Source organism: Corynebacterium provencense, from assembly GCA_900049755.1.
In the GTDB taxonomy this organism is placed as follows: Bacteria; Actinomycetota; Actinomycetes; order Mycobacteriales; family Mycobacteriaceae; genus Corynebacterium; species Corynebacterium neomassiliense.
Genome location: LT160593.1, coordinates 1,349,026 through 1,464,368, shown reverse-complemented (window position 1 = coordinate 1,464,368; position 115,343 = coordinate 1,349,026). Strand labels below are relative to the sequence as shown.

The 115,343-nt window shown below is 66.4% G+C and carries 106 protein-coding genes, 3 tRNA genes, 1 other RNA gene and 1 pseudogene (2 of these 111 only partly in view); 75 read left to right on the top strand and 36 right to left on the bottom strand.

All coding sequences use genetic code 11. The annotated features are described in order from the left end of the window. The 13 genes from BN3906_RS13020 to BN3906_RS12960 form a co-directional block, all read left to right on the top strand. Positions 1-462, top strand: partial view of an AMP-dependent synthetase/ligase gene (locus BN3906_RS13020; protein ID WP_066589244.1) — the end only. It extends 1,386 nt beyond the left edge of the window; the window shows 462 of its 1,848 coding nt (coding positions 1,387-1,848); its start codon lies off the left edge, out of view; its stop codon occupies positions 460-462. A 118-nt stretch (positions 463-580) separates the two neighbouring features. Beyond that, complete coding sequence (locus tag BN3906_RS13015; RefSeq protein WP_066589242.1) at positions 581-1,276, top strand: hypothetical protein; 696 nt, start codon at positions 581-583, stop codon at positions 1,274-1,276. 14 nt (positions 1,277-1,290) lie between these two features. Further along, positions 1,291-2,502, top strand: coding sequence for a radical SAM family heme chaperone HemW (gene hemW / locus BN3906_RS13010; RefSeq protein WP_066589234.1), 1,212 nt, complete (start codon positions 1,291-1,293; stop codon positions 2,500-2,502). Positions 2,503-2,512: 10 nt separating this feature from the next. Continuing rightward, on the top strand, positions 2,513-3,541 hold the full coding sequence (gene hrcA / locus BN3906_RS13005; protein WP_066589231.1) for a heat-inducible transcriptional repressor HrcA: 1,029 nt from the start codon (positions 2,513-2,515) through the stop codon (positions 3,539-3,541). A 60-nt stretch (positions 3,542-3,601) separates the two neighbouring features. After that, positions 3,602-4,738 (top strand): molecular chaperone DnaJ, encoded by a 1,137-nt coding sequence (dnaJ, locus tag BN3906_RS13000; protein ID WP_066589228.1) that lies wholly within the window; start codon positions 3,602-3,604, stop codon positions 4,736-4,738. A gap of 36 nt (positions 4,739-4,774) precedes the next feature. Beyond that, entirely contained in the window at positions 4,775-5,545 is a 771-nt protein-coding gene (locus tag BN3906_RS12995; RefSeq protein ID WP_066589226.1) for a 16S rRNA (uracil(1498)-N(3))-methyltransferase, read from the top strand. Positions 5,546-5,579: 34 nt separating this feature from the next. Next, positions 5,580-6,671: a PhoH family protein gene (locus BN3906_RS12990; RefSeq protein WP_066589223.1), complete on the top strand. Its 1,092-nt coding sequence runs from the start codon at positions 5,580-5,582 to the stop codon at positions 6,669-6,671. Beyond that, positions 6,668-7,306 carry an rRNA maturation RNase YbeY gene (gene ybeY / locus BN3906_RS12985; protein WP_078057450.1) on the top strand — a complete coding sequence of 213 codons (639 nt, stop codon included), beginning with the start codon at positions 6,668-6,670 and terminating at the stop codon, positions 7,304-7,306. The genes BN3906_RS12990 and ybeY overlap by 4 nt, the downstream gene beginning before the upstream one ends. Further along, positions 7,303-8,715 carry a hemolysin family protein gene (locus BN3906_RS12980; RefSeq protein WP_078057449.1) on the top strand — a complete coding sequence of 471 codons (1,413 nt, stop codon included), beginning with the start codon at positions 7,303-7,305 and terminating at the stop codon, positions 8,713-8,715. Before ybeY ends, BN3906_RS12980 begins: the two co-directional genes overlap by 4 nt. Continuing rightward, the gene (era, locus tag BN3906_RS12975) at positions 8,699-9,673 is read left to right on the top strand and encodes a GTPase Era (protein ID WP_066589220.1); all 975 of its coding nucleotides are present in this window, start codon (positions 8,699-8,701) and stop codon (positions 9,671-9,673) included. The genes BN3906_RS12980 and era overlap by 17 nt, the downstream gene beginning before the upstream one ends. Positions 9,674-9,732: 59 nt before the next feature. Then, positions 9,733-10,605 carry a DNA repair protein RecO gene (gene recO / locus BN3906_RS12970; protein WP_066589217.1) on the top strand — a complete coding sequence of 291 codons (873 nt, stop codon included), beginning with the start codon at positions 9,733-9,735 and terminating at the stop codon, positions 10,603-10,605. Then, positions 10,592-11,353: an isoprenyl transferase gene (locus tag BN3906_RS12965; RefSeq protein WP_066589213.1), complete on the top strand. Its 762-nt coding sequence runs from the start codon at positions 10,592-10,594 to the stop codon at positions 11,351-11,353. The genes recO and BN3906_RS12965 overlap by 14 nt, the downstream gene beginning before the upstream one ends. Next, positions 11,350-12,453, top strand: coding sequence for a VIT1/CCC1 transporter family protein (locus BN3906_RS12960; protein ID WP_066589207.1), 1,104 nt, complete (start codon positions 11,350-11,352; stop codon positions 12,451-12,453). The genes BN3906_RS12965 and BN3906_RS12960 overlap by 4 nt, the downstream gene beginning before the upstream one ends. 13 nt (positions 12,454-12,466) lie before the next feature. Here BN3906_RS12960 and BN3906_RS12955 read toward each other — a convergent pair whose 3' ends face one another. After that, entirely contained in the window at positions 12,467-12,907 is a 441-nt protein-coding gene (locus BN3906_RS12955; RefSeq protein ID WP_066589204.1) for a Fur family transcriptional regulator, read from the bottom strand. 424 nt (positions 12,908-13,331) lie between these two features. Here BN3906_RS12955 and BN3906_RS12950 point away from each other — a divergent pair, with 424 nt between their 5' ends. After that, positions 13,332-14,714 carry a glycine--tRNA ligase gene (locus BN3906_RS12950; RefSeq protein WP_066589194.1) on the top strand — a complete coding sequence of 461 codons (1,383 nt, stop codon included), beginning with the start codon at positions 13,332-13,334 and terminating at the stop codon, positions 14,712-14,714. A 19-nt stretch (positions 14,715-14,733) separates the two neighbouring features. Then, positions 14,734-15,336: a hypothetical protein gene (locus BN3906_RS12945; protein ID WP_066589190.1), complete on the top strand. Its 603-nt coding sequence runs from the start codon at positions 14,734-14,736 to the stop codon at positions 15,334-15,336. A gap of 90 nt (positions 15,337-15,426) precedes the next feature. Here the strand turns inward: BN3906_RS12945 and BN3906_RS12940 are convergent, their stop codons facing one another. Beyond that, positions 15,427-17,493, bottom strand: coding sequence for a TPM domain-containing protein (locus BN3906_RS12940; protein ID WP_066589187.1), 2,067 nt, complete (start codon positions 17,491-17,493; stop codon positions 15,427-15,429). 50 nt (positions 17,494-17,543) lie between these two features. Between BN3906_RS12940 and BN3906_RS12935 the strand changes: the two genes are divergently transcribed. Both BN3906_RS12935 and BN3906_RS12930 read left to right on the top strand, forming a co-directional pair. Then, positions 17,544-18,200, top strand: coding sequence for a YdcF family protein (locus BN3906_RS12935; RefSeq protein ID WP_066589178.1), 657 nt, complete (start codon positions 17,544-17,546; stop codon positions 18,198-18,200). Between the two features lie 16 nt (positions 18,201-18,216). After that, positions 18,217-19,500 carry a deoxyguanosinetriphosphate triphosphohydrolase gene (locus BN3906_RS12930; protein ID WP_066589175.1) on the top strand — a complete coding sequence of 428 codons (1,284 nt, stop codon included), beginning with the start codon at positions 18,217-18,219 and terminating at the stop codon, positions 19,498-19,500. Here the strand turns inward: BN3906_RS12930 and BN3906_RS12925 are convergent. After that, positions 19,497-20,003 carry a guanyl-specific ribonuclease gene (locus BN3906_RS12925; RefSeq protein WP_066590026.1) on the bottom strand — a complete coding sequence of 169 codons (507 nt, stop codon included), beginning with the start codon at positions 20,001-20,003 and terminating at the stop codon, positions 19,497-19,499. The two genes, BN3906_RS12930 and BN3906_RS12925, sit on opposite strands and share 4 nt — an antisense overlap. 107 nt (positions 20,004-20,110) lie before the next feature. Here BN3906_RS12925 and dnaG point away from each other — a divergent pair, with 107 nt between their 5' ends. Next, positions 20,111-22,081 carry a DNA primase gene (gene dnaG, locus BN3906_RS12920; protein ID WP_174217115.1) on the top strand — a complete coding sequence of 657 codons (1,971 nt, stop codon included), beginning with the start codon at positions 20,111-20,113 and terminating at the stop codon, positions 22,079-22,081. Between the two features lie 237 nt (positions 22,082-22,318). Here dnaG and BN3906_RS15270 read toward each other — a convergent pair. Next, positions 22,319-22,570, bottom strand: a pseudogene (locus tag BN3906_RS15270) (hypothetical protein); the annotation flags it as partial. Between the two features lie 169 nt (positions 22,571-22,739). On the opposite strand from BN3906_RS15270, the gene BN3906_RS12910 reads away from it, so the two are divergent. The 3 genes from BN3906_RS12910 to BN3906_RS12900 are packed head-to-tail and all read left to right on the top strand — an operon-like array spanning position 22,740 to position 24,935. Continuing rightward, the gene (locus BN3906_RS12910; protein WP_066589166.1) at positions 22,740-23,858 is read left to right on the top strand and encodes an S-(hydroxymethyl)mycothiol dehydrogenase; all 1,119 of its coding nucleotides are present in this window, start codon (positions 22,740-22,742) and stop codon (positions 23,856-23,858) included. Then, entirely contained in the window at positions 23,855-24,526 is a 672-nt protein-coding gene (locus tag BN3906_RS12905; RefSeq protein ID WP_066589165.1) for an MBL fold metallo-hydrolase, read from the top strand. Before BN3906_RS12910 ends, BN3906_RS12905 begins: the two co-directional genes overlap by 4 nt. Positions 24,527-24,575: 49 nt before the next feature. Beyond that, entirely contained in the window at positions 24,576-24,935 is a 360-nt protein-coding gene (locus tag BN3906_RS12900; protein WP_390620350.1) for a metal-sensitive transcriptional regulator, read from the top strand. Positions 24,936-24,937: 2 nt separating this feature from the next. On the opposite strand, the gene BN3906_RS12895 is transcribed toward BN3906_RS12900, so the two are convergent. Further along, the gene (locus BN3906_RS12895) at positions 24,938-25,819 is read right to left on the bottom strand and encodes a pirin family protein (protein WP_066589159.1); all 882 of its coding nucleotides are present in this window, start codon (positions 25,817-25,819) and stop codon (positions 24,938-24,940) included. A gap of 193 nt (positions 25,820-26,012) precedes the next feature. Further along, positions 26,013-26,086 (bottom strand) — tRNA-Ile (locus BN3906_RS12890). 154 nt (positions 26,087-26,240) lie between these two features. Between BN3906_RS12890 and BN3906_RS12885 the strand changes: the two genes are divergently transcribed. Together BN3906_RS12885 and BN3906_RS12880 are read left to right on the top strand one after the other, a co-directional pair. Next, a tRNA-Asn gene (locus tag BN3906_RS12885) sits at positions 26,241-26,312 on the top strand. A 445-nt stretch (positions 26,313-26,757) separates the two neighbouring features. Further along, the gene (locus tag BN3906_RS12880; protein WP_066589156.1) at positions 26,758-28,026 is read left to right on the top strand and encodes an alpha-hydroxy acid oxidase; all 1,269 of its coding nucleotides are present in this window, start codon (positions 26,758-26,760) and stop codon (positions 28,024-28,026) included. Between the two features lie 12 nt (positions 28,027-28,038). Here BN3906_RS12880 and BN3906_RS12875 read toward each other — a convergent pair whose 3' ends face one another. From BN3906_RS12875 to aceE, 3 genes are all read right to left on the bottom strand, one after another. Then, positions 28,039-28,935: a serine hydrolase domain-containing protein gene (locus BN3906_RS12875; protein WP_066589152.1), complete on the bottom strand. Its 897-nt coding sequence runs from the start codon at positions 28,933-28,935 to the stop codon at positions 28,039-28,041. 27 nt (positions 28,936-28,962) lie between these two features. Beyond that, entirely contained in the window at positions 28,963-29,298 is a 336-nt protein-coding gene (locus BN3906_RS12870) for an acyl carrier protein (RefSeq protein ID WP_078057447.1), read from the bottom strand. 139 nt (positions 29,299-29,437) lie between these two features. Next, positions 29,438-32,221 carry a pyruvate dehydrogenase (acetyl-transferring), homodimeric type gene (gene aceE, locus BN3906_RS12865; RefSeq protein WP_066589149.1) on the bottom strand — a complete coding sequence of 928 codons (2,784 nt, stop codon included), beginning with the start codon at positions 32,219-32,221 and terminating at the stop codon, positions 29,438-29,440. Between the two features lie 227 nt (positions 32,222-32,448). On the opposite strand from aceE, the gene BN3906_RS12860 reads away from it, so the two are divergent. The 7 genes from BN3906_RS12860 to bsaP all read left to right on the top strand — a co-directional run bounded on the left by BN3906_RS12860 (position 32,449) and on the right by bsaP (position 38,060). Further along, positions 32,449-32,877 carry a DUF3052 domain-containing protein gene (locus BN3906_RS12860; RefSeq protein WP_110481563.1) on the top strand — a complete coding sequence of 143 codons (429 nt, stop codon included), beginning with the start codon at positions 32,449-32,451 and terminating at the stop codon, positions 32,875-32,877. Positions 32,878-32,914: 37 nt separating this feature from the next. Next, positions 32,915-32,987 (top strand) — tRNA-Val (locus tag BN3906_RS12855). A 162-nt stretch (positions 32,988-33,149) separates the two neighbouring features. Then, a complete protein-coding gene (locus BN3906_RS15265; protein ID WP_261797024.1) occupies positions 33,150-34,004 on the top strand; it encodes an HtaA domain-containing protein in 855 nt (284 codons plus the stop codon). Further along, the gene (locus BN3906_RS12850; protein WP_261797023.1) at positions 34,001-35,650 is read left to right on the top strand and encodes an HtaA domain-containing protein; all 1,650 of its coding nucleotides are present in this window, start codon (positions 34,001-34,003) and stop codon (positions 35,648-35,650) included. Before BN3906_RS15265 ends, BN3906_RS12850 begins: the two co-directional genes overlap by 4 nt. A 43-nt stretch (positions 35,651-35,693) precedes the next feature. After that, positions 35,694-36,770, top strand: coding sequence for an SURF1 family cytochrome oxidase biogenesis protein (locus BN3906_RS12845; RefSeq protein WP_066589146.1), 1,077 nt, complete (start codon positions 35,694-35,696; stop codon positions 36,768-36,770). A gap of 37 nt (positions 36,771-36,807) precedes the next feature. Beyond that, positions 36,808-37,806: a biotin synthase BioB gene (gene bioB, locus BN3906_RS12840; RefSeq protein ID WP_066589142.1), complete on the top strand. Its 999-nt coding sequence runs from the start codon at positions 36,808-36,810 to the stop codon at positions 37,804-37,806. After that, positions 37,806-38,060, top strand: coding sequence for a biotin synthase auxiliary protein BsaP (bsaP, locus tag BN3906_RS15585; RefSeq protein WP_078057445.1), 255 nt, complete (start codon positions 37,806-37,808; stop codon positions 38,058-38,060). The genes bioB and bsaP overlap by 1 nt, the downstream gene beginning before the upstream one ends. A 27-nt stretch (positions 38,061-38,087) precedes the next feature. Here the strand turns inward: bsaP and BN3906_RS12835 are convergent, their stop codons facing one another. Then, positions 38,088-39,284, bottom strand: coding sequence for an arsenate reductase/protein-tyrosine-phosphatase family protein (locus tag BN3906_RS12835; RefSeq protein ID WP_066589139.1), 1,197 nt, complete (start codon positions 39,282-39,284; stop codon positions 38,088-38,090). Positions 39,285-39,384: 100 nt separating this feature from the next. Here BN3906_RS12835 and BN3906_RS12830 point away from each other — a divergent pair, with 100 nt between their 5' ends. The 7 genes from BN3906_RS12830 (at position 39,385) to BN3906_RS12800 (ending at position 43,293) form a co-directional block, all read left to right on the top strand. After that, complete coding sequence (locus BN3906_RS12830) at positions 39,385-40,326, top strand: Nif3-like dinuclear metal center hexameric protein (RefSeq protein ID WP_174217164.1); 942 nt, start codon at positions 39,385-39,387, stop codon at positions 40,324-40,326. Next, positions 40,304-41,155: a zinc ribbon domain-containing protein gene (locus tag BN3906_RS12825; protein ID WP_261797022.1), complete on the top strand. Its 852-nt coding sequence runs from the start codon at positions 40,304-40,306 to the stop codon at positions 41,153-41,155. The genes BN3906_RS12830 and BN3906_RS12825 overlap by 23 nt, the downstream gene beginning before the upstream one ends. Continuing rightward, on the top strand, positions 41,148-41,861 hold the full coding sequence (locus BN3906_RS12820) for a histidine phosphatase family protein (protein ID WP_066589136.1): 714 nt from the start codon (positions 41,148-41,150) through the stop codon (positions 41,859-41,861). The genes BN3906_RS12825 and BN3906_RS12820 overlap by 8 nt, the downstream gene beginning before the upstream one ends. A gap of 37 nt (positions 41,862-41,898) precedes the next feature. Further along, an RNA gene (rnpB, locus tag BN3906_RS12815) (RNase P RNA component class A) lies at positions 41,899-42,357 on the top strand. 21 nt (positions 42,358-42,378) lie between these two features. After that, positions 42,379-42,756 carry a YidH family protein gene (locus tag BN3906_RS12810; protein WP_227870999.1) on the top strand — a complete coding sequence of 126 codons (378 nt, stop codon included), beginning with the start codon at positions 42,379-42,381 and terminating at the stop codon, positions 42,754-42,756. Beyond that, positions 42,747-43,082 (top strand): DUF202 domain-containing protein, encoded by a 336-nt coding sequence (locus BN3906_RS12805; RefSeq protein WP_066589130.1) that lies wholly within the window; start codon positions 42,747-42,749, stop codon positions 43,080-43,082. The genes BN3906_RS12810 and BN3906_RS12805 overlap by 10 nt, the downstream gene beginning before the upstream one ends. Positions 43,083-43,110: 28 nt before the next feature. Next, positions 43,111-43,293 (top strand): hypothetical protein, encoded by a 183-nt coding sequence (locus tag BN3906_RS12800; protein ID WP_066590013.1) that lies wholly within the window; start codon positions 43,111-43,113, stop codon positions 43,291-43,293. A gap of 48 nt (positions 43,294-43,341) precedes the next feature. Here BN3906_RS12800 and panB read toward each other — a convergent pair whose 3' ends face one another. After that, complete coding sequence (gene panB, locus BN3906_RS12795; RefSeq protein ID WP_066589127.1) at positions 43,342-44,187, bottom strand: 3-methyl-2-oxobutanoate hydroxymethyltransferase; 846 nt, start codon at positions 44,185-44,187, stop codon at positions 43,342-43,344. A gap of 110 nt (positions 44,188-44,297) precedes the next feature. On the opposite strand from panB, the gene BN3906_RS12790 reads away from it, so the two are divergent. Beyond that, the gene (locus BN3906_RS12790; protein WP_066589125.1) at positions 44,298-45,641 is read left to right on the top strand and encodes a glutamine synthetase family protein; all 1,344 of its coding nucleotides are present in this window, start codon (positions 44,298-44,300) and stop codon (positions 45,639-45,641) included. 33 nt (positions 45,642-45,674) lie between these two features. Here BN3906_RS12790 and BN3906_RS12785 read toward each other — a convergent pair whose 3' ends face one another. Then, the gene (locus BN3906_RS12785; RefSeq protein ID WP_066589123.1) at positions 45,675-47,102 is read right to left on the bottom strand and encodes a helix-turn-helix domain-containing protein; all 1,428 of its coding nucleotides are present in this window, start codon (positions 47,100-47,102) and stop codon (positions 45,675-45,677) included. A 225-nt stretch (positions 47,103-47,327) separates the two neighbouring features. Here BN3906_RS12785 and BN3906_RS12780 point away from each other — a divergent pair, with 225 nt between their 5' ends. From BN3906_RS12780 to BN3906_RS12755, 7 genes are all read left to right on the top strand, one after another. Continuing rightward, positions 47,328-48,374 carry an ABC transporter substrate-binding protein gene (locus tag BN3906_RS12780; protein ID WP_066589121.1) on the top strand — a complete coding sequence of 349 codons (1,047 nt, stop codon included), beginning with the start codon at positions 47,328-47,330 and terminating at the stop codon, positions 48,372-48,374. A gap of 105 nt (positions 48,375-48,479) precedes the next feature. Further along, positions 48,480-48,605, top strand: a complete 126-nt coding sequence (locus tag BN3906_RS15255; RefSeq protein WP_261797021.1) for a hypothetical protein — start codon at positions 48,480-48,482, stop codon at positions 48,603-48,605. After that, entirely contained in the window at positions 48,602-51,808 is a 3,207-nt protein-coding gene (locus BN3906_RS12775; RefSeq protein ID WP_187119936.1) for a bifunctional [glutamine synthetase] adenylyltransferase/[glutamine synthetase]-adenylyl-L-tyrosine phosphorylase, read from the top strand. The genes BN3906_RS15255 and BN3906_RS12775 overlap by 4 nt, the downstream gene beginning before the upstream one ends. Before the next feature lie 56 nt (positions 51,809-51,864). Further along, on the top strand, positions 51,865-52,887 hold the full coding sequence (locus BN3906_RS12770) for a FecCD family ABC transporter permease (RefSeq protein WP_066590011.1): 1,023 nt from the start codon (positions 51,865-51,867) through the stop codon (positions 52,885-52,887). Next, positions 52,884-53,684: a heme ABC transporter ATP-binding protein gene (locus tag BN3906_RS12765; protein ID WP_066589116.1), complete on the top strand. Its 801-nt coding sequence runs from the start codon at positions 52,884-52,886 to the stop codon at positions 53,682-53,684. The genes BN3906_RS12770 and BN3906_RS12765 overlap by 4 nt, the downstream gene beginning before the upstream one ends. A gap of 99 nt (positions 53,685-53,783) precedes the next feature. After that, positions 53,784-54,437 carry a biliverdin-producing heme oxygenase gene (locus BN3906_RS12760; RefSeq protein ID WP_066590009.1) on the top strand — a complete coding sequence of 218 codons (654 nt, stop codon included), beginning with the start codon at positions 53,784-53,786 and terminating at the stop codon, positions 54,435-54,437. 122 nt (positions 54,438-54,559) lie between these two features. Beyond that, positions 54,560-55,216 carry a hypothetical protein gene (locus BN3906_RS12755; protein WP_066590007.1) on the top strand — a complete coding sequence of 219 codons (657 nt, stop codon included), beginning with the start codon at positions 54,560-54,562 and terminating at the stop codon, positions 55,214-55,216. Here BN3906_RS12755 and BN3906_RS12750 read toward each other — a convergent pair. Continuing rightward, positions 55,182-56,447 carry a hypothetical protein gene (locus BN3906_RS12750; RefSeq protein ID WP_261797020.1) on the bottom strand — a complete coding sequence of 422 codons (1,266 nt, stop codon included), beginning with the start codon at positions 56,445-56,447 and terminating at the stop codon, positions 55,182-55,184. The genes BN3906_RS12755 and BN3906_RS12750 overlap by 35 nt on opposite strands. 123 nt (positions 56,448-56,570) lie before the next feature. Here BN3906_RS12750 and BN3906_RS12745 point away from each other — a divergent pair, with 123 nt between their 5' ends. Further along, complete coding sequence (locus BN3906_RS12745; protein WP_066589110.1) at positions 56,571-57,899, top strand: MFS transporter; 1,329 nt, start codon at positions 56,571-56,573, stop codon at positions 57,897-57,899. A gap of 41 nt (positions 57,900-57,940) precedes the next feature. Here BN3906_RS12745 and moeB read toward each other — a convergent pair whose 3' ends face one another. The 4 genes from moeB to thiO are packed head-to-tail and all read right to left on the bottom strand — an operon-like array spanning position 57,941 to position 61,396. Beyond that, entirely contained in the window at positions 57,941-59,113 is a 1,173-nt protein-coding gene (gene moeB / locus BN3906_RS12740; RefSeq protein WP_066589107.1) for a molybdopterin-synthase adenylyltransferase MoeB, read from the bottom strand. Next, complete coding sequence (locus tag BN3906_RS12735; protein ID WP_066589103.1) at positions 59,110-59,910, bottom strand: thiazole synthase; 801 nt, start codon at positions 59,908-59,910, stop codon at positions 59,110-59,112. Before BN3906_RS12735 ends, moeB begins: the two co-directional genes overlap by 4 nt. Positions 59,911-59,918: 8 nt before the next feature. Further along, positions 59,919-60,143, bottom strand: coding sequence for a sulfur carrier protein ThiS (gene thiS / locus BN3906_RS12730; protein ID WP_066589101.1), 225 nt, complete (start codon positions 60,141-60,143; stop codon positions 59,919-59,921). Continuing rightward, the gene (gene thiO, locus BN3906_RS12725; RefSeq protein WP_078057441.1) at positions 60,140-61,396 is read right to left on the bottom strand and encodes a glycine oxidase ThiO; all 1,257 of its coding nucleotides are present in this window, start codon (positions 61,394-61,396) and stop codon (positions 60,140-60,142) included. The genes thiS and thiO overlap by 4 nt, the downstream gene beginning before the upstream one ends. 151 nt (positions 61,397-61,547) lie before the next feature. Here thiO and thiE point away from each other — a divergent pair, with 151 nt between their 5' ends. Next, positions 61,548-62,273, top strand: coding sequence for a thiamine phosphate synthase (gene thiE, locus BN3906_RS12720; RefSeq protein ID WP_066589099.1), 726 nt, complete (start codon positions 61,548-61,550; stop codon positions 62,271-62,273). 32 nt (positions 62,274-62,305) lie between these two features. Further along, complete coding sequence (locus BN3906_RS12715; protein ID WP_066589096.1) at positions 62,306-62,917, top strand: GNAT family N-acetyltransferase; 612 nt, start codon at positions 62,306-62,308, stop codon at positions 62,915-62,917. 16 nt (positions 62,918-62,933) lie between these two features. On the opposite strand, the gene BN3906_RS12710 is transcribed toward BN3906_RS12715, so the two are convergent. Together BN3906_RS12710 and BN3906_RS12705 are read right to left on the bottom strand one after the other, a co-directional pair. Beyond that, a complete protein-coding gene (locus tag BN3906_RS12710; RefSeq protein WP_066589090.1) occupies positions 62,934-63,599 on the bottom strand; it encodes an NAD(P)H-binding protein in 666 nt (221 codons plus the stop codon). A 123-nt stretch (positions 63,600-63,722) separates the two neighbouring features. Next, complete coding sequence (locus BN3906_RS12705; protein ID WP_066589087.1) at positions 63,723-64,802, bottom strand: SPFH domain-containing protein; 1,080 nt, start codon at positions 64,800-64,802, stop codon at positions 63,723-63,725. A gap of 233 nt (positions 64,803-65,035) precedes the next feature. Between BN3906_RS12705 and BN3906_RS12700 the strand changes: the two genes are divergently transcribed. Together BN3906_RS12700 and BN3906_RS12695 are read left to right on the top strand one after the other, a co-directional pair. Beyond that, positions 65,036-66,202, top strand: coding sequence for an acyl-CoA dehydrogenase family protein (locus BN3906_RS12700; RefSeq protein WP_066589084.1), 1,167 nt, complete (start codon positions 65,036-65,038; stop codon positions 66,200-66,202). A gap of 15 nt (positions 66,203-66,217) precedes the next feature. Next, complete coding sequence (locus BN3906_RS12695) at positions 66,218-67,426, top strand: acyl-CoA dehydrogenase family protein (protein ID WP_066589080.1); 1,209 nt, start codon at positions 66,218-66,220, stop codon at positions 67,424-67,426. A 70-nt stretch (positions 67,427-67,496) separates the two neighbouring features. On the opposite strand, the gene BN3906_RS12690 is transcribed toward BN3906_RS12695, so the two are convergent. Beyond that, entirely contained in the window at positions 67,497-68,576 is a 1,080-nt protein-coding gene (locus BN3906_RS12690) for an NAD(P)-dependent alcohol dehydrogenase (RefSeq protein WP_066589077.1), read from the bottom strand. A 210-nt stretch (positions 68,577-68,786) separates the two neighbouring features. After that, complete coding sequence (gene glnA, locus BN3906_RS12685; protein ID WP_066589074.1) at positions 68,787-70,223, bottom strand: type I glutamate--ammonia ligase; 1,437 nt, start codon at positions 70,221-70,223, stop codon at positions 68,787-68,789. Between the two features lie 222 nt (positions 70,224-70,445). On the opposite strand from glnA, the gene BN3906_RS12680 reads away from it, so the two are divergent. Next, complete coding sequence (locus BN3906_RS12680; RefSeq protein ID WP_078057440.1) at positions 70,446-71,030, top strand: RDD family protein; 585 nt, start codon at positions 70,446-70,448, stop codon at positions 71,028-71,030. Between the two features lie 30 nt (positions 71,031-71,060). On the opposite strand, the gene BN3906_RS12675 is transcribed toward BN3906_RS12680, so the two are convergent. The 5 genes from BN3906_RS12675 to BN3906_RS12655 all read right to left on the bottom strand — a co-directional run bounded on the left by BN3906_RS12675 (position 71,061) and on the right by BN3906_RS12655 (position 77,387). Continuing rightward, positions 71,061-71,834 carry a DUF4191 domain-containing protein gene (locus BN3906_RS12675; protein WP_066589071.1) on the bottom strand — a complete coding sequence of 258 codons (774 nt, stop codon included), beginning with the start codon at positions 71,832-71,834 and terminating at the stop codon, positions 71,061-71,063. A 21-nt stretch (positions 71,835-71,855) separates the two neighbouring features. Beyond that, positions 71,856-72,902 carry a lipoyl synthase gene (gene lipA, locus BN3906_RS12670; protein WP_066589068.1) on the bottom strand — a complete coding sequence of 349 codons (1,047 nt, stop codon included), beginning with the start codon at positions 72,900-72,902 and terminating at the stop codon, positions 71,856-71,858. A gap of 74 nt (positions 72,903-72,976) precedes the next feature. Then, positions 72,977-73,738 carry a lipoyl(octanoyl) transferase LipB gene (lipB, locus tag BN3906_RS12665; RefSeq protein WP_066589064.1) on the bottom strand — a complete coding sequence of 254 codons (762 nt, stop codon included), beginning with the start codon at positions 73,736-73,738 and terminating at the stop codon, positions 72,977-72,979. 118 nt (positions 73,739-73,856) lie between these two features. Further along, positions 73,857-75,605, bottom strand: coding sequence for a 2-oxoglutarate dehydrogenase, E2 component, dihydrolipoamide succinyltransferase (gene sucB, locus BN3906_RS12660; protein WP_066589062.1), 1,749 nt, complete (start codon positions 75,603-75,605; stop codon positions 73,857-73,859). A 135-nt stretch (positions 75,606-75,740) separates the two neighbouring features. Then, entirely contained in the window at positions 75,741-77,387 is a 1,647-nt protein-coding gene (locus BN3906_RS12655) for a leucyl aminopeptidase (RefSeq protein WP_066589059.1), read from the bottom strand. A 77-nt stretch (positions 77,388-77,464) separates the two neighbouring features. Here BN3906_RS12655 and BN3906_RS12650 point away from each other — a divergent pair, with 77 nt between their 5' ends. Beyond that, positions 77,465-78,577 carry a branched-chain amino acid aminotransferase gene (locus BN3906_RS12650; protein ID WP_066589057.1) on the top strand — a complete coding sequence of 371 codons (1,113 nt, stop codon included), beginning with the start codon at positions 77,465-77,467 and terminating at the stop codon, positions 78,575-78,577. A gap of 122 nt (positions 78,578-78,699) precedes the next feature. Here BN3906_RS12650 and BN3906_RS12645 read toward each other — a convergent pair whose 3' ends face one another. Both BN3906_RS12645 and BN3906_RS12640 read right to left on the bottom strand, forming a co-directional pair. Continuing rightward, complete coding sequence (locus tag BN3906_RS12645) at positions 78,700-79,542, bottom strand: nicotinate-nucleotide--dimethylbenzimidazole phosphoribosyltransferase (RefSeq protein ID WP_066589054.1); 843 nt, start codon at positions 79,540-79,542, stop codon at positions 78,700-78,702. A 4-nt stretch (positions 79,543-79,546) separates the two neighbouring features. Then, the gene (locus BN3906_RS12640) at positions 79,547-80,290 is read right to left on the bottom strand and encodes a DUF3043 domain-containing protein (RefSeq protein ID WP_066589051.1); all 744 of its coding nucleotides are present in this window, start codon (positions 80,288-80,290) and stop codon (positions 79,547-79,549) included. A 166-nt stretch (positions 80,291-80,456) separates the two neighbouring features. Between BN3906_RS12640 and BN3906_RS12635 the strand changes: the two genes are divergently transcribed. After that, complete coding sequence (locus BN3906_RS12635) at positions 80,457-80,801, top strand: HesB/IscA family protein (RefSeq protein ID WP_066589049.1); 345 nt, start codon at positions 80,457-80,459, stop codon at positions 80,799-80,801. 92 nt (positions 80,802-80,893) lie between these two features. On the opposite strand, the gene asnB is transcribed toward BN3906_RS12635, so the two are convergent. Next, on the bottom strand, positions 80,894-82,831 hold the full coding sequence (gene asnB, locus BN3906_RS12630; RefSeq protein WP_066589048.1) for an asparagine synthase (glutamine-hydrolyzing): 1,938 nt from the start codon (positions 82,829-82,831) through the stop codon (positions 80,894-80,896). A 539-nt stretch (positions 82,832-83,370) separates the two neighbouring features. Here asnB and ctaC point away from each other — a divergent pair. Together ctaC and ctaF are read left to right on the top strand one after the other, a co-directional pair. After that, complete coding sequence (gene ctaC / locus BN3906_RS12625; RefSeq protein WP_227870993.1) at positions 83,371-84,456, top strand: aa3-type cytochrome oxidase subunit II; 1,086 nt, start codon at positions 83,371-83,373, stop codon at positions 84,454-84,456. Between the two features lie 27 nt (positions 84,457-84,483). After that, complete coding sequence (ctaF, locus tag BN3906_RS12620; protein ID WP_066589041.1) at positions 84,484-84,915, top strand: aa3-type cytochrome oxidase subunit IV; 432 nt, start codon at positions 84,484-84,486, stop codon at positions 84,913-84,915. Positions 84,916-85,074: 159 nt separating this feature from the next. Here the strand turns inward: ctaF and trpD are convergent, their stop codons facing one another. Then, positions 85,075-86,172, bottom strand: a complete 1,098-nt coding sequence (trpD, locus tag BN3906_RS12615; RefSeq protein WP_066589038.1) for an anthranilate phosphoribosyltransferase — start codon at positions 86,170-86,172, stop codon at positions 85,075-85,077. 465 nt (positions 86,173-86,637) lie between these two features. Between trpD and ctaE the strand changes: the two genes are divergently transcribed. The 4 genes from ctaE to qcrB all read left to right on the top strand — a co-directional run bounded on the left by ctaE (position 86,638) and on the right by qcrB (position 91,075). Then, positions 86,638-87,249, top strand: a complete 612-nt coding sequence (ctaE, locus tag BN3906_RS12610; protein ID WP_066589036.1) for an aa3-type cytochrome oxidase subunit III — start codon at positions 86,638-86,640, stop codon at positions 87,247-87,249. Positions 87,250-87,321: 72 nt separating this feature from the next. Continuing rightward, complete coding sequence (gene qcrC, locus BN3906_RS12605) at positions 87,322-88,230, top strand: cytochrome bc1 complex diheme cytochrome c subunit (RefSeq protein WP_066589033.1); 909 nt, start codon at positions 87,322-87,324, stop codon at positions 88,228-88,230. Beyond that, positions 88,227-89,432, top strand: coding sequence for a cytochrome bc1 complex Rieske iron-sulfur subunit (qcrA, locus tag BN3906_RS12600; RefSeq protein ID WP_066589031.1), 1,206 nt, complete (start codon positions 88,227-88,229; stop codon positions 89,430-89,432). Before qcrC ends, qcrA begins: the two co-directional genes overlap by 4 nt. Beyond that, the gene (qcrB, locus tag BN3906_RS12595; protein WP_066589028.1) at positions 89,429-91,075 is read left to right on the top strand and encodes a cytochrome bc1 complex cytochrome b subunit; all 1,647 of its coding nucleotides are present in this window, start codon (positions 89,429-89,431) and stop codon (positions 91,073-91,075) included. The genes qcrA and qcrB overlap by 4 nt, the downstream gene beginning before the upstream one ends. Positions 91,076-91,206: 131 nt before the next feature. On the opposite strand, the gene BN3906_RS12590 is transcribed toward qcrB, so the two are convergent. Then, positions 91,207-91,794, bottom strand: a complete 588-nt coding sequence (locus tag BN3906_RS12590) for a 3'-5' exonuclease (protein ID WP_078057439.1) — start codon at positions 91,792-91,794, stop codon at positions 91,207-91,209. Between the two features lie 370 nt (positions 91,795-92,164). Here BN3906_RS12590 and BN3906_RS12585 point away from each other — a divergent pair, with 370 nt between their 5' ends. The 5 genes from BN3906_RS12585 (at position 92,165) to BN3906_RS12565 (ending at position 97,342) form a co-directional block, all read left to right on the top strand. After that, complete coding sequence (locus BN3906_RS12585; RefSeq protein ID WP_066589025.1) at positions 92,165-92,803, top strand: C40 family peptidase; 639 nt, start codon at positions 92,165-92,167, stop codon at positions 92,801-92,803. 211 nt (positions 92,804-93,014) lie between these two features. Further along, positions 93,015-94,175, top strand: a complete 1,161-nt coding sequence (locus BN3906_RS12580) for an NlpC/P60 family protein (protein WP_367294249.1) — start codon at positions 93,015-93,017, stop codon at positions 94,173-94,175. Positions 94,176-94,276: 101 nt separating this feature from the next. Further along, entirely contained in the window at positions 94,277-95,440 is a 1,164-nt protein-coding gene (locus BN3906_RS12575) for a glycosyltransferase family 4 protein (protein ID WP_261797018.1), read from the top strand. A gap of 76 nt (positions 95,441-95,516) precedes the next feature. Continuing rightward, a complete protein-coding gene (locus BN3906_RS12570; RefSeq protein WP_078057524.1) occupies positions 95,517-96,548 on the top strand; it encodes an ROK family protein in 1,032 nt (343 codons plus the stop codon). A gap of 14 nt (positions 96,549-96,562) precedes the next feature. Next, a complete protein-coding gene (locus tag BN3906_RS12565; protein ID WP_066589022.1) occupies positions 96,563-97,342 on the top strand; it encodes a lysophospholipid acyltransferase family protein in 780 nt (259 codons plus the stop codon). An 11-nt stretch (positions 97,343-97,353) separates the two neighbouring features. Here the strand turns inward: BN3906_RS12565 and BN3906_RS12560 are convergent, their stop codons facing one another. Next, a complete protein-coding gene (locus BN3906_RS12560; protein ID WP_261797017.1) occupies positions 97,354-98,646 on the bottom strand; it encodes a glycosyltransferase 87 family protein in 1,293 nt (430 codons plus the stop codon). Positions 98,647-98,922: 276 nt separating this feature from the next. Here BN3906_RS12560 and BN3906_RS12555 point away from each other — a divergent pair, with 276 nt between their 5' ends. Genes BN3906_RS12555 through BN3906_RS12545 form a run of 3 tightly spaced genes read left to right on the top strand, consistent with a single transcriptional unit; the run spans position 98,923 to position 101,970 of the window. Beyond that, positions 98,923-99,990 (top strand): acyltransferase family protein, encoded by a 1,068-nt coding sequence (locus BN3906_RS12555; RefSeq protein ID WP_078057436.1) that lies wholly within the window; start codon positions 98,923-98,925, stop codon positions 99,988-99,990. 11 nt (positions 99,991-100,001) lie between these two features. After that, entirely contained in the window at positions 100,002-100,523 is a 522-nt protein-coding gene (locus tag BN3906_RS12550; RefSeq protein ID WP_066589020.1) for a polyadenylate-specific 3'-exoribonuclease AS, read from the top strand. Between the two features lie 58 nt (positions 100,524-100,581). Then, positions 100,582-101,970, top strand: a complete 1,389-nt coding sequence (locus BN3906_RS12545; protein ID WP_066589986.1) for a class II 3-deoxy-7-phosphoheptulonate synthase — start codon at positions 100,582-100,584, stop codon at positions 101,968-101,970. A 76-nt stretch (positions 101,971-102,046) separates the two neighbouring features. On the opposite strand, the gene BN3906_RS12540 is transcribed toward BN3906_RS12545, so the two are convergent. Then, on the bottom strand, positions 102,047-104,338 hold the full coding sequence (locus BN3906_RS12540; protein ID WP_066589018.1) for a PASTA domain-containing protein: 2,292 nt from the start codon (positions 104,336-104,338) through the stop codon (positions 102,047-102,049). 173 nt (positions 104,339-104,511) lie between these two features. Between BN3906_RS12540 and BN3906_RS12535 the strand changes: the two genes are divergently transcribed. Next, the gene (locus BN3906_RS12535) at positions 104,512-104,874 is read left to right on the top strand and encodes an Rv2175c family DNA-binding protein (protein ID WP_066589985.1); all 363 of its coding nucleotides are present in this window, start codon (positions 104,512-104,514) and stop codon (positions 104,872-104,874) included. Here the strand turns inward: BN3906_RS12535 and BN3906_RS12530 are convergent. Further along, positions 104,788-106,470, bottom strand: coding sequence for an alpha-(1->6)-mannopyranosyltransferase A (locus tag BN3906_RS12530; RefSeq protein ID WP_066589015.1), 1,683 nt, complete (start codon positions 106,468-106,470; stop codon positions 104,788-104,790). The two genes, BN3906_RS12535 and BN3906_RS12530, sit on opposite strands and share 87 nt — an antisense overlap. Before the next feature lies 1 nt (position 106,471). Next, positions 106,472-107,611 carry a polyprenyl synthetase family protein gene (locus BN3906_RS12525; RefSeq protein WP_066589012.1) on the bottom strand — a complete coding sequence of 380 codons (1,140 nt, stop codon included), beginning with the start codon at positions 107,609-107,611 and terminating at the stop codon, positions 106,472-106,474. Between the two features lie 167 nt (positions 107,612-107,778). Here BN3906_RS12525 and BN3906_RS12520 point away from each other — a divergent pair, with 167 nt between their 5' ends. Next, positions 107,779-108,834: a methylenetetrahydrofolate reductase gene (locus tag BN3906_RS12520; RefSeq protein ID WP_078057434.1), complete on the top strand. Its 1,056-nt coding sequence runs from the start codon at positions 107,779-107,781 to the stop codon at positions 108,832-108,834. Here the strand turns inward: BN3906_RS12520 and BN3906_RS12515 are convergent. Continuing rightward, the gene (locus tag BN3906_RS12515) at positions 108,798-109,439 is read right to left on the bottom strand and encodes a GNAT family N-acetyltransferase (protein WP_066589002.1); all 642 of its coding nucleotides are present in this window, start codon (positions 109,437-109,439) and stop codon (positions 108,798-108,800) included. The genes BN3906_RS12520 and BN3906_RS12515 overlap by 37 nt on opposite strands. Positions 109,440-109,662: 223 nt before the next feature. On the opposite strand from BN3906_RS12515, the gene BN3906_RS12510 reads away from it, so the two are divergent. The 6 genes from BN3906_RS12510 to BN3906_RS12485 form a co-directional block, all read left to right on the top strand. Beyond that, positions 109,663-110,112 (top strand): SAV_6107 family HEPN domain-containing protein, encoded by a 450-nt coding sequence (locus BN3906_RS12510; RefSeq protein ID WP_227870987.1) that lies wholly within the window; start codon positions 109,663-109,665, stop codon positions 110,110-110,112. Positions 110,113-110,321: 209 nt separating this feature from the next. Then, positions 110,322-110,702, top strand: coding sequence for a DUF3040 domain-containing protein (locus tag BN3906_RS12505; RefSeq protein WP_066589000.1), 381 nt, complete (start codon positions 110,322-110,324; stop codon positions 110,700-110,702). A 581-nt stretch (positions 110,703-111,283) separates the two neighbouring features. Further along, entirely contained in the window at positions 111,284-111,715 is a 432-nt protein-coding gene (gene mraZ / locus BN3906_RS12500; RefSeq protein ID WP_066588998.1) for a division/cell wall cluster transcriptional repressor MraZ, read from the top strand. 164 nt (positions 111,716-111,879) lie between these two features. Further along, positions 111,880-112,902, top strand: coding sequence for a 16S rRNA (cytosine(1402)-N(4))-methyltransferase RsmH (rsmH, locus tag BN3906_RS12495; protein ID WP_066589983.1), 1,023 nt, complete (start codon positions 111,880-111,882; stop codon positions 112,900-112,902). Between the two features lie 59 nt (positions 112,903-112,961). Continuing rightward, positions 112,962-113,684 carry a cell division protein FtsL gene (ftsL, locus tag BN3906_RS12490; protein ID WP_066588996.1) on the top strand — a complete coding sequence of 241 codons (723 nt, stop codon included), beginning with the start codon at positions 112,962-112,964 and terminating at the stop codon, positions 113,682-113,684. A 181-nt stretch (positions 113,685-113,865) separates the two neighbouring features. Then, a protein-coding gene (locus tag BN3906_RS12485; protein ID WP_261797016.1) for a peptidoglycan D,D-transpeptidase FtsI family protein crosses the window boundary here: on the top strand, positions 113,866-115,343 show its 5' portion. Its footprint extends 403 nt past the window's final position; the window shows 1,478 of its 1,881 coding nt (coding positions 1-1,478); it begins with the start codon at positions 113,866-113,868; its stop codon lies beyond the right edge, outside the window.

Here is a 115,343-nt window from a genome sequence, read left to right as displayed (position 1 = left end):
GCCCTGCTGCCGACCGGCCACCTGAAGATCACCGGCAGGAAGAAGGAGATCATCGTCACCGCAGGAGGCAAGAATGTCTCCCCGGGGCCGCTGGAGGACATTCTGCGCTCGGCTCCGCTGATCTCCCAGGCGATGGTCGTCGGAGACGACCAGAAGTTCGTCGGCGCCCTCATCACCCTGGACGAGGATGCCCTCCCGGCGTGGAAGAAGCGCAACAACGTCGACGCCGACACCCCGGTGCGAGAGCTGGCGAAGAACCCGGTCCTGCGCGCGGAGATCCAGGACGCCGTCAATGAGGCGAATGACACCGTCTCCCACGCCGAAGGCATCAAGAAGTTCCGGATCTGCGCCCGTGACTTCAGTGAGGAACGGGGCGAGATGACACCGTCGATGAAGGTCAAGCGGTTCGCCGTGGCGCGGAACTTCGCCGACGACATCGCGTGGATCTACACCTCCCACTGACCTCTGGAGAACCCGTCCTCCACACCCGTCACACCCCGGCCCCGCCTCCCGTGGCCGGGGTGTCGTCTGTCCTATGGTTGTCACGTTCCACCATGACGCCTGAGGAGAGGAGACCGACGTGCACGATGCCGCCCGCCTGCGTCTCCGGGAGCTCACCCAGGGTGTGTACGACATCGGTGACGAGATCGCGGAGGGTATCGACCACGTCGCCGCGGCAATGACGGACTGGGACGTCCTGCTGGTCGGGGACTGCATGGAGGAGCTCGCCGAGTCCGTGGAGCAGGGCAGACCGGAAGTGCGCCAGTATCTCGCGGAGCTCAACGGGCTGCGCCAGGCGTTCGTCTCCGGGGTGAACGCGGGGACCCTGTCGGCACCCACGGACACCTGGTACCACCCGGGCCGGACCCTGTCCTTCCTGCATCCCCGGCAGAAACTCCCGGATTCCACCGCGCAACCCGTGCCGGAGCCGCCGGTGGTCAGCACAGCGACACTGAGGATGACACTGCGGAGACGCAACGAAGAACTCACCGGGGAGCTCGCCGAGCTCGCAGAATGGGTCGTCGCCCAGACCGAGGAAGCTGTCGAACGTCAGACAGTCCTGCTTCCTCAGTCGTTCGCCCGCGCCTGGCGTCACACCAGGGACACGGTGGCGACCTGGAACCGGGAGGTCGTCGGCGACCACGCCGCTCTGGTCGCCGACATGCAGGGGGAGGCGCCTCCGGAGTTCCTGGCTGAACGAGCCAGGGTCGAGAGAGTCCTCGCGCGTGTCAGGGCCCGTAACCGCAACCGACGCCGCGGTTCGGCGGTGGGATGAGTACGCTGCAGTCAATGGACACGCAGCACGACACACACGGCCTGTACATCCATGTCCCGTTCTGCACCACCCGTTGCGGATACTGCGACTTCAACACCTACACTCCCGGCGAGGACGGCACCTCCTCGGTGGAGACCTACCTCAGTTCTCTGGAACGTGAACTGGACCGGGCGGCAGCTGACTGGGACCGCCCGGGGCCGCCGTCCACGGTGTTCATCGGGGGAGGCACCCCGTCCCTGCTGGGCGCGGACGGACTTGCCGGGGTGCTGCGCGCGGTGCGGCGCAGCCTCGGTCTTGCACCGGACGCCGAGGTGACCACGGAGTCCAACCCGGAATCAACCTCACCGGAATTTTTCGCGACCCTGCTGGACGCAGGCTTCACCCGGATCTCGCTCGGCATGCAGTCCGCCTCAGCCCGGGTGCTGAAGATCCTGGAACGCAACCACACCCCGGGACGGGCCACCGCCGCGGCGGTGGAGGCGACCGGGGCCGGGTTCAGACATGTCAACCTCGACCTCATCTACGGCACGCCCACGGAGACCGACGAGGACCTGAGACGTAGCCTGGACGCCGCCCTGGCGACCGGGGTGGACCACATCTCGGCCTATTCGCTCATCGTCGAGGACGGCACGGCCATGGCCCGCAAGGTCCGCCGGGGTCAGCTTCCCGCCCCCGACGAAGACACCTACGCCGACCGTTACGAGATGGTGGACGCCGCGCTCCGGGGCGCCGGAATGCACTGGTACGAGGTCTCCAACTGGTCGCGACCGGGTGGGGAGTGCAGGCACAACCTCGTCTACTGGCGGGGTGGCCAGTGGTGGGGTGCCGGTCCGGGAGCCCACGGTTGCGTACGTCTGCGCGAGGGGGTCGAGGGCAGTCACGACGGCACCACCAGGCTGGTCAACGCGAAGCTTCCCCGCCGGTACGCGGAGGCACTGTCCTCCGGAGGTTCGCCGGTCACCGGGGTCGAGATGCTCAGCGCCGCCGACGCTCACGTGGAGAGGATCATGACGGGGCTCCGGCTGTCCGAAGGTCTGCCCGACGAGATGCTCGCGGGGGCCCCGGAGACGGTGGCCCGGGATGTCGGTCTCGGGCTGCTGGAAAAGTCCGGGGGGCGAACCAGGGTCACCGACGCCGGGCGGCTGCTCGCCGACGGCATCATCACCGACATCCTCGTCGAGGAGGACCGACGCTGTGTCGGCGCCGGCCGGTCCGGGACCTATTAGGCTTGGACCTATGACGAAGGCGAGTACGGCAGATCAGCGACGCGGAGAAGTGCTGCGGGCCATTGTCGCGGACTTCATCTCCACCCAGGAACCTGTGGGCTCGAAGGCGCTGGTGGAGAGGCACAGTCTCGGGGTGTCCTCGGCCACCGTACGCAACGACATGGCCGTGCTGGAGTCCGAGGGCTTCATCACCCAGCAGCACGCCAGTTCGGGGAGGATCCCCACGGAGAAGGCCTACCGTGTGTTCGTCGACGGGATCCACCGCATCAAGCCGTTGAGTGCCCCGGAACGCCGCGCGATCCTCCGTTTCCTCGAGGAGGGTGTCGACATGGCCGATGTCCTGAGACGCAGTGTCCAACTGCTCGCCCAGCTGACCCGGCAGGTGGCTGTCGCCCAGCTGCCGGACCTGAGGAGAGGGCGTGTCAAGCACTGTGAAGTGGTGAAGCTGGCACCGTCCCGTCTGCTGCTGGTGCTGATCACCGACACCGGGCAGGTAGACCAGCGAAACGTGGATCTGACTGCCCCCCTCCCGGACGATGACGTGCCTCGCCTGAGGGACCTCATCAACTCCACTCTCGTCGGGCACACCCTCGACGACGCTTCGGCGGAGATCGCCGCAATGGCCTCGGGTGAGGATCTGAGAGTTCCCCCGGAGCTGAAGGACGCCGCACTGGCCTGTGCCACGGTCCTTGTCGAGACGATGCTGGAGCGGTCCAACGACCGGCTGATGATCGCCGGTACACCGAACATCGTCCGTGTCGGCGAACTCGAGGGCGTGCTCGACGCCCTCGAGGAACAGGTCGTGGTTCTCCGGCTCCTGTCCGGTGTCCGGGACCTGGGTGTCTCGGTCACGATCGGGGAGGAGAACACTCCCGCGGAACTGCAGTCCGCCACGGTGGTGTCCACCGGCTACGGCTCGCGTGATGAGATTCTCGGGGGGATGGGCGTCCTGGGGCCGACCTACCTGGACTACCCCGGAACCATCAGTTCGGTCCATGCCGTCGCCCACTATGTCAGCCGCATCCTCGCGGGAGAGTAGAATGCCGACGGAGTACCACAACTGAGAAAGCAACTGGGAAAGTAAAGGAACAGGAATCCCTTGGCTCGTGACTACTACGCCATTCTCGGCGTCGAGCAGGATGCGACGGAGGCCGAGATCAAGAAGGCCTACCGTCGTCTCGCCCGTAAGTACCATCCTGACGTGAACCCGTCCGAGGAGGCGGCGGAGAGGTTCCGTGAGGCGTCACTGGCGCAGGAGGTCCTCACCGATCCCGAGAAGCGGCGCATCGTCGACGCCGGTGGGGATCCCGAGGACCCCGGTTTCGGTCGCGGGGCGGCCGGCGGTTTCAACGCCGGTGGCTTCGGTGACATCTTCGACGCCTTCTTCGGCGGCGGTGGTGGTGGGGGTCCGCGTGCCTCGCGGGTGCGCCCCGGCAGTGACGCCCTGCTGCGGATGGACCTGACCCTGGAGGAGTGCTTCACCGGGGTCCAGAGGGAGGTCACCGTGGACACGGCCGTGCTCTGTGACGTCTGTGACGGCACGGGTTCGAAGTCGCATTCTGCGCCGGTGACCTGCCCGACCTGTCACGGTCAGGGGCAGGTCATGGAGATCCAGCAGTCCATCCTCGGACGTGTGCAGGTAGCACGGGCCTGCCCGCGGTGCCAGGGTACCGGGGAGATCATCCGGGACCCCTGCGAGGAGTGTGCCGGTGATGGTCGGGTCCGCGCCCGTCAGGACATCACGGTGAACATTCCGGCCGGTATCCGGGACGGTATGAGGATCCGGATGTCCGGCAAGGGCGAGGTCGGGCCCGGCGGTGGCCCCTCCGGGGACCTCTACGTCGAAGTCCGTGTCGAGGGACACCCCTGCTTCGTCCGCGAAGGTGATGACCTGCATGTGACAGTGCATGTCCCGATGGTGGACGCTGCACTGGGAACCAGTGTCGACGTCGACATGCTCGATGACTCGGTGGTTACCGTGGCCGTGGAACCGGGCACTCAGCCCGAGGCTGTCGTTCGGGTGAAGGACGCCGGAATGCCCCATCTGCGTCGAGAGGGACACGGCAACCTCATCGCCCATGTCGACGTGTCGGTGCCCACCGAGCTCGACCGGCGGTCCCGGGAGCTGCTCGAGGAGCTCCGCGACCGTTCCCAGGAGACCTCGGGGGTGCGGACCACGGAGAATGAGCGTTCCGGCGGGCTGTTCTCCCGGCTCCGCGGAAAGTTCGGCCGGTAGCGTGACCGATCTGTGTCACCCCGGGGTGAACCGCCCATGACCGACCCGGTGTTCCTCGTTCCGGATCTCCCGGCCCAGATCGACCGGGCCGGGGTGACGGGGCTGCTCAGGCTGCCTCCTGCGGAGGCGAGACATGCCGGGGTCAAACGTATCCGTCGTGGCGAACAGATCGTCCTCACCGACGGTGCAGGCCTGGGCGTCACCGCCACCTGGACCGGGGAGGGTGACACAGCGACCGGAACAGGCGTGCTGCCCCGGCGTACCCCCAGACCACGGGTGACGGTGGTGCAGGCGTTGCCGAAGGCGGAGCGCTCCGAACTGGCGGTGGACCTGGCGGTCCAGGCCGGTGCGGACCGGATCATCCCCTGGCAGGCTGACCGCTGCATCGCGAAGTGGGACAGGAAGGCTGCCAAGGCCAGGTCCCGCTGGGAGGCCACCGCCGTCAGTGCGATGAAGCAGTCCCGCAGGACCGAGGGTGCTGTGGTGGGTGAGCTGCTCACCGACATCGCGGGCCTGCCGCGTGCACTTTCCGGGAGGCCCTGGCGGGAACCGGTGGAGACGACCAGGATCCTGGTCCTCCACGAGGAGGCGGCCACGCCCCTGGCGGAGATCGACCTCGACGTGGACGAGATCGTGCTCGTCATCGGTCCGGAAGGCGGGGTGTCGCCGCGCGAGCTCGCGGTCGTCGCCTCATTCGATGATCCGGGTGGACCGGTCGTCCTCGGCCCGGAGGTCTACCGTTCCGCCGCTGCCGCGGCGGTCGCACTCGGGGCCGTCGGCGTGCTCACGGACCGCTGGGCACGGTAGACTTCACCGGCGAGAACAGTCACACAGGAGAAATGTGAAGCAACCAACGAGGCGTATCGCCTCCACCACGGTCGAGCTCGACCCGGACACGGCACAGACGGTGGCAGGGACCGCAGACGAGAACCTGCGCATCATCGAGGACCATGTCGCCGCGGACCTGCTGAGCCGTGGCAACAGTGTCACGGTCCGGGGGGAGGCCGCCCAGGTCTCCCGTGCACGCCGCGTCCTGCGGGAACTCGAGTCCATGGCCTCACGTGGTCACGTGATCACACCTGACCTGACCAGGAGGGCGGTCGACCTCGTCGACGCGGACCCGCCGTACGCCGCCGGTGCCGCCGGCGAGGGCGTGACGTCGGGCCACGGACCGGGCACGGTCACCGGTATGGCGGATATCGCCGGTGACGCCATCGTCACCAGACGGGGCCGGGCAGTCAGACCGAAGTCCCGCGGACAGCGTGAGTACGTCGACGCCGTCGACACCTCCACCGTGGTGGTCGGTGTCGGTCCCGCAGGCACCGGGAAGACCTACCTGGCTGTCGCCAAGGCTGTCCAGGCGCTGCAGAAGCACGAGGTCACCAGGATCATCCTCACCCGACCGGCTGTCGAGGCGGGGGAGAAGCTCGGTTTCCTCCCCGGCACTCTCGGCGAGAAGATCGACCCGTACCTCCGCCCCCTCTACGATGCGCTGGGGGACATGCTCGACCCGGAGGCGGTACCGAAACTCATAGAGTCCGGTGTGATCGAGATCGCACCGTTGGCGTACATGCGTGGGCGCACGTTGAATGACGCCTTCGTCATCCTTGACGAGGCGCAGAACACGACACCGGCGCAGATGAAGATGTTCCTCACCCGGCTGGGGTTCGGCACGAAGATGGTCGTCACCGGTGACCTCACCCAGGTTGACCTGCCCACCCACCAGACCAGTGGTCTGACTGTGGCACGTCAGGTCCTGGAGGGGGTGGACGGGGTGGCGGTCACCGAGTTCGACAGTTCCGATGTGGTCCGCCACCACCTGGTGGGTCGGATCATCGAGGCCTATGACCGGTTCGAGGCGGAGGCCGGTGCGGCCGCAGAGCTTGCCCGGCAGGACCGCGAGGAGATCCGGGCGGAAAGGAAGAGACGATGAGTATCGAGGTCTACAACGAGTCCGGGGTCGGCGAGGTCAACGAGGAGGAGCTCATCGACGTCGCCCGCTTCGCCCTGTGGAGCCTGGACGTGCACTCCTCCGCGGAGCTGGCGATCCACATCGTCGACCCGGACACCATCGCCGACCTTCACCTGCGCTGGCTCGATCTTCCGGGGCCGACCGACGTGATGAGCTTCCCCATGGACGAACTGACGCCGGGATGGGGTCGCAAGGACGGCCCTCCACCGGGTCCGGGCGTCCTCGGGGACATCATGCTGTGCCCCGAGTTCGCCCGTGGCCAGGCTGACCGGGCGGGCCATCCGCTGGCGCATGAACTTGACCTGCTCACCGTCCACGGGGTCCTGCACCTTCTCGGTTTCGATCATGTCGTGCCCGAGGATGAGCAGCGGATGTTCGCCCTGCAGAACGAGATCCTCGCCAACTGGTACGACTCGCAGGTCGAACGTGGCGTCCACTTCGCACCCAAGCCGACCGGGGCGGGGGCCTTCCCCTCCGCGGCGGACCGTGACGACACCGGGGACGCCGGGGATCCTGGGGAGTCCCGGGACCCGGGGCATCCGGACAGTGGCACCGACTCACCCGGCACCGGCTCACCCGGCGCTTCTGAATCATGACCGGGCTCACCCTTGTCGGGTTACTCGCCCTCGCCGTCGTCGTGGTACCTGTCGCCGGGATCGTCTCCTCGGTGGAGACGGCGCTCTCCCAGCTGTCCGTCGCCAGGGTGGAGGCTCTCGTCAAGGCCGACCGTCCCGGCGCCCCGCGACTGCAGCGGGTGATGGACCGCAGGCCGGACATCATCAACCTCCTGGTGCTCGTACGGACCGTGCTGGAGGCCTCCGCCGCAGTGCTGGTCACCATCGTCGCCGAAACACTCGTCGAACCCACCGGGTGGGCCATCGTCGTCGCCGTGGTCGTCTCGACCCTGCTGATCTACGTCATCGTCGGCGTGATTTCCCGTACTGCAGGACGCCGCAATCCTTACTCCCTGTCGCTGCGGGCGGCACCTGCGGTGCTCGTCGCGGCGAAGGTCCTGACCCCGTTCTCCCGCCTGCTCATCCGTGTCGGCGGTCTGTTCACCGGCGGCGGCGCGCTGAAGGCGGGTCCCTTCGCCTCCGAGATTGAACTGCGGGAGGCCGTGGACATCGCCTCGGAGCGCGGAGTCGTGGAACGGGACGAGCGCAAGATGATCCAGTCCGTCTTCGACCTTGGCGCGACGACCGCCCGGACCGTGATGGTGCCCCGCCCTGAGATGGTGTGGATCGAGCAGGACAAGACAGCGGTCCAGGCCACCCGGCTCTGCATCCGTTCAGGGCTGTCACGTATCCCCGTCGTCGGGGAGAGTGTCGACGACATTGTCGGTGTGGTGTACCTGAAGGATCTCGTCACCCGGACCTACGATGCCGGCCAGGAGGCGAGACTGGTGCTCGTCTCCGAGGTGATGCGTGAACCGTTCTTCGTCCCGGACTCCCGGATGCTCGACGATCTGCTGGAGGACATGCAGAGAGACCAGATCCACATCGCCGTCCTCGTCGACGAGTACGGCGGTACCTCGGGACTGGTGAGTATCGAGGACATCCTCGAGGAGATCGTCGGTGAGATCAGCGACGAGTACGACGGTTCCGCTGTCGCCGACATCGAGGAGCTCGGACCGGGAAGCTACCGGGTCGTGCCGTGGCTCAGCCTGGACGACCTCCGCGAACTCTACGAGGACGCCGGCGTGGAGTTCGACGACGACGAGTACGAGGACGTGGAGACCGTCGCAGGTCTCGTCGCCTTCGAACTTGACCGGGTCCCGCTGCCCGGAGCCGAGGTGGATGTGGCGGGACTCCACCTGACATGCGAAGGTGGCAGGGACAGACGTGGACGGGTGAAGGTCCGTTCCGTCGTCGTCACCGGCCCCGCCACCGGCCCTGTGACGGGCCCGGTCCGCAGCGAGGTACCCGACACCGCCGGGCCTGACACCCTGTCAGACGGCACCGACAACCATCACACGACCGGAGAACCCGATGACCGACAGTCCTGACTTCCCCTCCCTCCCGGAGGACGCCGCCGCGCCGGTGGACTTCTCCGCCCCGGAGGGCTTCCGGAGCGGTTTCGTCAGCTTCGTGGGACGGCCGAACACCGGCAAGTCCACCCTGACGAATGCGCTGGTCGGCGAGAAGATCGCGATCACCGCCGATCAACCCGAGACGACCCGGCACCCGATCCGGGGAATCGTGCACCGTCCGGACGCGCAGGTCATCGTCGTCGACACGCCGGGTCTCCACCGGCCGCGCACCCTGCTGGGCGAAAGGCTCAACGAGGTCGTCAAGGAGACCTACGCCGATGTGGACGTCATCGGACTGTGCATCCCCGCCGACGAGAAGATCGGACCGGGTGACCGGTGGATCCTTGACGCGGTGAGGGCGTCCGCCCCCCGTACACCGGTCGTCGGCATCGTCACGAAACTGGACAAGGCGTCCAGGGACGAGGTCGGGGCCCAGCTGGTCGCTCTGCACGAGCTCCTCTCCGGTGACGGGGTCGACGCCGAGGTCGTGCCTGTATCGGCGAAGGAGCAGGTGCAGCTCGATGTCCTGCTGGACGTCATCACAGGTCTGCTGCCCGAGGGGCCGAAGTTCTACCCGGACGACCATGTCACCGACGACGACCGTGAGACCCGGATGTCCGAGCTGATCCGCGAGGCGGCACTGTCGGGACTGCACGACGAGCTTCCACATTCGGTGGCCGTGCAGATCGACGAGGTCTTCCCGTCCGAGGACAGGGAGGGAGTGCTCGAGGTGCACGCGGTGATCTTCCTGGAACGGGAAGGCCAGAAGAGGATTCTCCGCGGGAAAGACAACCGGCGGTGGGGGAGGATCATCCACAACGCCCGGCAGTCGATCATCGGATTGGTCGGACAGAACGTCTACCTGGACCTGAGGATGAAGGTCGCCAAGAACTGGCAGTCCGATCCGAAACTGCTCGGACGGCTGGGTTTCTGACGCCGGGACCGTAGGCGGGCGGACGGTGCCGATGCGGGCCCGGGCGCTAGACTCAGGGCATGCCGAAAACCTCCCGTCCCAGTTACCGGGACGAGGCTTTCGTGGTGCGTACCTACGACCTGGGGGAAGCTGACCAGATCATCGTGCTGCTGACCCGCCACCACGGCATCGTCCGGGGGGTGGCCAAGGGGGTGCGGCGCACCAGGTCCCGCTTCGGCGCGAGGCTTGACCGTTTCTGCCTCGTGGACGTCCTCATCTATCCGGGGCGCAACCGGTCGAAGCCCGACGGGGGACTTGCGGTCCTGTCGGATGCGGCCGCGGTGCGCACCTACGCGCCCGCCATTGTCGCGGATGTCGACAAGTTCTACGCGGGGGTGGCGATGCTGGAGATCACGGAACTGGTCGTGCGCGGTGACGACAGTGACGCCGAAACGGTGCTCGAGCTACTGGATGCGGCACTGGGCGACCTCGCGGCATCCACGAAGCCGGGCACAGGACCGGGCACAGGGAGGTCCACTGCCCCTGACGCCACGGGGACGCTTCCTCAGACCGTCTCAGGCTCCGGAACCCTGACCACGCTGCTGCCTGCCGTGACACAGGCGGACCGGCTCGTACTCGAGGTACTCACCGCCACAGGGTGGGCACCGTCACTGGTGGACTGCGCCCAGTGTGGTGCGCCCGGCCCTCACCGGGCATTCCATCCCGGTGCCGGAGGGGCGGTGTGTGTCAGATGCCGCCCTCCGGGTGCGGTGGAGCCGGACCCTGCCGCTGTCCGGGTGCTGTGGCTGCTCAGCCACGGCAGGGAGTCCGCGGTGGCGGAGATCGCGGCGTCCCCCGACGGAGGCGGGATCCTGCGGGAGGCGCACTCTCTTCTGCTGGCACACACCAGGTACCAGACGGAGAACGGCTGCCGGGGCTATGCCGCCCTGTAGGCTCTATGCCGTGACTTCATCGCCTTCCCGCCCCGAGATCCCCGCAGAGTTCGTTCCCCGCCACATCGCCCTGGTGATGGACGGGAACGGCAGGTGGGCCACCGGTCGCGGACTGCCCCGCACCGAAGGACACCGCAGGGGCGAGGCCGTCCTGATGGACCTTGTGGACGAGTGCCTGGAACTCGGGGTGGAGTGGCTCTCCGCCTACGCCTTCTCCACCGAGAACTGGCGCCGGAGCGCAGAGGAGGTCCGGTTCCTCATGGGCTTCAACCGGGACGTTCTGCGTCGCCGCCGGGACGAGCTGGACGCCAAAGGCGTCCGGGTGCGGTGGGCGGGGCGTCGGCCCCGGCTGTGGCGGTCGGTGATCTCCGAACTGGAGAAGGCGGAGGAACAGACGCGGGACAACTCCCGGCTGACCCTTGTCATGTGCGTCAACTACGGCGGTCGCGCCGAAATCACCGATGCCGTGAAGGCTGTGGCCGCCGACATCGCCGCGGGGAAGCTGGATCCCCGGGAGGTCACCGAAAAGCGGTTCGCCACCTACCTCGACGAGCCGGAGATGCCGGACGTGGACCTCTTTCTCCGTCCCTCGGGTGAGCAGCGGATCTCGAACTTCCTGCTGTGGCAGTCCGCCTACGCCGAGATGGTGTACCAGGACGTGCTCTTCCCCGACTACACGAGGGATGACCTGCGGGAGGCGGTGCTCGAGTACGCCCGCCGTGACAGAAGGTTCGGTGGTGTGAAATGACCGGGGAGGACCAGCCCACCAGAAAAGACCTGAAGAGGTGGCGACGCTACCTCGCCGATGAGCGGGCCGAGGGTGTGGTCTACCGTGAACTGGCACGTAACCGGACGGGCGAGGAGCGGGAGATACTGCTCGGTATCGCCGAGGCGGAGGCCCGCCACGAGCAGTACTGGAGGGACCGTCTCGGTGATGAGGTCGGGCTTCCGCAGAAGGCGAGTCTGCGGACCCGGATGAACGCCTGGCTGGCCCGCCGGTTCGGTTCGGTGTTCGTCCTGGCGCTGATGCAGTCGGCAGAGGACCGCAACAACTACCTCACCGACGCCGAGCGCAGCGATGACCTGGCGAAGATGGCTGCCGATGAGAAGATCCACGCGGAGATCGTCAGGGGACTGGCGACCCGCGGCAGGGCGCGGATGTCAGGGGACTTCCGGGCGGCGATCTTCGGCGCGAATGACGGGCTGGTATCGAACTTCGCCCTGGTACTCGGCATGTACGGAGCGGGGGCGGGGCAGTCGACGGTTCTCGCGGCAGGCATCGCCGGTCTGCTGTCCGGGGCCCTGTCCATGGCGGCGGGGGAGTACGTCTCCGTGACCTCGCAGAAGGAGCTTCTGGACGCCTCGATCCCGGATCCGGGCACGAAGGAGGCGGTCCCGAAGCTGGACGTGGAGCGCAATGAACTCGAGCTGGTCTACCGCGCCCGGGGGATGGGTCCTGAGGAGGCGAAGCAGAAAGCTCACCTGGTCTTTGAGCGGATGAACGACCTCGACGCGCTGGACACGGTGGACGAGTCGGAGGTGGAGGAGGTGAGACTCGAGCAGGACCAGGGCGGGTCGGGTCTGTCTGCGGCGGTGTCGAGTTTTCTGTGCTTCGGTACGGGTTCGCTGATACCGGTGATTCCGCTGATCTTCGGCATGTCCGGTCTTCCGGCGATGGTGACTGCGGCGGCGCTTGTCGGGGTGGCCCTGCTGTGCACCGGTGCGCTGGTGGGACTGTTGTCAGGAAAGCCGCCGCTGTGGCGGGCTCTCCGGCAGCTCGGGATCGGTCTGGGGGCGGCCCTCGTCACGTTCGGGCTGGGGACGGTCTTCGACGTGGCGACGGGCTGAGCCGCAGGTCGGTTCAGGATGCCCGGCGACGGGCGGCACAGTCGGGGCACAGTCCGAAGACGTCGGCGGTGTGCCCGGCGAGGGTGAAGCCGTGGTCTGCTGCCACCCGCGCCGCCCACGCCTCCACCGGGCCGCCGTCGATCTCCACGGTCTTCCGGCAGTTGGTGCAGACGAGATGGTGGTGATGGTGGTCGGTGGAACAGCTGCGGTAGAGCATCTCCCCGGAATCGTCCTGGAGTGTGTCGACCATCCCGGCGGCGGTGAGCTGCTGCAGGGTGCGATACACGGTGGTCAGTCCGACCTTCTGTCCGCTGGCGGTGAGGGCGGCGTGGATGTCCTGGGCGCTGGTGAAGCTTGTCAGTCCGTCGAGGGCGCCGACGACCGCGGTGCGCTGCCTCGTGGTGCGTTGACCGATGCGCGGTCGGTCGTCTGAATGGTCCCTTGCAGTGTTCATGATGACCCCAGCCTAACCCGGTGATCCGGGATTTGACAGCAACCCGAGGTCGCCGTAAATTGGGGACAGTTCCCCTGGTGCGGGTGTTAACCCCCCCCCAACGCCCCGCCAGTTAACGGGGAACAAGGCCCCATCCTTTCGAGGACAGCGTGGCCGGGGCCCGCGATAATCCCCCCCAACTTCGCGGGCCCTTTTTTAATGCCCGGGTGCTGCTGTGTCGGTCGCGTCCCGGTCCTGTTCTGCCTTTTCCCCGGCTCTGTCCTGCCTCTGTCCTGGCTCTGTCCTGCCTGTGTCCTGCGGGGCAGGAGGACGAACCCGGGCAGGACGGTGGGTCACCACCCCGGTAAATGGCCACGGGGGAGAACCCCGGTAGGATGAGTCTGATTGTCCACGAGTGAGCCTCACGAGGAGCGTGCCGAAGCACATGGCTGCCAGCAGCATCGATACCGTCGTCAACCTCTGTAAGCGCAGGGGCCTGGTCTTCCCGGCCGGCGAGATCTACGGCGGTACCCGCTCCGCCTGGGACTACGGTCCCCTCGGCGTGGAGCTGAAGGAGAACATCAAGCGCCAGTGGTGGCGCCACATGGTGACGTCCCGGCGGGATGTAGTGGGTGTCGACACCTCCGTCATCCAGCCCCGCCAGGTGTGGGAGGCGTCCGGCCACGTGGAGGTCTTCACTGACCCGCTGGTCGAGTCGCTGTACACCCACAAGAGGTACCGTGCGGACCATCTTCTTGAAGCATACGAGGAGAAGCACGGCCATCCGGCGCCCAACGGTCTGTCTGACATCAACGACCCTGAGACCGGTCAGCCGGGGAAGTGGACCGAACCCCGTGCGTTCTCCGGTCTGCTGAAGACCTACCTCGGCCCGGTGGACGACAAGGAGGGTCTGCACTACCTGCGCCCGGAGACCGCACAGGGCATCTTCATCAACTTCAAGAATGTGCTGGGAGCCTCCCGCCAGAAGCCGCCTTTCGGTATCGCCAACACGGGAAAGTCCTTCCGTAACGAGATCACCCCGGGCAACTTCATCTTCCGCACCCGCGAGTTCGAGCAGATGGAGATGGAGTTCTTCGTCAAGCCGGGTGAGGATGAGGAGTGGCACCAGAAGTGGATCGACGACCGGTACAACTGGTACGTCGACCTCGGTATCGACCCGGACAACCTGCGCCTGTTCGAGCACCCCCGGGAGAAGCTCTCCCACTACTCCAAGCGCACGGTCGACGTCGAGTACGCGTTCGGTTTCCAGGGATCGAAGTGGGGTGAGCTGGAGGGTATCGCCAACCGCACCGACTACGACCTGAAGACCCACATGGAGCACTCGGGGGAGGACCTGTCCTACTTCGACCAGGCCACCGGTGAGCGGTGGATCCCGTATGTCATCGAGCCGGCCGCGGGCCTCGGCCGCGCGATGATGGCCTTCCTCGTGGACGCCTACTCCGAGGATGAGGCCCCGAACACCAAGGGTGGCGTGGACAAGCGGGTGGTGCTGCGTCTGGACCGACGCCTCGCCCCGGTGAAGGTCGCTGTGCTGCCGCTGTCGAAGAAGGAGACGCTGACGCCGACGGCGGAGAAGATCGCCGACGACCTCCGGTCCCTGTGGAACGTCGACTACGACACATCCGGAGCGATCGGTCGTCGTTACCGTCGCCAGGACGAGATCGGCACCCCGTTCTGTGTCACCGTCGACTTCGACACTCTCGAGGACAACGCCGTGACGGTGCGGGAGAGGGACACCATGGTCCAGGAGCGTGTCAGCCTGGACAAGCTGCAGAGCTACCTCGCTGCCGAGCTGGCCGGCTGCTAGAGGAAGTCAGGACGCCGACATGCCGAATCCGGACATCCGCTGGGCCCCGCCTTCGGACGGGCACACCTTCCCCATCTACGCCGGTCCAGTCGCGGACATGGAGAGGGTGGGGGAGTTCTCTGTCGAGCGCGACACCGCCACCCTGCGGTTCGCCGGTGACACCTGGCAGCTGGAGGCGGGCAAGGGGCCGGTGATGCGCGCGACAACGTCGCCGGACACCGGGTCACAGGTGTTCACGGCCACCGGTGACGGGGAGTCTTTCGGCCGGTCGACGAATGTGCTGTGCACGGTGGACCGCCATCAGGTGGTCATCCACCGGGAGTCCCGCAAGGAGTATGTCATCCTCGACGCCTCGGGCAGGGGTGGGCCGGGGCAGGAGGAACTCGATCTGCAGAAGGCGCCGAAGGTAGGTCAGTTCTCTGCTGAATCGGGTGCACTGAAGAAACTGCATGTCGAGTTCGAGGGGGCCGGACAGTCGCTTCCTCTGGACGCCCAGGTGTTCATTTCCTGGGTGGCCAGGCATGCGATCGAGTCGCGGATGATCTCGTCGACGTGGGCGATGACGCTCTTCCTGGTGATCCTGATTCCGCTGATCCTGCTTTACCTGCTGAACGTCATCTGACCGGCGCCCTGTCAGTTGTGGCGGGAGGTGGCGCGGGGGCAGGGGGCGGCTCCGTGACACGCCCTGTGCCGGCCAGCAGTGCGAAGGGCGTCAGAAGCCGAAGTCTCCGCCACCTCCGCCGAAGTCTCCGCCGCCACCTCCGCCGAAGTCTCCGCCGCCACCTCCGCCGAAGTCACCGCCTCCTCCGAAGCCGCCGCCGAACCCGCCGTGGCCACTGAAGAGTGAGCCGAGAACCATGCCGGTGACGAGGTTGCCCATTCCGTTGCCACCACCGCCGTAGTTGTCGTGCCGGCGGTTGTAGTCGTCGATGTCCTTCTGGGCGTACTCGGCGGCCTGGGTGGCCACGGAGTTGGCCTGCCGGGCTGCGGCGAAGGCGTCTTTCGGTCTGGTGTCCCGCAGGCGACGGGCATCGGAGAGTGCCTGCCCCGCCGACTGTGCCAGGGAGCGTGCGGTGACCCCGACCATCGCACCCCGGGTGTGGATGGTGTCCTCGACGCTCTGCAGCCTGGCGGTGGCGTCGGCGATGGTCCGGTCGACCATGGCGATGGTGCGCTCATAGGTGTTGCGGGCGCCACGGGCTTCGTCGATCTGGATGTCGAGTTCCCCGTCAGCCTCGAGAAGGGCGGAGTAGGTGCCCAGTGGGTCCCGGGAGCCGTTGGCACGGGCCTCTGCCAGTGCGTTCCTCGCTTTCTCCACGGCCGCCGCCAGGGCAGTCCGGTCGAGGTCGGCGTTGCTGGCGGCGTGGTCGGTGGCTTCGGTGATCTCTCCGTCGACCTCGTCGATGAGGGACTGCAGGTTGGCACGGGCCTCACGGAGCTGGATCTCCGCGTGGGCGACTCCGTCCAGCTGGCTGGACGCCTGATTCAGTGCGAGCCTGGCGGCGCGTGCGGCGTCCACCAGCTCGCCCTGCTGGCCTGCCGGGAGCTTCAGCAGTTCCCTGGCGTGGCTGATGGCCTGCTCGGCGTGGGAGATCTCGACTTCGGCGATGTCCGGGTTGTCGAGGACCGAGGAGAGGAGTGCCGGGTCGACCCGGGTCTTCAGCGATTCCAGTGTGGCCCGGGCTTCGGGGATCCGGGTGCGAAGGTCGACGGTCTCCTGGAAGAGCTTGTCGACGATCTCCGGGGCGTTGATGAGCTTTTCCCGCAGGGTGGCGAAGCGGTCTGCCTGGGCGTTCAGCTTCTCCACGGCCGTGCCGCAGGAGGCGATGATGCTGATGAGGAGGTCCCTCTCCTCCGCCTCGTCGCGCACCAGACCGTTGGCCAGGCGCTGGTGGTCACTGTAGGCCTGGGACAGGGTGCGCTGGGAGGATTCGAGTGCCTTACGCAGTTCCCTCGTCCTTTCAGAGCCGAACTCCGATTCGGCGGTCTCCAGCTCCTGGGCACCTTTGCGGATGGACTCGTCGGTTGACTGGAGCTTCTCGGCGGCGACGGTGCGCAGTGCATGGGTGGGCTGCTGCGCGAGGTCTGACGTCTCGCCCGGGGTGATGGAACGGGTGGCCTCGATCTGGGCCTCCTCGTCCCTGCGCTTCTTGCGTTTGGACCAGACGACGGCTCCACCACCACCGACAGCGAGGACGCCCACACCACCGAGCAGCCACGGGGTCGCCGACCCTCCGCTGTTTTCCCCGGCGACGACCTTGGCTATTGCTTTCCCTCCTTCTGCAAATCCCGAGTTGAGGTTCTTGTCGGCAGCCTTCTTCACGTCTTCGGTGACGGAATTCGGTACCCGGGTACCGGGGCGGACCGAGTACTTTTCGGCACCGGTGTCGATGACAATGACAAGGCCGTTGTCGATGCCCGACTGGGACAGGAGTTGATCTGCCAGCGGACCTGTGGTCTCCGGGGCGTTGTCCACGTACACGAGGTACGCCTTGACCCCGGTTTCGGCCGGACCCTTGGCGAGCAGGTCGGAAATCTCAGACCTGTCCGAGTCCGAGAGCACACCGGCATCGTCGATGACCTGGGAGTTCAGGGTGATCTCGGTATCAGTCGCCGTCTGGGCGAGCACCGTGGTCTCCGCGAATGCGGGCGTGGCCACGGCAGTGCCGAGGCCCGCCGCCCCCAGCCCGGTCAGACCGGCGATCGCGAGGGACGCCACGAAGCGTCGTGAACGTCGGTTACCGGACGGGGAGACAGGGGCGGAATTCACAGCGCGCATAGGTACAACAATAACCGGATTCGCGGGAGGCGGTGCGTAGAGTTGTCTCCATGACTGTCCTGAGAACCCTGGGAAGCATGCTGGGGGCCGGCATCCGCGGCCTGCTGTACATGATCACCGGCACCGTGGTGGTGGCGCTGCTCATTGCCGTGGTCACCGCCGGTCACGTGTGGGCGTACGCGAGGCAGGACGACCAGGGGCGGGCGGACACGATTCTCGTGCTCGGTGCGGCGCAGTACAACGGCACCCCGTCAAAGTGGTTCGCTGCCCGCCTGGACCATGCGGCGGACCTCTACGCCTCCGGCGTGGCCCCGAGGATCGTCACGGTCGGCGGGAAGCTCGCCGGTGACGCGTACACGGAGGCGCAGGCGGGGGCGTCCTATCTGGAAGGCCGGGGCGTCCCGGCGTCCGACATCTCCGCGGTAGGCGAAGGCAGCGACACTCTGGAGTCGGCGGTCGCCTTCGCTGACACCGCCGAATCGCAGGGATGGGGAAGTACCGTGGTCGTCACCGACCCGGCGCATTCCCTGAGAGCCACAGAAATGGTCCGTGACCAGGGAGTGTCTGCCCATGCCTCGCCGACGCGCACCGGACCGGCTGTCTCAGGCAGGGAGGCCCAGCTCGACAGCATCCTCCACGAGACAGGTGGTCTGCTGTACTACCGGGTCACCAGGAACAGCGGTGGCGACTACACGGTGAACGACTGAGACGGGGCCTGCACCGATGGAGCGTTACGCCTACACCGCCCATGACCTGGAACGGTTCCTGCCGACCCCGCCGAAGCACCTCGGTGTGGCGGGGGCGCTGCCGGACGGCCGGGAGGACTTCGACCGGGACCGGGCACGGGTACTGCACAGCGCGGCACTGCGCCGCCTCGCCGACAAGACACAGGTCGTCGGCCCGGGCGAGGGCGACACGCCGCGTACCAGACTGACCCACTCCCTGGAGGTCGGTCAGATCTCCCGGGGAATCGGTACGGCCCTCGGGCTCGACCCTGACCTGTGTGAGCTGGCGGGACTGACCCACGACATCGGCCACCCCCCGTACGGACACAACGGGGAGGCCGCGCTGAACACTCTCGCGGCCGGCTGCGGGGGCTTCGAGGGCAACGCCCAGACCCTGCGGATACTGGTCCGCCTTGAGCCGAAGGTCCTCGACGCCGGAGGGAGGAGCCGGGGGCTCAACCTGACCCGGGCGAGCCTGGACGCGGCGGCGAAGTACCCGTGGGGTCCGGTTGACGCGGACGGGAGGCACAGACGCAAGTACTCCTGCTATGCCGAGGACGCCGACGTCTTCGACTGGGTGCGCGACGGTGCCCCGGAAGGACGCCGTTCCATGGAGGCCCAGGTGATGGACTGGGCCGACGACGTCGCATACTCCGTCCACGATGTCGAGGACGGGATTCTGTCGGGACGCATCAGTCTCGGGGTCCTGTGGGACCTTGTCGAACTGGCGAATATCGCGGACAAGGGGGCCGCAGCGTTCGGAGGGGATCCGGCCGAACTGCTCGAGGCCGCCGACCGGTTACGGGGAATGGACCTAGTCTCCCGGGCGGCTGACTTCCACGGGGGACTGCCGGACCTGGTGGCTCTCAAGGCACTGACAAGTGAACTGGTGAGCCGGTACGTCACCGCCGCAGTCACCGCGACCCGTGCTGCCTACCCAGGTCCGGCGGGGCTGGGCAGGTACTCGGCTGACCTGGTCCTTCCCCCGCAGGTGGTCGCCGAGGTCACGCTGCTGAAGTCGGTCGCGGTCCTCTACGTGATGGACGAGAGACGGCATCTTGCCAACCAGGACCGGCAGCGGGACCGGATCTACCGGGTGACCTCGTATCTGGCAGCAGGTGCCCCGGGTTCCCTCGACCTGCTCTTCCGCAACTGGTGGCTCGAGGCGGAGGGGACGGCCGGAAAACTGAGGGTCATCATCGACCAGGTGGCGTCTCTGACAGAATCGCGGCTGGAGCGGATCGACCGGGCGGCAAGTGCGGAGAGCGCTGCCTGGGGTTAGGCGGCACCGTCGTCTTCGGCGTCGGGTATCGCACAGAATGTCCCGTAGTGGTCCCCGGTGTAGTACCAGACGTCAGGGTCGGTGCCGGTCCCCCCTCCGACCACGATCCGTCGGGCACCCCGGTGGCCGACCCCGGGGGTGTCCACGGTGTACTCGCGGTAGAAGTTCCCGTCCTCCCGGGGGAGTGTGCCCTCGTAGTTTCCGAAGTGCTTGCCGTCGTCGGCCCCGTGCTCGAAGGGACCTCCGTCGAGGATCGCGTCGATGACCTCGTCGGCCTGCTCCGGGAGGGTGTCCACGGGACAGCTGCCGCCACCGGATCCCGTCTGCGGAGTGGCAGGGGCTGACCCGGCTGCCCGTGCTGTGACGGACGTGGTTCCGGCTGCACCGGTCGTGTCGGTGCTGCCGTCTCCGCCGGCCACGGTGTCCACGCCGAGGAACACCGCGGCAGCCGCCACGACGACTCCTGCGACGGTGCCGAGAGTTTTCCTGGTGTTTCCTGACATTCCGGTTCCCACGGTGGACAAGTGAACCACACCCGTGCGACCGGTGTGAATCCGCCGCGGTGCCGGGCCGGCCTCGCGCCGGGCGTGGGTGGCATACCATGGTCGCCATGGCACGAGGACGTATTCCGGACACCGACATCGCCGCGATCAGGGAACAGACCCCGATCGAGGACGTCGTCGGAGAATATGTTCAGCTCACTCCCGGCGGAGTCGATTCGCTGAAAGGCCTGAGCCCGTTCAAGGACGAGAAGACCCCGTCCTTCCATGTCCGTCCGAACAAGGGGTACTTCCACTGTTTCGCGACAGGTGAGGGCGGTGACGTCTTCAGCTTCCTGATGAAGATGGAGCATGTGACCTTCCCCGAGGCGGTGGAACAGTGCGCTGAGCGCATCGGCTACCAGATCAACTACGAGGGCGGGGGTCCGGTGAACCGTGTGGAGCCGGGGACCCGCCAACGTCTCATCGCGGCCAACCGTGCCGCTCAGGAGTTCTACCGTGCACAGTTCACTGACACGGACAACCGTGACCCGGGCGCGGAGAAGGCAAGGGCGCTGCTGCGTGACCGTGGTTTCAGTGATGACCTTGTCGCCGACTTCGGCTGCGGTTACGCCCCTGACGGGTGGGACACGCTGACCAGGTACCTGCTGCGGCGAGGTTTCAGTTTCAGGGAACTGGAGGACGCCGGACTGAGCAGAATGGGCAACAGGGGTCCGATCGACCGTTTCCACCGTCGTCTGCTGTGGCCGATCCGCAACTCTGCCGGGGATGTCATCGGTTTCGGGGCCCGCAAGCTCTTCGAGGACGACAAGCTCGGCAAGTACATGAACACCCCGGAGACTCTGCTGTACAAGAAGTCGAAGGTCCTGTTCGGTCTCGACCGGGCGAAGAAGTCGATCAGCTCCGACCACCAGGCCGTGGTGGTGGAGGGGTACACGGACGTGATGGCCCTCCACGCCGCCGGGGTGACCACCGCCGTCGCAGCCTGCGGCACCGCCTTCGGTGAGGAACACCTGCAGATGCTGCGGCGGTTCATGCTCGACGACCAGTTCTTCCGCGGGGAGATCATCTACACCTTCGACGGGGATGAGGCGGGCCAGAAGGCCGCGATGCGTGCCTTCGACGGTGACCAGAAGTTCACCGGGCGCAGTTACGTGGCCGTGGCCCCGGACGGGATGGATCCCTGCGACCTGAGGATGGAGAGGGGGGACGCCGCGGTGCGCGAGATGGTGGCGTCCCGCATCCCGATGTTCGAGTTCGTGATCCGCACCATCATCCGCGGGTACGACACCCACTATGTCGACGGGCGGGTGGACGCCCTGAGGCGGGTCGTTCCGCTGCTCGCGGGGATCCGGGATGACGCGCTACGGGACGAGTACGCCCGTCAGGCGTCCGGCTGGCTGTCCTGGCCGGATCCCTCGGAGGTTGTCGCGAAAGTGCGTGAGGCTGCGAGGACGGCGGGCAGCAGGGGGGTGTCCGGAACGGAACTCAGGGAGGGGGTGGCCAGGGCGAACCGTCGGGCTGCGGCCGCGCAGTCACAGGCCACGGATGCCCCCGTGTCACTGCTGCAGCGGCCGGACCCCGGTGACGCCTACCTGCGTCCGGTGCGTGAGACCCTCAAGCTCATGCTCCAGGAACCGGGACTGGTGGGTCCTGCCGCAGACGGGCTGCTCGTGGAGAGTTTCGAGCATCCCACGTACATGGCGGTGGCCCGGGCGGTGAGGGACGCGGGGGGAGTGGCGTCCGCCACGGCCGGCGATGCGGGGTGGCTGGACGCCGTGAGTGCGGCGACCCGCGACCCCATGTGCCGCGCGGTGATCAGCGAGCTCGCGGTGGAGGAGCCCCGGTGTACCCCGGACAGGCTCAGGTTCTACGCCCCCGCGGTTGTCGCGAGGATGGAGGAACGGTGGGTCGGCAACGAGATCGCCGAGCTGAAGTCGAGAATGCAGCGCATGCGGCCCGACCTCGGAGGGTCGGAGAAGAAGGAGTACAACGCCACCTTCGCCGACCTGATGGCGCTGGAGAAGTACCGCAGGACCCTGCAGGAGCAGGCGCAGAGCTACGGGGAACTGTCTGACTGACGGCTCGTGGCCGTTTCGTGGCCCGTTTCGCGGCCCGTTTCGTGGACCACGGTGACGGCCGGGTGGCGGCGTCCCCGGCAGGAGTGCCGTCGGCGGGACTACGGCGGGACTACGGCGGGACTACCTGGTGCCGGCGGGGTTTCCGTGACCGTCCTGGTCGGCGACGGGGCGTCCGTGGGAGTCGGTCATGGCCCGTCTCCCCGACCCGACGGGCCGGTCTTCGTCGTGGACAGTGAGATCGTCCTCGAGCAGAACCTCGCCGTTGCCGAGTGTCGAGGAGGTGCGCCCGTTGAGGTCCCTGACCTCCCGCATCCGGGGTTCCGGGTCGAGCCTGTCTGCCAGGGCCTTACGTCCGGCGTGGAGAGCCTTCCGGGTGACCGGGGAGTTGATCACAGCTTCGTAGCCGTTGCGGATCTGCTCGAACCGTCGGCGTCCTGCCCGGGTGCCGAGGACGTAGCCGGCTGCTGCTCCGATGACGAGTTGGATCATGGCGTCCACCCTATCGCAGCGTCGGGGTGCCGGTCGCGGGAACGTCGGTAGGGTGGTGAGGGGAACTGGCGGACGCTTCGAGTGGCGGAGTTTCAGGAACCGCGGTTTACTGTCAGTGAATTCGAGCCCGTCGCAGCAGCGAACACCCCTGTGAAAGGAAACGACCACCGTGAGCACAACCGTCAAAGGCGTCATCGCCCGCGAGAAGAACGCCCCCGTCGAACTGGTCGATGTCGTGGTTCCGGACCCCGGGCCCCATGACGTCATCGTCAGGATCCAGGCCTGCGGGGTCTGCCACACCGACCTCGCCTACCGTGACGGCGGCATCGGAGACAATTTCCCTTATCTGCTGGGACATGAGGCCTCGGGGATCGTCGAGACCGTGGGGGCCGAGGTCTCGCATGTGGCGGTGGGGGATTTCGTCGTCCTCAACTGGCGGGCGGTGTGCGGTGAATGCCGCGCCTGCCGGAAGGGTCAGCCGCAGTACTGCTTCGCCACATTCAACGCGAGCGAGCCGATGACGCTCGCCGACGGTACAGAGCTGGAGGCGGCACTGGGCATCGGCGCATTCATCGAGAAGACCGTGGTACACGAGGGTCAGTGCACCAAGGTCAACCCGGAGGCGGACCCTGCCGCCGCGGGCCTGCTGGGGTGCGGCATCATGGCCGGCCTCGGTGCGGCCGTCAACACCGGTGAGATCAGGCGGGGCGAGAGTGTCGCGGTCATCGGGTGCGGTGGCGTGGGCATGGCCGCCGTCGCGGGAGCGAAGCTGGCCGGGGCCACCACGATCATCGCCATCGACGTCTCCGACGAGAAGCTCGCCCGGGCGCGGGAATTCGGTGCCACACATGTCATCAATTCGGCGTCCCTGCCCCCGGCCCCGGACGCCACGGGTGAGGACCAGCCGGTCGTCAAGGCGGTCCACGAGATACTCGGAGGCATCGGCACCGACGTCGTCGTCGACGCCGTGGGCGTGCCGGCGACCTACCGCCAGGCCTTCTACATCCGGGACCTCGCGGGACGGGTGGTTCTCGTCGGTGTCCCCACGCCGGGGATGGAGCTCAACCTTCCGTTGCCCGACGTGTTCGGGCGGGGAGGGTCGCTGAAGTCCGCCTGGTACGGCGACTGTCTGCCGGAGCGGGACTTCCCGCTCTACACGGACCTGTACCTGCAGGGTCGGTTCCCTCTGGCGGACTTCATCGACGAGCGCATCAGCATCGACGCCGTGGAGGAGGCGTTCGCGACGATGAAGTCGGGCAAGGTCCTCAGGTCGGTGGTGGAACTGTGAGCGGCAGCGGAGAATCAACCCGCTCCTCGGGATCTTCGGACACCGGGCTGCGGATCGACCGGGTGGTCACCCACGGGGTGTTCGAGCTCGACGGCGGTCAGTGGGAGGTCGACAACAACATCTGGCTCATCGGTGACGGTGACGACGTGATCATCGTGGACGCCGCCCACGACGCCGACGCGATCGCTGATGCCGTGGGTGACAGGAACGTCCGCGCGGTGATCTGCACCCACGCCCACAACGACCACATCACGGTGGCCCCTGAACTGGCCGAACGTTTCGACACCAGAGTTTTCGTGCACCCCGGTGACCAGATGCTGTGGGACCAGACCCACCCGGGTGTCACCCATGCCGACCTCGGTGACGGGCAGACCTTCGACATCGCCGGGACATCGCTGCGGGTCGTCAACACGCCCGGGCATTCGCCAGGGTCGTGCTGTCTCTATCTGCCGGAGGCGAAGGTGCTCTTCAGTGGAGACACTCTCTTCGCGGGAGGGCCGGGTGCGACAGGGCGTTCCTACAGTGACTTCGGGACGATCATCGATTCGATCCGTGGTTCACTTCTGACCCTGCCCGATGACACTGAGGTGTACACGGGACACGGTGACGCCACCTCCATCGGTTCTGAGGCACCCCACCTCGGCGAGTGGATCGCGCGGGGGCACTGAGCAGGTCACCGCTTGTCCGGTATACCCCGGTGGGGTATAGAATCCGGGTATGGGTACCGGTGACATGAATCTCCATATTGCGGCGCAGACGGACGACGGGTGCGGATGCGACTGCTCCAGCGAGCCCGCCGACAACGGGTACACCCCGGATAAGAAGCGCTACCTCGCCCGCCTCAAGCGGATCGAAGGGCAGGTGCGGGGTCTTCACCGCATGGTCGATGAGGATGAGTACTGCATCGACGTCCTCACCCAGATTTCGGCGGTACAGTCCGCGCTCAAAGGGGTGGCACTGGCTCTGCTCGACGACCATATGCAGCACTGCGTCCTACACGCCGCACAGCGGGGAGGCGACGAAGCTGTCGAGAAGCTCGACGAGGTCTCCGCCGCCGTGTCCCGTCTGTTGAAATGAGGTCACCCGGGAGTGAAAGGACTCTCGAGAGCTGATATCTCCATCGACCAGACCAGGATCTCGGCATCCTCCACCGCGGTGACGGTCACGCGGTCCGTGTCCGTCAGCCGGGCGGCATCCCCTTCGGTCAATGTGGCGGAGAGGTCAGGCAGGGCGACCACGCCTGTGGCTGTCAAGACATGGGTGAACCGGGACGCCGGGAGAACCGCCGACTGTCCGGCGGCGAGACGGCCGACGCGGAACACTGCACCGGGGGTGTTGATGTGCAGCGGGGTGACAGTCGGGGAGTCCGTCTCTGCGGGAACTGTGGAGGGCGGAGAATCCTGAAGGTCTGCGACGGCCGGTCCGCTGGCGACCGTGACCAGGCTGACCCTGCTGACCGGGCTGACCCTGCTGACCGGGCGATGTGCGTCCTCCGCCGTGTCCGGGGCGTCCCGGGCGGCGGTGAGTGCCGCGGAAAAGTCGGCGGTGCGGTACGTCGGCGAATGGTCCGGGCGGTCCGTGGGCAGCCACATCTGGACCACCCGCAGTACCTGACGTGAAGTGAAGCCGGCGGCATTCGTCTCCGCATGCGCGATCCCACGTCCTGCGGAGATGGCCTCAGCTTCGCCGGGGCCGAGTTCGGTGACAGTGCCGCGGGAATCGCGGTGCCGGAGGCGTCCTTCGAGCACCCAGGTGACAATTTCGGAGTCCCTGTGCCGGTGCATGTCGAACCCTTCCCCGGGTTCCACGAGATCGTCGTTGTGCACGAGGAGGGCCCCGAATCCCGCCTCGGCCATCAGGCGTGGTGTGGAACCGCCGGTGAACGCGAAGGACTGCCGTGACCTGATGTCATTACCGGGCCAGATGGACCGCTCCGCCGAGCGCACGATGACAGTTGACATGTCAACAATATTAGCGGGGAACGGCCGGGCACACCACGGAAGGAGACGCCGGGACATCGGCCCATGCCTCGCCCGCGGCAGGCTCGCCGACAGGAGGCTTGCCCGCAATTGGTGGCTTGCCCACAGTGGACCCGTCCGGACCGGGATGTCCCGTAACGACGGAAGCGCGTCGCAGAGTGCGACGCGCTTGCTGTGGGGCCAGCGGGGCTCGAACCCGCGACCAACGGATTATGAGTCCGCGGCTCTAACCGACTGAGCTATAGCCCCGCGGAACAGTGTAGCGGGTGGCCCTCCACATGCCGTGCACGCACCCCGGAGGACGGAATATCCGCAGGTAGATCCCCTGATTTGTGGGCCCGCACCGGTTCTGGGTATAGTTCTGTCTCGTTGCAGGGGCCGGCACCGACCTCCTGCGAAGTATTCCCCCTTAGCTCAACGGCAGAGCATTCGACTGTTAATCGAAGGGTTACTGGTTCGAATCCAGTAGGGGGAGCAGAAAGGCCCCCGACCAGCGAGAACGGTCGGGGGTTCAGCTGTGTCCGGGTGTTCACCGTCGGCGTACAGGCGCGCTCTGTTGCTCACATCGAACACCTGTAGTGACCGTTCCACGTATCCTGGGGCGGAACCGCAGACCTCGATCAGGGAGTGACCATGCAGAGAATCATCCGTTACGCGCTCGTGACCGTCGGCAGCTGGGCCGTGACCCGGGTCGTCGACCGGGTCCTTGACCGCAGGGGTACCAGGGGCAGGCGCCGCGGCAGAAAGTGACTCAGGCGGCGGAACCCGAACCCGGGGCCGCCCGGGAACAGCGGGCACGTCCCAGGTGTCCGGCAGGAGGGCGGGTGACAGGTGTCACCCGCCCTCCTCTGCCCTGCATCACCTGTTCAAGGGTAGCGTTGAGCAGGTCAGAAGTATCGTTTCAGCAGGAGTACAGAAACATGGCGTCACAGCGACCCACACCGTCCGCTCTCCGGCGGAGATTCCCTCCGGTCAAGGACCTCAGAGAGCTCATGAAGTTCGAGAAGCCCACCATCGACATCACCGGTCGCAGACTGGCGAAGGCGACCAATGTCTGGGAGCTCCGCAAGATCGCGAAGCGTCGCACCCCCACAGCCCCCTTCGACTACGTCGACGGCGCGGCGGAGAACGAGATCTCCCTCAACCGGGCACGGATGGCCTACCGTGACCTCGAGTTCAACCCCGGGGTGCTGAGGGACGTCAGTGACGCCGATCTGTCGACGGAGATCTTCGGTGACCGCGTGAGCATGCCGCTGGCGATCGCCCCCACCGGTTTCACCCGGATGATGCAGACCGAAGGGGAGTACGCCGGGTCCGCCGCAGCAGCAGACAAGGGAATCCCCTTCTGCCTCTCCACCATGGGAACAGCCTCCCTGGAAGATGTCGCAGCCCACACACCGGACGGCAACAACTGGTTCCAGCTCTACCTCTGGAAGGACCGGGAAGCCTCCAAGGAGCTGGTGCAGAGGGCGTGGGACGCCGGCTACCGCAAGCTCATTGTCACCGTGGACACCGCCATCGCGGGAGCGCGCCTCAGGGACATCCGTAACGGGTTCTCCATCCCGCCCCAGCTGACCTGGAAGACAGTGCTCGACGCGTCCTACCGGCCCGCATGGTGGTTCAACTTCCTGACCACAGAACAGCTCTCCTTCGCCTCCCTGTCCCGCAGCTCCGGGACAGTGGCGGAACTCGTGGACCGTATGTTCGACCCCGCCCTCACCTTCGACGACATCGACTGGATCCGGGAACTCTGGCCCGGCACCCTGATCTGCAAGGGACTGCAGACAGTCGAAGACTCACAGCGGGTGCTCGACCACGGTGCGGACGGAATCATCCTCTCCAACCACGGGGGCAGGCAGCTCGACCGCGCCCCCGTCCCGCTGCACCTGCTGCCCAAGGTGCGTCAGGCTGTCGGAGAAGAGGTCACCATCGGACTCGACACCGGAATCATGGACGGTGCCGACATTGCGGCTGCCGTCGCACTCGGCGCTGACTACACCCTCGTCGGACGTGCCTACGTGTACGGCCTCATGGCCGGAGGGCAGCGCGGGGTCGCCAGGATGCTGGACATCATGGAGGACCAGATGCGCAGGACCATGCGCCTCTGCGGCGTCACGAAGGTCAGTGAACTCACCCCCGACCACGTGACCCTCAAAACCTCGGAAGCCGCCTCCGGCTACTGGATCTGACCACCGTCACGGTCACGCGCCCGGAAAGCCGTCAGTCCCCACGGCGCCCCAGACCCCGGCATTGAAATCAGCCCAGCGTCGCCTGGCCCAGTCGCCGAACGCACGGTCGGTGAGCACGATTCCTGACGTGCCCGTCGCCCGGTGAAACCACAGGAAAGTACCGGACTGGCCGAAATGACCGGCAACGTCCTCCGGCATGGAGGACGCTAGCCAGTGGGGGAACTTGTGGCCGTGCAACTCGAACCCCAGGCCCCACGGACAGGGACGCTGCCGCCCGTAGCCGGGAACCACACCGTCGAGATCCGGGAACTGGGGCGTCAGTGCCTCATCCCACAGGGAGACCGGAAGCAGCACCGGCGACAGGAACTCGCCGGCCAGGCGAATCAGAGCGTCCAGTGACGCGCTGAACCCGTGCCCGGCTGATCCGGCGACAACCAGCTCCGCAGGAGCAATCCCCAGAGGCTCGGCCACCGCCGCCCTCACATAGGTGGGGAAGTCGAGACCGACCTCCGAGACGGCGGCAGTGACCAGGTCCGCGAGAATCTCGAACCCGGCCGAAGAATAGATACGTCTCGCCCGCGGAGCCTTCTCGCGGACACGGTCGGAGAACCCGGTACCCGAAGCATGGGACAGCAACTCCCGGACCGTGGCGTCCGCGGGGCCGGCCACCACCACGCCGGTGGAAGACGAAATGCCGTCGACCGTGTCATCGAGGGAGAAACACCCCTCCGACACCGCCACGAGCACGGTGTAGGCGGTCACGAGCTTGCTCACGCTGGCGAGCGGAAAAAGCCGGTGACCGTCACCGACCGTCACCGGGGACTCCGGACCCGGCAACAGTACAGCGGCACTGACATGGTCGACCGGCCAGTCACGGACCTCTGCGAGAACCTTCTGTGCGGTCGTCACTGCGTGATCTCCCCTACGGGTCCGGTGCTACGCAGCCGTCGACTCGGTGACCGCAGCGTCCGCCAGATCACCGACAGTGCGGGCCGACCAGATCTCGTCCTCGGTCAGTTCCACCCGGAAGTCGTCCTCGATCTTCACGGATATCTCGATGAGTGCGAGAGAGGTCAGGTGGAGATCATCAGTCAGCACAGATCCGGCGGTGATGTCACCGGCCTCCACACCGGAGACATCCTCGATGATCTTCACTATCCGGGACAGGGGAGTGGCCTCTGCCGGTGAGGATGTGGCAGCGTCCTCCCTGACCTCGGTTGCCCCGCCGAGGGCTGCGATGAGCCTCTCCTGTGCCTCACGTGAGATCTCCAAGGGACCACGGACCTTTCTGCCGTACCGGCGGTGAGCTGCAGGTGAAGAACCCGCCGACAGCAGTCGGCGATGTCTGTCGCCGATACTAGCAACGGTGGGCAGGTAACCACATTCTGAGATCGTGACCCGGCTCCCGGGATCAGGCCTTGGTCGGATCGTTGAGTTCGAGGGACGCTGCGGCGTCCTTCACGACGTCCCAGGAGACCTTGTGTTCACGGGCCAGGGCGGAAAGCACCGCGACGGTGATCGACTCGGCGTCAGAGTTGAAGAACCGCCGGGCAGCTTCCCGGGTGTCGGAGAATCCGAAACCGTCGCAGCCGAGGGTGGTGTAGTCACCGGGGACGTAGGGCCGGATCATCTCGGGAAGTGAGCGTGTGAAATCGGTCACAGCGATGAACGGGCCCGGGGCGTCCTCGAGAACCTCGGTCACATAGGGCCTGGGAATGACGCCGTCGGGGTGCCTCAGCTCGTCGAGGTCCAGCTCACGTGCTTCACGGGCCAGCTCGGCCCATGCAGGAACAGAGTAGAGGGCCACGTTGACGTTGAATTTCTCGCGCAGCAGGACCTTCGCACGGATCGCCTCTGTCATACCCACGCCCGAGGCGAGGACCGTCGCCACCAGATCGGTGGCGGGAGCTTCCCCGGCGTCCCCGGTCGCTCCGGCCCCCGTACCGACCAGACGGTCGGCAGGCGAATAGAGGTAGATGCCCCGGAGCAGGCCGTTGACATCCAGATCCTCCGGTGCGGCCGGCTGCTCCACCGGCTCGTTGTACACGGTGAGGTAGTAGATGACGTTCTCGCCCTTGCCGTCAGGACCCGAACCCTCGCCGTACATGCGGCGGATCCCGTCACGGACGATGTACGCGATCTCGTAGCCGAACGCCGGATCCCAGGACACGACGGCCGGGTTCGTCGACGCCAGCACGGGGGAATGGCCGTCCATGTGCTGGAGACCTTCACCGGTGAGAGTGGTCGCGCCTGCGGTCGCCCCGATGAGGAAACCACGGGTCATCTGGTCCGCCGCCGCCCAGATCGAGTCACCCGTGCGCTGGAAACCGAACATCGCGTAGAAGATGTACAGCGGGATCATCGGCTCGCCGTGGGTGGCGTACGAGGTACCCGCCGCAATGAACTCTGCGACAGAACCTGCCTCGTTGATGCCCTCGTGCATGATGTGACCGTCTCTGGCCTCCTTGTAGGAGAGCATGAGGTCAGCGTCCACCGGCGTGTAGTTCTGGCCGTGGGGGTTGTAGATCTTCAAGGTGGGGAACCAGGAGTCCATACCGAAGGTGCGGGCCTCGTCGGGGATGATCGGGACAAGGCGCTTCTCGATCTCCGGGTCCGCCATGAGCTCCTTGAGTGTGCGTACCAGGGCCATGGTGGTGGCTACCTTCTGCTTGCCCGACCCCTTGAGGACCGCGCGCATCAGTTCGGCGTCCGGGATCTTCAGCGGGGTGTAATCGACCCTGCGCTCCGGGACGGGACCGCCGAGCTCCCTGCGCCGCTCCAGCATGTAGCGGATCTCGGGGGAGTCCGGTCCGGGATTGTAGTAGGGCGGCAGCTTCGGGTTCGCCTCGAGCTCCTCGTCTGTGACGGGGATCTCCTGCTTGTCGCGGAAACGCTTGAGATCGTCGAGGGTGAGCTTCTTCATCTGGTGGGTCGCGTTGCGCCCCTCGAAGTTGTGCCCGAGTCCGTACCCCTTGATCGTGTGCGCGAGGATGACGGTCGGCTGGTCCTTCGTCTCCAGGGCCCTCTTGTACGCGGCGTAGATCTTGCGGTAGTCGTGACCGCCGCGGCGCAGGGCGAAGATCTCCTCATCCGTCATGTCCTCGACGAGCTTCGCTGTCTCGGGGTCCCTCTCGAAGAAGTTCTTGCGGACGTAGGCCCCGTCCTTACCCTTGAACGTCTGGTAGTCACCGTCAGTGGTGGTGTTCATGATGTGGACCAGGCGACCGTCCTGGTCCTTGTCCAGCAGACGGTCCCACTCGCGTGCCCAGATGACCTTGATGACGTTCCAGCCGGCCCCCCGGAAGAAACTCTCGAGTTCCTGGATGATCTTGGTGTTGCCGCGGACCGGACCGTCGAGCCGCTGCAGGTTGCAGTTCACGACGAAGGTGAGGTTGTCCAGGTTGTTCAGGGATGCCTGCTGGATGAGGCCGCGGGCCTCCGGCTCATCCATCTCGCCGTCACCGAGGAAGGCCCACACGTGCTGCTGTGAGGTGTCCCGGATGCCCCTGTCATGGAGGTACTTGTTGAACCGTGCCTGGTAGATGGCGTCCATCGGGCCCAGACCCATGGAGACGGTGGGGAACTCCCAGAACTCCGGCATGTCCCGGGGATGAGGGTAGGAGGGCATGCCGTGTCCGGGCCTGGACTTCTCCTGGCGGAACCCGTCCATGTCCTCCTCGGACAGGCGCCCTTCGAGGAAGGCGCGGGCGTACATGCCGGGCGAGGCATGGCCCTGGAAGAAGACCTGGTCGCCGCCGCCGGGATGGTCCTTTCCGCGGAAGAAGTGGTTGAAGCCGACCTCGTAGAGAGCTGCCGCGGACGCGTAGGTGGAGATGTGCCCGCCGACACCGATTCCGGGGCGCTGGGCGCGGTGAACCATGATGGCGGCATTCCAACGGATCCAGCGACGGTACCGCTTCTCCATGGCTTCGTCACCGGGGAACTCGGGTTCCATCGTGGTCGGGATGGTGTTGACGTAGTCGGTGGACAGCAGCGGAGGAAGAGAGACCCGGCGGGCGTCCGCCCGCTCGAGCATCCGGAGCATCAGGTAGCGGGCCCTGTCGGGGCCCGCCTCTGACAGGAGTCCGTCGAGGGAGTCCATCCACTCCTGGGTCTCGTCCGGGTCGGAGTCCTTGAGGTAGGACGCGACGCCGTCGCGGATATTACTGAAGTTGCTGTCGTGGGCAGGGCTCATGACGTTCCTCCTGGTCTGCGGAATCAGTGTCGTTCCTGAGGCACAGCGGTGGCGGCCGAAGGAACGCGGTCCCCCCGATCCTAGCCCCGTCCGCGGTACTCGGTTCGGGGGAGAAATCACGGGGGTGGCAGGGGAAAGAAACGCCCAGGTCTGGTGCGGTCACGCTCGATCACCTACTATTCAGACCCATAATGCTCGAAAACTTACGAAAGGTCAGGGACAAGCCAGTGGGAGACGCCGCAGGGGCGACGGTGGGCAGTGAGAACGGCTGGGCGGAGCTCATGGATGTGACGGGCGGCCAGATCGTCCAGGAGCTCGGCTGGGACGAGGATGCCGACAACGGGATCAGCGAATCCCTCGAAGACGTCATCGGCAGTCAGCTACTCGACGAAGAGACCGACGAGATGGTCGACGTGGTCCTCCTGTGGTGGCGCGCCGACGACGGCGACCTGGTGGACGGTCTGGTGGACGCCACGAGGAACCTCGGCGAAGCGGGCCGTATCTGGCTTCTGACTCCCGCCGCGGGTACCGCGGGTACCGTGGATCCCGGAGAGATCGCGGAATCTGCGCAGATCGCCGGCCTGGTCCAGACGACCTCCACCCGACTGGGGTCCTGGCAGGGGGCCTGTCTGGTGGCGCGTGGAGTGAAGCGCTAGAGTCTTTCCGGTCGGCAGTAGGCGATGCTGCTGTCTGGCGCACTTAGCTCAGTTGGAAGAGCAGCTGGTTTACACCCAGCAGGTCGGCGGTTCGAACCCGTCAGTGCGCACAGGGGTACACACTTTCGGGGGTAGACAAACGGTGGAATGTCTGTCGTACTGCGACAGGTGCCGTTTCCGGGTTGGGTAATCCTCCAGGCGCGACTAGCCTTACCTAACTGAAGAAGGCTGTGCTTTCAGAAGTGTCCGCCGTGACCAGGAGAATCCCACCTATGTCGTCCCCCCGCTCGCTCCGTCTCGCTTCGGCGGCAGCACTCGCTGCCGCGATGCCCCTGGTCGGAGTTGCTGTCGTCCCCGCCTCTGTCCTACCTGCCGCTGTCGCGGACGACACCTCGCAGTGTCGTGCAGTGTCCGCCGCGGACATGGCCTGGGGTATCAGGCAGTCGCTCCGGAACTACCTCACCGGTCCGATCGCCGCAGGAGGCTGGGATCTGGACGGCATCACCTACACCGGTGCCACCGAGAACGCCGAGGACGGGGCGTTCCACTTCACCGCCGATCCCCGCGGGTCCCGTGTCGAGGGCGACGCCGCCGACCTTCCGATGGGCGGGACGATGCACCTGACCGGACACGGGGGAATCATCAACGTCACGCTGTCGAACTTCGAGCTGCAGATCCGGGGCAACCGGGGTCAGCTCCTCGCCGACGGACGGTACCTGGCCGCAGATCCGGCGGCGGTGGCGAGCCTCGTCGGCGGGCCTCCTGCGTTCACGCAGCAGCCGGTCGCGACATTCACCTTCGACAGGACTCTCACCCAGGCTGGGTCAGCGTCCGGAAGTGCCGTCCTCACCGGAGCCAGCTGGATCCACGAGAACCTCAACAAGGGTCTGCTGGGCTCGTACGGCGAGGGCAAGAACGAGGGCGACCCGGTCGTCGTCACCGTGAAGACCTCGGGCCCGGGGGACTGCGGTGTGGACAGGAATGCGGTGATGGCCTCCTCCGCAGGTCAGACCGACACCGTGGAGAGCCCGGCCGCGTCCGCCTCGGGCACAGCCGCCGCTGCCCAGGCGGGCACACCGGCTGCCCAGGCGCTTTCACACCGGCTGCCCAGGCGCTTTCGCCGGTGACCGGGGCGGCAGCGGGAGGTACGCCCACGGGCACCGGATCCTGCACCGTCGCTGACGCGTCGGTGGGTTGGGGGCTGAAGAAGTCCTTCCGCAGCTACCTCACCGGGCCCATCGCGATGGGACGCTGGGACCTCGACCAGGTCGGTTTCAGCGGTTCCGAAGGCGGAGACGACGGACAGTTCCGGTTCACCGCGGACCCGTCGGCGGTGAAGCTTTCCGGCGGGGACGCCGACATCCCGCTGAAGGGGTCCGTCCACCTGACCGGTCACTTCGGCGCCCTGGACATCACCTACAGCAACATGGTCGTGAAGGTCCGCGGCACCACCGCCCAGTTCATCGCCGACTACCGGTCGAACACGGTCTCCAGCTACACCGCCGGTGCCCAGGTCACCGGCGCAAAGACCGGGACCCAGGTCCCGATCGCCCAGTTCGAGCTGACCTCGCCGATCTCTGCGGCAGGTGGCTCGGTGAAGGTCTCCGGTCCCGGTTACATCACCGAGGACGGTAACCAGTCCCTGGGCGGCAACTACGGGGAAGGGAACAACCAGGCCGACCCCATCGACATCACCCTCGACACCGCCGGAGCGGGCTGCGCCACGGGGGCCGGATCCCAGGGGCTCGGCGGCATCACCTCTGCGGGGGCGGCGTCCTCCGGAGGGTCTGCGGCTTCGGCCGGTGTGGCCGCCGCCGGCACCCCGGACCTCAGCGTCACCCCGAGAGTCTCCGGTATCACCTCCGCAGGTTCGACGGGCTCCGCCGGAACGTCCGACACCACCTGCCAGGCCTCTGACGGTGACAGGAACGTCGTGGAGACCAGGATGGGCTGGGGGATCAAGGATTCCTTCCGGTCGTACATCAAGGGTTCCATCGCCAAGGGTGACTGGACCACCGGCGGCGGTGCCGTCTACAGCGACGGGAACTTCGTCTTCAGCGGGTCCGAGGGCACCCTGAAGGTGTCCGCTGGTTCCGTGACCTCGGGGACGCTGAAGTTCGGTGGTTCCGTCACCTTCACCGGTCACGAGGGGGTGCTCCACACCGTGGTCTCCGACCCGGAGATCCGTCTCAACGGTGGCACAGGGACCCTGGTCGCCAATGTCAGCTCCAACGACACTTCCGGAAATCCCCACGACTACGGCCGCATCTCCCTCGCCGACCTGTCCCTCTCCGGGGTCAGCCTGGAGGGCGGGATCCTCGACGGCAGTGCCTCGGCGTCCCTCAGCGCTGACGGATCCACCGCACTTGCCGGCTACTACTCGGCGGGCGAGGCCCTGGATCCGGTGAGCTTCCGGGCGGCTGTCTCCGACAGCTGCGACACGACCTCCGCCGCATCGCTGGGTGACAAGCCCGCCGATGAATCCGACGGAGACGCCGACAAGGACGACAAGGCGGCGAAGGAGCGGAAGCAGGGGAAGGTCACCGTCAACGGCGCTGAAGCGACCGACGGGGAGAACAGCGACACCGGTCTGGTGGCGTTCCTCAAGGATCCGCGTTCCATGGTGCCCAGTGTCATCGCCGTGATCGCTGCGGCTGTCGCCGGAGCCATGGCGGTGCGTCTGCGCCGCACCAACCGCAGGATCGACGAGATCGCGGCCGCCACCGGTACGGGGGTCGTCTCCGGTGGCGGGGAACCCGGCGAGGACGACTGACCCGGATCCGGGTCAGTGCGCCGTCGCGGACTAGACTGGGACCGTGTCTGAACCCCGTGACCGGTCCCCAGTCTCCCCGGATCGCCGCCAGCGGCGACGGGGATGGCGGGCCTTCCTGACCCCGGGCTGGGTCATCACCGCCGTACTGTCGCTGGCTTTCGCCTATGTGGCGTTCACGGTGCTCGCCCCGTGGCAGCTCGGGAAGAACTCCGACACCCAGAAGTTCAACCACCGCCTTGAGGCGGCGCTGGAGCATGACCCGGTCCCGGCGTCCTCGGTGATGCCCCGGGACCGTACTCCGGCGGGGGAGGACCGGGAGTGGACCAGGGTCTCACTTCAGGGGGTCTTCCTCCCGGACGACGAGGTTCTGCTGCGCAACCGGCCGGTGGACACGTCGCCCGCGTTCCAGGTGCTCACCCCGTTCCGCACCGACGACGGGCTGACTGTGCTGGTCAACAGGGGTTGGGTCAAGCCGTTGGGGGGCGGTACCGGTGTTCCCGACCTCACGGCGGCACCGGCGACGCCGATCACCGTCACCGGCTACATCCGCAAATCCGAGGCACTTCCGGACACTCCTCCGATCACCGACCAGGGGCGTGTCCAGGTCTACGGAATGAACACAGTGCAGATCGGCGATCTGACGGGACTGCCGTTGGCGTCCGATTATGTGCAGCTCGACGAGGAGTCCGTTGAAGGCAGGGCGGGTGAGGGGCTGACCCCTGTCCCGTTGCCCACCCTCGATTCGGGGCCCTACCTGTCCTACGGCATCCAGTGGATCGCGTTCGGGATCATGGTTCCGGCGGGGCTGGGCTATTTCGTGTGGGCGGAGATCCGGGAACGGCGGCGTCACCGCGACGAGCTTGCGGCGGCGCAGGTTCCTGCCGCCGGTGCGGGACCGGTCGGAGGCTCGGAGGCAGAGAGTTCGGCGGAGTCCGGGGAGGTCCGTGACGCCGGGCATCCGCCCGGGACTTCGGACCAAGCAGGCACGGCCGGCGCTGACGGCACGGCCGACACGGACAGAGCTGCGGCCAGCAGGGAGCAGAAACTCGCGCAGCGCTACGGACAGACCCGGAACCGGGCGTTCCGGGACCGCAACGCACGCGACGAGGAAAGGTTCTGACTGGAAACTGTACGGTGTTCAAGTTAGAGTGTGTGCCATGACGGACATACTCACGACTGCACGTACCCGCGTCCTCGACGAAGGACGCGGCCTCGACTACGACCAGCTCCGCCGCGTCCTCGAACTCCCCGACGCCGACATCCCCGAACTGCTGGCGCTCGCCCACGAGGTGCGGGTCCGCTGGTGCGGTGAAGAAGTCGAACTGGAGGGCATCGTCAGCCTGAAGACCGGGGGCTGCCCGGAGGACTGCCACTTCTGCTCCCAGTCCGGGGTGTTCGATTCACCGGTGCGCTCTGCCCGGCTCGACATCGCCCAACTGATTGAACAGGCACGGCAGACAGCCAAGACCGGGGCAACCGAGTTCTGTATCGTCGCCGCAGTGAAAGGCCCGGACGAGAACCTGATGTCCCAGGTCGAGAACGCGGTCAGTGAAATATACGCGAACGTCGAAGGTATCGACGTCGCGGTCTCTGTCGGAATCCTCTCCCCGGAGCAGGTCGGCCGTCTCAAGGCGGTGGGGGTCCACCGGTACAACCACAACCTCGAGACCGCGAAGAGCTACTTCCCCCGGGTTGTCACAACCCACACCTGGGAGGAAAGGCGCCGAACCCTGGAACTGGTCCGCGACGCGGGTATCGAAGTCTGCAGTGGCGGCATTCTGGGAATGGGGGAGACACCCGCGCAGCGTGCGGAGTTCGCGGTCCAGCTCGCCGAACTCGAACCCGACGAAGTTCCGTTGAACTTCCTCGACCCCCGGCCCGGAACACCGTTCGCAGACATGGAGGTGATGGACGGCAGGGACGCCCTGCGCGCTGTTGCGATGTTCCGGCTCGCCATGCCGTCGACCACTTTGCGGTTCGCCGGAGGACGCGAGCTCACCCTCGGAGACATGGGGATAGAACAGGGACTGCTGGGAGGTGTGAACGGGGTCATCGTCGGCAACTACCTCACCACCCTCGGACGACCGGCCGAATTGGACCTGGACATGGTCGACCGTCTGCGCCTTCCGATCAAGGTCCTCAGCAGGAGCGTGTGATGCCGGCGAACGGTCAGAAGACGGGCAGTCGCCGCCGCCCGAGGGGGACAGGACCCTGGGACCCGTGGACAGGTGCAGACCTCGGTGCCGGGGAGTGGATCAGTCACTCCCCGGCCCAGGAGGCGGGACTGGACGTCCCACGCTACTGCCCGGAGTGCGGGCGTCGCCGCACAGTCCAGGTGACGCCGCACGGTTGGACAGCTGTGTGCCCCAGACACGGGGAGACCTCGTCGGCCGAGTCAGAGCAGCGGTGACGGGGCACGTGCTGGCAGGCAGATCTGTCAGGCAGACGGTGCCCGCCTGACCCGGTCACGGGCCCACGCGACTATTCCGGGCAGGGCGTCGTCGAGCTCTCGTCCGGCACGGTCGAAATCGGCGTCATCCCCGTAGTACGGGTCCGCCACCTCCCGGTCTCCGGCGGGACCGAAGGACCGGAACAGTGCGATCCGAGCGGGGTCGACACCGGCCTTCTCCAGGGCCTTCCGGTTCGAGGCGTCCATGACCAGGAACAGGTCGGCGTCCCGGTGCTCCGGACCGAACTCTGCCGCAGCATGCCCGGAGGCGGTGTACCCCTGTCTCTGCAGCCAGGCGGCGGCCCGTGGGTCGACAGCCTCACCGACGTGCCAGCCCGTGGTTCCGCAGGAGTTCAGACGGACCGCATCCCCGAGCCCGGCGTCCTGCAGAGCCCTGCGCAGCATGATCTCACCCATCGGTGACCGGCAGATGTTGCCTGTGCAGACCACGCATATATGTGGCCTGTCGTCGGCCCAGTCTGCGACGACCCGTTCGAGTTCACCGACCTCCGCCACTGACCAGTCCGAGGCGGCGTGCTCGTCGCGGCCACCGTAGCCCCAGTCCACGAGAATGCTCCGGACACCGTAGGCGTGCGCGCCCTCGACATCGTGGATCCGGTCGCCGACCAGGAGAATGTCACTGCGGTTGGAGGGACCGCCTCCGGCCACCGGTGTCGGGTCGAGGCCCAGGCTTTCGAGCGCGTAGCCTACGACCTCGGTTTTCGTCCGGCGCCCGTGTTCGCCCTCGGTGGCCGTGGCGATGACCTCGAAACAGTTGAGGACGCCGAGATGCTCCAGCATCATCCGGGCACTCGACTCCACCTTGGATGTGGCGGTGGCCAGGACGATCCCGGCGTCCTTCCAGGAGTACAGGAGTTCCTTCATCCCCGGGTAGGGACGGCAGTTGCGCCAGCCACCGCCCGAGTAACAGGACCGGTAGTCCGCGTAGGTGCTCTCCAGCAGACTGCCTGTGAGCCCGAGTGACTTCAGGGTGTCGATCATCGGGGGCCCGGCGATCCTGCGGACCTGCTCCTCCGGAGGAGCCTCGGTACCGTTGGCGGACAGCGCACGCAGGAAGCAGTCGCTGATCCCGGGGAGGGAGTCCACCAGGGTCCCGTCCACGTCGACAAGAATGTACCGGGGTGAATGTCCCGGGGCCGGGGGAGTGTCCGATGAAGCTTGCACGTTCACCAGAGTGCCAGAAAGAGGGACGCCGTGTCGCCGGGGGCAGCCGCTCCGGCCGGCAGGGCCGCTCCTTCCGGCTATCCTCGGAGGGGTGAACAACATCGGGACAGCACCTGCCACCCCACCTGCCACCTCGCCCGGCAACCGACCCGGCAACCGACCCGGCACACTGACCGTCGGGCAGGTCGTCGACGCCGTCGAACATCTCTACCCTCCGCAGCTGGCGGAGTCCTGGGACGCCTGCGGTCTGGTGTGCGGGGATCCCGCCGATCCCGTCCGGAAGCTGCTTGTGGCCGTCGACTGCACGGATGAGGTGGTCGAGGCTGCGGTGTCGGCCCGGGCTGATTTCCTCCTCGTGCACCACCCTCCTCTGCTGCGGGGGGTGACCGGGGTGCCGGTGACCCACCCCAAGGGTCGACTCGTGCACCGCCTCATCCGGCAGGGTGTGGCACTGTACGCCGCCCACACGAGCGCGGACGCCGCGAGACCCGGTGTCGCGGACCGGCTCGCGGAACTGCTCGGCGTCACCCCCGGTGCACCCCTGACGCCTGTTCCCGACGGTGTCGACCCGGAGACGGCGACGGGGATCGGACGGGTGGGAGCCCTCGACACCCCGATGACACTGCAGGAGTTCACCGACCGGGTCGCGGCACGGCTGCCCGCGACAGTGTGGGGGGTGCGCGCCGCCGGCGACCCCGACCGGGTTGTGCGCAGGGTCGCCGTCGCCCCGGGTGCCGGGGACAGTTTCCTCGGCACCGTCGCGGAAATGGACGTGGACTGCTATGTGACCTCCGACCTTCGTCACCACCCGGTGGACGAGCATCTGCGGGCCGGCGGGTGCGCGGTGGTGGACACCGCCCACTGGGCGAGCGAATTTCCGTGGTGCAGGTCCGCGGCAGATCTGCTCGCCGCGGAGCTGCCGGGACTGGACACCGGGGTCATCGACCTCAGGACAGACCCCTGGACCCTGCACAGGTCCTCACCGGGGACCGGCGGCAGAGGAGAAGGTGACGGGCAAGGTGACGGACACCGTGAATTCTGACCATCCGGCACATGACCCTGTCCTTCGCGGCGGGGACCGGGACACTCTGCTGACTCTTGTCCGTGTCGACGAGAGGATACGGCTGCTCAAGGCCAGACTGGACGCCCTGCCCGAGACGGCGGAGGTGGAACGCCTGGAAGAAGCGGAGGCGGCCCGGCGGCGCAGAGAGATCGGGACCCGGCGCATCGCCCACGACATCTACGGCACCCTCCGGCGTCTGAAAGCGGACTCCGCCAGGCTGCGGGAGCGGCGGCGCGACGACATCGCCGGGCTCCGGGCCGTCACGGACCCGGTCCGGCGCCGCGACCTCAGACATGACCTCGAAGTCGCCGAGCGTCGGCTCGCCGAACTCCGTGAAGACATCGCACGGGAGCAGAGGACCCTCGCCACTTTCGGGCACGCGTTGGACGGGGCAGAGGATTCCCGGGAGGGAAACCCGGGACACGCCGGAGACGGTGCGACCGGTCACGGGGACGCCGGCAGGCACGGTGACACGGACGCAGGTGCCGAGCTGGCGCGTGCCCGCGGGGAGGAACGTGCCGTGACCGGTGAGATCCGACGCCAGCTCACCGAACTCGCGGCGCGGTCGGTGAGGCTGAGGGCGGCACTGCCGCACGAGATTCTGGTGCGCTATGAGCGGTGTGAACGCGACCAGGGGATCGGCGCCGTCGAACTGGACGGTTCCACCTGCAGATGTTGCTGCATCCAGCTGGACACCGCCACCATGCGCCGGTTTGCGGGGACCCCGCCGGACCGGCTCGTCTCCTGCCCCGAGTGCGGGGTCCTCCTGATCCGTGCGGTCAGCTCCGGAGGTGCCGACCATGTCTGACCGGCAGAGGGAGCAGAGTCCGCAAACCTCCGCGCGACCCGGGTGGTTCGGTTCGGGAGCCCGGCCGCTGCGTGTCCTGCTGCTGCGTCACGGGCAGACGCCGATGTCAGTCGCCGGTGTCTTCTCGGGCAGGAGCGACCCCGAGCTCACGGCGCTCGGCCATGCCCAGGCGGAGCGTGCGGCGTCCTGGCTCAGGGTCAGGCAGGACGCCGGGGAGGGCATAGACGCCGTCTACACCTCACCGCTGGTCCGCGCCCGACAGACCGCGGACGCGGTCGCGGAGGAGCTCGGCATCGAGCCCGTGACCACCCCGGACCTCATCGAGACCGACTTCGGGGTCTGGGAGGGGCTGGAGTTCGACGAGGTGCACCGCCGTTGGCCCACGGAACACGCGGACTGGGCCGCAGACCCCTCGGTGTCCGCCGTGGGCGGTGAGAGCATGGACGCGGTCGCCGCGAGATGCGGGAGGCTGATCGGGAGTCTCGAGAGGTCCGGCGGCGACGGCGGGACCTGGCAGGGACGGACTGTGCTGCTCGTCAGCCACGTCTCGCCGATCAAGGCGATCCTGCGGACGGCCCTCGAAGCTCCCGCCACGGTCTACTCGACACTGCACCTCGATCTCGCCGGGTTGTCCGTCGCCGAGTTCTACCCGGACCGGTCGGTGGTGCGGGAGGTCAACGACACCCATTATCTGCAGGGGCTGTGACCGTGTGGTCCGGTGCCGCTGCTATGGTTGTCGACGTCGAGAGGGTCGGGTGATCGCGCCCACCGGAACCGCACCGTCAGCAGGTGAAGGCCGGGGTCGAGGAAAGTCCGGACTCCTCAGAGCACGGTGGTTGTTAACGGCAACCCGGGGTGACCCGCGGGCAAGTGCCACAGAGAATAACCGCCCGGAGACGCCCGGACCTGTGTCCGGATGCTCTGTCCGGGTAAGGGTGAAAAGGTGCGGTAAGAGCGCACCAGTGTGCCGGGTGACCGGTGCAGCTGGGTAAACCCCACCGGGAGCAAGGTCACGTGGTCGCACCGTAACCCCGTCAGGGGCCGGTGGTGCGACGTGCCCCGACGGCTGCTCGTCGGACAAGGGGCAGGTAGACCGCTGGAGGCGGCCGGTGACGGTCGTCGTAGATGGATGATCACCACCACCCGGGTACCTGAGGGTGCCCCGGGCGGTACAGAATCCGGCTCACAGACCCCCTCGACACCCACGTCTAGAATTGACCGGCGTGAAAGAAAACCAGGACGCCAGACCGTGGCTGACCCGGACACTGTTCCCCACGGGAGATGATCCCGACCCCCGGTTCACCCTGGCCAACGAGAGGACCTTCCTGTCATGGATGCGGACCTCTCTCGCGTTCATCGCCGGAGGTGTGGCACTGGAGGCGTTGCCGACCGATGTGCTGCCCGGCAGTCTCCGCACCGTGGCCGCGGTGATCGCGATGGGACTGGGGGTGGTTCTCGCCGCGGGTGCGGCGCTGCGCTGGCTGCGTGTCGAGCGGGCCATGCGGGAACGGAGGTCGCTGCCGGCGCCGGCTGTCGTCCCGGTGCTGTCACTGGGGGCGGTGGTCGCCGCCGTGACGGTGGCGGTGGTGCTGTGGATGTGATCCCTCCGGGACGTGTCGTCGATCCGGGTCTGCAGCCTGAGCGCACCAGTATGGCCTGGGGCAGGACGTCACTGGCCTTCATGGTGGCCGCTGCGGTGTTCCTCCGCTCAACGGCGAGTTACGGGCCGCCGGTGGTGGCCGTGGCCGGGGGACTGTTCGCCGTCGCACTGGGCGCAGCGCTGGCACAGAAGAGGCGCTACCGCCGGGCGGCAGAAGGCGTGGCACGGGAACGGGTGCCCGCCCCTGTCGGTGCAGTGGTGGCACTGTCCCTGGGCACCGTGGCACTGGGGAGCGCGGGGCTGTTATTCGCTGTAGCAGGACACTGACGGTACGTGCCGGACTATGGTGGGCGGTATGAGCTCCGATGACACGGGACAGAAGTGGTACTACGACACTGCCACGGGTGAAGTCACCCGGGGTAAGGTCCGGGGATGGGACACCCGTATGGGCCCGTACGACAGTGAAGACGAGGCCCGCAGCGCCCTGGAGACCGCCAGGGCACGGTCTGAGGCTGCCGACGACTGGGACAGGAACTGACGCTCCACGGGGTATCCGGAACACCCGCCGGCAACGGCAGGGATCCGGTCAGAAGCAGTGTTCCGGGGCGGGGAAGGTTCCTTCCTCCACTTCGTGCCTGTAGGCGGCCGCCGCGGCGGTGAGGTCCTCACCGACGGTGGCCCACTGCTTCGCGAACTTCGGACGACGTCCGTCCGCGGGCAGTGCCACCATGTCATGCCACACCAGCACCTGCGCGTCCGTACCGGGGCCGGCTCCGATGCCCACGGTGGGCACGGTGGAGTCCGCGGTGATCTGTGCGGCGAGGTCAGCGGGCACCATCTCGAGCACGACCATGTCGGCCCCGGCGTCCTCCACGGCGTGGACGTCGGCCACCAGCCGGGAGGCGTCCCCGCCCCGTCCCTGGACTTTGAAGCCGGAGAGTGCGTTGACGGACTGCGGGGTGAAACCCACATGCGCGCAGACGGGGATACCGGCGTTCACCAGTGCCCGGATTCGTGGCGCGATACGAACTCCGCCCTCGATCTTCACCATCGCGGCACCGGAGCGTCGCAGCATCTCGGAGGCCGAGAGCACGGCCTGCTCGTCGGAGGCCTCGTAGGTGCCGAACGGGAGGTCAGCGATGACGAGTGCATTCCCGGAGCCCCTCACCACCGCCGCGGTGAGCATGATCATCTCCTCCAGGGAGATCTGCTGGGTCTGGGGGTAGCCGAAGACGACATTGGCGGCAGAGTCCCCGACCAGCAGGCACTCGACACCCCCCTGGGTGAGTGCCCGGGCCGTGGAGTAGTCGTAGGCGGTGAGCATCGCCCACTTCTTTCCCTCGGCTTTCTTACTTCGCAGGTCGGCGATGCGGACCTGCCTGGTGGGAACGAGGTATCCGGTGGCGGGAGAGCCGGCAGTGGAGTCAGACATGTCACAGTATTGTGCCACTAACACTGGACCGGTGTTAACGGCATGTAACTTCCCGTGCGTGGGGTGGGGGAGGCCGACACCGGGACCCCTTCCGTGGATACGATGGGGGCATGAGTCGTCAACAGGAATTCGTTCTCCGTACCCTCGAGGAACGGGACATCCGTTTCGTCCGCCTCTGGTTCACGGACATCCAGGGGTACCTGAAGTCGGTGGCAGTCGCCCCTGCCGAACTTGAGGGCGCATTTGAGGAGGGTATCGGCTTCGACGGCTCCTCCATAGAGGGCTTCTCGCGGGTGGTCGAATCAGACACCATCGCCCGCCCCGACCCGTCCACATTCCAGATCCTGCCCATCGACGGGGCGGACGGTGACAGGAACCTCACCGCGCGGATGTTCTGTGACATCGCCATGCCCGACGGCGAGCCCAGCTGGGCCGACCCCCGCCAGGTCCTGCGAAGGCAGATGAACATTGCAGCTGACCAGGGATTCAACTGCTACATCCACCCTGAGATCGAATTCTTCCTGCTCAAGAACCAGGACGGTGAGGACGGCCGGCCCCTTCCCGCCGACACCGGAGGATACTTCGACCAGGCCGTGACGGACGCCGCCCCCCAGTTCCGTCAGGATGCGATCACCGCTCTCGAATCGATGGGGATCTCCGTCGAATTCTCCCATCATGAGGCGTCCCCGGGACAGCAGGAGATCGACCTGCGCTTCGCTGACGCACTGTCGATGGCGGACAACATCATGAGTTTCCGCTACATCATCAAGCAGGTCGCCAACCGGAACAATGTGCGTGCGACGTTCATGCCGAAGCCCTTCTTCGACTACGCGGGCTCCGCGATGCACACCCACATGTCCCTGTTCGAGGGTGAGTCGAACGCCTTCCACGACCCGGACGACGAGTTCTTCCTCTCCTCGACGGCGAAGTCCTTCATCGCCGGAATTCTGGAGCATGCGCCGGAAATTTCGGCGGTCACCAACCAGTGGGTGAACTCCTACAAGCGTCTCACCAGCGGTGCAGAGGCCCCGACAGCAGCCACCTGGGGTGCGGCGAACCGGTCCGCACTGATCAGGGTGCCGATGTACACGGTGAACAAGCCCTCCTCCCGCAGGGTCGAAGTGCGCAGCCCTGATTCCGCAGCGAACCCCTACCTGAGCTACGCGGTACTTCTCGCCGCAGGTCTGCGGGGCATCCGTGAAGGCTACGAGCTGATGCCCCCGGCCGAAGACGACATCTCCAACATGACCCGACGGGAGAGGATGGCCATGGGCTACAAAGATCTGCCCACCGACCTTGACCTTGCGCTCCGGGAGATGGAGAAGTCGGAACTGGTCGCTGACGCACTCGGGGAACATGTCTTCGAGTTCTTCCTGCGCAACAAGTGGCGGGAGTGGAAGGAGTACCAGTCCCAGGTCACCCCCTGGGAACTCCAGCACAACCTCGAGTTCTAGGTCGCTCCGGAGGCTCCCGCGGCCGTCCTGCGGTCAGCGGGCCCCGTCGGTGACGTTTCTCCGGTAGCTTCCGGGTCCTGTACCGAAGAAGCCGGTGAAGGCTTTGGTGAAGCCCGCGCGGTCGGAGTATCCCAGCAGCCGGGAGACCTCGGACACCGGCCTGCCGGAGGACAGCAGTTCGCGTGCCGCACTCATCCGCAGGTGACTCCGCCAGGTCCGGAAGTTCTGGCCGGTGACCTTTGTCCACGTCCGGGACAGGGCGGACGTGGAGATCCCGGTGAGTGCACTCCAGTCACTCAGTGTCGCGGAGTCGCCCGGAACCCGGAGATGGTGGTGCATGGCGTGGTGGACGGCTGACGTCGCCGCATCACCTCCGCAGGCTCGGTTGTGGGCGTCCTTCCCGGGGCGGATCATGTCCGCCACGAAGCCGTTCCTGCTCCCCAGTCCGCCGAGGAGAGTGTAGCTGCTGACGGATGTGTGCAGCAGGAACGCCGACAGTTCGCCGGGGAGATGCACAGGTGTGACAGAGTCCAGATCCGCAGGAAACGGGGAATCTGTCTCAGTGAACAGCGGTATGACGAGAGAGTCGGCGTCGATGTCGATGACATTGAAGACTCCGGACGGTATGCACAGGGCGTCGCCCCGGGTGAGCGGGAGTCTCCTGTCACCGAGGGTGACAGTGGCGCTTCCCCGGTACACCCATACCGCGACAGAGAAGCCGTTGATCCGTGGCCAGGTGCGCGACGGTGGCAGGGCGGACGGCGGTTCCCCGTTGAGGCGGTCGGACCCGGGGGCGTCGAGAAAGAAGGGTTCCGGCTCCCTGCCGCCGCCCCCGACGTGCGAGATGAACTGTGAAGGGGTCATTCCCACGGACCGTCTGAATGCCCTGGTGAAACCGGCGTGGGTGTCGAAACCTGTCGTCGCAGCTGTCCACGCCACCGGCCTGCCCTCCAGCAGCATCCGTGCTGAGCAGGCCATTCTGGCTTCCGATCGCCACTCGCTGAATGTCAGGCCCGTCTCGGAGGAGAACTGCCGGGAGAGGGTTCTCGGGCTCACACACGTCTGCCGTGAGAAATCCTCCAGGCTCTTCCGACTTCCCGGGTTGGTGAGCAGTAGACGCGCTGTCTCACAGGCCTCACGGGAATGTGGGAGAACGGGCGGGTGGGGGAGCGTGGGAGCGGTGTTTCCCGGGGCGGCATCGAGGATCATTCCCACTGTCCGCAGTCGGGGGCTCGTATCGGAGAGATATGACAGTCCGGCGCAGTAGCAGAGAAGCAGCCGGTCCCTCCACCCGTCGTGGAAACTCATGCGCGCTGAATCGCCGACCGCGGCCATTTTCTGTGACTCGGGAAAGAGCAGCGGGACCAGCAGAGAGTTTTCGTGGACCTCGGCGGAGTGCCGTACTCCCCTGCTGATCCACACCGCCTGTCCCGCGTTGAGCGGGTGGCGGTCACCTGCCACCTCTGTCGTCGACGAACCCTGCAGTTGCCAGAGGAGTACCGCGTGGCGGTGATTGACGATGTCCCGGATCCGGGTTCCACGGAGGGGAGGTTGACAGGGAAAGGTGTACAGGACTGTCCTCCCGGGACAACTGAGGGTACTTAGGTCGCCCTATTATCTGGGGGGATTGTCTGCGAGTCAAGCAGACTGTCACGTGATCCCGGGTGAAAGGCTTATAGGACAGTTATGGTTCCACAGGGTAGATCCGCAGGACGGCGCCGGAGGGCGGCAGCGGCGTTCTTCGCGGCCGCGGCACTGGTTTTCGGCACGGTGGCGTGTTCCGGGGACGGGGAGGACACCGGCAACGGTGACGCGACAGAATTCATGCCCGCAGGTGACGGCAGAAGCAGCTACCCGCTGAAGATCACCACGTCGGTCGGTACGGCAGAGCTTGAACAGCGGCCGGAGCGTGTGGTGACCTTCGGTGGAGTTCCGACGGAGGTTGCACTGTCGCTGGGAATAGTTCCGGTGGCCTCCGACGACTGGACGACATACAGCTCCCACCTCGAGGATGACGGCGCCGCCAGAATTCCGCAGATCATCGATCCGGTGGAATCCGGCGCTCCGACGGAGGCCATTGCCGAGGCAGACCCCGATCTCATCGTCTACTTCTCCTGGAAAGACCAGGGCAGAGACTTCGACCAGCTGTCCTCGATCGCTCCCGTGATCGTGTACGACTCCACCGATGTGGACTGGCGGACCCAGGTCAGGGATCTTGCTCTCGCCACCGACCTGGGTGACGCCGGGGATGCGGCGCTGCAGAAGAACGACACCGCGATGGCCGGTATCAGAGATGAACACCCGGAATGGAAGGGAAAGACCGCGGAGTTCATCTCCGACAAGGGGGGAGGAATCTACTTTGAGTCCTACGGAGGTTCGACCGGTGAGAAATTCTTCCATTCCCTGGGATTCACCAGTCCGGAGGTTGCCGGGAAGTACAATTCCTCGAACTCAGGCACAAAAAACCAGATCAGCACCGAGAATATCGGCGAACTCGACGCTGACATCATCTTCGTCTACTGCAGTAAAGGTATGCCGACATTGAGTGCGAGCTCCACATTCCAGGGCTTTGAAGCGGTGAAAAAAGGCCTGGTGTTCCCGATGGAGTATGACGACCCGGACAACAAAGAGCCGGTTTCCGTGGCAGTCGGACTCCGACAGCCGGGGCCGCTCACGGAGGTCTGGCTGGCGGAGTACTTTGAGCGGCTTCTCGGTGACAAAGTGGCCGTATAGCCCCTCAAAGTGGCTGCGCAGTCCTGTGTGAGGCTCTGCCACGCAGCCCGGTCCCCGGCTTTCTGAGGGCGGCAGTCCGTCCGGCATCACCTATACTGAGGTGACGTGAACCACGTAGCCGGACCGGGTGTGCCCGGAGGGAAGAGGACCGGTACATTGCCGTCGAGATGCCATGTCGTCAGCCCGGAGCCGTGGTCGTCGTCACCGGTGAAGGCGGTGGAGTCGAAGTGAGCCAACCGCGCACCTCACGTCGTGGCGTCCCGTCTGCGGCCTCCCTGGGATTGACCCGGCCGCACGCAGCCGCCGACCTCGCCGCCCTGGGATGGGACGATGAAGACCATCTTGACCTCCTGTGGACCCTTGCAGCCACCGGTGACCCGGACCAGGCACTCAATGCTGTGGTCCGGCTGATGCAGTCGGCGGGGGAGGAGGGGGTGCCCTCTGCAGCGTCCCCGGAACAGCTGCAGCAGAGGCTGGACAACGACCATGAGTTCCGGGTCCGTCTACTGGCCCTGCTCGGAGCCTCCACCCTCCTCGGCGACCATGTCGTCGCGCACCCTGCGTCATGGCCGGAGCTCGGCGAGGCTCTGCCGGACCGGGAAGAGATGATGGCGGTGATGCTCGCCTCCGTCGGCGCGGTGGATGTGGAGGGGGTCGACGGCGACGGACATGATCTGCACGGAGCCGGTTCACTGCTGCGCAGGGCGTCCTGTACCGGTGCTGAGGCTGACCGGGCCATGCGGTCGGCGTACCGCACACTGCTCGCCCGCATAGCGTCAGCTGACCTGGCGGGGACTTTCGTCCCTCGTCGTGGGGAAGCCCCGACGCCGAAAGGAAGGACCGGCTACCCGGAGACCGTCCCCTTCGAGGTTGTGTCGGAGAAACTCTCCGACGCCGCCGACGCCGCGCTGACGGCGGCACTGGCGGTGGCGGTGGCGACAGTGTTCCCCGAGGGGCCGGTCCCCCTGCGCATCGCGGTGCTGGCCATGGGCAAGTGCGGCGCCAGGGAGCTGAACTACATCTCCGATGTCGACGTTATCTTCGTCGCTGAACCCGCGGACAACCGGGCCACCAGGCTGGCAGGGGAGTTCATCAACATCGGATGCCGGTGCTTCTTCGAGGTGGATGCGGCGCTGCGTCCCGAAGGCCGGCACGGTGCGCTGGTACGTACCCTCGAATCCCACCTGGCCTACTACCGGAGGTGGGCCTCGACCTGGGAGTTCCAGGCTCTGCTGAAAGCCCGGCCCATGACCGGGGATCTGGCCCTCGGCCGTGCGTACGTCGAAGAACTGGCGCCGATGGTGTGGACCGCCTCACAGCGTGAGGATTTCGTCCCCGACGTCCAGGCCATGCGCCGGAGGGTCATCGACAACGTCCCGGAGGGGCTGCAGCAGCGGGAGCTCAAGCTCGGCCCGGGCGGCCTGCGTGACGTCGAGTTCGCGGTCCAGCTGCTCCAGATGGTGCACGGGCGTGCCGACGAGAGCCTGCGGGTGCGGTCGACGGTCTCCGCGCTCAATGCCCTCGTCACCGGTGGATACGTAGGAAGGGAGGACGGTCGCACCCTCATGGAGTGCTACCGCTTCATGAGACTGCTGGAGCACCGGATGCAGCTCCGGCACCTCAAGCGCACCCATCTGCTGCCCGAGGACGGTGACACCACCGGTCGTACCTGGCTGGCACGTACTTCCGGACTTGTCGCCGGTGGCACCCGGACCTTGGCCGAGGAACTGGAGGTGCGTGTCCGCGCCACCGGTCTGCAGATCCGGCAGCTGCACAACAAGCTGTTCTACCGTCCGCTGCTCACTTCCGTGGTGGCGATGTCGGTGGAGGAGATCCGCCTGACTCCCGAGGCTGCCAGGAGACAGCTTGCGGCTCTCGGCTACCGTTACCCCGACCGGGCGATGGACCATCTCACCGCACTGGCGTCGGACGGTACCCGACGGTCCCGGATCCAGGCGGTGATCCTGCCGTCACTGATGGAGTGGCTGTCTGACACCGTCGACCCGGACGCGGGGCTTCTGGCCTACCGGAAACTGTCGGAGGCGGCGTCCGACCGGTCATGGTTCCTCCGGCTGCTCCGGGACGAGAACATCGTGGGGCAGCGGTTGATGCACATTCTCGGCACTTCACCGTATGTCACCGATCTCTTCCTGGCGGCACCGGATGCCGTGACTCTGTTGTCCGACGGCGCGACCGGGCCGAAACTGCTGGAGAAGGACGCCGGGGTCATCAGTCATTCCCTGGTCGCTGCAGCGGGACGCTACCGTGACCCGGACAAGGCCATATCCGTTGCCCGTTCACTGCGTCGCACGGAGCTGGCGCGGGTCGCAGCGGCCGACCTGCTGGGGATGATGGACGTTCCCGAGGTCGCGAGATCACTGTCGTTCGTGTGGGACGCTGTGCTGGAGGCGGCACTGTCGGCCGAGATCAGGGCCTGGGAGGACGCCAACCGGCGCAATGCGCCGGCCGTGGTCACCGTGATCGGAATGGGCAGGCTGGGTGGGGCGGAACTGAGCTACCGTTCCGACGCGGACGTCCTCTTCGTCTGTGAACCGGTCCGGTCCGGGGCCGGCAGCAGTGCCAGCAGCAGTTCGGGCGACGGTGGCGGCACCCGTGACGGGGACGCCGACGGTGACGGGTTCGCCGTGACGGACAATGACGCGGTGACCTGGGCCATCGGCATCTGCGACCGGCTGCGTACCCGCCTGGCGAAGCCGTCCCAGGATCCTCCCCTGGAGGTCGACCTCAACCTGCGTCCGGAGGGCCGCAGCGGTCCGACGGTCCGGACGCTGGAGTCCTACGGTGCCTACTACCGGCGGTGGGGGGAGACCTGGGAGTACCAGGCTCTCCTGCGCGCGACATGGGTGGCCGGTGACAAGGACCTCGGTATCCGTTTCCTGCGCAGCATCGACCCCTACCGTTACCCGGAGGGGGGCGTGGACGCGAAGACCGTGCAGGAGGTCCGGAGGATGAAGGCCAGGGTGGATGCCGAAAGGCTTCCGCGCGGAGCCAACCGGGCGACCCACACCAAGCTGGGCAGGGGCGGGCTGACGGACGTGGAGTGGACCGTCCAGCTGCTCACGATGCAGCACTGTGACCGTATACCTGCACTGCACAACACCTCCACCCTGGAGGTCCTGGAGGAGATCGGTTCCGCCGGTCTGCTGTCGGAGAAGGATGTCGTGACGTTACGGGAGGCGTGGCTCGCGGCCAGCAGGGCACGTAACGCCCTGGTCCTGTCCAACGCGAAGACTCCCGACCAGTTGCCGCCCCCGGGTGCGCAGCTGGCACATGTGGCGGCGGCAGCCGGCTGGGACCCGGCGGACTCTCAGGGCTTCCTCGACGACTACCTCAAGAAGACCAGGTTGGCGAGAAAAGTTGTCGACAGGGTGTTCTGGGGTGAGGAAGTGGTTGACGCGCGGTACGACGGGTGAGAACGACTGGGGTAGGCTCACCTTCCGTGAAATCGCATTCGGAGAACCGGACCGTCCTGGAGCACCGGACGGCGGTCCGCTGGACGACGGTCGGGGTCCTGCTCGTGGTCCTCGTCGTGGCGGTACTGGTCAACCTGGTCCTCGGCCAGTACGCGCTGTCTCCGACGGAGGTGGCACGGGTACTTCTGGCAGGGCCGGGCGACACTTCACTGGAGGGGGGCAACGTCATCTGGCATATTCGTCTGCCTCGGATCGTGCTGTGCCTCCTCGTCGGCTCCGGACTGGCGGTGGCCGGTGCCCTGCTGCAGGGGTTGTTCGGGAATCCTCTGACCGAGCCCAGTGTCATCGGGGTGACCTCGGGAGCCGGTGTGGGTGCGGCACTGTCCATCGTCTTCAACCTGTCTTTCGTCGGGGCGGCGACCACCCCGTTGCTCGCGTCCGTGGCCGGCGTCCTCACCACGGTGGCGATCTACCGGCTGTCCCGGATCCGGGGTGAGGTCCAGGTGCTCACCCTGGTTCTCACTGGAATCGCGGTCAATGCGGTGGCGGGGGCGGCGATCTCCTTCATGATCTTCCTGGCGCCCACGTCGTCGAGGGAGCAGATCACCTTCTGGCAGATGGGGTCGCTCAACGGGGCGATGTGGAGCCAGGTCGCGGTGGTGGTGGTACCTCTGCTGGTGTGTCTCGTGGCGTCCTGCCTGATTGCCGGGCGGATCGACCTGCTGAGCCTGGGGGAGCGGGCGGCCGGGCACGCCGGGGTGAATGTTCCGGCGATGAGGATGTGGATCATCGGCCTGTCCACGGTCCTTTCCGCTCTGGCCGTGAGTTACGCGGGGATCATCGGTTTCGTCGGTCTCATCGTCCCCCATATCCTCCGTCAGGTCATCGGTGCCTCGAACAGGTGGCTTGTACCTCTCAGCGCTGTCGGTGGTGCGGTGCTGCTGCTCATCGCCGATCTGGCGGCCCGGACACTCATACCTCTGGCAGACCTCCCGATCGGGATTTTCACTGCGCTGGTCGGTGGGCCGACATTCTTCGTCCTTCTGCGCCGGATGCTGAAGAAAGGTGGTGTGGCGTGAGCTCACACGACACTGCACCGGAGCCGCTGCTTGCGGCGGACTCCGTCACCGTGTCTCTCGGAGGACGGGAGATTCTCCACGGTCTGGACCTGGCGGTGTACCCGGGGGAGGTCCTGGGCCTGATCGGGCCCAACGGCGCAGGGAAGTCGACCCTGCTCTCCCTGCTCGCCGGCGACACCGAACCTGACGGTGGCGAGGTGAGACTGCTGGGGAAGAGTTACCGGGAGTACTCGCCGAAGGACGCCGCGCGTGCCCGGGCGGTCATGCTGCAGGACTCGACCGTCTCCTTCGCACACCTTGTCAGGGACGTGGTGGAGATGGGCAGGGCAGCCTGGCCACGGGACCCTGAGGCAGACCGGCGCATCGTCGACGGTTGCCTGGCCGAGGTGGGGATGGACCACATGCAGTTCCGGGAGATCACCACCCTGTCCGGCGGTGAGCGTGCCCGTGTCTCCCTGGCCCGGGTGATGGCGCAGAAGGCACGCTGTGTCATGCTCGACGAGCCGACCTCCGCGATGGATCTCGGCCACCAGGAAAGGACGATGCGCAGCGCCCGGCAGGTGGCTGCGGGCGGGGACGGGGTCATCGTCGTCCTCCACGACCTCAACCTGGCGGCACAGTACTGCGACCGGCTCGCTCTCCTCGAACAGGGACGAATGGTCGCGGTGGGTACCCCGCGGCAGGTGTGCACGGCCGACAGGCTGAGCAGGGTCTACCGGTGGCCGGTCAGTGTCGACGAGGTCGACGGGTCCCTGTGGATCAGGCCGACGCCGGACGCCGTACCGGACGGAGTGTAGGACCCAATCAACCGTTCGGTTGATGTGAAGTCAGGTGACCCTTGGTTAGCCTCGGTGTTGCACGATGTCAGAGGACCCCACTTGACGGAGGAACTGATCATGACCACGGCGTCCACCACCCTTCCCGTCCCCAGTCTGTCCGACCGGCTCCGCGAGGAGACGCGCCAGGCACACGACAGGGCGGAGCACTCCGCTTTCATGGTGAAGCTGCTCGCAGGTGAGCTGGACGCTGACGCCTTCACCGCGCTCCAGGAGCAGGCCTACCTGTTCTACACGGCGCTGGAGGAGGCTGTGTCAGCCTGCGCGGGTGACCCCCGCCTCGCCGGTGTCGCTGACCGACGGCTCGACCGCCGGGCGGCACTTGTCCATGATCTCGGGGTGCTTCACGGCACCGTGGATGCGGAGCCCCTGCCCGAGACTGCCGCATACGTCGCCGAACTGCAGCGCATCGGCCGGGACCGTGACATCCCGGCACTGATCGCCCACCACTACACCCGTTACCTGGGTGATCTGGCGGGCGGCCAGGTGATCGGCCGTCTGATGGGGCGCCACTACGGCGTCCCCTCGGACGGCCTCACCTTCTATGATTTCCCGCACGCCCCGAAACCCAAGGTGTACCGGGACGGGTATCGGGCCGCACTTGACTCCTTGAATCTCACCCCTGCGGAACAGACCGCCCTGCTCACTGCGGCGGGCAAGGCGTTCGCATTCAATTCGGGGGTCTTCCAGGGCCTGGAGCGAACCAGGATGTAACTTCCCGTGAGGTCAGGGTATGCTCACTTCTGTTGTGTCGTCCTCAGGAAGAGTCAGGGCGACGGTGACAGTCCCCGGCCACGGCAGACCGGCAGTCAAGGAAAGGCGGCGGAACAGTGGAGATGAGAGAGACACTGGCGGCGGACGGACACGCTGACCGTGTCGCTGCCGCCGGAGACCTGGTGGACGCAGTCTCCTCCGCGGCAGTGGACTGCGTGGGCCGCTCCGCCGTGGTCCGCCGCCTCTCGGCGGGTGAACTCCCCTTCGCCGGGCGGGCCGCCTGGCTGGAACAGCACTGGGAGGGGCTCAGGATCCTCCGGGACTGCCCCCTGGTGCCGGTACCCGTACGTCATGAACTGACCACGACCACCGACCGGCTGAACACCGCACTCGACCGCGCCCATGCCGGAGCCCGGTGGCGGGACCGTCATGTCACGATGCCGTCGATGTTCACTTTCCGACGTCACGTCACCTCGCTGAAAGACGCCGGAGATCTTCTCGGTCTTACTGCGGAAGCCCATGTCCGTCTGCTGTGCGCAGGGGTGGGCTCAGGAGTGGCAGGCGCAGAAAGCCACACCCGTTCGACCTCGGCGGTGAGGTCGGTGCTGTGCTCCCTGGTCACCGACGACGAGGATCTGGAGCGGCTCTCCGAGGAGCTCAGCGCGGGCCTGTTCATGGTGATGCAGCACGGCTCCGACGTCTGCCGCGCCTACCAGGGGGCAGGCCCGGACCAGATCTGCGCGGTCACTGTCGCGACGATCCGGCACGCACTGCGGTGAGTGCCCACCATCCTGCCGTGCCGGCGACGAGAAGTACCCCGAGATTTCGCAGCGCAAGGACACCCACCGCCACCGGGGAGGGCGGCACGGTGAGCATCCAGTCGTAGTAGACGGGATAGACGAACGTCGTGAGCAGGGCGGTGGCCAGAACTTCCACGGCGAGTACCGTGACAATCCTCCTCCGGCAGAACACCAGTGCCACCGCTGTAAGAGGTGCCAGCCAGGTGATGTACTGGGGCGAGAACACCTTGTTCGTCGCAATCAGCAGCGCCACCAGGGTGAGGCTGAACGCCAGCGCCTGCTCCGGCGACCAGTCGTCCCGGACCAGTCGGCACACGGCCCAGGACAGGGCGACCAGCACGGTGACCACCGTGGCGACTGTGGCGACCGTCGTCATCGTCGCAGCACCGGGGCCGGTGATCTCGAAACTCTTGGACGCCGCGTAGCTGATACTCCACCGCAGGTCACCGTCGGCGGCGAATGACGCTGCGACCATGACCGGGGTGGCCACCAGCGACTCGATCTGCAGGCCCCTGTCGGACTGGTAGTCCAAGGGGGACAGCAGCACTTCCACCCCTGCCACCATGCCCGTGACAGCCGCCACCACCACCAGTGAGCCCAGGAACCAGAAGACCCGCACCCACGTCGACCGTCGCCGCGCTCCGCCGACCAGTGCCGCACCGAGGACTCCGGGCCACAGTTTCATCATGGTGGCGACGGCCAGGACAACAGTCGCAGCCCGTCGGGCCACCGGCGTGCGCGCGAAGAGCAGCGCAGCGAACACCGCGACGGCCACAGAGGGGAACAGGTCGAGCCGTGACAGTATGACAGGCCCCGACAGGCCGACGAAACCCACCCAGAACCAGGCGGCTCTCAGCCCCCTCCCGCGCTCGACATGAACGAGCCAGCCGGTGAACAGTGCGGAAGCGAGGACACAGAGCGCCATGAACCACCGGACGTAGGCGTCCTCGTCACCGGGGAACAGTGCCACGAGACGGGCGGGGAGCGTGCCGAGGACCGGATACTCGGTCATCGCACCCTCGGCTGTTCCCAGTGCGCCCGAGCGGTAGTACTTGATGTCACCGGTGGACGTGTCGAAGCGGTCGATCCACACCAGAGGGATCGCGTGCGCGAACACCCACGCCAGCCAGAGCACCGGGCGTCGGTGGTGTACCGGGGCGTCCGCGTCCGCCGAAGCGCCGGGCCGGGAATCGGATCTGAGTCGGGTCACGGACCCTGATGGTATCCGCCCCTGGCCCGTGACCGGGTTCCGACACCACCGTGGGGCGGGTGATTTCCATCCCGACCGTCCCCGGGAGGCGATGCGGGGGGCCCGGGTCTAAGCTGGCTACACGTGCAAGTATCCGCATCCGCCGCAACACCGAACGACCGCCTGACCGGTCGGGCCCTGACCGTCTGGTCTGCGGGCATCCTCGCCTACATCCTGGCGATCACAGGACGCACCTCACTCGGGGTCGCCGGTGTGGAGGCCATGGACCACTTCGGCATCTCGGCGTCCCGGCTGGCGGTCTTCTCCTCGGTGCAGGTGGGCGTCTACGCCCTCGCCCAGATACCCACCGGCATGCTCATCGACCGACTGGGGCCACGCCGGATGCTCGTCGTCGGCGCGCTGATGATGGGCGTCGGTCAGGTCCTTCTGGGCGCCACCGGGTCCTACCCGGTGGCGATTCTCGCCCGGGTGATCATCGGTTCCGCCGACGCCACCGCATTCCTGTCCGTGATGCGGATCCTTCCGGCGTGGATACCCATGCGACGGACGCCGCTGTTCACCCAGCTCACCGGAAGTCTCGGCTACATCGGTCAGTTCATCTCGGCGGTGCCGTTCACCGCTCTGCTCCACGCCCACGGCTGGGAGGTCTCGTTCGTGAGCCTGGGCGCCACCAGCGTCCTTGTCGCTGTCCTGGTCCGGGTGGCGGTACGTGACACCCCGACGCAGCGGGACGGGTCCGTTACTTCTGCGGCGGAGACGGGGAGGCGGGACGGCAACGGTCCCGGCATCGCGGGAGTGCTCTCGTTCGTGTTGCGCCAGCCCGCCTGCTGGCTCGGCTTCTTCATCCACTTCACCCTCATGAGCCAGATCGTCTTCACTCTGCTGTGGGGTAAGCCGCTCATGACCCTCGGCATGGGGCTGTCGGACGCCCAGGCCTCTGCGGTGCTGGTGATCAACATGGTGGTCAGTGTGCTGGTCGGCCCGCTGGCGGGGATCATCTCCGCGCGCTCAGGTCGGCGACGGCCCTTCGTCGCGCTGGGGGCCACTGTTGTCGTGGCACTGAGCTGGGTCGTGTTCTTTCTTCCCGACGCCCCCCGAGGGTTCGCCGCGGTGATCGCGATGAACATCATCCTGCCCGCCATGGGCCCGGTGGCGAACTTCGGTTTCGACACTGTCCGTGAGGAAATTGACCGGCGGTTCACCGCCACTGCGACGGGACTGTCGAACATGGGGGGGTTCGTCGCCGCGATGGTCGCGTCCCAGGCGGTCGGTTTCATTCTCGACGCCTCCTCCGGCAGCGGAGACTACACCTGGGATGATTTCAGGTACGCCTGGTTCGTCGCCGTGGGGGCGGTGTGGGTCGTCGGCGTCGTCGGACTCCTCGTCAGCAGGCGGGCCATGACCCGCTGGAGGGCGGGCAGGGACGCTCAGACAGTGACTGGGCGGCGGTGACTGGGCGGCGGTGACTGGGCGGCGGTGAGTGTGCGGCAACCTCAGTACGTCGGAAGCTCCGGGTGGAGGTCGTGGACCCAGGCGAGAATTCCCCCGTCAAGGTGGGAGGCGTTCTCCTCCCTTGCGGCGAAGTAGGGTGCCGTTGCGTCCATGGCCTGCCCGGACCGGCCTCCGGACTTGCAGTAGAACACCACGTCTCTGCCACGCGCCTGGTCAGGAAGGGCGTCGACACCCCGTTTCATCAGGTCAGCCAGGGGGACGGCCACGGCACCGGGAATACTGACGATGTCGCGCTCCCAGGGTTCCCGGACGTCGACGAGGGCAGCTCCGGTATCCAGCACCTCTCCCAGTTCTGCCGGGCGTACGGTCGGATGCGGCGCGGCCGCGCAGACTGCGGCAGTGCCGTCGTCCACGGCGGTGACAGGGGGCGCCGCAGGGTCGGGGAGGATCTTCAGCTCGCGGAAGGTCATTGCGAGTCCGTCGTGGATGAGCAGTCGTCCGTAGAGCGGCGTGCCGGTTCCGGTGACCAGCTTCACCGCCTCCGTGACCATCAGTGCACCCACCGTCCCCGGCAGCGAGCCGACGACCCCGCCGGCGGCGCAGCTGGGTACCTCACCGGGAGCAGGAGTGTCGGGGTGCAGGTCCCGGTAGCTGATGCCGTCGTGGTCAGGACCGTTCCAGAACACAGACAGCCTGCCGTCGAACCTGAGGATCGAACCCCACACGCACGGGGTGTCGGTGAGTGTGCAGGCGTCCGAGACGACGTAGCGGGTCGCGAAGTTGTCCGCCCCGTCCATGACCAGGTCGTAGGCCCCAATGATGTCCACGGCGTTGTCTGCGGTCAGTCGGGTGTGGTGCTGTTCCACGGTGACGAGGGGGTTGACCCGTGCGACGGCGTCCGCGGCGGACTCCACTTTGGCTCGGCCGATGTCCGGGGTGCCGTGGACGACCTGACGTTGCAGGTTCGACACGTCGACCGTGTCGTCGTCGATGACCCCTATCGTCCCCACCCCGGCGGCGGCCAGGTAGAGCAGGGCAGGGGATCCCAGACCCCCGGCCCCGGTGACGAGCACCCGCGCATTCTTCAGACGACGCTGTCCCTCGGGACCGATCTGGGTGAGGGTGAGGTGACGGGCGTACCGGACGAGCTCGTCCCGGGTGAGCTCGGGGGCAGGGTCGACCAGCGGCGCGAACGGCAGGGACTTCGGGTTCACAGTGCCTCGTCCTCCCTGCCGCTCCCGGTGTCGATGCGGCCGTCCATGGGAGAGGACGCCAGAGCGCCGTCGGCCCATGACCGTCTCGGGATTCTGCCGGCGTTGCGGGCCAGGCGTCCGGCCTCCACCGCGAGTTTCATCGCGGTGGCCATCGATGCGGGATCCTGTGCGCGGGTGACGGCGCTGGCGAGCAGCACACCGTCGCAGCCGAGTTCCATGGCCAGCGCGGCGTCCGAGGCGGTGCCCACTCCCGCGTCGAGGATGACGGGCACGTTCGCACGTGCACAGATGAGTTCGATGTTGTGGGGGTTGAGAATTCCCAGCCCGGTACCGATCGGAGCTCCCAGCGGCATGACCGCCACTGCTCCGGCCGATTCCAGTGAGCGGGCGACGGCCGGATCGTCGGAGGTGTAGGCGTACACCTCGAACCCGTCCGCGGTGAGCTGCTCGGTGGCGTCCACCAGTTCGATGACGTCGGGCAGTAGGGTGCGGTCGTCGGAGAGGATCTCGAGTTTCACCCGGTCAGTGCCGAGGGCCTCACGGCCCAGCCGGGCGGTGAGCAACGCGTCCCGTGCCGTGTAGCAGCCGGCGGTGTTCGGCAGGACATCGATCCCCAGCTTGTTGAGCAGGCCGAACAGTGAGGTTCCGGTGGTGGGGTTGAACCGTCGGAGTGCGACGGTGGTGAGCTCGGTGCCGGAGGCGACGAGGGCGTCCTCGAGTACGGTCATCGACGTCGCACCCCCGGTACCCATGATGAGTCTGGATTCGAGGGTGGTGGTTCCGATGGTCAGTGACATGTGGCTGTCTAGCCTCCCTGCATGGCGGTGATGATCTCGACTTCCGCGCCGGCCGCCGGCACGGTGGTGGACCAGCGGCTGCGTGGTACGACGGCAGCGTCGACGGCGACGGCGACGCCCAGCTGGTCGGATTCCGGGTCGTGCCCGGTGATGTCGGCGACGATGTCGGCGACAGTGGTTCCGTCGGCCCACCGGCGGTCGTGGCCGTTGACGGAGATGGTCAGGGCGGTCATGGTGCTGTCCTTTCCCGGGGTGTCCGGTGTCCGTTCGACGGGTCCCCGGATGCAGAGTCCACAACTGCAGGGTCTGCAGTTCTCCGGGGGTCGGTGGCGGCGAGTATTCCGGCGTCCTGTTCAGTCGGTGCGGTTCCGAGTACCAGGCCTGCGGCGAGGTGGCCGCCGAGCGGGGCGAGCAGGATCCCGTGGCGTGAGTACCCGGTAGAGATGACCAGACCGTCGACGCCGTCGAGGCGGCCGATGTAGGGCAGGTCGTCCGGGGTGCCAGGGCGTGCCCTGGCGAGGATTTCGGTGAGTTCGAGGTCAGCTGCCCCGGGGACGAGGACCTGTGCGTCCCGCAGCAGCTGGTAGGCGCCTTCGAGGACGACCCCGTCGAAACTGTCCTCTCGCTCGGTCGCTCCGATGACGATCTCACCGTCGGTGCGAGGGACCAGGTAGACGGGTCGTCCGTCGACCATGCCCCGTACCGTACGTTCCAGCAGGGGAGGACGCCCCGGACGCAACCGGGCACGGAGAATGTCCCCGTGCACCGGCCGGAGTTTCACACAGTCGGCCTCCGGCAGTCCTCCGACCGTGGCGAGGGACACGCCCGGGCACAGCAACGTGGTCCCGGCGGTGATGACGGTACCGTCGTCGAGGCGCACCCCGGTGACAGCGCCGGTGGCGTCCTCACCGGCGCGCAGCACCTCGACTGCCCGCCGTCTCAGGAGGATGAACGGCGGCCCCCCGGCGGCGGCGGACGTCTCCAGCGCCTCGATGAGCGAGGGGACCAGGCGGCGGGGGTTGATCTGGTGGTCCCCGGAGACGAGGAACGCCCCCGATATCGTCGGTGACAGTGCCGGTTCCAGGCTCCTGGCCTGGCGGGTGGTGATGCGCTCCACTGTCATTCCGGCGGCCCGCTGGACTTCGGCGAGGGCGGAGAAATAGTCCCTGTCACCAGGGTGTGCACCGATGTCGAGGGTGGGGGTGTCCCGGAAGCCGACATCGTGCCCGAGCAGGTCGGTGAGTTCCGCGACGAGCGGGGGGTACATGGCGGCCGACGTGGTCATCAGGGTGCGCATCGTCGTGTGCTGGTACATCACCTCGCTCACCGCGGCGATCATGCCCGCGGCGGCGCGGCTGGCGCCCATACCGGGTTCAGGGTCCACGACCGTGACCGCCTGGCCTGCCTTGTGCAGGTTCCAGGCGGCGGTGAGACCGGCGACCCCGGCTCCCACGATGACGGTGTCCGGTCCCGTGGATGTGTCCATCAGCTTCCTTTCCTCCGGCGGCATGATCCGCGTCAGGTGTGGACGGTCGACCGGTGCTCCGGTCCTCTCAGCCCCGCATGGTGGTGGTACCGGAGGTACGTCCACCGTCACAGGGGCTCCCGTAGTTCGCTTACGGCTACCATTCCACCATATGAGCCCTCTGCGAACTGCTGCCACCCCCGACCGTGACCTCCGCCGGCGTCGTCTCAGACTGCTGCGGGAGTCGAAGCTCTATCTGTGCACCCCCGCCCGCGGTGAGCGGGGAGATCTCCGGGACTTCCTCCACGCCGTGTACGAGGGTGGAGTGGACATCGTGCAGCTGCGCGACAAGTCGATCGACACCTGTGACGAGATCGCGGCACTGGAGGTGCTGGCCTCGGTGGCGGCGGAGCACGGCAAGCTCTTCGCCGTCAACGACCGTGCGGATGTCGCCGCGCTCGTCGGTGCGGATGTCTTCCATGTGGGTCAGGACGATCTCACGGTGTCCCAGGCGCGTGAGCTGCTGGGACCTGATGTCCTGGTGGGACTGTCGACCCATTCGGTCCCACAGGCCGGGGACGCCGTGACCGACCCGCAGCTCGACTACTTCTGCACCGGACCGTTGTGGGAGACACCGACGAAACCGGGTCGCGCCGCCACCGGTCTGGAACTGGTGTCGGAGACTGCGGCGATGTTGACGGGGGCGCCCGAACCCTGGCAGCGGGAGAAGGTGTGGTTCACCATCGGAGGCGTCAACGCGTCGACGTTGCCCGAGGTGCAGGCGGCGGCAGGGGAGGTTCCGGTCCGCGCGGTCGTCGTCAGGGCTCTCACGGAAGCGGAGGACCCGAGGTCGGCGGCGGAGGAGCTGCGGTCACTTCTGGGACATGATCGGCGCTGACAACGGTGGTGTCTGCCCGGTAACATCTGTCTATGGACACCATCACCGACACCACACCACAGGCTCCCGAGCGTCTCCCCGTGATCCGCCCCGAGAGGGCCGACGGTTCCGACACCGGGGCGATCCGGGCACTCACTGCCGAAGCATTCGCACCCCCGGGCAAAGCGGTGGCGCCTACGTCGGCGCGGGGGAGGGGAGCGGTGGTCCGCGAGGCGGGGATCATCGACGCTCTGCGGGAATCGGGGGCACTGAGCTACTCCCTTGTCGCGGTTCACGCAGGGCGGATCGTCGGCCACGCGGCGGCGTCCCCGGTGACCCTCGACCCGGATGACGGGGGACGGTGGTACGCGGTCGGACCGGTGTCCGTTCACCCGGAATTCCGACGTCAGGGCACCGGGTCCGCTCTCATGAGGGCACTTCTGGACCTGCTGGTGGTGTACGGGGCATCGGGGGTGGTGCTGTTCGGTGACCCGTCGCTCTATTCACGGTTCGGCTTTGAGCCCCGCGACGGGCTCACCCTGGCAGGACCCGGCCCGGGTGCCTCACAGCAGTTCCAGGCACTGCGACTGGACGGTGAACCGGGCGTCCCGACAGCGACGGTGACGTACCATCCGGCCTTCGGAGATGACCGGCCGGAGCGTTGATTCCCGGGCACGGGTCTCAGGCCCGGATTTCACTCACCGGCCGGTCTCCGTCGACGAACTCCACGGTGTGGTTCTCCGGGAGCTTCTCCCGGCCGGCAAGTTCAACGATGACCTGGGCGACCAGTTCACGGGAGGTCTTCGTCTTCTCCCGGGGAAGACCGGAGGAAGGATAGTCGAAGCCACGGGCGGGGTCGGAGGTGAGTGCGGCAGGTCCGAGGATGACGTAGTCCAGGCCGGTCGTGGAGTTCAGGCGGTCGTCGACGGTCTTCTTCGCTTCCGCGTAGGGGTGGAAGGAGTCGTCCTCGGGAACTGAGTGGGTGGTGGCGCCGAGATAGGAGACATTGATGTAACGGGGTGCCCCACCTGCGTCCCGGAGTCGTTCGAGGGAGTCCACCACTGCGAGCGCGGCGTCCCTGTCGACGGCGTATGTTCTCTCCGCGGAGCCTCCGCCGGCGCCGGCCGACCATACGACGACATCGAAGCCGGAGAGCAGGTCATCCCACTGTGCAGGGGTGAGCCCGGTGATGTCGCGTACGAGTGGTTGCGCCCCCAGTGCCTCGATGTCCAGGGCCTGGTCGGGGTTCCTGATCAGCGAGGTGACCGCGAACCCGCGGTCCACGAAAAGCGGTGCGGCCAGCAACGCGATTTTTCCGTGGCCGCCGATGACGAGAACTTTCGGCATGTGGTGCTCCTGTCTTCCGGGTACGGGCAGATCATGGCCGGGGCTGTGATGACCCGGCTGTCTCCGGTGCAACCGCACCGGTGCGTCAACTATTCCTGACCGGTCAGGCCGGCGCGGTGGCGTTCACTGTTCCTGCTCCCGCCTGGCGAGCTCGCGCAGCCCCGGGGCGACGGAGGCGATCTGGCTGAGAAGCCGGTTCAGGTCCTGTCCGTCTCCGACGAGAGTCAGGTTCGCCGACCCGAGGGCGTCGGACAGGGAGGCGATCATTTCGGGCATCTGGTCGACCATCTGCTTGTCGATGATGACACCCCGGTTGGATGCCACCGCAGCGGAGGTGATGCGCAGCGCCTCGGCCTCCGCTTCAGCCTCGATCCGCTTGCGCTGTGCCTCCGCCTCCGCCGGTTTGACGACCTCGGCGAGCAGTTCCTGTTCACGCAGGAGTGCCTGTGCCGCGGCCAGGTCGGACTGTTTCGCAACGACGAGACGGTCCGCCTCCGCCTTCGCCAGCGGGCCGGACGCCTCGGCCTCCGCCTTCGCCTGGGCGGTCTGCTTGGTGTTCTCGGCGGTGAGTAGGTCGGTGTCCCTCTGGTACTCCGACTTCAGGCGTGCGGTCCGCTGCCGCTCCTCCTCGATCTCGGCGTCCCTGCGGGCTTCGGCGACCGCCGCCTCCCGTTCGACGCGGGCGAGCTCGGGGGCAGACAGTGAACGGATGTAGTTGTTGTCGTCGCTGATCGAACTGATCTGGAAGGAATCGATCTGCCAGCCGAGCTCGGCCATCTTCGGCTCGGCGTTGGTGAGTACGTCCGAGGCGAGACGCATTCTGTCGGAGATCATCTCTTCCACGGTCATCTGTCCGATCATGGCCCTGGTCTCGCCTCCGAAGATGTCGTAGGCGGCCCGGAGAACCTCTTTCCGGTCGGTACCCTCGAAGCGGCTGGCGGCCCTGGTGATGTGCTCCTTGTCCGGTCTGACCCGGAAGACGACGGTGGCCTCCACCGCGACCTCGACATTCTGGGCGGAAGGTGCGGCCACGCGGACCTGGACGGTGTTTGCGCCGATGTAGAAGCGCTGGACGCGGTGGAGCAGCGGGACAGACCAGGCCCCTCCTCCGACGACGATGCGGTAGGGGCTGTCAGGACTGCGGTGACCGAAACCTCCGCTGACGAGAATCGCTTCGGTGGGTTTCGGCACGTCGTAGAGCATCTGTGTTCTTATCCTTCCGCTTGTCTGCCGGCTGAGGAACGGTCACCGGTCGTGTGAGGACAGGCTATCAACCCGACGGACACCCCCGGGTGGATCTGTGCGGCCCGGGGGTGGCTGAAAGAGAATTCAGGAAAAGCGTCGACCCGGTCACCGGTGCCGGGTAGTGTCCTGACGTACCGATAGCGGTCAGTGACCGGTATCGACCCAATTGTCGGATGTGAGGAATAACACCAGTGAAGTTGGAGCTCACCCCGGAGGAGATCGCGTTCCGTGACGACCTCCGAGCCGTCTTCCGGGAAGTGCCGGAGGACATCGGCGTCAGATACCGGGCAGGCCGGACCACCAGAGAAGACATCGTCGAGACCCAGAGAATTCTCAACAGGCACGGGCTCGCGGTACCACACTGGCCGGTCGAGTACGGCGGACAGGACTGGACCCCCACCCAGGCGCACATCTACACCAATGAGCTGCAACGTGCGGGAATACCGGAGCCCCTCGCCTTCAATGTCGGCATGGTGGGCCCCGTCATCGCCAACTTCGGCAGCAGGGAACTCCGGGACAGGTTCCTCGCCCCGACCGCCAACCTCGACATCTGGTGGTCACAGGGTTTCTCCGAACCTGGGGCAGGATCCGATCTGGCAGGGCTGAAGACCACCGCCGTCCGTGACGGGGACAGCTACATCGTCAACGGCCAGAAGACCTGGACGACCCTCGGCCAGTACGGGCAGTGGATGTTCCTTCTGGCACGTACCGATCCCGGGGCCGACAAGCCCCAGAAGGGCATCTCCTTCCTCCTCGTCGACCTGGACACCCCCGGTATCGACCGCCGTCCCATCCGTCTCATCGACGGCTCCGTGGAAGTCAACGAGTTCTTCTTCACTGACGTGCGGGTGCCGGCGGAGAACCTCGTGGGAGAGGAGAACAAGGGCTGGACATACGCCAAGTTCCTCCTGGGCAACGAACGTAACGGGATGGCACAGGTGGGGACCAGCCAACGCATGTACACCGCGCTGGTTTCGACGGCCGAGAACAGGACGATCGCCGGTCGTCCGCTGACACAGGACCCGGAGTTCCGGCGCCGTCTGTATGCGGTGAAACTCCGCCTCACGGCCCTGGAGTCCACCATGCTCCGGATCACCGCCGCCAGTGAAGGTGGCCGGCCGAGTCCGCTGTCGTCGCTGCTGAAGATCGAGGGTTCCCGCATCATCCAGGAGCTCGACGATCTCGCCGTGGCGGTCCTCGGTCCGGACGCCGTGGAGATCACCGGCGTCACCGGGAAAGACGCCGCATTCCCCGGAGACGCCGTCGTCGAATACCTCAACCACCGGAAAGTCTCCATCTACGGCGGCACCAACGAGGTGCAGGCCGGGGTCATCGCCAAGGCGATTCTGGGTCTCTAGGAGGACAGGACAATCATGGATCTCTCACTCACTGAAGAACAGCAGATGCTCGCGGACAGTGTCCGGGACCTGTTCACCGCAGCACCCGGGGACCCCACCGCCGGAGGACAGGCCCCGGAAGACGGGCTCGGATTCCGCAGGGACCTGTGGCTGCAGGCCGCGGAGACAGGATTGACCGGGCTGCCCTTCGACGAGAAGTACGGAGGCTCCGGTGCCGGGATAGCCGAGGTCTGGGCGACGACCAGCACGCTGGGCACCCTCGGCGCACCTGACCCGCTCGTCGACGCAGCCTATTTGCCGGGGTGGATCATCAGCGATCTCGGAACCGAGGAACAGAAGCACCACTGGCTGTCCCGGATCTCATCGGGGGAGTCCGTCGTCACCGTCGCCCACGCGGAACCCGGAGTCGGATGGGAAGGGGCACGCTCCACATCTGTGTCAGCGACCGGCGGCACTCTCTCCGGGGTCAAGAGGGCGGTGACGGTTCCGGACGCCGCGGACACCTTCCTCGTGACCACCGGTGGCGCGGACGGCCCCGGCGTGTACCTGGTCCGCGCGGACGCGCCGGGAGTCACGGTGACCCTCCACCGGAATGCCGAATGGCTGCGTACAGGTACCGTGACCTTTGACGGTGCGGAAGCTGAACGCCTGGGGGACGCAGATTCTGAGCTTGTTGCCGCGGCACTCCGCCGCGCCACAGCCCTGGGCAGGATCGCCCAGGGAGGCCGTGCTGTCGGGCTGATGGCGACCGCGGTGTCACAGACCGTGGACTACCTGAAGGTCCGCAGGCAGTTCGGGGTGACACTGAACCGGTTCCAGGTGCTCACCCACCGGGCGGCACAGCTGTACTCTGATGTCGAGCTGTCCCGGTCGATGTCCCTGTGGGCGGCGGCAGTGGCGGAGTCCCTGTCCGGTGGCGCGGGTTCGATGTCCGCCGCCGACCTCGACGAACTCACGGGGTCCGCCCTGGACGCGTATAACTTCCTCCTGGGCCGGGCACGTACCGTGGCGGAGGAGGCGGTGCAGCTCCACGGGGGTATCGGCGTGACCTACGAGGCCGCGGTGAGTCACTATGCGGCGGCACTGACCGGCTTCCGCCAGTTGTACGGGGGAGAACTGGAGTCCCTGGCGTCGGGTACCTCCTCGCCCCGGCTGACGGTCGCGCCGAGTGCCCTGCCCGGCAATGCCATCGCGACCGGAGCGGCAGGCGCACCCCGTAGCTGAACGGGACCGGGGGGACCGGGTCAGACGGGCCCCGGGGGGACCGGGTCAGATGGGCCCCGGGGGGACCGGGTCAGAATGTCGAGGCGTCGATGACGAACCTGTACCGGACGTCCGACCTCACGGCCCTTTCGTAGGCCTCGTTGATGTGGTCGGCGTCGATCAACTCGATCTCTGCGGCCACGCCGTGCAGGGCACAGAAATCCAGCATCTCCTGGGTTTCCGCGATGCCGCCGACCAGTGAACCCGCCAGCGACCTGCGACGCCCCGTGAGCAGACGTACCGGAACACTCATCGGCCGTGAGGGTAGCCCGATCTGCACCATGACGCCGTCGAAGCGGAGGGTGGACAGGTAGGCTGCGACGTCCAGGTCGACACTCACCGTGTTCAGTATCAGGTCGAAGCGTTCCCTGCATGTGGTCGCGAAAGTACCGTCAGCGGTGGACACCAGGTCGACCGCACCGAAATCCAGCGCCTCGGCACGCTTCGACTCTGAATGGGACAGCACAGTGACCTCTGCACCCATCGCGACCGCGATCTTCACCGCGACGTGGCCCACCCCTCCCATCCCGACCACGGCGACGCGGCGCCCCGGTCCCGCACCCCAGTGTTTCAGCGGCGAGTATGTGGTGATGCCGGCACACAGCAGGGGCGCCGCGGCCGCCGGGTCGAGGCTCTCCGGGACATGGAGGACGAAACGGTCACGGGTCACGATCTCTGTGGCATACCCGCCCTGAGTCACCAGGCCGTCCCCGTAGGGGTTGACTGACGCATAGGTCATGACAGTGCCGTTGTCACAGTATCCCTCCTCACCTGCCAGACAGGGACCGCAGGTTCCGCAGGAGTCTGAGAAGCATCCCACCCCCACACGTTCGCCGACGGAGAAGTCGGTGACGGCGTCCCCGATGTCGGTGACACGGCCGATGATCTCATGGCCGGGTACGAGCGGCACCGGTTTGGGGCCGAAGTCTCCCCGGACGTTGTGGATGTCCGAGTGGCACACCCCCGAGTACTCGATGCGGATACGGACGTCGTCGGGACGGAGCGCGCGACGGGTCACGGTGACCGGGGTGAGCGGTTCACCGAGGGAGGTGACGCCACGGGCGGCGACGGGGCGGGCGACAGTGCTGTCAGGCAGTGCGGGTGTGGTCATGAGGGTTCCTTCGCGCCGGCCGGGACAGGCCGGGTTCAGTCGTGCAACAGGTCGGATAGGTACCGGGCGGCAGCGGATGGCACCGGGGCCCACCGGGCCGTACCGGGGTGTGGTGAGACCGGGAAAGACGGTCCCGTGAACGCCGAGACCCCCGTCCTCCGGGGAAACCGGCGGACAGGGGTTCGGACGCAGACAGCAGGAGAGACCCGACTAGCAGTCGAAGTACATCTCGAACTCCTGGGGGGTGGGGCGCAGACGCACCGGGGCGATCTCCTTGTCGTACTTGTAGCTGATGTAGGTGTCGAGGAGATCGTCGGTGAAGACGCCACCGTCGGTGAGGAATTCGTTGTCCTCCTCGAGGGCCTTCAGTGCCGCCTCGAGGGAGGTCGGAGCGGTCGGGATGAGGGAGGCCTCCTCCGGGGGAAGCTCGTAGAGGTCCTTGTCGACCGGAGCGTGCGGCTCGATACGGTTCTTGATGCCGTCAAGTCCGGCGAGCATCATCGCGGCCATACCGAAGTACGGGTTACCCGAGGGATCCGGTGCGCGGAACTCGAGGCGCTTGGCCTTCGGGTTCGAGCCTGTGATCGGAATACGCACGGCGGCCGAACGGTTACGCTGCGAGTAGACGAGGTTGATCGGGGCCTCGAAACCGGGCACGAGGCGGTGGTAGGAGTTCAGTGTCGGGTTGGTGAACGCGAGGACCGAACCGGCGTGGTGGAGGATGCCGCCGATGTAGTAGCGGGCGAGGTCGGACAGACCCGCGTAGCCGTTCTCGTCGAAGAACAGCGGCTTGCCGTCCTTCCACAGGGACTGGTGGGCGTGCATGCCCGAGCCGTTGTCCCCGGCGAGCGGCTTCGGCATGAACGTGGCGGTCTTGCCGAACTGGGCTGCGGTGCCCTTGACGATGTACTTGAAGGACTGCAGGTCGTCCGCGGCATGGAGCAGGGTGTTGAACTTGTAGTTGATCTCCTGCTGTCCGCCGGTGCCCACCTCGTGGTGGAAGCGCTCGAGATCGTAACCGGCGCGGATGAGGTTCTTGGCCATCTCGTCACGGACCTCGACCGTCTGGTCGAGCGGGGGGACCGGGAAGTAGCCGCCCTTGATACCGGTCTTGTGCCCGAGGTTGGGAGTGCCGTCGAGATTCGTGTCCCGGCCGCGGTTCCACCAGCCTTCATCAGAGTCGACCTCGTAGAAGGAGTGGTTGATGTCGGTCGAGTACTTGACCTTGTCGAAGAGGTAGAACTCCGCCTCGAGACCGAAGTTGCAGGTGTCGGCGATGCCGGTGGAGGCGAGGTACTCCTCGGCCTTACGGGCGACATTGCGCGGGTCACGGGAGAACGGCTCACGGGTGAAGGGGTCATGGACGAAGAACTTGATGTTCAGTGTCTTCGTCTTCCGGAACGGGTCGACCGTAGCAGTCGCCAGGTCCGGAAGCAGGCTCATGTCGGACTCGTCGATGGTGGTGAAGCCACGGACGGACGAACCGTCGAATGCCAGGCCGTCGGTCACGGCGTCCTCGTCGAAAGCGGCGGCGGGGATCGTGAAGTGCTGCTCCACGCCCGGGACGTCGGTGAACCGGACGTCGACGAACTCGATGTCGTTGTCCTTGATGAACTTGGTGACCTCTTCGGCCGTCTTGAATGCCACTGTGGGACTCCTTGCAGTCATGGTCGGCACAGCCTCGGTAACGCGCGGCAGTGCACCGCGAGTGGCTGAGTCTGGGAAAAAACTTATTATCGGGTTGTTGCCCGGCCGTCAATCCAGTGTTACCGACATGTAACACTCGCCGGGTCCCTGGAGTGAGGGGCCGTATCCAAGCCTACGGGACAGGTTGGGAGGCTGCCACGCTGCCCCGGTAGGCTGTCACCCATGGCGAAACGGCAGAACAACCGGTCAGGCAGCGGTGCGGACAAGGAGGCGCAGCGACGCCGCCGGCAGGAACAGCGGCAGCAGGCCCGCCGTGAACGGAGCCTCGACAGGGCGTCACAGCCGGTGTGGCTCGAAGGTCCGCAGGTGCCCGGTCAGTACGAGGATCCCACCGATCTGAGCCCCTACCCGGGGAAGCTGCTGGGTCTCCCGCAGTCCGGGCCGGGGTCGATCTCGCCGCTGTTCCCCAGGCTCATGGCGCTGCTCATCGACTGGCTGGCGTCCTGGGCGGTGGCGGGGATCATCGTCAGTCAGACGGGGGTGCTGGGAGGTGTGTCGACGGTGACGATGATTGTCTGGATCGTGCTGCGCGTCATCACGGTGTGGTTGTTCGCGCAGTCACCGGGGCACGCGATCATGGGCATCGGGGTTGCCCGGGTCGACAACCCGGACAAGAGGGTAGGCCTGCTCCGTGCCCTGTTCCGCACCATTCTCACCGTGTTCCTCTTCCCCCCGATCATCCAGGACACGGACGGCCGTGGCATGCACGACCGTGCCACGGGTACTGCGGTGATACGGACCCGCTGACCCCGGTGGGCCCCCGGTGTTCGCTCCGGGTCAGCCCCGGCGGTTGCGCTCGGACGCGCGGCGTGCCCGTCGGTTCATGCCCGACATATTTGCCTGACGGGGGAGAGGACCCTTCGGCAGTGCCGCCTCCCTCGAGTGCAGGCGCGAAATCGAGGCGATCCTGTTGTTCAGCGAGTCGACCTGGTCCTTCTTGATGTTCCGCGGGTACTTCATCAGCGCCGTCTGGATCTTGCGGACCTCCACCTCGTCCTCGCCGTCACCGATGTACATGTCGTAGATGGGGACGTCACCGAGGATCCGGGCCAGCCTCTTGCGCTCCTGCGCCATCATCGGACGCAGCCGGGACCGGTCTCCCTCGCCAACGAGCACGACACCGGGCGTACCGACGACCCGGTGGACAGCGTCCATATGGGTGTTGCTCGCCACACCGGTCTCGGTGATCCACTTCATGCCCACACCGGAACGCAGGTTCGTCAGGGCCCATGCCGCAGCGCCGGCCTGGCCCTCAATCTGGTCGTATACGCCGGACTGCAGTCGCCTCGAGAAGATCACCATGGCCACGACGGCGCCGATGAGCAGGCCGAGGATGAGGTTGAACCACCACGCTCCCACGACCAGGCTCAGGAGCAGAAGGACCGCGACCGGCACCAGCACACCCAGCAACATGTAGGGGACGAGCTTCTTGTCCCTCTTGCGCTGCAGCTGGAAAGCCTGCCACATCTGGCTGCGCGTCTGCTTCCGCTGAGCCTTCTTGGCGGCCTTCTCGAGCCGCTTGGTCTCTTTCTCCCGGGGGTCTTTCGCCATGCCGCCCAGTCTAGAGCATCACTACCGGGCGGAGGTGACCGGAGTCTCCTTCGACGGACCGTACTTGGACAGCAGGGTGCCGGCCTCCTGGCTGGTGGAGGAACCGAGATTGTCACCCAGGTGGGCGAGATTCTCCGGCAGTTCTTCGCCACGGGCGGCCATCGCCTCGGCGTAGAGCCGGCCGGACCGGTAGGAGGAACGGACCAACGGACCAGACATCACAGCACCGAAACCGAGTTCCTTGGCGAACTCCGAGTGCTCGATGAATTCCTCCGGCTTGACCCAACGTTCGATCGGGTGGTGCATGCTGGTCGGCCGGAGGTACTGGGTGATTGTGATGATGTCACACCCGGCGTCCTTCAGATCGGTCAACGACGAGCGCACTTCCTCGGCGGTCTCACCCATACCGAGGATGAGGTTCGACTTGGTGACCAGTCCGAAATCGCGGGCGGCGCGGATCACCTCGAGAGAGCGGTCGTAGCGGAATGCCGGGCGAATCCGCCGGAAGATCCGCGGCACGGTCTCCAGATTGTGCGCGAAAACCTCGGGACGGGCCTCGAAGACCTCGGCGAGCAGCTCGGGCCGTGCGGAGAAGTCGGGGGTGAGGTTCTCCACCCCGGTGTGGGGGTTGACCTCGTGGATCTTGCGGACGACCTCGGCGTACAGCCAGGCACCCTCGTCATCCAGGTCATCGCGGGTCACTCCGGTGATGGTCGCGTAGCGCAGGTCCATCTCGCGGATGTTCTCCGCCACACGCCTCGGCTCGTCACGGTCGAGGGCGGTGGGGCGCCCGGACTTGATCTGACAGAAGTCGCAGCGGCGGGAGCAGGTGTCCCCGCCGATGAGGAAGGACGCCTCCCTGTCTTCCCAGCACTCGTGGATGTTCGGACACCCGGCCTCCTGGCACACCGTGTGGAGACCCGCACCGGACACACGGTTCTTCATGTCCCGGTACTCGGGCCCCATTTTCGCGGTGGTCCGGATCCACCGGGGTTTCTGCTCGATGGGGGTCTGCGCATTCTTTGCCTCGATGCGCAGGAGTCGTCGGCCGTCTGCAGCGATAGTCACGGCTCCCAGCCTACGCTGAGGTGTCGGGTTAGTCACTGCGGGTAGTTCACTGTGGGTAATTCACTGTGGGTAATTCACTGTCGAGCGGTCGATTCCGCAGTCACCGGAACCGGACCGTGTGCGAGCTCCTCCGGTACATCCGTGACAGAGGTGGGCAGTGATCCGTCCAGCGCGTCAAGCATGTGGCGGGTGAACAGGGGAGACGCCTCGGCTACCGTGACCTCCCGGCCCAACTCGGCGGTCGCGGTGGTGACACCTGTGTCCGCCAGTCCGCAGGGCACGATGTGGTCGTAAAAGTCCAGGGTGTTGTCGCAGTTCAGTGCAACTCCGTGCATGGTGACGCCCCGGGTGACCCGAATTCCCACGGCCGCGATCTTCCGGGCCGGTAGCAGGGTACCGTCTCTGACGCCTGCCGGAAGCCAGACCCCGGAACGTCCGGCGACCCGCCCGACATTCTCGAGACCGAGGTCGCGGCATGTCGCGATGACCGCCTCCTCGATGCGGCGCACGTAGTCGACGACGTCAATCGGGTCCTCGAGTCTGATGATCGGGTAGGCGACGAGCTGCCCCGGGCCGTGCCAGGTGATCCTGCCACCGCGGTCCACGTCGATCACGGGGAGACCGTTGGTGGGAAGATCCTCAGGCTGTGTCCGCCGACCCGCCGTGTACGTGGAGGGATGCTGCAGCAGCAGGAGGGTGTCCGGAATCTGCCCCGCCGCACGTTGGCGGGCGAGATTTGCCTGGTGTCGCCAGGCCTCGAGGTAGTCCACGGTGTGGAGGTCGACGACTGCGACCGGGTCGCTGGAGTGGCGTATTGATCCGTGCTGGAAGCCCATGCTCCAAGATCATACAACCGGCAAACACAACCGCCCCGCGAACTCCCGGTGAAAGGGAGTTCGCGGGGCGGCGGTTCACAGCGCCGGGCAGTTCCGCAGGCGGGCCGGGACCGCCGGGCTACAGGCCGAGGTCGTCGGTGAAGTCCACGTTCTCCAGCCTGTCCTTCACACTGGTCAGGAACCTGCCTGCGTCAGCGCCGTCGATGCTCTGATGGTCGTAGGTGAGGGGCAGGTAGACCATCTGTCGGATGCTGATGGCGTCCTGTCCGTCCTCGGTGATGACCACCGGACGCTTGACGATCGCCCCGGTGCCCAGCATCGCCGCCTGCGGCGGAACGAGGATCGGGGTGTCGGTGAGAGCGCCCTCGGAACCGATGTTGGTGATCGTGAAAGTCCCGCCCATGATGTCGTTGGGCTTGAGCTTCTTGTTGCGGGCGCGGTCCGCGATGTCGGCGATGGCCTGGGCCAGCTCCGGCAGGGAGAGGTCCTGCGCGTTGTGGATCACCGGCGAGAGAAGACCCTCCGGGGTGTCTACGGCGATACCGAGGTTCACCGAACCGTGGTAGGTCATCTCCTTCGATCCGGCGTCGTAGGACACGTTGATGTTCGGGTGCGCCAGAAGTGCCTCGACGACCGCCTTGGCGAAGAAGGGCAGGTAGGTGAGGTTGACTCCGTAGCGCTCCCGGAAAGCACTCTTGCTGCTCTTGCGGAGGTCGGCGATCCTGGTCATGTCGACCTCGTGGACCTGGGTGAGCTGGGCGGCGCCGTGGAGGGACTCCAAGGTGGTCTTCGCGGTGATCGCCCGGATGCGGTTGACCTTCCGGGTGGTTCCGCGCAGTTCGGCCTTCGCCGGGTCGGCTCCCTTCAGGACCCGCGGGGCGGGCTCGGTGGTGGACCCGGTTGAACCGGAGGCTGCCTCTGCAGCGGCGAGGACATCCTGCTTGCGGATTCGTCCGCCGACTCCGGAGCCGGTGACGGTGGACAGGTCCACCCCGTGCTTCTCCGCCAGCTTCCGGACCAGAGGGGTGACATAAGGCAGATTGCCGGAGGAGGTCGCGGCTGCGGTCCCGGCAGGAGTCGGATCCGGGGTCTTGCCGTCCTTGCCGTCCGTGCCGTCAGCGGAACCGGAGGTACCGGTCGTGACAGGTTCGGCCGTCGGGGCTTCCGTCCGGGTTTCTGGCTGCGGCTCAGTCTCGGGCTCGGTCGGGGTTGCCGGGGTGCTGTCGGTCTTCTCCGGGGCGGGGGAGGACGTGGGGGCGGATGTGGCGGAGGCATCGCCGATGCGGGCGATGACGGCACCGACGTCGACGGTGTCGTCTTCACCGGCGAGGATTTCCACCAGGGTGCCGGCGACGGGGGAGGGAACTTCGGTGTCGACCTTGTCGGTGGAGACCTCGAGGAGGGGCTCGTCGACGGCGACGGTGTCGCCGACCTTCTTCAGCCACTGGGTCACGGTGCCCTCGGTGACGGATTCGCCGAGTTCGGGCATGGTGACGTCGGTCGCCTCACCGGAGGCCGCAGTGTCGGCGGCCGCGGCCGCCGGGGCCTGTTGCGTCTGCGGCGCGGGGGCGTCGTCACCTGAAGGCTCTCCGGCGTCCTCAGTCGTATCCGCTGCCGGGGCGCTTTCCCCGGCTTCGCCGATCACGGCGATCACGGCGCCGACATCGACGGTGTCGTCCTCGTCGGCACGAATCTCCAGCAGCACACCTGCAGCAGGAGAGGGGATCTCGGTGTCGACCTTGTCGGTGGAGACCTCGAGGAGGGGTTCATCCACGGCGACGGTGTCACCGACCTTCTTCAGCCACTGTGTCACAGTGCCCTCGGTCACGGATTCGCCCAGTTCGGGCATTTCGACGGAGTACGCCATGGTGTTGAAGCTCCTAAATGACGAAAAAATACAGATGTGGTCTCTGGCTGAATAGTACATAGGGTAGACCGATCCGGCGGAGTGGCGTACCGCGAACGAGGACGCCGGACCCGTCGTAGCCTCAGACTCCGGCTGTCACGCCAGGTGTTGCAGAGACTCCAGCAGTGCTATCAACGTCCGGACCGGAACACCTGTTCCGCGTGCAGGTGTGTATCCCCGGGCGGTGCCGGTGTTGTAGGCGGGCCCTGCGACATCCAGATGTGCCCACGGGATCCCGGTCCCCCTGTCACCGGAATCAGTGGCACTCCCGGCACCGACCGTATCCTCCGGGGTCACGAAATGTCTGAGATACAGGCCGGCTGCAGCCATGCCACCCTGTCGCAGTCTGCCCGTGTTGCGCAGATCCGCGACATCTGAGCGGATACCGTCAGCGACGTCGTCGGGAAGGGGCATGCTCCAGGCGTCCTCACCGGTCCTCCGCGCCAGCGCGGCTATCCGGTCACGCAGCGAAGGAGTGCCCATCACCGCGCTGACACGGTCACCCAGCGAGACCACCTGTGCCCCGGTCAGAGTGGCGACGTCGACGAGGACGTCGGGGGAGTCCTCCACGGCACGGGCCAGTGCATCAGCGAGAATCAGGCGTCCTTCAGCATCGGTGTTGACGATCTCGGAGGTGGTGCCGTCATAGTGGCGGACGATGTCGCCGGGCCGCAGGGCGTCCCCGTCCGGCATGTTCTCCACCAGAGGCAGCGTCGCTGTGACCGACACCGGAAGCTCAAGCTCGGCCGCGGCCAGGACAGCGGCGACGACCGCTGCCGACCCCGCCATGTCGGAGATCATCGCGTCCATGCCGGCAGGCTTCTTCAGGGAAATGCCGCCGGTGTCAAAGGTCACCCCTTTGCCGACGAGGCCGGCGGAGACCTGTGCACCCTGTTCCGGGAGGTAGCGCATCCTCACCAGTCTCGGTGGGCGGGCGGACCCGCGCCCCACGGCGAGCAGTCCACCGTAACCCTGTTCCTCGAGATCAGTCTCGTCGAGGACCTCCACCTCCACCCCGGAGGCTGACGCGAGATCGCCGATGATCCGTGCGTAGGAGTCCGGACCGAGGTCGCCGGCCGGCGCGTTGACGAGATCCCGGGCACAGGCCACCGCCTCCACCACGGTGCACGCCCTGGTGAATGCGGCGTCCATCCCGGGCAGGTCAGGGCACACCAGCGTCACCGACCCGGGCAGTGCCCCGGCAGGTCCGGACCGGTGACCGGAGTAGAGGTATCCGCCGAGGGCGTGCCCCTCGGTCGCGGCCGTGACCACCTCCGCCGGGGAGGGGGCTCCGGTCACTCCGGTCAGATCCCCGAGCAGACTCACAGCGTGGCACGACGGCACGCCCGTCTGCTCTGCCAACTTCCTGAGCAGCCGGGAGACATCACCGGCGGCCTGTCTGACGGTGTCGGGTGCGATGTGGTCGGCGGGGCCGAGCCCGGCGGTGACGACCCTGGCCGCCGGAACACCGTCGACGGCCGGCTGGACGGAAGTCTCCCCGGACCGCCCGGTGATCCCCGCCCACACCGCCGTCTTCCACAGTGCCAGGCGTGCTTCCTCCCCCAGAGTTCCGGTGACCGGGATCTCGGGTCCTGACGCGCCCCTGAGCACGGGGACGACCAGGATGTCGGGACCGGCCGCCGGTGTGGAAGGTGCGGCCGGAACGGAGGAAACACTCAGGTTCAGGTCGGGGAGAAGGCCCCGGACGAGCCTGGGGACCTCCGTCGGTGTCACGGGTGTCATAGTTCATCTCCGCTGCTGGTGGACGGTGGTAGGGGGTGCCTCCGTTGAAAGTGCTTTCCGGGTCTAAGATACAGGGCATGTCAGCTTCCCCTGAGTTCACCCGCAATCTCACCAGCACCCCGACTCCGGCGGAGAAGATCGAGGAGATCCTCGCCAACCCGGGATTCGGCAACTACTTCACCGACCACATGGTCATCATCGACTGGAACAGGGACGCCGGCTGGCACGACGCCCGTGTCGTGCCGTACGGGCCCATCGCCATGGACCCGGCGTCCTCGGTCCTGCACTACGGGCAGGCGATCTTCGAGGGGCTGAAGGCATACCGGCACGAGGACGGGTCGGTGGTCACTTTCCGTCCCGAAAAGAACGCCGCGAGGTTCCGTAACTCCGCCGAACGGCTGGCCATGCCCGCGCTGCCGGAGGAGCTCTTCCTCGAGTCACTGCGTCAGATCGTGGATGTCGACCAGGCATGGGTTCCCGCCGCAGGAGGGGAAGAATCCCTCTACCTGCGGCCGTTCATGATCTCCCGCGAGGTCGGACTGGGCGTGCACCCCGCGTCGAGCTACTCCTACTACCTGATCGCCTCTCCTGCCGGTGCGTACTTCACCGGCGGGGTCCGGCCGGTGAGCGTGTGGCTGTCCACCGAGTACGTCCGTGCGGCACCGGGCGGGACCGGTGCGGCGAAGTTCGCCGGTAACTACGCGGGGTCGCTCGCAGCCCAGGCGCACGCTGAAGAACAGGGATGCGACCAGGTCGTGTGGCTGGACGCCATCGAACGGAAGTACATCGAGGAAATGGGCGGGATGAACCTCGCCTTCGTCTACGGAAGCGGAGAGGACGCCGAACTCGTCACCCCCGCCCTCTCCGGCTCACTGCTCGCGGGAGTCACCAGAGACTCTCTGCTCACCGTGGCAGCCGACGCAGGGATGAAGGTCACGGAGAAGCGGGTGAGCGTGCAGGACTGGAAGGACGCTGTGGCGTCCGGAGCGATGACCGAGGCCTTCGCCTGCGGCACCGCCGCCGTGATCACGCCCGTGGGAACCGTCAAGGACAAGGACGGGGAGTTCCGGATCAACGGCGGCAGGCCCGGCGAGATCACGATGCGCCTGCGCGAGCTGCTCACCGGAATCCAGCACGGCACCGTCGAGGACACCCACCACTGGAACCACACCCTGATCCCCGCCCGGTGACAGTTCTTCCTCCGGAGGGCAGGGGCGCCTGACGGGGAAAGGTGGGGAAGGACGCCGGGAGTGCCTCCTAGAGAGCACCCCCGGGGGAGTTCCGGTCCCGGTGAGTGGTCCCGGTGAGTGGTTCAGGGGCGGGACACAACCACCGAGGCCCGGAGTACGGGCAGACAGGTCAGAGCAGCAGCACCGTCAGACACACCGAGATCGTGGCCGAACACCGGGGACAGTTCGAGTCGGTGTGCGGCGAAGGCGGCTGCGGCGTCCACCGGAACGTGCGGCAGGATCCATCCCTGCCGAGCACCGGGAGACACTGCCTCGGCCAGGAGGGCGGCGGCCAGCGTCCCTGCACCGTCAAGGATGACAGGGGTGCGACGGTCGGACGAACCGGAGAGAAATCCCACCAGGGTGGCCAGCGCCGGATCCCCGGCGAGGCGGAGAATTTCCTTCACCGCCCCTTTGTCCCACGGACCGTTCCGGTAGCCGCGGGTCCTGAAGAGGACGTCCCGGACAGCGACGATATCGCGCTTCCAGGCGGAGACGTCGTCTCCGGCCGCGTAGTTGAACAGGCTCACCGGCTCCTTCCTGCAGACGGTCCCTGTCACGGAAGCGGAGATGACGGGGTCTCCCGATCCACCGAGAAGCAGGAGCTGCACCCCGGAATCCACGGCACGGTCCGCGAGAGAGCGGCCGTGGGCAAGCCACCGGTCCACCTGGTCCGCCCGGAGCCCCGGTCCGTTCGCCGGGCCCTCGTCGGCGACAACCGAGACGGAGATGTCGGCGTCGGCGAGCTCCGCGAGCGGCAGCAGGGGAGAGGCACCCCCGGACACGTCTCTCCCGGTGTCGGCGTCAGAGGTGATGACGCTGAGCAGCGGCCTCGGAGCGTGCTCACCGGCCAGCGTGGCGGCAGCACCGTTGTCCTCCGCCCAGGCGCGGAGCGCGGGCAGCAACGGTTCGTCGGTCCCGGTCACGGCCCTACACCGTATCGCCGATACTGACCTGCGGGGCAGGCGTACGCATGCGGCGGATCATCGTCGCGCGGGTGAAGGCGTAGAAGCCGATGGTCCAGCGGCCGAAGGCGCGGTCGGGAAAGCGTTCGTCGATGAGCTTGTTGACCTTGCGCCCGAGGAACAGTCCTTCGACCACCAGCAGTGCGATGATGAAGAGCATCACCAGCGACACCAGGTTGGCGATCTCCGGAGCACGCATACCGACGATCATCACCAGCACCACGATGAGTGCGATGGGCAGGAACATGTTCATGGCGAAGCGCCGGGAGTCCACGTAGTTGCGGACGAAGAGCTTCTCCTTACCCTGGTCGCGGGGCAGAAGGTAGTTGGGGTCGCCGGCCATCATGCGCTCGTTGGCCCTGCGACGGGCGGCCGCGGCCTCCTCACGCTGACGGCGTTTCCTCTCCTTGTACTCCTCTTTCGACATGGAGGCTTTCTCCGCCTTCCTCCGCTCGCGGGCCTCCTTGGGAGTCAACGGGGCGTCATAGTGGACGCGGCGGGTACCGGCGGACCTCTCGACGTCATTGCGCTTCGGGGTGGGGCGCCCCTTCTTCGGGGTCACCCCTCTGGGCAGCCCTGCCGCGTCACGGGCATCCCCGGAACCTCCGGACCCGCGGGAGGCCAGGTCGTCGGAGTGCCCGGAGGGGGCGGTGGGGGCGGTGGTGGCGTCACCGTGCGTGTCGTCATCTTTTTTCCAGGGCAGCTTCACACTCACAGGCTAGAACACGGGAGTCGGGGTCCACCAACGAGGGCCCGAAGTCGGTGACGCCCGGCCACCAGTCACAGCTGGAAAGAGGTGGCAGGAATACGGCGGTGGAATTGTCGGTTGAACGGGGGTAGCGTGAACTCACATCCGCACTACCGAGGAGGAAATCATGACCGCTCCCGAGAAGACCACCGGCGTTGAACTGACCGGTGCGGCAGCTGAGAAAGCGGCCGCGCTGCTCGCACAGGAGGGACGTGACGATCTCTCCCTGCGCATCGCCGTGCAGCCGGGCGGCTGCGCAGGACTGCGCTACCAGCTGTTCTTCGACGACCGTATGCTCGACGGAGACCACGTCGACCACTTCGACGGCGTTGACCTCGTCGTCGACAAGATGTCCGCTCCCTACCTCACCGGCGCCAGGATCGATTTCTCGGACACCATAGAGTCCCAGGGGTTCACCATCGACAACCCCAACGCCACCGGATCCTGCGCCTGCGGCGATTCCTTCAGCTGAGTCACCACCACTGACCGCGTGTCCCCGGGCGGGGTCAGCCGGCGGCGGGCGGAGACCCCCGGACGAGAGTTCTCGTCCGGGGGTTCAGGCGTCTACAGCTGGACGGGGTAGTCGCGTTCGTCGATCTCCGGGTGGATGCGGTCCTCGACGAAGATCCCGTGCCAGATCATGAACGCGATGACGGTCCACAGACGGCGCGAATGATCCGGGCCGTGACCGGTGTTCATCGCAACCCGGTGCTCGTCGAGCATGGCGAGAACTTCCGCTCTGTTGAAGATCTCGTCGGTCTGGGACTCCTCGATGACGGTCCGGGCCCAGTCGTAGAGTTCAGGACCTGCGAGCCAGTGCCTGATGGGAACCGGGAACCCGAGCTTCTTCCGGTTGATCACGTGGGGCGGAACGATGAGCTCCATCGCACGGCGCAGTGCGTACTTCGTGGTGCCGTGACTGATCTTCAGATCGTAGGGGAGGGTACGGGCGACGTCGAAGACCACCTTGTCCAGGAAAGGCACCCTGAGTTCCAGTGAGTTCGCCATGGTGATCTTGTCTGCCTTGACGAGAATGTCACCCCTCAGCCACGTGAAAAGGTCGAGGTACTGCATTCTTGCCACCGGATCGAAGTTCCGGGAACGATCGTAGATCGGTGCGGTCACCTCCCTGTGGTCCCACTCCGGTCGTGCGGTCTTCAGCACCCTGCTGAGCTGCTCATAGTTGAAGGAACGGGCATTACCGTAGTACCGCTCCTCCATGGGAGTCGTACCGCGTAACAGCAGCGACTTACCCCGCCGGCCCTCCGGCATGATCTCACCGACCTTGTGCAGCACCTTCTTGACAGGGGAGGGGATCCGGTCGAACGGGGCCAGCGACAGAGGTTCCTTGTAGATGGTGTAGCCGCCGAAGAGTTCATCGGCACCCTCGCCGGACAGGACGACCTTCACCCTCTTGCGGGCCTCGGCGGCGACGAAGTACAGGGGGACGAGAGCAGGATCGGCCACCGGGTCGTCGAGGTACCAGATGATCTTCGGTACGGCAGCTGCGAACTCCTCCGGGGACACCACCTTGACCACGTGCTCCACACCGATGGCTTCAGCGGATTCGGCGGCGACATCCACCTCCGAGTAGCCTTCCCGCTCGAATCCGGTGGTGAAGGTCACCAGGTCCGGATTATGCCGCTTAGCGAGGGCCGCAATGGCTGTCGAATCGATGCCGCCGGACAGGAAGGACCCGACGGTCACGTCGGCCCGCATGTGCTTGGCGACCGAGTCTTCCAGCGCATCCGCGATGCGGTGGAACAGGGCGTCCTCCGTTCCCGCGGGGACGGGGGTGGGGGTGAAGTCCGGGCGGAAGTAACGTACCGCCTCGACCGGTCCACCGGGACGCAGGGTGGCGTGGCACCCGGACTCCAGACGGCGTATTCCGGAGTGGAGTGTCTCCGGCTCCGGCACGTACTGCAGATCGGTGTAGTGCTCTACGGCACGGTAGTCGAGGGAGAGGTCCAGTCCCGTCGAAGACGCCATGTCCAGGATCGACTTCTTCTCGCTGCCGAACACTGTCCCGGCAGCGGTCGTGGCGTAGAAGAGCGGCTTGATGCCGAAGGGGTCACGTGCCAGGAACATCTTCCGGTCCACGGAGTCCCACACCGCGAAGGCGAACATGCCGCGGAGGTGCTCGACCACCCCGGTTCCCCAGTGGTGGTAGCCGACCACGATGGTCTCGCTGTCGCCGGAGGTGCGGAAGGTGTATCCGGCGGCCTGCAGTTCCTCCCGGAGCTCCACGTAGTTGTAGATCTCACCGTTGAATGTCAGTGAGTAGCGTTCGGGTGAGTCCTCCGGGCCCCACTGGAGGGGTTGGTGGGAGTGCTCCAGGTCGATGATGGACAGGCGGTTGAATCCGAAGACGACGTCATCGTCGTTCCAGGTCCCGTCCTCGTCAGGGCCACGGTGGCGCATGCATGGCAGAGCGTGGGCCACGGGGTCGACAAACCGGGGTGCGTCACCGAGTGCGGTGAGAATTCCAAGAAGTCCACACATGAGCTGTAGAGGTCATCTCCATATAGATAGGGGAGGCGGTCGACCGCGAGGTACGACGGCGAGGTACCGGGTCCACACTACTAGCCGTGGGCCGAGGTACTGCCAGTCAAGTCTGTGGAACAGATCTCGAGCCGCCGTAGGCCCGCGGGAAGACTGTTCCGGTTGTCCTGCCGGTGCCGATGTTCCGACTGCCCCGTTCTGCGAAGGGCGGTCCTCCGCACGGTGGGCAGACAGTTGGTCGGTACAGCGGCGGGGTACCAGGCACGAGACGACACGAACCTGTGTTCAACTCCCGAGAGCTCAACCCCGGAAGTTCAACCCCGGGAGTTCAACCCCGGGAGTTCAACCCCGGAATAGGGCGGAGGTCCGGACACGGTCAGCCCCTAGATGGTGGCTGTCAGTGACGCATGGACTATTGTCACTAAGTGATACGGAACGAGTGGGTGGTCCTCTGCAGGTGACTGTCCGCGCAGGTTCCGGTGAACACGACGTGTGATTGAGGAAGGCATACTCGCGTGGAACAGCGAAAAGTTCACGGTATGGCCCGCAAGCTGGGACTGGTCGGTGCTCTGGGACTCGGTGCCCTGGCCCTTGCCGGCTGCGACGCCGCTCCACCTGACAACGGATTCTTCCATGCCCTGCGCATGGGGTGGCCGGACGGAATCACCCCTGAGTCCAAGTCGATGGGCAACTTCTGGGTCTGGACCTGGGTTGTCGCCTGGATTATCGGCCTGATCATGTGGGGCCTGATGTTCCTCGTGATGTTCCGGGACGGTGCCAAGCGCGCGAAGAAGGCGGGCAAGGGAGAGTTCCCTCGTCAGACTGCCTACAACGTCAACCTGGAACTGGCGCTCACTGCCGTCCCGGTGATCATTGTCATGGGTCTGTTCTTCTTCACTGTCCAGACCCAGGACAAGGTCACGGCCATGGACAAGGATCCGCAGGTCACGGTTGACGTCACCGCGTACCAGTGGAACTGGAAGTTCGGTTACGGCGAGGTCAAGGGCTCCCTGACCCAGGACGGGGCGGACTACTCCGGCGCGGACGCGCAGAAGAAGGCGGACTCCGCGCTGCTCTCTCAGCCGACCGAGGTTGATGAGGAGGGGGAGATCGTCGGTCCTATCCACGGTGGTTCCTCCGAGGACTTCTCCTACCTGAACTATGACAAGATCGAGACCGTAGGCACTTCCGAGGAAGTTCCGGTGCTGGTTCTCCCGACCAACACACCGATCGAGTTCAATCTCGCCTCCTCGGACGTCATCCACTCCTTCTGGGTTCCGGAGTTCCTCTTCAAACGCGACGTGATGCCGCATCCGGAGAAGAACCACCAGGAACGTCGTTTCCAGATCGAGGGCATCGAGAAGGAGGGTGCGTTCGTCGGACGGTGCGCTGAAATGTGCGGTACCTACCACGCCATGATGAACTTCGAGATCCGTGCGGTTTCCCCGGACACCTTCACCCGGTACCTCGAGTTCCGGAAGACCAACCCGGACGCCACCAACGCCGAGGCTCTCGACGCCGTGGGCGAAGACCCGTACGCCACCAGCACCCGGCCCTTCCTCCCGGACCGTGCAGGTACGCGCTCGGTCGACGGCGACAACTACATCGGTGACGCCGCCGCGTAAGCGGCAGTTAACTCGAAGGAGAGAACAATGCGGCAGACAGCCAAACTGATGTACGGTCTGGCGGCGTTCCTGGTCGTCATGACAGTGCTGTACTTTTTCGCGACCGCGAAATTGAGCGACAACGGTAATCAGCAGGGTATCGAGTGGGCGGGCGGAACGGGCCTGGTCCTCGCAACACTGCTGTGCCTCTTCCTCGGTGCCTACTTCCACCTTGCCAACCACAAGGCGGACATTGAGCCCAAGGACTGGGAGCAGGCAGAGATCGAGGACGGCGCCGGAGTCCTCGGGTTCTTCTCCGCAAGCTCAGGATGGCCCTTCCTCATGGCTTTCGCGATCATGCTGATGGGGTACGGGATCGCGTTCTTCCACATCTGGCTGATCCTCATGGGAGCGGTCATGCTGATCTGGTCGACCGTGATGCTGAACCTGCAGTACGGACTGCCCCCGGAGAAAGACTGACTTTCCACTGTCCGACAGGCCCGGCGGGCCCCACCTCGTAGCGAGGTGGGGCCCGCTGTTGTACAGCACGGCAGACCGAGGACCGCTGCGGGGGCGTCAGAGAGGTGATGACGCCCGGTCAGCCGCGAATTTCCCTCCGGAAGCTCTCGGCAGTGTCATTCAGGCGGACAGGACGAGCTGCATGGCCTGCTCTGCTCGTCCGGACTCCAGCGCCTCACGGGCGACTGCAACCTGTTCAGTGAGGACGGTGTGCAGGTCGGAGTCCTCCCATCCCTTGACGGCGGCGAGCGCCGCTGCCGCATTGATCAGGACAGCATCCTTGACCGCGCCCTCGAGTTCGCCGGCCATGAGCCTGCGTGCGATGTCGGCGTTGAATTCCGGGTCTCCGCCGCGGAGTGCTTCTTCGTCGTAGATTTCGAAGCCGTAGGCGCGGGGATTGACGGTGAATTCGCCGGTTCGGCCGGTACTGTCCACCGTCACGACCTCGGTCGGAGCACTGACACTGATCTCGTCCATGCCGTCAAGGCCACGGACGATGAGGGCCCGTACGCCCTGGTGGGCGAAGGCGCCTCCCATGATCGGCATCATGTCCCGGAATGCGCACCCCACCAGCGCGTACTTCGGAGTTGCGGGGTTGGTCATGGGGCCCAGCAGGTTCCAGATCGTAGGAACCCCCAACTGCGAACGTACGGGGCCGGCGAAACGCATCGCCGGGTGATAGGTCTTCGCGTACATGAACGCGAACCTTGTACGCAACGCGTCAGCGTGCACGGTGCCGGGATCGCGCTCGATATCCAGCCCCAGAGCCTCGAGCACGTCGGCACCACCGCAGAGCGAGGAGGCGGCGCGGTTTCCGTGCTTGACGACGGTGACACCGGCGGCTGCCACGACGAAGGACGCCATGGTGGAAATGTTGACGGTATGGTGGCCGTCCCCGCCGGTACCGACGATGTCCACGGCTTCGGGAATGTCGGAGAAGTCGACAGGGGTCGCGAACTCCCGCATGGTACTCGCCGCTGACGAGAGCTCTGCGGCGGTGATGCCTTTCACCCGGATACCGAAGGAGAACGCTGCGATCTGTGCGTCTGTCGCCCTGCCCGACATGATCTCGCGGACCGCCCAGGAAACCTGGGATTCGCTGAGCTCTTCGCGTCGACCGATCCGGTCAAGAACTCCGGGCCAGGTGAAGTAGCTCGGGGGAAGGCTGTCCTGCCCCAGTGGTGGAATGTGGTCCGGTGTGTGAGCCGGGGACGACATAGGGGATCCTCTTCTTTCGGGGTTTCTGTGATCTGGCGTCTGCCCAGAGAACCGGTCGGAGAGACAACCGGCGCTCCTCCAGTCTATTCCCGGGTCCGATCGGGGGTACGGCGAGCGGCGGTGGGTGTGTTCCGGCGTCCGCGGGTTAGCATTGGTGTGAGCCGACGCGACGACCCGGCGGATACCCGCCCGGGGCAGGACACAAGGGTGTTCGGACCACCCCCGATAAGGGGGGAGGGGTGGTTCCGCGGAGTTGGTGACGGGGTGTGCGGTCAGGTAAGGAAACAGCTCTCACCTGCAGGTATGCCACTACGTCGGATATGGGGGCAGGAAAGTTCCCGTCTAACCCCGTTTGTGGTGAACTCGCAGGAACAGGTGTCCGTTGACCTGCGGGTTTTCAGGAACCTCCGATTTACGGGGGGTCGCGAATCGACTACACGGTGATGACAGTACATACTTGATGACGTGACGAGCGCAGTTGGAAACCAAGGTATGGCAGCACCACAACGTGTTGCGACGCTGAACCGGCCGAACATGGTCAGCGTCGGCACGATTGTGTTCCTGTCGCAGGAATTGATGTTCTTCGCGGGACTTTTCGCGATGTACTTCGTGTCGAAGGCGAACTCGGGTGGTGACTGGCCGTCTCACCCGACGCACCTGAACGTGCCTTTCGCACTACTCATCACCGTGATCCTGGTGTCGTCGTCCTTCACGGCACAGTGGGGTGTTTTCGCGGCTGAGCGGGGCGACGTCTTCGGTCTCCGGAAGTGGTACGCCCTGACAGTCGTGTTGGGCGCCGTCTTCCTGTTGGGCCAGGCTTATGAGTACGTGAACCTGGTGCACGAGGGGACAACCATCGCGAGCAGCGTCTACGGCTCGGTGTTCTACATCACCACCGGCTTCCACGGTGCACACGTCCTCGCCGGCGTACTGGCCTTCGTCGTGGTGCTCATCCGCACCGTGAAGTCGAAGTTCACTCCGGCGCAGGCCACCGCAGCCGTCGTCGTGTCCTACTACTGGCACTTCGTCGACGTCGTGTGGATCGGCCTGTGGATCACGATTTACTTCATCCAGTAGGCCGAACGGGCCGATGTGTGACGCTCGGCCGTTAAGCCCATCGCATTCCATATGACGAGTTAAGGGAACAAGATGGATACCAACCACAGCATGACCGAGGGGGAGCAGCCGGTGACCGGCTCGCCCGAGGCATCCACAACACGCAGGACGCGCCGTAGCCGGCGTAAGCTGCGCCGGACCGTGGCCGGAGCGCTCGCGCTCGTGCTCGGTCTGTCCGGTGCAGGACTCATTGCCCAGGCCGTGACCCCGGATGCCCAGGAGGCGACCGCCGACGTCGACGCCGAAACCCTGATCAACCAGGGTCAGGAAATCTACGAGGTTGCCTGTATCACCTGCCACGGAGCCAACCTCCAGGGTGTCAAGGACCGTGGTCCCTCGCTGGTCGGTGTCGGTGAAGGTGCGGTGTACTTCCAGGTGCACTCGGGTCGTATGCCGATGAAGCGGAACGAAGCCCAGGCAGAGCGGAAGGACGCCCGGTTCAACGAGCAGCAGACTCTGGCTCTGGCAGCGTACGTCAACGCCAACGGCGGCGGCCCGGGGATCGTGCGGGACGAAGACGGCTCCGTCGCGATGGAGTCTCTGCGAGGAGCCAACAACGATGACGGCAAGATCGACCCGAGCGATGTCGCCCGTGGCTCCGACCTCTTCCGTCTGAACTGCGCCTCGTGCCACAACTTCACCGGTCGTGGTGGCGCTCTCTCCGGCGGTAAGTATGCCCCGGTGCTGGACAACGCCAATGAGCAGGAGATCTACCAGGCCATGCTCACGGGCCCCCAGAACATGCCGAAGTTCTCTGACCGTCAGCTCACCGCGGACGAGAAGAAGGACATCATCGCCTACATCAAGTCCGCGAAGGAGACCCCGTCCCAGGGCGGTTACGGTCTCGGCGGTGCCGGCCCCGTCACCGAGGGCATGCTGATGTGGATCGTCGGCATCGTCGTGCTCATCGGCGGTGCAATGTGGATTGGAACCCGGTCATGAGTGAGATCAAGAGCAAGTACACGGAAGACGAGATCAAGGCGATGAGCGACGAAGAGCTCGCCCGCCTCGGTACCGAGCTCGACGGCGTGACCGTCGCCTACCGCAAGGAGCGCTTCCCTGTCGAGGGAGACCCTGCGGAGAAGCGGGCGGCCCGTGGCGTCAACATCTGGTTCGCGCTCTCAGTGGTCTTCGGAATCGCCTTTGCTGCGGTGTACCTCTTCTGGCCCTGGCAGTACAAGCACCTCGAGGAGGACGGGCTGTGGATGTACACCCTGTACACTCCGCTGCTCGGTGTCACCGCAGGCTTGTCGATCATCAGTCTCGGTGTGGGTGCAGTCCAGTTCTCGAAGAAGTTCGTTCCGGAGGAGATTTCGGTCCAGACCCGTCACGACGGGCCCTCTGACGAGCTTGACCGGAAGACCATCACCGCGCTGCTGAACGACGCGTGGAAGACATCGACTCTGGGACGGCGCAAGGTCATGATGGGCCTGGCCGGAACCGGTGCCGCCCTGATGGGTCTTGCTGTGGTCCTGCCGCTCGGCGGTATCGTCAAGAACCCCTGGAAGCCCAAGGCGATGGGTATTCAGGGAGACGGAACTCTGTGGACCACAGGATGGACCCTGACCGAGCAGAACACCAAGGTGTACCTCGGCCGGGACACCGCTGCGATTGCGGAGGAGCACGACGGGCACTACAGCACGCAGGGTGTGAACCGACTCGTACGCGTCCGCCCCGAAGATCTCGATGCCGGCGGTATGGAGACGGTGTTCCCCCTTTCTGAAGACATGGTCAATGACGGTGACCGCTACGACCCGACCCGGGACGTGTATGAGGAGCACATGCACTCGGTGCACGGATCCAGGAATGCCGTGATGCTGATCCGGCTGAGGCATGAGGACGCGTTGAAGGCCGTCCAGCGTGAGGGACAGGAAGACTTCCACTACGGCGACTACTACGCCTACTCGAAGATCTGCACCCACATCGGCTGCCCGACCTCACTGTACGAGCAGCAGACCAACCGTATTCTCTGCCCGTGTCATCAGTCCCAGTTCGACGCACTGCACTGGGGTAAGCCTGTCTTCGGCCCTGCGGCCCGCGCGCTGCCTGAGCTGCCCATTTCCGTGGACAGTGAAGGTTACCTCTACGCCAAGGGGAACTTCATCGAGCCGGTCGGCCCGGCATTCTGGGAGCGTAAGTCATGAGCACATCAACCAAACCGTCCCGTCTGGCGCATGCCGCCGACAACATGGACCAGCGGTACACGATGGCCGCCGGTATCCGCAGGCAGATCAACAAGGTTTTCCCGAGCCACTGGTCGTTCATGCTCGGCGAGATCGCCCTCTACTCGTTTGTCATTCTGCTTCTGTCAGGTGTCTACCTGACACTGTTCTTCGATCCCTCCCTGTCGAAGGTGATCTACGACGGTGCCTATGCTCCGCTCAACGGCGTGGAAATGTCGAAGGCGTACGAGACAGCGCTGAACCTTTCTTTTGAGGTCCGCGGGGGTCTCTTCATCCGCCAGGTCCACCACTGGGCTGCGCTGCTGTTCGCGATCTCCATCATCGTGCACATGCTGCGCATCTTCTTCACCGGAGCTTTCCGTAAGCCGCGTGAGGCGAACTGGGTCATCGGCTGTGTACTACTTCTGCTATCCGTGGCTGAAGGCTTCATGGGTTACTCCCTCCCGGACGATCTGCTGTCCGGCGTGGGTCTGCGCATCATGTCCGCCATCGTGGTCAGCCTTCCGATCATCGGTACCTGGCTCCACTGGATCATGTTTGCCGGTGACTTCCCGGGTGACATCATCATTCCTCGCCTGTACATTGCCCACGTGCTGCTGATCCCCGCCATTCTGCTCGCGCTCATCGCAGCGCACCTGGCCCTGGTCTGGTACCAGAAGCACACCCAGTTCCCGGGGGCCGGGCGTACCGAGCGCAACGTTGTCGGTGTGCGGATCCTTCCGGTGTTCATCGTCCACTCTGCGGCGTACGGCATCATCACGTTCGGCGTCATCGCACTGATCGCAGGTCTCTTCCAGATCAACTCCATCTGGAACCTGGGCCCCTACAATCCGTCGCAGGTCTCCGCAGGATCTCAGCCTGACATCTACATGCTGTGGACTGACGGTGCTGCCCGCATCATGCCGGCCTGGGAACTCTACCTGGGTAACTACACGATTCCGGGTGTGTTCTGGGTTGCCGTCCTGCTGGGTGTCCTTCTGGTTCTGTTGTTCACCTACCCCTGGATCGAGCAGCACTTCACCAAGGACACTGCTCACCACAATCTTCTGCAGCGGCCCCGGGATGTGCCGGTCCGTACCTCGTTGGGCGTCATGGCCCTGACCGCGTACTTCATTCTGACGCTGTCCGGCGGAAACGACCTGTTCGCTCTCCACTTCCAGATCTCACTGAACGCGATGACCTGGATCGGACGGCTGGGCTTCCTGCTGCTGCCACCGATCGCCTACTTCGTGACTTACCGCATCTGCCTCGGCCTTCAGAGGTCCGACAGAGCGGTCCTGGAACACGGTATCGAGACCGGTACGATCCGTCAGCTGCCGAACGGCGGTTTCATCGAAGTCCATCAGCCGCTCGGACCGGTCGACGACCACGGTCATCCTGTTCCGCTGGAGTACGCCGGTGCCCAGGTGCCGAAGAAGCTCAACGAACTCGGCCTTGCCGGACAGCCGGGCCGTGGCGGGTTCTTCCGCCCGGACCCGGAGGACATCGTCCAGAAGGTCTCCGAGATCGAAGAGGCCAACGAGCACGAGAAGATCGAGATGCTCAGGCGTCTCAACGATGCCAACCGTAAGGCACTCGAGAACGAAGGCCACGCGAACCCGTAGTCTCCTGATACCGTCATCTGACTGACGACACGTCACGTGAAGGGCCCCGCACAGTCTCACCTGAGGCTGTGCGGGGCCCTTCAGTCCGGTGTGAGGGAGAGTCGGGTGTGGCGGGGGCGCGAGACAGACGCTCAGTCGTCGGCAGGTATCACGCTGAGCATGCGGAGCAGATCCAGTGTGGCCCGGACGTCGTGGACAGCCCTGTGGGTGGGCCTGTGAGCAAGCTCGAAGACCTGTGACAACGTGGACAGCCTGTAGCGGCCCACCCGGGAACGCGGGACGAGGCGACGGGCGGTGTCAGCGGTACAGAGAGTTTCCGGTGGATCGAATGCCAGGTGGGAGCACGCTGCGCGGAGGAATGCGAGATCGAAGGCGATGTTGTGCCCCACCAGAGGAACATCCTGGAGAAAACCGGTGAGATCCCTGACAGCCTCTGCCCGGTCCTCGCCGGACTGCAGATCGTCCTCGGATATGCCTGTCAATCCTGTCACCACCGCGGGCACAGGGCGAGACGGACTGACCATGCGGTGGAACACAGCGACGGCGCAGCCGTTGCGGACGCGGAGAGCCGCGATTTCGATGAGGACATCTTCTGCCGGGTCGAGACCGGTGGTCTCGCAGTCGATAACCACACAGTTGGTCAAGGTCCGGCGCAGCTGCTCCTGGAGAAAAATGGAATCCACTGGTTCGTGGTACTCCCCGTGCCGGACTGATGTCATGCTGCTCCATGCTAGGCACCGGACCGGACAGGTCACCCCCTGTTGTACCCCGTAACTGTTCGAATGTGTCGAGGATCACAGATGGTGGTGGTGTGCCATGGTCCGGTTGACCATGCAGTAGTGTGGCGCCGGCGCGACTCTCAGTATTTTGGCAGGTGAGAGCGTTATCTAATCGTTACTCCGGCAGGGGGGCGAGGGGTGGCGTGTCGGCGCGGCGCAATGCGTCACGGTCCGGTAACGGCCACGGCGGAGAAGATTCTCGGCTGCAGCACTGGACACGAAGCGTGATCGTTTCGTAATCTTCTCGTGACCTTGAGGGGCGCCGGTGATATCGCGTCCCCACAACGATCTCGAAAGGCTTTTCTTCCTTATGGGTATGCACAGTTTCAAGAACGGCTCCTCCCGGCGCAACATCGTGGCCGCGGCCGCGATCGGCGTCGGCGCCGTCGTGGCACTGCCTGCGACCGCCCAGGCCGCCCCCGCACTGCCTGCGACCGCCCAGGCCGCCCCCGTCCAGGTTCCGGGCACCGACTACTCGGTGGACGTCCCCGACGAACTGATCGCTGCGGCCCAGCCTTACGTCGATTCCGCCGTCGCCGCCGCCGGTTCCTACGCTGCGCCGGCTTCCGGTGCGGTCGCCTACGCCGCGCCTGCCCCCGTCGTCTCCGAGGGGCAGAGGATCGCGGATGCTGCACTGTCCAAGCAGGGTTCCCCCTATGCATGGGGAGCGACCGGGCCTGACGCCTTCGACTGCTCCGGGCTGACCTCCTGGGCCTACTCCCAGGTCGGCAAGTCCATCCCCCGCACCTCAGGGGCACAGGCGTCATCCGGAACCCCGGTGCCGCTGAATGCGCTGCAGGTCGGCGACATCATCTCCTTCTACTCCGGTGCTTCTCACGTGGGTATCTACATCGGCGACAACCAGGTGGTCCATGCTCCCACCGAAGGTGATGTTGTGAAGGTGACCTCCATGGACTACATGCCGATCAACAATGCGGTGAGGTTCTAGAGGCATCTCCTTCGCCGGTACATCTTCAGTGCTGACGAGTGCTCGGGCCGACTCCACCTGGTGACAGGGGTGTCGGCCCGGCCCGTATCCGGGTGATAATCACAAATTTCACACCAGTCACAGGGTGTGTGGGTCGTTGAGGGTTCGCCGTGACCCTGTGGCAGTATGTCTGATGGAATTCAACGACTGTGTCCGAGAGGTTTGTTCAACAGTGATCAATCGTCCTAGTGCCCGGCACCGGGCAGGCACCACGAGGTTTCACACGGCCGGCGCCGGCCGCGCAGTCGCCGGCATCAGCCTCACCCTGGGTGCGGTGGTTGCGGGTGTGAGCGTGACCGGTGGCGGGCAGATCGCCCATGCGGACCCTGCCCCGGCCACGACAGCCGAAGATCCGGCGTCCTCGCCGGTCGACACGTCGGCCCTGCCCGCCGACGCTGACGGGCTGCTGGAGCGTCTGGACGAGGTCTCCAGGCAGGCCGAGGCGACAAGTGACCGTGTGGTTGAGAATGCTGCCGCTCTGGAAGAGGCCAGGGCCCTGTCGGACCGTGCCAGAGAGGTCGTGGACAGGTACACCGCCGAGGCTGATGCCGCGGCCGCCCGGGCGAAGGAGGCGCAGGGGCCGGTCACCGACCTCTCCCGCTCGCTGTACCGGGGTGCGACTGTAGACCCGGTCACGGCCACCGTGGGTGCCTCCAGCCCACAGGACGCCATCGACAGGCGGGCCTACAGCAGTGCGCTGAGCGCCAGTCGTACGGCGAAGGTCACGGAACTCGAGGAATCTCTCCGCAGCGCGGCGTCCTCCCGCTCCCTGGCGCTGCGCACCAAGGCGACGGCCGACTTCCGGTTGGCTGAAGCTGCCCGGCAGCAGCGCGAGCTGGACGCCCGCACGGCAGAGCTCGACACGCTCAAGGACCAGATCGCCACTGCCGTGAACAACATGTCACCGGACCAGAAGCAGCGGTGGATCGACCGTAACGGGCCGATCCAGGTTGACGTCCCCCAGATTCTCCAGAGCGTGGAAGCGTCCCCGGTCTCGGACGGGGTCGTCGCCGCCGCCCTGAGCAAACTGGGTGCCCCGTACTCGTGGGGTGCCGCAGGACCGGACGCCTTCGACTGTTCCGGCCTGATGTACTGGGCCTACCAGCAGATCGGCAAGACCATCCCGCGCACCTCAGGCGCCCAGATCTCCGGCGGTACTCCGGTGTCCAGGGACCAGCTGCAGCCAGGGGACATCGTCGGCTACTACTCCGGGGTCAGCCACGTGGGAATGTACATCGGTGACGGCCAGATCGTGCACGCCTCCGACTACGGGATCCCGGTCCAGGTGGTCAGCGTGGACAGTATGCCGTTCGCCGGCGCCGCCAGGTACTGACCCCGCACCACCGACGGCCCCCAGTGGAATCTTCAGCAGAACCCTCAGCAGCGCCTCGGTCAGCTGGCAGGCACGTCGCGGGAGAGGCCCGCGTACTCCTGGTGACCAATGATTTTCCCCCGGAACTGGGGGGAATCCAGAGCTATCTCCGCGACTACTGCGCAGAGTTCGAGCGCCGGGAACCCGGCCGGCTCGTGGTCTTCGCCTCCACCGGTGACGCCCGTGCCGCCGCAGTCTGTGACGCCGGTCTGCCGTACCCGGTTGTCAGGTGGCCGCACCGGATTCTGCTGCCGGGACCGGCTGCCGCAGCGGAGATGTCCCGGCTGATCCGCGACTTCGACATCGACACCGTCTGGTTCGGATCGTCGACGCCGTTCGCACTCCTCGCCGGTGCTGCCCGACGGGCCGGCGCGCGGCGGATCGTGGCGTCCACCCACGGGCACGAGGTCGGTTGGTCGATGGTTCCCGGAGGCAGGGCCGTACTGCGCCACATCGGTCGCTCGGTCGACTGCCTGACCTATGTCTCCCGCTACGCCCGCGACCGCATCATGAGTGCTTTCGGACCGACCGTGGCCTGGGAGCCCATGCCTGGCGGGGTTGACGCATCCGTCTTCCGGCCGGACGAGGAGGGCCGCCGGCGGATCCGGGAACGCTACGGCGTCGACAACCGCAGGGTCGTGGTGTGTATCTCCCGCCTGGTGCCGCGAAAGGGTCAGGACACCCTTGTCGAGGCCATGCCCCGGATCCTCAGCTCGATTCCCGACGCCCACCTCCTCCTCGTGGGTCCGGGTGACTACGCCGAGACGCTGCGACGGTCGGCACAACGTCTCGGCGTCTCCGACAGGGTCACGGTGACAGGTCCGGTCAGTCCAGGGGAACTCGTCTCCCACTACTGTGCCGGTGATGTCTTCGCCATGCCCGTGCGGACCGAGGCCGGAGGATTCTCTGTCGAAGGACTGGGGATCGTGTTCCTGGAGTCGCAGGCGTGTGGCGTCCCCACGGTCGCCGGCGACGGCGGCGGTGCCCCTGAGTCCGTCCTGGACGCGGTGACCGGAGATGTCGTCGACGGCAGGGACGCCGACGAGGTCGCCCGGGTCGTGTCCGCACTCCTGGAGGACACGGAACGGGCACAGCGGTATGCCGTCCGGGGCAGGGAGTTCGTCCGACGGGCGTGGAACTGGCAGATCCTGGGGGAGGAACTGTCCGCGGTCATCGACGGTGACGGCAGGCGGACGCCCAGGCACAGTTGGAACTGGCGGGCCTGACGGATACGCTGGGAGGGTTGCACCGGGTAGCTCCGGCCTGCACTGCACGGTGAACTGAGAGGACGTGGACCCGGACGTGTCAACGAGTGAACGGCTGACAATCGGTATCGACATCGGCGGCACCAACCTCAGAGCGGCCGTGGTCGACGCCGGGGGCCGGATCATCGATGTTGAGCAGCTTCCCACCCCGAGCTCGGTACCGGCCCTGGAGACCGCCATCAGCCACGTTGTCGCTGCTCTGCGTTCCCGTCACCGTGTCACGGCTGTCGGACTGGCTGTTGCCGGTTTCATCACTGCCGACCGGACCTCGGTGAGATTTGCCCCCCACCTGCCGTGGCGGGACATGGAGGTCCGTGACAGGCTGTCCCGGATCCTCGGTCTTCCGGTAGTCCTCGAGCATGACGCCAATGCCGCGGCATGGGGCGAACAGATCCTGGGGCCCGGCGGGGACGCGGGCACCTGGGCCTACTTTGCGGTGGGCACCGGTATCGGTGGTGCCCTCGTCACCGGCGGGCGGATATACCGCGGAGAATTCGGAACGGCCCCGGAGTTCGGACATCTCACCGTGGTGCGGGGAGGCAGGTCCTGCCCGTGCGGGAAACGGGGCTGCCTGGAGAGGTACTGCTCGGGGAGCGCGCTGGAACTGACCGCACGAGAATTCATCGCCACCGGAAGGCATCCGGACAGCGCGCTGGCGGAGCACTACCACTCCACCCCGGAGGGGATCACCGGTCGCACCGTGGTGAGCCTGGCGCGCAGCGGTGACATCCTGGCCGGGGAGGTGATCGAAGATTTCGGACGGTGGCTGGGAAGGGGACTCGCTGTGGTGCAGGAGATCCTCGATCCCGGGCTGATCGTCCTCGGAGGTGGTGTGAGCCGCGATGCGGACCTTTTCCTCGATGTCGCGGTGGAGGAGATGGCACTCAACGTCGTCGGTGCGGGCCACCGGCCTCTGGCCAGGGTGGAGACGGGAGTGCTCGGTGCGGACGCAGGTATGATCGGCGTGGCGCTTCTCGCCGGAGCAGTGGACGCCCGGCCAGATACCGGGTCCGATGCCCGGCCGGAAACCGGGTCCGATTCCCGGGTGGATTCCCGGGTGAACCCCTGAGAGAGGAAGAACAGTTGCACAACCGCACGTACTGGTGGTTGAGAAATGTCTTTGTCGGCCCGTTCCTGTGGGTGTACAACCGACCTTTCGCCAGCGGCCTCGACAAGATTCCCGCGTCAGGTCCGGTGGTCCTGGCCTCCAACCATCTGGCGGTGATGGATTCCCTCTACCTTCCGTTGCTGTCGAAGCGGCAGCTCACCTTCCTCGCCAAGAAGGAGTACTTCACCACTCCGGGGTTCGCAGGGGGAATCCAGAAGTGGTTCTTCTCGTCCGTGGGACAGGTCCCCGTCGACCGTGGAGACAAGAGCCAGCGCGACGCCGCCCTGCACACTGCGTTGCGTGTGCTGGAGAAGGGTGACCCGCTGGGCATGTACCCGGAGGGAACACGCTCTCCTGACGGTCGTCTCTACCGTGGAAAGACCGGGATGGCGAGGATGGCCCTGGAGTCCGGCGCACCGGTGTACCCGGTGGCCATGATCAACACGCAGAAGGCGAACCACGCAGGCTCGTGGATCCTGCGCCCGTACCGGGTGGGCGTCATTGTCGGTGACCCTGTCGATCCGGCCGACTTCCACGTCGAGGGTGACCCCTACGCCAGTGCGCGGGGGCTGACGAACTATGTGATGGAACGGATCGCGGAGCTCTCGGGCCAGGAGTACGTCGAGGACTTCTACGCCGCGGACGTGAAGAAGTCCCTCGCAGCAGGGGAGGGCTACCCTGAAGGTTCAGAGCCGGGAAGAGGGGTTGTCCTGGGGCGCCGTCCCCGGCCACGCTTCCTCCGTTACCGCCTCTGAGCAACTGCCGGTTACGTCGACGGCACCGGCGCGGCTCCGGGTTCAGTCCTGGCGTCGGCGCGGGGGGCAGGGCGGGTGGCCCGGGGAAGGAGGCCACCGATCACCAGCCAGCAGACCCCGGTGAGGACAAGTTCCGACCCGAGGATCTTCATCGCCACACTCCATGTCCTTTCGACGTCGTGGGTCGAGGGAAACCATGTATGGACGACCAGCAGCACCGGTACCACGGTAACGACCACGGCGAGGAACACTGCGGCACGCCGGACCTGTCCGGTACCGGCACGGCAGGCGGACGCCACGGCGACAACGGCCATCGGCACGACCCACACCCAGTGATGCGCCCAGGACACCGGCGAGGCGAGAAGGCCGAGCAGAGCATTCGTGCACACGGCTGCCGTGGTGGCGCCGACTGAGAGCTGGCGGTACATCACGACCGTTACCGCGACGACAGTGACCACGGCCAGTGTGACCCATATACGGGTCTGGAGAGGGTCGTCGGTGAAGCGTGCGACAGCACCCCGCCAGGACTGGTTCGCCGAGTACATCAGACCGCCGATGCGGGTAGGGTCGCTGACGGTCTCGGTCCAGTACCGGAGGGAGTCTGCGGGGAGGATGACCCAGGCCAGGGCGGTGAAGGCGAGACCGGAGATGACGCTGGTAGCGGCGTCCTTCCACTGTCGGCGCAGAAGAAAGAACAGGCCGAACACGGCAGGGGTCAGCTTCAGTGCGGCGGCCAGACCCACCAGCATCCCCCGGGGCCACGGAGTCCTCGGCAGGAGGAGGTCGGCGGCGACGAGCAGCATGAGCACGATGTTGATCTGCCCGTACTCCAGGGTCGACACCACCGGCCAGGCGAACACCCCTGCCGCGGTGACCACACCCGCAGTGGTCCACAGCCGGTGCCGGGGCAGGATGTCCCCGGATTCGCGGGAGAGAGAACGGAGCGTTATCACCGCGGTGAGGAGCAGGGCGACCACACTGACAACGGTGAACACAACTTCACCGAGCCACAGGGGCATCAGGGCGAGGGGGACGAATGTCACAGCTGACAGCGGTGGATACGTGAAAGGCAGCGTGATCCCTCCGACCCTGAACGATCCCTGGTAGAGGGGGACCGAGTCCAGGACTGCGTGTCCACCGGAGCGGTACACGTCGAAGTCGATGTGGTAGACGACGCCTCCGGGGCCGACGACGAACCTGACGGCGGTGTACACCACCGCGGCAGTGATAAGGACCACTGTCAGAGGGCGGAGTACCTGTCGGGCGCGCCCGGAGATGCGGGGGAAGCTCGCTGCAATGTTCACGGCAAGTCAGCCTACGGTGAGTTGCCGTTTCCCCGGAATTCAGGCAATCTCGTCACCCATGTCAGAAACTCCGGGGACAGCGGCCACGGCGGTGACGGGACCGGACAGGCCTGCACCGGCGGTCGGCGGCGCCCCGCAGAACGGGGGGGGGCGCGAGCCCCCCTGGGGGGGGCTCGCCCCCGCCGGGCCTTTTTCTCCTCCCGGGCGTGGTAATGCGCAAGGGCCTCTCCCGGTGCACGGAGTGCGCCGGCGGTCGGCGGCGCCCCGCAGAACGGGGTGCGCGAGCGGCTCCTGTGGGCGGACTGCGCCAAGGGGCTGTCGATCATCGCGGTGTGCTACATGCACGTGATCAGCGGCGTACCCGGGGCGAAGGACTCCGGCTGGCAGTGGTTCAGCACCGTGATGGATCCGGTCCGCATGCCCATGTTCTTCCTGATATCCGGCCTGTTCGCCCACCGGGTCATCTCCCGGACCCTCGGTGACCTCTGGTACCGGAGACTGTGGTTCCTGCTGGTTCCGTACCTCGTCTTCACCCCGGTACAGGCAGCCATCCGTATCTCCATGACCGGCGATGTGACCTGGGCCTCGATGCTCCGCGCCATTGCGCTGGGTGACCCCGGTATCTGGTTCCTCTATGCGCTGATGGTCTTCAACATCGCCGCCTGTCTGCTCCGCAGGGTACCGCCGCTGGTGGCCGTCGGAATGTCGGTGGTGCCGGCACTCGCCGCCGCCGCCGCAGGTCTGACCCAGTACAACGAGATCACCCACCTGACGGCGTATCTGCCCGCGTTCTTCCTGGGCCTTCACTTCCGCGAAGTGTATTTCCGGCTGTCGGAGGCGGCCTCGGACTGGCGGGTCGTCTCTGCGGCCGTGGTGGCCTACGTCGGGTGGGAACGGGTCATGGCGGACCTGACGCACCGGGTGGATCCCGACGGGTGGACCTCCCGGGAGGCTGCGTTGATGTCTGTCGCCTCGCTGGTCCGTATCTTCAGCGCAGTGCCGGCCGGCATCCTCCTGGCGACGTGGATCGCCAGGATACCTGTCGTGTCCACCGCGCTGGCGGCGGTGGGCCGGAACACTCTTCCCGTGTATGTCTCCCACCACGCCGCCCTGTTCCTGGTCAATGCGGTGATCCTGAGACGCCTGTTCGAGTCGGACCCGGAACGCTGGGCCTTCCTCACGGGTATGGACACACAGATCGTCATCGGCCTGGTCACCTGTGCCGTGGCGGGGATGCTGTTCTACCGTCTGGGTCGCTTTCCCGTGCTGAAATGGGTGCTCTACCCGCCAGCTCTTCCCCGGAGGAGACGGACAGGACAGGGCGGCGGACTGTCGGCCGGCTAGACTGGGCGACCGTGCGCTATTTCTATGACACGGAGTTCATCGAGGACGGCAGAACCGTCGACCTGGTGTCGATCGGGGTTGTCGCCGAGGACGGCCGTGAGTTCTACGCGGTCTCCACCGAGTTCGACGAGCGTAGGGCGGGGGACTGGGTCCGCCGTCATGTCCTCCCGCAGCTCCCGCCCCGGTCGGATCCGGCGTGGATGTCGCGGGCGGAACTGAGGGAACGGCTGTACCGGTTCCTCCTGCCGGGCCACACGCCGGGCGAGTGGCTTCCGGCGTCGGACCGTCCGGAAATGTGGGCGTGGATCGGAGCCTACGACCATGTCGCCTTCGCCCAGCTCTGGGGGGACATGACGGGGCTGCCGCGTGAGCTGCCGCGTTTCACCCGTGAGTTGCGGCAGCTCTGGGAGGACGCCGGGCGGCCGTCTCTTCCGGAGGAACCGTCGAACGCCCATGACGCGCTGGCGGACGCCCGTTTCAACGTGGTGAAGTACCGCCTGTCAGTGCAGGCGAAGAGGGCCCGAAGGTCCTGAGGCCGTCGGGGGCAGGGCAGTTCACCGTCCGGACAGGGTTGTCCGTATGATGACGCGCATGGGTTGGACTATTGACGCACCACTTGATGAGCTTCCTGATCTGCCACCACTTCCGGGGGAGCTCGAGGACCGTTTCCAGGATGCCGTGGCACGTGACGCGAAGCAGCAGCCGGGCTGGGACCAGGGCCATGCGGACCGTGTCCGCAAGATCCTGGAGTCGGTGCCGCCGATCGTGGTCGCCCCGGAGATCCGCCGGCTCCGCCGGCAGCTCGCCGATGTCGCCAACGGCCGTGCCTTCCTGCTCCAGGGAGGTGACTGTGCGGAGACCTTCGAGTCCAACACCGAGCCGCACATCCGCGGCAACATCAAGACCCTCCTGCAGATGGCGGTGGTACTGACCTACGGTGCCTCCACACCTGTGGTGAAGATGGCCCGTATCGCCGGGCAGTACGCGAAGCCGCGCTCCTCGGACACGGACTCCAACGGTCTGCTCAACTACCGTGGCGACATCGTCAACGGCATCGAGGCGACCGAGGAAGGACGCCGACACGACCCCTCGAGGATGGTCCGGGCCTACGCGAACTCGGCCGCGGCGATGAACCTGGTCAGGGCACTGACCAGTTCGGGTACGGCAGATCTGGCGAAGCTCCACGAATGGAACCGCGAGTTCGTCTCAAACTCTCCGGCCGGGGCGCGCTACGAGGCTCTCGCCGAGGAGATTGAGCGTGGTCTGGAGTTCATGTCCGCTTGCGGGGTCAAGGACTCCACCCTCCAGACCGCCGACATCTACTGTTCCCACGAGGCTCTCGTCCGCGATTACGAGCGTGCGATGCTGCGACTCGCGCACGGCGAGAACGGTGAAGATGTCCTCTACAACCTGTCTGCGCACCAGATCTGGATCGGTGAGAGGACCCGTGGCCTCGAGGACTTCCATGTCGCCTTCGCAGCACTGGTGGGCAATCCCGTCGGAGTGAAGATCGGCCCGACGACCACTCCTGAGGAGGCCGTCGCCTACGTCGAGAAGCTGGATCCGGCGAGTGAACCGGGCCGTCTCACCCTGATCAGCAGGATGGGCTACGACAAGATCCGGGACGCGCTTCCGCCCATCGTCCGGGCGGTGGAGGCCACCGGGCACAAGATCATCTGGCAGTGCGATCCGATGCACGGCAACACCTACACTTCGTCGAACGGCTACAAGACCCGTGACTTCGACCGGATCATTGATGAGGTGCAGGGGTTCTTCGAGGTGCACCGGGCGCTCGGCACCCACCCCGGTGGCGTGCACATCGAGTTCACCGGCGAGGACGTCACCGAGGTGGTCGGCGGTGCCCAGGACATCACGGACAGGGACCTGCCCTCCCGCTATGCCACTGTCGTCGACCCGCGGCTGAACACCCAGCAGGCACTGGAGCTGTCGTTCCTCGTCGCCGAGATGTTGCGGCGGTGAGCTGACGGGGGACTCCGGCAGTGTGCCCGGCGGTGTCCCCCTGACGGTGGGCGGTTCAGGCGCACATGGACCGGACTCACAGGGCCCGGACTGTGACCTCCGAGCCCAGCGTGGCCCGTGACAGGGGACCCGGTGACTGCGCCAGCACCACTCCGTTCGACCGACCGTCGACCGACACAGTGAATCCGGCGTCCTCCAGGATCCTCTTCGCATCTGCGACAGTTCTGCCGATGACCAGGGGAACCCTCGCCCTGTCGGAGGGGTGGAGTGTCACGGTGGTGGACTGCGAGGGATCGACCCGGGTTCCGGGTGAAGGCTCGGTGGAGGCAACGTCCCCGGCGTCCTCGTCGGTGTCGGAGACCGGGGTCCCGGTGACGGGGTTGAGGCCGGCGTCGCGCAACATCTGTTCGGCCTCTTCCACAGACCTGCCGGTCACGTCCGGCACGTCGACGGCAGAGGAGAGGACAAGCTGGACGGCGGATCCGGAGGGCACGCGGGAATCCGGTGCCGGGTCGGAGGTGATGACCTTACCTCCGTCGACGTCCTCGCTGAACCGGGAGGTGGTCCCCGAGACTTCGAGTCCGGAGGCCCTGAGAGTGTCCCGGGCCTTCTTCTCGGTCATCCCGGCGAGCCCCGGAACGGTCACCGGCCGCGGGCCACGACTGGTCTTCACGGTCACGGATGTCCCGGTGTCGACGGTGGCCCCTGCGACCGGGGATACGGAGGCGATCCCGCCTGCCGGTACGTCGTCGTCCCAGATCTCCTCGCCGATGGTCCAGTTCAGACTGCGTTCCCGGAGTTTGGCCTGATATGTCTGGAGAGTGTCACCGGTGGTGGGTGCAGGCACTGTCGGTCGACCGCGGGAGACCAGCACTGCAACCTCACTGCCCCTGACCGCACGGTCGCCGGACGCGGGGTCGGTCCCGGTGACGGACTGTGCGGGGTTGTCGTCCGACCACACCTCCGACACTGTCGACACGAATCCCGCCTGCTCTACGGCGGTGCGGGCACCCTCGACGTCCTGGCCGAGAACCTGCGGGATCTCCCCGTACCTGCCGGAGGTCACCCACCAGGACGCCACGGCGACTACCGCCACGGTGAGCAGGACCAGGACGGTCCACACCACTGTTCTGGCGACCCCCCTGTTCGTCAGGGGAGTGCCGGGGACAGGCTCAGGCGGCGGTGTACTCCGGGTCACGTGGGTGGGGTGGGACGGTTCCGGGTGCACGGTGGCACCGGGGAAGGCGGGTGCACCGGGGACCCGGGGGCCGGGTTCCGGTGGGACGTCGGGAACCGCACCCTGGCCGGGGTCCGGCACCCCCTGGTAGCGGGTCCGGGCAGTCTGCTGGTCGGGTGAACGTCCGGGTCGGCCGGGGGCCCGTCCCGGGGAACTCAGCGGTGGCACCATGCTGGTGGCCATGACATCGTCGTCCCAGCTCAGGCGGTCACTGAATTCGGAGCCGGCCAGCGCGCGGTGGACGGCGGAGTGCTCGGGCACCGGCACCTTGAAGTCGGGCATGCCGAGGCTGCGTACAGTGTCCGTCACTGCGGCGAGGAATGCCTCCCCGTCCGGGTAACGGTCGGCGGGCTCACGACGGGTGGCGGTGAGGACGAGGTCGTCGACCTCGGCGGGGACCCCGTCAATGACATCCGACGGTGCGGGGACGTCGCGGGTGAGCCGCATTGCTGCGGTGTCACGCGGGGTCGGGCCCTTGAACGGCGGGCGCCCGGTGAGAAGTTCGAAGAGCATGATCCCGGCCGAGTAGACGTCACTCTGGGGGCCGGTGTCGCATCCCCGGACCTGTTCGGGGGACAGGTACGCGGCGGTCCCGATGACGGGACCGCCCTGGGTGGCGGACTTCTGCCGACTTGCCCTGACCAGACCGAAGTCCGCCAACTTCACCAGGTGGTCGTCGCGGATGAGCACGTTGTCCGGTTTCACGTCCCGGTGCACCATCCCCTCGTCGTGGGCGAGGGCCAGTGCCTCGAGCACGGGTTCCATGACCGCCAGTGCCGCGTACGGGGGCATCGGCCCCCGCTCGCGCAGGAGTTCCCGCAGTGTGCCTCCGGGGACGAGTTCCATGACCAGGAAAACGAGTTCGCCCTCCGGTCGTCGGTCGGTGCCCTGGTCGAAGACGTTGACCAGGCACGGGTGGCTCAGCCGGGCGACGGCCCTGGCCTCACGTTCGAACCGTGTCCGGGAGACGGGGTCGGCGGCAAGGGAAGGGTCCATCACCTTGGCGGCGAGGTCGCGGTCGAGACGGATGTCGATGCAGTGGTAGACGGTGGACATTCCGCCGTGGGCGATGCTCGCCCCGATACGGTACCGCCCGTCGAGGAGATCACCGGGCCTGAGCTGATCAACCACGGTGTGTGGATCGCCTCCTGGGGGTCGTGGGACGGGGATACCGGGTACGTCGGGCCCGGACATGGGGTACCCGGCGATTATACGGGGGTCCTGAGGTTAAGGTGGTAGGCGTGAGCAACGACTACAGCACCGGAAATGCAGACGCCGCAGACGACACCGCCGCAGGAAAGGTCCTGACCACCCCCGTGTCAGGGATTCCGGCCGGTGAGAGGTTGCTGACCGTCCCCGATGCCGCCGAGCTGCTGGGCATGGTGGTCACCAGGGTCATGGACGAGATCAACCGGCACCGTCTCATCGCGGTCGAGGTCGACGGGGTGCGTTTCCTTCCTGCCCGGTTCTTCACCCGGGACGCGGAGATCAACAGGTTCGTTCCCGGCGTCATCTCCCTGCTGTCCGACGGGGGCTGGGAGGACGCCGAAATCCTCGACTACCTCTTCACCCCGGACGATTCACTGCCGGGGCGTCCTGTCGACGCCCTGCACGGTCACCTCGCCCGTGAGGTCATGCGCCGTGCCCAGGCCATGGCCATCGCCTGAGGGGTCACTGTCGTCGGTACGGTCACCCGTGGCGTCCGGCACCGTCGTGGTCGCTGCGGCGGTCCCGGCTGTGCCCCCGTCCCCGGTCTCCTGAACGTCCCCGGCGAGGCAGGTGCGGGTGATCCACCACATCACCAGCCCCACCATCACCAGCCACACCACGTTGTAGAGCCTGTTGTTGCCGCTGCCGTCGAAGGTCATCGACAGCACCATCGTCAGCCATGCCAGGGCGAGGACACCGCGACGGTCCCTGATCCACACGCCGACAAGCGCCAGGGGTGCAGCATAGTACCAGGGCAGGACCACGGCATTGAACAGACAGGTGGCAGCGTAGGCGGCGGTGGCACCGACGAACGCCTCCCTGACGGTGCGACGCCACACCGCCCAGGAAACGACCAGCAGGATCACCATGACGACCAGGGACACCGGTCGGACGACGCCGATGATGTCGTTGAAGAAGATGTTGTCGTCGATCATCCCGACAGGTCGGACCAGCACTGAAGCGATGAGTGACGGCACCGCCAGCGGATTGACGACTTTCGTGTTGCCGCTGATCTCTGAGATCCATCCCCAGCTCTGACCGCTTGCCACGGTCACGACCGCCACTGTCGCTGTCGCAACTCCGACTGAGAGCACACCGCCGCCGACGAGCGCGCCCGCCCGCCGCCCTGTGGCATGTCTGATGTCCGCGAGGACCTGCCGCATGCTTCGCCGACACGCCGGGTCCTCACCCAGCGGACCGGCCGCCCGGGCGACGAATATCCACACCAGGAACGGAAGCGCGACGGCGGCGGTCGCCTTCAGTGAGATTCCCGCCCCGAGGAGTACCGAACCGAGCAGGACGCCGCGGACCGGCGAAAGCCGCACCGCAGCCAGCAGGCCGGCACACACCAGCAGCATCATGGTGACTTCGTTGTGCATGCCGCCGACCATGTGGAACACCGACAGCGGGTTGGCCACTCCCAGCCACACCGCTGTCTCCGGGTCGGCGCCGAGGGCCCCGGCCAGGCGGGAGACCGCCCAGACCAGTCCTGCGAAGCAGACGATGGAGAACAACTTGTAGACCACCACACCGGCGGTGATGTTCTCGCCGGTCAACCGGACCACGGTTTCGCCGATCCACATGTGCAGCGGGCCGTAGGGGGTGGTGGTGTTTCTCCAGTCGGGACTGACCTCGAAGAAGATACGCCCGGGTACGGCAGAGGCTCCGACCTCGTAGGGGTCGAAACCGTCCCTGCCCAGCGTGCCCTGCATGAGGTAGGAGTACACGTCCCTGCTCATCAACGGACCGGCGAAGACGAAAGGCGCAATCCAGGCGATGAGGGTTCCTCTGCCGAGCCGCTCGCCGTGGCGGAGGATCCTGCCCCCGATGACAGCCCAGGAGGCGATGTAGGCCAGGACACCGAGCCACATCACCACGACCAGAATGCCGGCGGCGTGGCCGAACCCGAGGTTCGTCAGACCGATCTCCTGGAGCAGACCGCCCCTGGTGCGGGTGGCACCGACGGCGTGGGAGGTGACGGCCATCACTGTCGCGCCCAGGGCTCCGAGCAGCACCGCCCGGCCCCGGGGAAGGTCGCGCAGACCTGGGGCCACCTCAGCTCCTCCGCTCGGTGAGCTGTTCGGCGAGAGCCACGAGCTCGTCGACGAACGGGGACGCGAGGTGACAGGACCGTAAAGTGTCCACGGCGTCCGAGGTCAGTTCCCGTACCCGGGCGGAGTTCTGCTCCGCGGCACCGGAGTCGACGATGATCTGCCGGAGTTCGTCGATTTCGGCGTCCGTCTCGACCGCACCGATTCCGGTGCGCAACCGGGATGCCGCGGCCGGGTCGGACCGGTCCGCACGGTCGAGGGCGCACATGAGAAGCCAGGTGCGCTTTCCGGAGCGGAGGTCGTCCCCGGACTCCTTGCCTGTGACCGCGGGATCCCCGAACACTCCGAGGTGGTCGTCCTCGAGCTGGAAGGCGACTCCGATCTCGCGTCCCACCTTGCGCAGCAGTGACACTGTCCGGGCGTCGGCGTCCCCCAGTGCGGCTCCCAGGTGCAGGGGCCGCTCCACCGTGTAGGCGGCGGTCTTGTAGACGTCGACCTTCAGTGCCGCGCCGGGATCCTCGGAACCGCTGTTCTCCAGTGCGATGTCGAGCATCTGCCCTGCGATGACCTCGGTGCGCATCCTCCGCCAGGGCTGGCGGGCACGGGTGAGTGCGGCGGCGTCGACACCTGAATCCGCGAACATGTCGTCGGCCCAGGAGAACGAGAGGTCCCCGACGAGAATGGCCTGGCTCTCCCCGTACCGCGCAGGGTCCCCTGTCCACCCCCGTTCACTGTGCAGCGCACTGAAGCGCCGGTGTGTCGTCGGCCTGCCGCGCCGGGTGTCCGACTGGTCGATGATGTCGTCGTGGATCAGTGCACAGGCCTGGATGAACTCGAGCGACGACACAGCGCGGAGCACGTCGCCGGGGCCGGTCGGTGCGGTCAGCGAGCCGCCGCCGCCCTCCAGTGCGGCCCGCAGCCCCGCCCAGGCGAACACCGGTCGGAGCCGCTTTCCTCCGCCGGTGACGAAGAGCTCGAGTGCTCCCACGGCATCGGCGACCACCGGATCGATGTCGTCGTAGTCGGCGTGCCGGGCACGGAAGAACGCGGCCAGTTCGGTGTCGACGGCGGCGGGGACATCCGTCAGCGGACTGTGGGCGGACCAGGTGCCCGTCATCTTCCGGCGGGCGGTTTCTGGGGTCATCGCGGTGCATCCTCCGGTGTCACTGGTCGGGCGGCAGGCACCGGACCGGAACGTACGTGGACCGTAGCCGTGGCACGGCTACGGGGCCCATGTGGACTCCTCCATACTAGGGGGTGGACGTCGACCCCCGGCCAGACACCCCGGGGCGTCTTCTATGATCAGGGACCATGCACTCTGACCCGTCCCCAGAATCGCCCACCGGCCAGGCTCCGGAGCCCGTGCCTGCGCCCGGCCTCCCCGGTGCCCCGGGTGTCCCCGGTGGGCACAGCCTTCAGGTGGCCGTGTCCGACACCCTCAAGCGCGGTACGCCGGGCAGGGTCCCGTTCTCGGTCGAGTTCATGCCGCCGCGTGACGATGCGGCAGAGGCCCGTCTGTGGTCGGCGGCCGAAGCTTTCCACGATCTCGGTGCGAGCTTCGTCTCCGTCACCTACGGGGCAGGTGGGAGCAGCCGACAACGTACCGAGCGCGTCGCGGGCAAGCTGGCGAGAAAGCCACTGACGACCCTGCTGCACATGACTCTCGTCGGCCACACCGGTGAGGAGATCAGGGCGATCCTCCGCGAGTTCGCCTCACTCGGTCTGACCAACCTGCTCGCGCTGAGAGGAGATCCTCCCGGGGATCCTCTCGGGGAGTGGCAGGGCATCGAGGGAGGCCTGGTCCACGCGATAGACCTGATCAGACTGATAAGGTCACTTCCCGAATGTGCGGACTTCGACATCGGGATCGCCTCGTTCCCGGAGGGGCACTACCGTGCGGCGAGTCTCGAGGATGACACCCGACACACCGTCGAGAAGCTCCGCGCCGGGGCCAGCTATTCCATCACCCAGATGTTCTTCAATGTCGAGCACTACCTGCGTCTGCGGGACAGACTGGCAGCCTTCGACCCGGTAGACGGGGCGAAGCCAGTGATTCCGGGGCTCATGCCGATCACCTCGCTGAGGTCGGTGAGACGCCAGGTAGAGCTGTCCGGGTGTGAACTGCCCCGGGAAATGGAGGATCTGTTCACCAGGGTTGCCGCCGGTGACGAGCGGAAGAACGCGGCGGCCATCCGCAAGGTCGGAATCGAGGTCACGACGAGGATGGCCGAGCGTCTTATCGCTGAAGGGGCGCCGGATCTCCACTTCATGACCATGAACAATGTTCGTGCGACACAGGAGGTGCTCCACAATCTGGGGATGGCGCCGGCCTACGGGCCGGGTCTGGGGCAGGACGCCGTGCGCTGATCAGCTGCTCCGGCGCAATCACGGGGGGAGGGGGTGCCGGTCCGACGGTCCCGGGCGAGAATACCGAAGGGCCGGGGGTCGGAGGTGAAGTGGAATCCGCGCAGTAGGTCCCGGAAGCCCAGACTGCGGTAGAGGGACCATGCGGCGTTGGTCCCGTCGTCGACTTCGGGGGTCGACAGCAGTGATGTACCGCACCGGAGCCGGGAGAGCAGATCGTCCATGAGCAGATGTCCGATTCCGTGACCCTGGTGGCCGGGCAGGACGTGGACCTCCGATATTTCGTCGTAGTCGCTGAGTATGTCGGTGGCGTCCTGTGGGGAGAGGCCGGCGCTGCGGAGGCCACGGTGAACCTCCCGGTACCACCAGGATCCGGGCGGTCCCGGAAAACCGTAAGCGACGCCGACGAGCTTCTGGTCCGGAGCTGAGGGATCCGGTGACTGCGCCGTCGCGTGCTCGACGGCGACCGATGCGGTGAATCCGGGGTTGGTGGAGTTGGCGGCCCAGAGGTTTCGGCGCTGGCCGAAGGTCGCCGGACCATATCCCATCGCCAGCAGGTGCAGGCGTACCAGCTCGTCCACCCGCTGCAGGTAGGTGCGGGTGGGCATCGCGCAGACACTCACGGTGGTGTCCGGGGTTACGGGGCAGGTCACGCCTCCATCGTGTCAGATACTGCCCGAGCCCCACAAATACGAACATATGGTCTATTATGGTGGAAGATGCGGTTCCTGCGTCCGGGGCGGCCGTAATGTCCCGGGCCAGGAAGAGCGTCACGGTGATGCTTCCGGTGGCCGGGCGGCCACCGGCCAGATCGGTCGAAGGAGGCGGATGATGGCAGGGCAGAAGGGGATGACCGCAGGGGAGGGCCGGGTCACCCGGCTCCGGCGGAGGACATCGGCGTTCCGGGCGTCGGCGGAAGCCTATGTGATCGAGGCTGAACGGCTGCTGGAGCGTAGTCGCGCGGAGGTCACCCCGGCAGAAAGGGTGACGTGGGCCTACCGGGCCGCACTACGGGCGGCGGGTGCGGTGATCGAAGCTTCTCCGGGGCAGGGTCGTCGACGTCGGGTGTCCGGAAGTGCATGGTCCCGGTTGCGGACCGTGGATCCGGATCTGGTGACCTGGGTGGACCGGTTCGAAGTCTATGCGCGCTTCGTGTCCAGGGTGGAGATGGGACTGGAACAGGGGCTGCGTGGAACTGACGCCGACCGCATGTACGACGAGGTCTGCCGGTTTGTCGACATGGTCAGGCAGCGTGTGGGATACCTGCCGGATGTGGCCTGACACGGGAACCGGAGGGTCGGGCCGCCGGAAATAGGGGACTGGGAGGATTCTACTGGTGGAGGCATGTCCTGGGGTAGACTCGTGGACAAGTACCACTGGTCCGGAGGATGACAGGTCGGGAACTTTTTCCGCCCCTCGGACGTTGGATCAGGTGACCCGCCAAACCCGCGGCCGAACAGGCGGCCCGAGAAGAACAGGGGAGGACAACTGTGGCACTGTCAGAGCAGGAACAGCGCATGCTGGATGAGATCGAGCAGGCGCTGATCGCCGATGATCCGGCGTTCGCGGAACGGAACCGCGCCGTAGCTTCCGGTGGAGTTTCCGTGGGTATCCGGTCTGTTGCGGTGTTTCTGCTCGGCCTCTGCACTCTTGTCGGTGGGATCGCGCTAGCCCAGGCCAGTCTCTGGTTCGTCATTCTGGGCGTCGCAGGATTCCTGATCATGTTCCTCGGGGGTCTTATGGCGTTCCGGTCGGGCGGGCGGTCCCGGCAGAAGTCCGCAGGCCGCGGTCAGGGGCACCGTGGAGGAAAAGGTCAGGGGAACGGTATCGCTGACCGTATGGAGAACAGCTTCCGTCGCCGTTTCGACTGACAGGTCGGCAACGGTGACCACCCCCGGTTGAGTACAGACTCTGCCGGGGGTTTCCCATGTCCGGGACCTGCCCGGTAGGCAGACCTGCCCGGTCTACGGGGTGGGTCTGGTGCTTCGGGGGTGCCGCGGCGTGCAAGGGGGGGCGGGGGCCACCGCCCCCGGGGAGCGGCAGGGGTGGTCAGGGGCAGCACAAAGCAGGGGCGCATGGAACGGAACTTCCGTCGGGTCGTGCCGGGCGGGGTCGTAGAGGGAGGGGGCGCTCACTTCCCCCACTTCTCCCCACTGAAGGCAGCTGCTGATGTCATCGCAGGTAGTATGGGGTGTGATCGCCGCACAGGCTCAGACGCCTCACCGGGTGCTCTGTCTGCCGGTTCTCTCTGGGAGCCTATCTGCCTGCTCTTTTCTGGCAGATGCCTGTAAGAAGACCGCGTTGCGTGGAAGGAGTGGGGGACTGTGGGGTAAGGTGGGGCGCGCGGGACAGAGATGACGTTCCGTGACAACTTCACAGTGACAGCACACTGCACCGGCGACCGGCTCCTCCGGTCCGTACCCACGGCTACCGGAGGGAAGGAGCCGACGGCATGTTCTTCGGCACTTTCACTCCGAAGCTCGATGACAAAGGGCGACTGACCCTGCCCGCCAAGTTCCGCGAGGAACTGGGCGACGGGCTCGTCGTCGTCAACGGGCAGGACCACAGTCTGGCGATCTATCCGCGCTCTGAGTTCCAGGTCCGGGCCCGGAACGCGGCGAAGGCCTCCCGGGCCAACCCCCGGGTCCGTGCCTTCGTGCGACGCCTCGGTGCCAGCGCGGACGAACAGACCCTCGACAGTCAGGGACGGATCACCGTCGCTCCGGCACACCGGAAGTACGCGGGACTCGCCAAGGACTGCGTGGTCATCGGCTCGGTCGACCGGATCGAGGTGTGGGACGCCGGGGCCTACGAGAGGTATCTCGCGGACCACGAGGCTGATTTCGCCGACGGCGACGATGACGCCTTCGCCGACTTCCTGTGACCGGTGCGGTGTGTGGACGGGCTGTGTGCCGGCCCTCATCTGCGCGGACGACCGTTGTGATGTACTTCCCCGACGTCACATCGGCCCGCGCAGGTGGGGCCCCGTACGCAGCCCCTCCGTCACTGTGGAGCGACCAGCTGTCCCTCACCAGGAAAGGTATCCCGATGACTGAACCTGCCCGCCGAGTCAGCGGCGAGTTCGGCCACGTCCCCGTCATGCGGGACCGGATGGTCGAACTCGTGGGGCTCGGTGTCGCAGGTGCAGGGACTGCCACCCCCGTCATCGTCGACGCCACCCTGGGGGCGGGCGGTCACACCGAGGTCTTCCTGGAACACTTCCCTGACGCCGTGGTCGTCGGCCTCGACCGTGACCCCTCCGCCCTCCAACTCGCCAGGGACAGGCTCAGCCGCTTCGGTGACCGCTTCATCGCCTGCCGGACCCGTTTCGACCGCCTCGGAGACGCCCTCGACGCCCTCGCCGGAGAAGGCAGGCTCCCCGACGACTTCGGTGACCTGGGCGTGTCGGGTTATCTCTTCGATCTCGGCGTCTCCTCTATGCAGCTGGACCAGTCGGAGCGGGGGTTCGCCTACGCACAGGACTCCCCACTCGACATGAGGATGGACCCGGAGGGGCAGCTCACCGCGGCGGAGGTCCTCAACACCTACAGTCACGGCCAGCTCGCGCACGTCCTGAGCACCTACGGGGACGAGCGCTTCGCCGGCAAGATCGCCTCGGCGGTGGTGCGCGAACGGGAGAAGGAACCGTTCACCACTTCTGGCCGCCTGGTGGACCTGCTCTACCGCACGATTCCTGCTGCGGCCCGCCGGACCGGAGGTCATCCGGCGAAGAGGACGTTCCAGGCGCTGAGGGTGGAGGTCAACTCGGAACTCGATTCACTGGCCGCCGCCGTTCCCGCCGCGACAGACAGACTCGCCGTCGGCGGGGTGGCCGTCTTCATGAGCTATCAGTCCCTCGAGGACCGCATCGTGAAGAAGGCGCTTGCGGAGATGACCACCAACCGGACCCCGCCTGGGCTGCCCGTCGATCTTCCGGACACTGCCGCTTCATTCGAGCTCGTGACACGTGGTGCAGAGAAGGCACCTGCCGACGAGATCGAACGGAACCCCCGTTCCGCTCCCGTCAGGGTCAGGGCAGTGCGCAGGATCAGGGCGCGTCCAGACCACTGAGCAGGGGTCTCACCGACTCTCCAACTCTCCACACCCATTCCAGGACAGCGAGGCACATTATGAGCACAGGAATCATGACCGGTACCGCCGGACTGGGAAGACCTGATGTACGGGAGCGGACCCCGACCCGCGGCCGCGGGACTTCGGCGGGGGCAGGCACCCAGACCCGGCGTCGTCACCTGGTTCCACCGCGGACCGGATCCCGCCAGCAGGTGACCGTCCGTGGCCGCAGAGTCACTGCGGTCCGTGACAGGCACGGATCGAATGTTCTTCGGCTCGTCATCGCCCTCGTGCTGCTCGTGGGGGCCGGTGTCGCGGCCACGATGTACCTGTCCGCCCGTACGACGGACCAGGCGTTCGTCCTCAGTGAAGCGAACGCCCGCAGTGAGACCCTGGGAAATGAGCTCGAGAGCCTGAACAGGGACTACAAGGAGCTGAGCTCATCTGAGCACCTCGCCTCCGAAGCTGCCAGACTGGGGATGGTGGTTCCCGGACAGGCTGGCGTCCTCGACGTGCAGGGCGGTGACATCCGGGAGGTGCGGCCGGCTGACAGGGCCGGCGACGGCCAGATCGTCGACCTGGACGGAACAGGCGCAGCAGTTCCCCGCACGGACCGGCCTACAAGTGATCCTGCCGCAGTCGCCGCAGTGCCGGCAACCTCACCCGCAGGTGAGCAGAGTGCCCGGGATGCTGCACAACAGGCCCCTGCCGCCGCCCAGCCGGCTCCTGCGGACGCCGCCGCCCAGCTCGGCCACCGGCCAGCTGCCCTACCCGTCACGTGACCTCACCCCGGCCGGGTAAACTCCGGAGCGCCGGGGCGCCGACCGGGTGCCCGGCCGGTCCCTGACCGACTGAACGAGACTGCAGAGAGTCCACCGTGACCGGAGGAGACCGGTCAGACCCCGATGGGAGACCCGTACCTTGGAACCGGACCGGAAGCCCCGGCGCACCAGTGACCGCGGTGTGCCCGGAAACTCCTGGCGGACACTGGACATCAGCCCCGCACGTTTCCAGTCACGGGGGACGATCGTCGTGGTCACGGTCATGGTTCTCGCAGTGGTCCTTCTTCTGCGACTGCTGCAGATCCAGGTGTTTTCCACGGACACACTCGCCAGCAGTGCTGCCGAGCAGAGGGCCCGCCCCGTCACCCTGTACGCCGGGCGCGGCGACATTGTCGACCGGGACGGCCGCGACCTGGCCTACACGATGAAGGCGTCCATGATCGTCGCACACCCCGCAGAGCTTCCGACCTACATGGAGGACAGGTACCGCCTGTCGCCCAGGACACCGGAGAATCCCGACGGGGCGCTTCCCCCGGACCAGCAGCTCGAGGAGATCATCACCGAACTGCCGAAGATGCTGCAGGGAGATTCCTCGGCCGTCCAGGCCACGGACCTGCGCAAGGCCCTCACCTCGGACGAGCGTTACACCCGCCTCGTGCTCAACGTGGACCCTGATGTCGCCGAGAAGATCACCACCCGGTTCCCGGAGCTGTCGGCAGACCCCCAGGACATCCGCCAGTACCCCAACGGGGCGGTGGCGGCGAACATCGTCGGCAAGTACGGGTGGGTCGGCGACGGAGTCGAAGGCGGCCAGTACGGGCTCGAGCTGTCCCAGGACGCCCGGCTGCAGGGTCGGAACGGGTCCTACCTGGCGGACTTCGGTGACGGGGCAGTCATCCCCGGCACCCGACGCGATGAACACCCTGCCGTCGACGGGGACTCCTTCCAGCTGACGATCGACATTGACGCCCAGGCGTACGTGCAGCAGCAGGTCCAGCAGGCCAAGGACAGGTCGGGAGCGGAGAACGCCTCTGCGGTCGTCCTGGACGCGAAGACAGGCGAAGTCATCGCCATGGCCACCTCGGACACCATCAACCCGATGGGGGATCTCGAGGAACAGGTCACCGAGGGAAAGGAGTTCACCAACCGGGTTGTCGAGTCCGCTTTCGAACCCGGTTCCGTCGCCAAGGTCATGACGGCTGCCGCCGCCATCGAGGAAGGAAAGACGACTCCCGACGAGGTGCTGCAGGTTCCCGGTTCCATCGACATGTCCGGCGTCACCGTGAAGGACGCCTGGGACCACGGTGTGGTCCCCTACACCACCACCGGAGTGTTCGGGAAGTCCTCGAATGTGGGGACACTGATGCTCGCCCAGCGGGTGGGGGAGGAGAAGTTCGCCGACTACCTCCAGAAGTTCGGCATCGGGCAGGCGACCGACCTCGGACTTCCCGCAGAGACGGCGGGCTACGTCCCTGACCTTTCACAGTGGTCCGGCGGGACTTTCGCCAACCTGCCGATCGGACAGGGAATGTCGATGAGCCTGCTCCAGATGACGAGCATCTACCAGGCGATCGCCAACGACGGCGTGCGGGTGACTCCCTCACTGATCAGGCAGGTGACCACGGCTGACGGTACAGAACTCCCCGCGGAGCAGCGGAA

Excerpts from the sequence above, each read along its gene's own strand:
- hemW (WP_066589234.1), top strand. The coding sequence starts at position 1,291 with ATGGACACGCAGCACGACACACACGGCCTGTACATCCATGTCCCGTTC.
- hrcA (WP_066589231.1), top strand. The coding sequence starts at position 2,513 with ATGACGAAGGCGAGTACGGCAGATCAGCGACGCGGAGAAGTGCTGCGG.
- BN3906_RS12995 (WP_066589226.1), top strand. The coding sequence starts at position 4,775 with ATGACCGACCCGGTGTTCCTCGTTCCGGATCTCCCGGCCCAGATCGAC.
- ybeY (WP_078057450.1), top strand. The coding sequence starts at position 6,668 with ATGAGTATCGAGGTCTACAACGAGTCCGGGGTCGGCGAGGTCAACGAG.
- BN3906_RS12980 (WP_078057449.1), top strand. The coding sequence starts at position 7,303 with ATGACCGGGCTCACCCTTGTCGGGTTACTCGCCCTCGCCGTCGTCGTG.
- era (WP_066589220.1), top strand. The coding sequence starts at position 8,699 with ATGACCGACAGTCCTGACTTCCCCTCCCTCCCGGAGGACGCCGCCGCG.
- recO (WP_066589217.1), top strand. The coding sequence starts at position 9,733 with ATGCCGAAAACCTCCCGTCCCAGTTACCGGGACGAGGCTTTCGTGGTG.
- BN3906_RS12965 (WP_066589213.1), top strand. The coding sequence starts at position 10,592 with ATGCCGCCCTGTAGGCTCTATGCCGTGACTTCATCGCCTTCCCGCCCC.
- BN3906_RS12960 (WP_066589207.1), top strand. The coding sequence starts at position 11,350 with ATGACCGGGGAGGACCAGCCCACCAGAAAAGACCTGAAGAGGTGGCGA.
- BN3906_RS12955 (WP_066589204.1), bottom strand. The coding sequence starts at position 12,907 with ATGAACACTGCAAGGGACCATTCAGACGACCGACCGCGCATCGGTCAA.
- BN3906_RS12950 (WP_066589194.1), top strand. The coding sequence starts at position 13,332 with ATGGCTGCCAGCAGCATCGATACCGTCGTCAACCTCTGTAAGCGCAGG.
- BN3906_RS12945 (WP_066589190.1), top strand. The coding sequence starts at position 14,734 with ATGCCGAATCCGGACATCCGCTGGGCCCCGCCTTCGGACGGGCACACC.
- BN3906_RS12940 (WP_066589187.1), bottom strand. The coding sequence starts at position 17,493 with ATGCGCGCTGTGAATTCCGCCCCTGTCTCCCCGTCCGGTAACCGACGT.
- BN3906_RS12935 (WP_066589178.1), top strand. The coding sequence starts at position 17,544 with ATGACTGTCCTGAGAACCCTGGGAAGCATGCTGGGGGCCGGCATCCGC.
- BN3906_RS12930 (WP_066589175.1), top strand. The coding sequence starts at position 18,217 with ATGGAGCGTTACGCCTACACCGCCCATGACCTGGAACGGTTCCTGCCG.
- BN3906_RS12925 (WP_066590026.1), bottom strand. The coding sequence starts at position 20,003 with ATGTCAGGAAACACCAGGAAAACTCTCGGCACCGTCGCAGGAGTCGTC.
- dnaG (WP_174217115.1), top strand. The coding sequence starts at position 20,111 with ATGGCACGAGGACGTATTCCGGACACCGACATCGCCGCGATCAGGGAA.
- BN3906_RS12900 (WP_390620350.1), top strand. The coding sequence starts at position 24,576 with ATGGGTACCGGTGACATGAATCTCCATATTGCGGCGCAGACGGACGAC.
- BN3906_RS12895 (WP_066589159.1), bottom strand. The coding sequence starts at position 25,819 with ATGTCAACTGTCATCGTGCGCTCGGCGGAGCGGTCCATCTGGCCCGGT.
- BN3906_RS12880 (WP_066589156.1), top strand. The coding sequence starts at position 26,758 with ATGGCGTCACAGCGACCCACACCGTCCGCTCTCCGGCGGAGATTCCCT.
- aceE (WP_066589149.1), bottom strand. The coding sequence starts at position 32,221 with ATGAGCCCTGCCCACGACAGCAACTTCAGTAATATCCGCGACGGCGTC.
- BN3906_RS15265 (WP_261797024.1), top strand. The coding sequence starts at position 33,150 with ATGTCGTCCCCCCGCTCGCTCCGTCTCGCTTCGGCGGCAGCACTCGCT.
- bioB (WP_066589142.1), top strand. The coding sequence starts at position 36,808 with ATGACGGACATACTCACGACTGCACGTACCCGCGTCCTCGACGAAGGA.
- bsaP (WP_078057445.1), top strand. The coding sequence starts at position 37,806 with ATGCCGGCGAACGGTCAGAAGACGGGCAGTCGCCGCCGCCCGAGGGGG.
- BN3906_RS12820 (WP_066589136.1), top strand. The coding sequence starts at position 41,148 with ATGTCTGACCGGCAGAGGGAGCAGAGTCCGCAAACCTCCGCGCGACCC.
- BN3906_RS12800 (WP_066590013.1), top strand. The coding sequence starts at position 43,111 with ATGAGCTCCGATGACACGGGACAGAAGTGGTACTACGACACTGCCACG.
- panB (WP_066589127.1), bottom strand. The coding sequence starts at position 44,187 with ATGTCTGACTCCACTGCCGGCTCTCCCGCCACCGGATACCTCGTTCCC.
- BN3906_RS12790 (WP_066589125.1), top strand. The coding sequence starts at position 44,298 with ATGAGTCGTCAACAGGAATTCGTTCTCCGTACCCTCGAGGAACGGGAC.
- BN3906_RS12780 (WP_066589121.1), top strand. The coding sequence starts at position 47,328 with ATGGTTCCACAGGGTAGATCCGCAGGACGGCGCCGGAGGGCGGCAGCG.
- BN3906_RS12760 (WP_066590009.1), top strand. The coding sequence starts at position 53,784 with ATGACCACGGCGTCCACCACCCTTCCCGTCCCCAGTCTGTCCGACCGG.
- BN3906_RS12755 (WP_066590007.1), top strand. The coding sequence starts at position 54,560 with ATGAGAGAGACACTGGCGGCGGACGGACACGCTGACCGTGTCGCTGCC.
- BN3906_RS12735 (WP_066589103.1), bottom strand. The coding sequence starts at position 59,910 with ATGTCACTGACCATCGGAACCACCACCCTCGAATCCAGACTCATCATG.
- thiS (WP_066589101.1), bottom strand. The coding sequence starts at position 60,143 with ATGACCGCCCTGACCATCTCCGTCAACGGCCACGACCGCCGGTGGGCC.
- thiO (WP_078057441.1), bottom strand. The coding sequence starts at position 61,396 with ATGGACACATCCACGGGACCGGACACCGTCATCGTGGGAGCCGGGGTC.
- thiE (WP_066589099.1), top strand. The coding sequence starts at position 61,548 with ATGAGCCCTCTGCGAACTGCTGCCACCCCCGACCGTGACCTCCGCCGG.
- BN3906_RS12715 (WP_066589096.1), top strand. The coding sequence starts at position 62,306 with ATGGACACCATCACCGACACCACACCACAGGCTCCCGAGCGTCTCCCC.
- BN3906_RS12710 (WP_066589090.1), bottom strand. The coding sequence starts at position 63,599 with ATGCCGAAAGTTCTCGTCATCGGCGGCCACGGAAAAATCGCGTTGCTG.
- BN3906_RS12705 (WP_066589087.1), bottom strand. The coding sequence starts at position 64,802 with ATGCTCTACGACGTGCCGAAACCCACCGAAGCGATTCTCGTCAGCGGA.
- BN3906_RS12695 (WP_066589080.1), top strand. The coding sequence starts at position 66,218 with ATGGATCTCTCACTCACTGAAGAACAGCAGATGCTCGCGGACAGTGTC.
- BN3906_RS12690 (WP_066589077.1), bottom strand. The coding sequence starts at position 68,576 with ATGACCACACCCGCACTGCCTGACAGCACTGTCGCCCGCCCCGTCGCC.
- BN3906_RS12680 (WP_078057440.1), top strand. The coding sequence starts at position 70,446 with ATGGCGAAACGGCAGAACAACCGGTCAGGCAGCGGTGCGGACAAGGAG.
- BN3906_RS12675 (WP_066589071.1), bottom strand. The coding sequence starts at position 71,834 with ATGGCGAAAGACCCCCGGGAGAAAGAGACCAAGCGGCTCGAGAAGGCC.
- lipB (WP_066589064.1), bottom strand. The coding sequence starts at position 73,738 with ATGGGCTTCCAGCACGGATCAATACGCCACTCCAGCGACCCGGTCGCA.
- sucB (WP_066589062.1), bottom strand. The coding sequence starts at position 75,605 with ATGGCGTACTCCGTCGAAATGCCCGAACTGGGCGAATCCGTGACCGAG.
- BN3906_RS12655 (WP_066589059.1), bottom strand. The coding sequence starts at position 77,387 with ATGACACCCGTGACACCGACGGAGGTCCCCAGGCTCGTCCGGGGCCTT.
- BN3906_RS12650 (WP_066589057.1), top strand. The coding sequence starts at position 77,465 with ATGTCAGCTTCCCCTGAGTTCACCCGCAATCTCACCAGCACCCCGACT.
- BN3906_RS12635 (WP_066589049.1), top strand. The coding sequence starts at position 80,457 with ATGACCGCTCCCGAGAAGACCACCGGCGTTGAACTGACCGGTGCGGCA.
- asnB (WP_066589048.1), bottom strand. The coding sequence starts at position 82,831 with ATGTGTGGACTTCTTGGAATTCTCACCGCACTCGGTGACGCACCCCGG.
- ctaC (WP_227870993.1), top strand. The coding sequence starts at position 83,371 with ATGGCCCGCAAGCTGGGACTGGTCGGTGCTCTGGGACTCGGTGCCCTG.
- ctaF (WP_066589041.1), top strand. The coding sequence starts at position 84,484 with ATGCGGCAGACAGCCAAACTGATGTACGGTCTGGCGGCGTTCCTGGTC.
- trpD (WP_066589038.1), bottom strand. The coding sequence starts at position 86,172 with ATGTCGTCCCCGGCTCACACACCGGACCACATTCCACCACTGGGGCAG.
- qcrC (WP_066589033.1), top strand. The coding sequence starts at position 87,322 with ATGGATACCAACCACAGCATGACCGAGGGGGAGCAGCCGGTGACCGGC.
- qcrA (WP_066589031.1), top strand. The coding sequence starts at position 88,227 with ATGAGTGAGATCAAGAGCAAGTACACGGAAGACGAGATCAAGGCGATG.
- qcrB (WP_066589028.1), top strand. The coding sequence starts at position 89,429 with ATGAGCACATCAACCAAACCGTCCCGTCTGGCGCATGCCGCCGACAAC.
- BN3906_RS12590 (WP_078057439.1), bottom strand. The coding sequence starts at position 91,794 with ATGACATCAGTCCGGCACGGGGAGTACCACGAACCAGTGGATTCCATT.
- BN3906_RS12585 (WP_066589025.1), top strand. The coding sequence starts at position 92,165 with ATGGGTATGCACAGTTTCAAGAACGGCTCCTCCCGGCGCAACATCGTG.
- BN3906_RS12545 (WP_066589986.1), top strand. The coding sequence starts at position 100,582 with ATGGGTTGGACTATTGACGCACCACTTGATGAGCTTCCTGATCTGCCA.
- BN3906_RS12525 (WP_066589012.1), bottom strand. The coding sequence starts at position 107,611 with ATGACCCCAGAAACCGCCCGCCGGAAGATGACGGGCACCTGGTCCGCC.
- BN3906_RS12520 (WP_078057434.1), top strand. The coding sequence starts at position 107,779 with ATGCACTCTGACCCGTCCCCAGAATCGCCCACCGGCCAGGCTCCGGAG.
- BN3906_RS12515 (WP_066589002.1), bottom strand. The coding sequence starts at position 109,439 with ATGCCCACCCGCACCTACCTGCAGCGGGTGGACGAGCTGGTACGCCTG.
- BN3906_RS12510 (WP_227870987.1), top strand. The coding sequence starts at position 109,663 with ATGGCAGGGCAGAAGGGGATGACCGCAGGGGAGGGCCGGGTCACCCGG.
- mraZ (WP_066588998.1), top strand. The coding sequence starts at position 111,284 with ATGTTCTTCGGCACTTTCACTCCGAAGCTCGATGACAAAGGGCGACTG.
- rsmH (WP_066589983.1), top strand. The coding sequence starts at position 111,880 with ATGACTGAACCTGCCCGCCGAGTCAGCGGCGAGTTCGGCCACGTCCCC.
- ftsL (WP_066588996.1), top strand. The coding sequence starts at position 112,962 with ATGAGCACAGGAATCATGACCGGTACCGCCGGACTGGGAAGACCTGAT.